The sequence below is a fragment of the Niastella populi genome (genome assembly GCF_002078015.1).
Lineage (GTDB): Bacteria > Bacteroidota > Bacteroidia > Chitinophagales > Chitinophagaceae > Niastella > Niastella populi.
In genome coordinates this window covers 1-115,343 of the sequence record NZ_LWBP01000067.1, presented here as the reverse complement: position 1 = coordinate 115,343, position 115,343 = coordinate 1, and the positions used below count along the sequence as shown (strand labels likewise).

Sequence of the window (115,343 nt, the reverse complement as noted above, 5' to 3'; positions counted from 1 at the left end):
ATGCCTGGCTCACGAAAAGGAACCGGTTCTCATGCAGGGGTGTTCAGCTAAACAAAAAAAAATCCCGACGCCGGCGCCGGGATCAATAATTTAAATCTTTCCAGACTTAGATTGCATCAAAAACAACCAACAGTGCAAATATTACACCAGGGATCCAGAAAAGTAAAGTAAGGATCAGGCTGATCCAGAACCTTGAATTTATTTCTTCTTCTTTCAAATAAACAGCCAATGGCGGTAACAGGATAGCGAGAATAGCCAGTAATACTATATCGGTATCTGCTGCACGCCCGGCCCGTTTGTCGGCCCTGTGTTCTTTCAATACTTTTTTAACCTCTTTGATCCGTGATTTGCGCTCATGTTTTGAAAGGTTCCTGAATTCTTCAACGGCAGTAGTCACTGTAGCCGGAGCTGGTTCGGTTTTAGCAGTATTGTCCGAAGGTAAAGAAGCTGCCAGCACCGGGGAAGAACAAAGAGATACCATTACCAGTAAGGTAAGAAAACGGGTAGTTATCTTTTTCATATTAGATAATTTGGTAAACAAATATTGAGGAATTTTTCTGGAATCATGCATAACATGCAATTAAAAGACCACACATGATTTTCACATTGCTTATTATACCGCTAAGATAACCCGGTATGGTAATAAATGTATCATTTGGTTTTAAAAAACCCTGCGCTTTATATTATTCAGATTGGCAAAACGGTTACCCCTGTATTGGGAATAGCGGACTGAGACAGCTAAGGTAGCGGTGTATATTACGGTTAGAGTAAAACCACGCATATAGCAGCGACGGAAAAGAAATGTTTATTATTGCAAATACAATTTTTGTAGAAAATATTTACCATGGCTGGCATAAGCAAGTATTACAGACAGGAAGGGACCATGCAGCAGGCTGCGGCATCGTTCTGGCAATGGTTTGTCGATAATGAGCACCGGTTCCGTAAGCTTGAAAAGAATGATTCTGATCAGGCTTTGTCGTTTTTGGAGGAGCTGATACAGCAAATGCAACCCTTTAATCCTTATCTTAAGGCATTGGCGGGTCCGGATAATAGTGGAAATTTCGAACTGATCATAACTTCCGATGGCGATATAGCCCTGTTTTGCAAGGTTGAGGAACTGATAAAAGCCGCCCCCGCGGTTGACAACTGGGTATTCACCGCGCATAAACCGGCGCTTGGCTTTGAAGGTATAAGCATCGACCTGTACGGTCTGCAGTTCAGCACCGATACCACCAGCTTTTATCCTGTTGTGCAGGAAGATTATCCCGATGAAGTAAATATTGTGATCACCCATTCGGGTTATAACAAAGAAATGGACGACCATTTTCAGGCGGGCGGTATGATATACCTTGAAAACGGTTTGGGTGAGGTGAACACGGCCACCAAGATCGATAATTATGAAACCGGTCCTTTGCCGGCCGCCGATAAAGAAATTGAGGTTATACCCATCCCAAAGCTGAGCGAATACCTGAACTGGCGTGAAAAAGAATTCGTAGAGAAGTACGAATCGGTTCCGGCCGAGCGCCCCGATACCTATCATTTGCTCGAAGCCGAAGACCGGGATGGAAAGAAGATGTTGTTAACGGTTAATATGGATTGCAGGTATTGGGATAAAAAGCCGGCTTATTCATGGTTATTGCAGGTTAATATAAATTATACCGGCGACGAGAACGGGTTTCCGTCGGAAGAGCAGTTGATCGCTTTGCAAACGCTCGAAGAGGAAATGTTCACCCTGCTGCCCGAAGACCGCACCATTCTGGCCGGAAATAAAACGTACGACAATTGCAGGAATATTTATTTTTATGTAAGCGATTATAAAACCACGGCGGCGAAACTGGACCAGTATATAGAAGGCAAGGAAACCATTTACGAGATCCTGTTCTTTATAAGAAGGGATAAATACTGGCGGGTAATGGAGCAGTATTTCAATTTGCCTATTGAAGATTGACCGCCCGGGAGCTATCGGAACCTGTCGTTCAGCGAAAAATTGGAATTGGTTGGTGCAAACCGGTTATATTTGAGGCGTAATGCGGTAACCGGCCAGGTAACTACCTGAGCGGCAGGCTGTAATAATAAAGACGTTTTTTGCGTTTTTCGGTAATATTCAATTTCCTTAGAAACAACACGAGTAGCTGTATGCACGCCTTGCGCCTGGATTTATTGCGATATTGGGTACTCATAAAGTCCATTGGGGTCACCCCCGATATGGAGGAGTATGAAAAAAGGAAAATGAGCATCTTCAATCAGCTTAATTTCCTCGGCATCATAACAGGCATCATAGTACCGATCATCGGCATCTTTTTCAACGATCACCTTCCCCCGCTGGCCTGGTTCATTGCCGGCTCTCCGTTAGCCATCAGCGTAATCGTTCTGTGGCTGAATTCTGAACAATATTACGAACATGCCCGGCTGGTATATTTCAGTTTGTATCCCATTGCCACCTGCCTCGTATACCTGGGTAAGGTGGATGTAGGGGTAGAACTGTTCTTTGTACTGTACGGTGTATTGTCGGTTTTCTTTTTACAACAGGTGGTTCACATCGTATTTGCCTTCTCTTTATCGGTGGCCTGTTACTTTTTTGCCTGTATCGTTCAACACGATTTTTATTTCAAACTGGTAACCGCCAATTATTACTTCTATGTTTTTAATCATATAACGGCGATCTCATTTATATTTTACGCCATCTATTTTATAAAACAGGAGAACACCGGCTATCATTTTAGTTTGTTGAGCAAGTCGGATGAGTTGCACCGCCGTAATATCGAAATAGAACTGCAGCGGCAGGAAATAGCGCAGAAAGCGAGTTTGCTGGAAGAACAAACAGCTAAACTTACTGAGCTGAACCAGCTAAAGAACAAATTGTTTTCGGTAATAGCGCACGATCTTAAAACGCCTATGTATGCGTTGCGGAACCTGTTCAACAATATGCACTTCAACGCTATGCCGGTGAAGGAATTAAAGGCATTGCTGCCCGGTATCGTGAATGAAATGAACTATACCACCAACCTCATGGAAAACCTGCTGCAATGGGCCAAATCGCAAATGGAGAATTCATCGCTGCAGCCCGAGGTGCTTGATATAGAGACCATGATAAGCCGCGTATTGCAGTTGTTACACTGGCAGGCCAGCAATAAACGTATACACCTCGAAGCCCTGGTAGAGGAACCGCTTTTTTGTTATGCCGATAAAGAAATGGTGAACCTCGTACTGCGCAACCTGTTATCAAATGCCATCAAGTTCACGCCCGAGAACGGGCATGTAAGGGTAGGGGCGCGGGAACATGCTTCCGGTATCGAGATCTTTGTTCAGGATGATGGCATCGGTATTACCACTGAACGGCAGCAACAGTTGTTCGGCGAAATGTTCTATACCACCAAGGGTACCAATGAAGAAACCGGTACAGGTTTAGGCCTTAAATTATGTAAGGACTTTCTCGAGAAGAACGGGGGGCAAATAGCCGTTCAAAGCCAGCCGGGTAAAGGAAGCACCTTTACCGTTACCCTGCCCAGGTTTGGCGGCCAGGAGGGACCGAGGAGGAAGTGATAATGTGATAATGCTTGCCTGCTGCGATTTCGCGAGCTTTCACAAAGCAAAGCCGGGCCAAAGGCGCGGAACGCGACTATCAAAAATATTCATAAAAAAGAAAAAGGATCATCCGCCATCCGGATGATCCTTTTGTATTCCATTATCACATTATCGAATTATCACATTAGCTAATTTGCTACCTACATTCAACAGCGCTACCTATTTACTTAAAAATTCTGTCGAAGAACGCTTTCATATCATTCCAGCTCGCGCTATCCGCGGCCGCATTATAGGCAATAGGGATATTCCACTTTTTACCAGCTTCGGTGGCATTCGGGTTGGTGAATGCATGTACCGCACCGGGATATGCATTGAACGTATAATCGGCTTTGATAGAGTCCATTTGTTTTTTGAACCTGTCAACTTCTTCTTTGGGTACGAACGGATCATCTGCGCCATGGCACACCAGCACCTTTGCTTTCAGCAGGTCTTTGTTCGCCGGTGTTCCTACCAGGCTGCCATGAAAGCTAACTACGCCTTTCAGTGGTTCGCCAAGGCGGGCGGCATTCAACACCATACCACCGCCAAAACAATAACCGATGGCGGCAATTTTACCGGTATCTGTCTGGTTGAAATTCTTCAAAGCAGCCAGGGCAGCTTCAATACGCGTCAACGCTTTTTGCGGATGCTCATAGAACGGTGTAGCCAGTTTAAGGGCTGTTGAAGGTGAATCGGTAACCAGGCCTTCGCCATACATGTCCATAGCCATGGCTATATAACCCAGTTTGGCCAGTTCACGGGCGCGCATTTTAGGATATTCGTTTAATCCCCACCATTCCGGAACGATCAGAACGGCCGGACGTTTGGCATCGCTGCTGCTATCAAAAGCAACAAATCCTTTCATGGTGATGTTATCGCCGTTATAGCTGATATGCTCTTCTTTTACCCCGGGTTGTTTTGTTTCGGTTGTTTGTGTGGTTTCTTTCGATGACGGCTGATCATTACATGAGAGCATTGCTGCCAGGGCAATGACCAGGAATGAAAAACGGAATGTTTGTTTCATAATCATTATAGGTTAGTTATAATTGAATCCGGAACGTGAAGGTCGTGATTATAGTTGATAGATCCCCGACTCCAGTACGATACACCCATTAATAAGGTTGCTATACAAATTACGCAGCTTCTCCATTGCGGTATCTCCCATCAGCATATGCAAGCCCAATGCCGGTAACCCTTTTTTTGAAATACGGCTGAACAGGTTATCGAAAAAGGCGATGCCTTTTGCCGATTCATTGGTAGTGTGTATGCGATGAAAACCTGCCTGCTGCAGGAGTGCATGCAATTCGCCTGATGTAATTAAAAAGCTGATATTTTCATCGGCGGCCCAGGGAACCGGAAACTGAATGGGCAAATGGTCATGGCTCAGGATATCGTAATAAGCCAGCCGGCCGCCGGTTATTAAAACGCGACCCATCTCTGCATAGAACGTTTTTTTATCGGCAATGTTCATTTGCACATGTTGCGTCCATACAACATCAAAGCTTTTATCGTTGAAAGGAAGGGAAAGCACGCTGCCATGTACGAACCGGGTTTTGTGTTGCAGGCCTGTGAGGGCTGAAAGCAGGGTGGCAGAACGTATATAGTCTTCGGTTATATCAACGCCGGTAACATCGCACCCGAACTCATCGGCCAGCATGCGGCAGGCGCCGCCCAAACCGCAGCCGGCATCGAGAATGCGCATGCCAGGCTGTATACCGGCCGCTATCGCCAGCTCGCGCGATACTTCCTGTCCGCGTACATGAAACTCATCAATCGCTGCAATATCCTTTCTGGCAACCTTGTCTTCCGGTATGCCTGCATGGTGCAGCGCCTGCACAATAGCCTCGTACAGGTCATTATATGCGTAATGAGATGCTACCTGTGGATCGGTCATTGATTTGAATAGCTTTTGATACGTAAGTTATTAAGTTAAATACATTGCGGCGAAAAATAACCGGGTCTTTACAACTCGATAACAGGAAGGAATAATTATTGCATTTTCCTTCAAAACCAATTACATGAGTGCACCCATTCAATTGCTTGGTATTTCAGGCAGCCTTAGAAAAGGATCTTTCAATACTTTTCTTTTGAATACGGCCATGCAATTATTGCCGGAAGGCGTTGCCATGGAGACTTTCAATATTGGGGAATTGCCGTTGTACAATGCCGACCTCGATATGCCCGCGGCAGCACAACGTCCTGCCGCTGTGCAACAGTTCAGAGATGTGATGGCTAAATCGGCCGGGCTGGTGATCTGTTCGCCGGAATACAATTACGGTATACCGGGTTTGTTGAAGAACGCCATTGACTGGGCATCGCGGGGAAATGATTCGCCCCTCATCAAAAAACCTGTGGCCGTTATGGGCGCTACCATTTCGTTGTGGGGCACCGTTCGTATGCAGTTGGAATTTCATAATATTTTCCTTTACCTCGATATGCGGCCGGTGTATAAACCGGAGGTACTGATAGCCCAGGCCGAAAACAGGTTCGATGACAAAGGCAATTTGACCGATAGTAAATCGCGCGACCTCGTCAAACGTAAGCTGGAAGCGCTGGTGAATGCGATCAAGGTAACAGGTTGACAGGTTAACAGGTTAACAAGTGGGGCGAGGTAACGGATACAGAGCGCGCTGAAATAAGTGTATCCACGCCAACTTGTTAACTTTTCAACTTTTCAACTATCTTTACGGCATGACACAGGAAAAAATAAACGATATGAGGTCCCGCCTTGGTGGACTGAGGAGGTTTCTTTGACGTCGACAACCGTCAGTACAAAATAAACGAAGAGAAACAACTATCCCTTTCGCCCGGTTTTTGGGACGATAACAAACGGGCCACTGAAATACTCAAAAGTATTAAGCTTAACGAATTCTGGATGAAACTATACGACCAGTCTAACGCGGCCGTAGAGGATTTCGTTGTGCTGTTTGAATTCTGGAAAGCCGGCGAAGCCAGCGAAGAGGAAACCAAGGAGGCCTATGAAAAGGCCCTACAGCAGCTTGACGAGGCCGAATTCAAAAGCACGCTTAACCAGCCGGAAGATGAGTTGCCGGGCGTACTGCAGATCAACAGCGGCGCCGGTGGAACCGAAAGCCAGGACTGGGCCGAAATGCTGGCGCGTATGTACCGCATGTATGGCGAAAAACAGGGCTGGCAGGTTACCGAGCTAGACTGGCAGGAAGGTGATGGCGCTGGGATCAAAAGTGCTACCCTGCAGTTCGACGGGCCTTTCGCTTATGGTTTTCTGAAAGCGGAAAGCGGTGTGCACCGCCTGGTTCGTATTTCACCGTTCGACAGCAATGCCCGCCGGCATACTTCCTTTGCCTCGGTATTCGCATATCCGTTGGTCGATGACAGCATCGAGGTGGCGGTAAACCCGGCCGACCTGGAATGGGAGTTCTACCGGAGCGGTGGTAAGGGTGGTCAGAACGTAAACAAGGTTGAAACCGCCGTGCGTTTAAAGCACCATCCTAGCGGTATTGTGGTGGAATGCCAGAAAGCGCGTACACAGGGCGAAAACCGTGAAATGGCGATGCAAATGCTTAAGAGCCGCCTTTATGAAGAAGAGTTGCGCCGCCGTGAAGCTTTGAAGAATGCCACCAATGCATCGAAAAAGAAGATAGAGTGGGGCAGCCAGATCCGCAGTTATGTGTTCCATCCGTATAAGATGATAAAGGACCACCGGACCGATTTTGAAGTGGGTAATGTGCAGCCGGTAATGGATGGTGAACTGGATGGGTTTATAAAAGCGTATCTGATGATGGAAGCAGGAACGACGTAGTTTATGGTTTATGGTTTATGGTTTATGGTTTATGGTTTATGGTTTGTGGTTTGTGGTTTGTGGTTTGTGGTTTATGGTTTGTGGTTTATGGTTTGTGGTTTGTGGTTTGTGGTTTGTGGTTATCCGAAATTCGAAGCGAACTATAATTTTTTAAATTCATGATAAATGAAAAGGGTGTATTCCGAAATACGGGATATACCCTTTTTGCATTATTGAGAACTGCCACATATAGTCGGGTATTTCAAAGCGCGGCAGCAACCACAAACTATAAACAACAAACAACAAACTAAAAAAGCGCGGCGCAACCACAAACTATAAACTACAAACAACAAACAAAAAAACACGCCTCCCGATGCTATCGGGAGGCGTGTTTCTTGCGTGTATCTCAGTACTGAGAACCCAGAAACTCATCACTGAGAACTCAGAAGTAATTTTGCCTGCAGTTTCATAGTTCTCCTATGGTCTGCAGGCAAAATATGAATACACCAATTAATATTTCCAAGAGTAATTATTAAACCAATCCGGCATTACTCATGAGTATACTTCATTGTTTACCTCATTGCAGTTTCGTTGCTGAGGCCTTGTGCATATAACGAACCAGGTAATACGTTCCAGATCAAAGACACCATGCGGCGACGTTTGTCATCAGCCTTGTAGTCTTTTACTCTGTCCGGGTAAGGTAACTCTTCACCTTTACCCATCCACTTAATGTCGTAGTTGATGAGTTTGGGGTTAGGAATAAGACCTTCGTTTATTTTGATAAGGTCAACCAGAAGGTTGGCAATAGATTTTGCTCTAAGTTCAGATAATTTAACGTTTAACTCCTGGCGGGTAGGGTTGTTGGTTTTCATCTTGGCGAGCAGCGGAGAGTACAAAGGAGATTCCTTTGCGATCGGCGTTTCGTCAGAGAAACCATAACATACAATTACCGCCACGAACCTTTGTCTTGGGTGGTCACCAAAGAACTTGATGATCCGTTGTACAATTGGTTCGATTGATTTTTTGGCCTCATCCTGTTTTTCAGGAGGAATACCAAAGCCACCGGCAGGGAAGAAAGTTGCTGTTTCGAACGAAGAGAAAGTTGAGATGTCATAAAGGTCATTCAACGATTTCAGATCGGTCAGCGCACTTTGGATAATTACGTTTGTGCGCTCAGCAAATTGAAGTATCTCTTCTTTGGTACCGGTTTTTTCCAGTTGAACCGCAACGGCGAGCTGGGTGTCGATCTTTCTCTCGGCGTCTTTCAGGTTCCGGATGATCTCCTTACCAATGTCTGGATCTACTTCATAATTCTTAACTTTTTCAACAGTCAACGCGATGGCACGCTGAGCTTCTTTTTTGACTAACTCAAGGGTTTCTTGTGTGGTTTTCGTCAGGTTTTGGACTTGTTTGCTCGGGCCGCATGATACAGCCATGCCCAGCGTAAGTCCAGCTACAACCATGATTAATAGGCTACGAAGCATAAGAGTAAAGGTTTTTAATAAGCAGGACCAAATGTGACCTGCTCCTTTGGTTTACTAATTGGCTTTTTCGGATTGGTTCTTGAATGGATACTGGAAGTATCTATCTGACCTTTAACGGCAGACACGCGAATATATTCTCTTTCTTTAACATTTTCTTTCTTTTTTTGTGGTGCTGCCGGCTCAGAATATGCGTAAGAACTGTACGAATTGTAAGAATTACTATTCTCCTTTTTTTGCGCGGTTGTTTTTACTGTTTCAGTAACTGGTGTAATATCAGATGTTTGCGCAGCCATTGTAGCCTTGTTCTTCGCAGCCTTCGTAATTTCCGGGTCCGATTCGGTTACCGGCGTCCAGCTAACGGACGTAATATTCGCAGATGATGGTAGTTTTACCTTTAGTAGTTTTTCGATCGACTCGTTTATCTCATTGATGTTGTCATCTTTGATGAACGCGTACGATTTTATCCCCATTTCATTGAACCATTTGCTCCAGATGGTGGTAAGCAGGTTGTACTCTCCGGTCCAGTCGTCTTTCGGGTTCAACTCAAGAACGATCACTTTTAAGTTGGGGAAACGTTTGTTCACCGGCAGCAGACCGTAATCGCCTTCTTTGAAACGGCTGTTCCAGTCGGGCGCTTTTTTAAGGTTGTTGATGATCTGTGTGCAGGAAGTGTAACGGTTGTTGCGTGAAGCGCGGCCGTTCAGGCTTTCAAAATCCATATAACCATCGGTGATGATGAACAGGGTGTTTTGAGCGTCCTTCTCGAGGTCATCCTGAAGGTCTTCATTAAAGTACTTCCAGATGTCGGCGCCGGCATAAGAGGTACTGTTGTTGCTGATCACTGCTTTTTTGTAGATCTGCGGCAGGAAGGCGTTGAAGTTCTTTTCCGTTTCTTCCAGCAGCTTCGCCTTTTCTTCGGGCTGTGCCGCTGCCAGTTGAAGCCGCAGGTTGCCGGCCATATCGTACACTTCGCTGGAAGTAGTCCGTTGCGGAGCTACCATCAACTTCAACTTGTCTTTAACGGTAAAATATAACCTGGTGGGATCTTTTGCATTCAGTTTTGATTTGAATGCCGCGTAGATCGATTGAACGACCTGTATGTCTTTCGGAACCTGTTGCTGGTTGTTGAACAGGATGCGGTCGCTCAGATCAAGCAAAACGATGTAATTGTCTTTAGGCGGTGCGGATCCATCTTTTTTTGCATCCTTCACTGCTTCTTCGATTTCATTGCAGCCCGCCAGAGCCCAGGCGCAAATGATAGTGATTATGAGGTAACGTGCCATAACTCAAGGATAAAGAAACCTATTATAAAATTATTTGAAATAAGACTCCTGGAATTCTTTCAGCTCTTTAATATAGGCGTCTGTCCTTTCGTTAATAAGCTTGATCTGTTCTTCGCCTTTCTCGCGCCCGTATAAAGTAGCCAGGTAACCGTTCCAGCCGTCTCTGAAGTAATTGATATTCTTCTCAATTGCATCAACCGGCAGAACAAGTCTTTCTTTTTCCTTGCTAAGGTCTTCCGCTCTCTGGGTTATTTGTTGTAGCTCGGTTTCGTGTAACATTCGTTTTTCTTCCAGTTGCAGGATCTCGTCCTGTAAACGGTGAATACGTTTGTAACGTAGTTTCAACTGGTTGCGTTTGCCCCATTCCATCTGCATCAGGTAATATACAGAACTCCAAATGGCAAATACACCAAAACCAAGGAACAATACCAGGTAAAATCGCGAATCTGCGAACACCGGTACTATCAGCGTTTTGAACTCATCCCGGTTCAGCTTGATCAAAATCTCATTCACAGCGGTGTGAACCTGAAGAGCCAGCAATACGTCGCCGATAAAAACCAGGCTTAGCAATCCCCATACAACTTTCTTGTATTTCATGCCTCTTTCTGAGAACAGGTGAATAGATGTTCCCAGGGCAAAGAAAATAGTGGGGAATACGATCAGGGGGGGGTAGTTAATGATAAGATAGACCAGTCTTCGAAGGCTGGGTAACAATTGTATGTTTAGCCTTCCTTCCTGGAAAAGGGAAATTGGATCTACACCATTCAACGCAAAATCTGCTACACTCATGTAAAAGTATAACAAGTAAAATGAAAGTGCAACTAAAAGAAACAATAAAAATAAAAAAGTACCCCAGCTAAAGCTGTTATATTGTAATTGTTGGTTATGTGTGCGGGGTGAATTTATTTCATCTAATTGATTCTTAAGTAAATTTATCTCCGACTGTTTGGCCGGTACCAGCCCTTTGGTTATGTCGCGGCTGTTATGGATCTCGTCGACCTTGCTCCTGACCTCGTAGTATTTTTCCAGTAAACCGTCTATTTGCTTCTGGATGCGGAGTTTTATTTCTTCGGTTTTGGGCAGTAGTTTCATGGCATCCTGCTCAGAAAGGATGGAACCGCTTCGCACTTTGTTCAGCAGTCCTTTATAAGCTTCGATACCACCTTTGTAAGTACCGGCCTGTTCAACGCCGTACTCGCGCATGTCTTTAACGACAATGTTCGACAGATCAGGCATATGATACCTGTTGCTATCGGTTAGTTTTGATTTTCCGGAAATGATCACTGATTAACGGTTGCGTTTTGAGGGTAAATGTGTTCAAATTTAATTTATTGCCTTATACAAAAATCGCTATGTGCACGCCCTGTGGATAAAAGCAGGTCATCATGTTAAATTAGATTTATAATATTATGTTCTTCAGAACTTTGCGGTTGATGCCCTTATTTTGTTAATTCTAAAGCAGCTAAGTACCTTCGCAACCTCAAAAACACATGACATTATGGAATTCGGCTATTTTCACTACCCGTTGCCGGCCAACGAGCCTGTTTTATCATATGCTCCCGGCTCGCCCGAAAAAAAGCGGCTCAAGGAAGTACTTGACCTTTTAAAAAAGGAACAGGTTGATGTGCCTATGTATATTGGCGGACTGGAAGTGCGCACCAACAAAAAGGAAACGATGCACCCGCCTCATGAAATAAAACATGTGCTGGGGCATTATCATACCGGAGAGGAAAAACATGTAAAGCAGGCGATCGAAGCTGCGCTGGCCGCCCGTGAAAGCTGGGCCGCCATGAGTTGGGAAAACCGCGCGCATATCTTCCTTAAAGCGGCTGACCTTATTGCTACGAAATACCGCCCGTACATGAACGGCACCACCATGCTGGGCCAAAGCAAGAACGCCTACCAGGCCGAGATCGACAGCGCCTGCGAGCTTATCGATTTCCTTCGCTTCAATGTGCATTTCCTGAGCGAGATCTATCGTCAGCAGCCCGTAAGCGCTGCAGGTGTGCATAACCGCATGGAATATCGTCCGCTCGAAGGTTTCGTACTGGCGGTAACACCTTTCAACTTCACCGCTATTGGCGGTAACCTGCCTACCTCTGCAGCCATGTGCGGTAATGTAGTGGTTTGGAAACCTGCGCATACGCAGGTTTACTCGGCGCAAATGTTCATGCGCATTTTAAAAGAAGCCGGATTACCCGATGGCGTTATAAACCTCATTTACGTTGATGGCCCTACGTTAGGTGATGTGTGTTTCAGCCACCCCGATTTCGCCGGCGTACATTTTACCGGTTCAACCGGTGTGTTCAATAAAATGTGGGAAACCATTGGCAGGAACATGAACATATACAAATCATATCCGCGCATAGTAGGCGAAACAGGCGGTAAGGATTTCGTACTGGCGCATAAGAGCGCAGATCCCGATCTGCTGGTGACCGCTTTACTGCGCGGGGCTTTTGAATTTCAGGGTCAGAAATGTTCTGCAGCGTCACGCGCTTATATTCCATCGAATATGGCTGATGAAGTGAAGAAAAAACTCATCGCCGGTATTGAAAGCTTTTCAATGGGCACGGTTGAGAACTTCACCAACTTCATCAATGCCGTTATCGACGAAAAAAGCTTCGATAAAATTGAATCATACATCCAGAATGCGAAGAACGATCCCAAGGCGGTGCTTTGGGCGGGTGGTAAATGCGACAAAACAGAAGGATATTTTATTCAGCCCACTGTTATAGAAGCAAAAGATCCGTTGTATGTTACTATGTGCGAAGAGATCTTTGGACCCGTGTTGACGGTATACGTATATAATGCCGATAAGTTTGAAGACACCCTCGAACTGGTGAATAAAACATCGCCTTATGCACTCACAGGTTCTATCATTGCACATGACAGAAGTGCCATCAGCCTCGCAACGGTTAAACTGCGTCATGCGGCTGGTAATTTCTATATCAATGATAAACCTACCGGCGCTGTTGTAGGGCAGCAACCTTTTGGCGGCGCCCGCGCCAGTGGCACCAATGATAAAGCAGGTTCTATCCTTAACCTGTATCGCTGGCTCAGTGCAAGAACTGTTAAGGAAACGTTCAACGCTCCTGTTGATTATCGTTATCCGTTCATGGCGGAGGAATAGTTCATAGTTCTTAGTTCAAAGTTTATAGTTAAATGCTCATATAAATTAAAAGCCCTCCCGATGCATCGGGAGGGCTTCTTTATGAGAGATTGAAAAATAACCAAATTATTTTCCGCCCAGGTGAATCTGGAAACCGATGTTCACACCAAATTGTTTCCATCTGTCATCACCATAAGCATCGCCACCGAATGATTTATAACCCAGGGTTAATTCAAGGGCGGTGTTAGGAGTAAGGAATACTGCAGGACCTGCCTGGATTGCCCAGAAGTTCAGGCTTTCTTTATCCTTAGCACCAGTGCTACCAAAACCATAAGAAGCATCAGCAAAAATGTTTACTTTCTGCGCTGCATCCAGGAAATAATAACGTACGAAAGGAGCTGCAGTGAATTGTGTAGATGCGTCATCGTCAGTTTTGTCTTTATCACTGATGTAGCTTAAACGTAAACCACCGGCCAGTTTGTCGATAAAGAAATAACCTGCATTAGGGCTGATCTCGAAACGTGTGTTCTTACTGTCATCAACATCGCCGTACTTGCTCGATGTAAAGTTAACCTGCCCGCCAACCAGCCATTGGCCTTTGTTGATCTGGGCAAAAATTGCGTTGGAACTAACAAGCAAGAAGGCAGCGAATAAAACCTTTTTCATTGTTTTAGTTTTTACCAGGTGTAATAGTGATTTTTAACGGGCTCAAAAGTAATGTCAAAAATTTAAAATAAAAGTAATGTGCAATACTTTATTATTGTGCAGATAATTATAATTTTTTTTATTTGATCATTCTCAATAATACCTCAAGATAAGCGTTATGCGTACATAATAAACTATAGTTGTTAAAACAGCAACTTTATGACCACACGCATATACGTGTGTATGCATGATGCATTGTTATCTTATACTTTGCTCTATTTTACTATGATGGTTTGTGGGTAAAATGCATTGTAGTTACCTTCCTTCTTCTATCTGCTTCGTCACTTCAATCAGCAAAATGCGCAATTCATAACGCTTGCCATCTTCTATGACCTTATTCAGGATTTACTTTGTTGAAAACTCAGTTAATCATGAAGAAAGTTTTAAGAACATTCACAGTTCTTGCTGTGCTCTCAATTTCCTTTGTACTATTTTCAGCTGCCATACCCGCCGGCAACACGTCAGAAGCGCCAACAAAAATGCAACAGGCAACACAGGCATATAATGCTGCTGCTGCTGATGGTAAGGTATCGTACAAAGAATTGAAAGGAATTGCAGAAGATCTTAAAGGAAGCAAATTAAGCTTTAAAGAAAAGGTTGCATTGAAGGTCTTCGGCAAAAAGATCGCATCCAGAACTATTGCCAACCCCGCTGCTGCTGGTGAGAAGTCGCAAATTGTTGCCGCCATTCTTTGTTTCTTTTTAGGCGGTATTGGTATTCATCGTTTTTATTTAGGATATACATGGCAGGGCATTGTTCAGATCTTCACTTTAGGCGGTTGCGGTATTTGGGCATTGATCGATTTTGTTCGTATTCTGTTGGGCGATCTGAAGCCTAAGGATGCCGATTACGACGTTACTTTCTAAACTTTTAAATGATCAGGAGGTTTCGATGCCGGCATCGGAACCTTTTAATATATGGAAGATGAACTTCAGATATTACTATACAATAGGTAAACTTGTATTGATTATTGTTACACCTATATTATTATTGTTATTCCCTGCCGGTTTTTTCGATGGCGGCGAATCGGTTTGTTTATCAAAATTATTACTTGGCCGCGATTGCCCTGCCTGTGGCTTAACCCGTGGCTGCATGCACCTCATCCATTTCGACTGGGAAGAGGCATATGCTTATAATATGATGTCGTTTATAGCGCTGCCCATGGTTGCCATAGTTTGGGTACAGTGGGGCATAAAGGAATTGAAAATTCTTAAAGCGTATCAAAAAAGGAGGGCGGGAATGGCCGGGTGCTAGGACGCAAGGGGAAAAACCCCTAATTTGCGTTTTTTATCAAACTATTTTCCTTGAAGACGATTTTAAATGAACAGCAACTGGCCATTATAATCCGGCGGCTTAGTCACCAGGTTCTGGAGAATAATATTGATCTCGAAAACACGGTTTTTATCGGCATTCAGCCGCGGGGCATTTTTGTAAGCGATCAAATGATACAGGTGATCCGCCAGCTGGTGGCGCCTGAAAAAGTGCAGTACGGGCGGCTGGATATTACTTTTTACCGGGATGATGTACGCAACCAGATCCACGTGCCCAATCATACCGATATTCCCTTTAGCATTGAAAACAAGAATGTGGTGTTGATCGACGATGTATTGTACACCGGGCGTACCATCAGGGCGGCGCTGGATGCCCTGCTCGATTTCGGGCGCCCGGCCAAGGTGGAGCTTTGCGTATTGATCGATCGCCGTTTCAGCCGGCAATTGCCCATTCAACCCGATTATACCGGCCGGTCCATCGATTCCATCGTGTCGCAAAAAGTAAAGGTATTCTGGAAGGAACGCGATGGGAAAGAAGAGGTTGTGCTTTTATAGGTGCTGATTTGTGCCGCACCCGTGCGGTAGAAAAAGTAACAGGCAACTAATTCATTTTTCCCTTAATTTCGCTGCTTGAAATGCAACTTTCAGTAAAACATCTGCTCGGCATACGGGATCTCACCCGTCAGGACATTCAGATTATTTTAGATACTGCCACTCAATTCAAGGAAGTTTTACAACGTCCTATCAAGAAAGTTCCTTCCTTACGGGATGTTACCATCGTGAATTTATTTTTCGAAAATTCTACCCGTACCAGGATCTCTTTTGAACTCGCTGAAAAGCGGCTGAGTGCAGACACCATCAATTTTACGGCCAGCGCTTCTTCCGTTTCAAAGGGAGAAACCCTGTTGGATACCGTGAATAATATTCTGTCGATGAAAGTGGATATGGTGGTTATGCGGCATAGCGCCAGCGGCGCTCCGCATTTTCTGGCCAAACACATTCCCGCTGCTATCGTAAACGCGGGTGACGGCATCAATGAACACCCCACACAGGGTTTGCTCGATGCTTTCTCCATGCGTGAAAAGCTGGGCCGCCTCGAAGGCCTCAAAGTAGCGATCATTGGCGATATTATGCACTCCCGGGTGGCCATGAGCAATATTTACCTGCTTAAGAAAATGGGCGCTGAAGTAACCGTGGCCGGTCCGCCAACGCTTATTCCCAAATACATTCAGGAGGCTTTCGATATCAGGGTTGAATACAACCTGCAAAAGGCGCTCGAGTGGTGCGATGTGGCCAATGTGCTGCGTATTCAGCTCGAACGTCAGAACCAGGTATTGTTCTCCTCACTGCGCGAATACAGCCTGGCGTATGGAATAAACAAGCGTTTGCTCGACAGCCTGAACAAGAAGATCGTGATCATGCACCCCGGGCCCATCAACAGGGGCGTGGAACTTGACAGTGATGCCGCCGACAGCAACCAGTCGATCATTTTGCAACAGGTAGAAAATGGGGTAGCGGTGCGTATGGCAGTGTTGTACCTGTTATCGGGCGGAAGGGAAATGACAAACTAGTTTCTCGTTATACACTTAATACTTATACATGCAACGCATTGCCTTATTTCCGGGGACCTTTGATCCTATTACCATTGGTCACCTGGATATCATTCATCGTGCGCTTCCGTTATTTGACAGGCTCGTTATTGGTATCGGGCGAAACGCAAATAAAACGGCCATGTTTTCAGAAGAGCAACGGATGAAATGGATCCGCGAAATATTTGGCGAGAACCCTAAGGTGAAAGTGGAAGTGTATGAGGGGCTTACGGTGGAATGCTGCCGTAAAGTGGGGGCTAATTTTATCGTTCGCGGTATACGGTACGTGAACGATTTTGAATATGAAAAGGCCATTGCTGATATGAACCGCAGTCTTGACAGGGACATTGAAACTGTTTTTCTTACCTGCCTGCCTCAATACACGTCCGTAGCTTCTACACTGGTAAGGGATGTGATCAGGAACGGGGGCGATGCCCGGCAGTTCCTGCCCGAAGCCGTTTCGAAAGACATTTAAAACTAATTAGCTAATTTGATAATGAGATAATGTGATAGTGCCTTTGGCTCAACAGTTCTTATAAATTTCAAAGCTCTCGCGTAAGCACTCACTAAGCCTGTATTTCATTATCACATTAGCAAATTATCACATTATCACATTATTTATGATCTGGCATAAAAAAGACCTGCTTTTACAGGAGATCATTCATCTCGGCAAGGGCACCATGGGTGAACATATCGGACTTGTGTTCACGGAGGTGGGGCCCGATTACATAAAGGGAACCATGCCGGTGGATGCCCGCACCCGGCAGCCTTATGGCTTGCTGCATGGCGGCGCGTCCTGCGTGCTGGCCGAAACCCTGGGCAGCGTAGCTTCTGCGCTGGTAATTGACCAGGAAAAATTCATTTGCGTAGGCCTTGAGATCAATGCCAACCATATTCGCGGGGTACGCGAAGGCATTGTTACCGGCATAGCGAAACCCCTCCATATAGGCGCATCAACCCATGTTTGGGATATCAAGATCCACGACGAACGGGAAAAACTGGTTTGCGTAAGCAGGCTTACGGTGGCTGTTCTTAAAAAACAATAAGTTATTTAGCCATATGGAACTGAATAACTTATGAACTGAATAACTTTCCATTTAGTATCCCGCCGCCTTCAGCACATCGATTATAGCCGGGAAAGTATTCGAAACATAGTTATTCAGGTCAGCAGGCGCTCCCCATTCAATTTGTGTTATCTGTTCAATGGTTTGCGGCGTTAAAGCCTGCTTTTTGGGCGCCGATAACAGGTACCAGGCCGTTTCTTTCAGAATATGATGACCACTTTCATCGTAGGTATGCCAGGTGGTAATGAGGTGATTTTTCAATTCAACCTGCTGTAAACCGGTTTCTTCCTGTATTTCCCGCACCGCACATTCCTCCAGCGTTTCGCCGTCGTCGAGTTTGCCCTTTGGAAGGTCCCATTTTCCGCGGCGGAAGATGAACAACAGTTCCCCGGCTTCGTTTTTTACCAAACCGCCGGCAGCTTTTATCATAATGAACTTTTTCCAGAACGCTTTTCTGAGCTCTTCGACATTATTGTGAAGGTAAATGCCGGCATGCACCTTGTCCTGCCGCATTTCATGGATCATGGAATTGATGCCGCCATGCGAGAATTCATCTATTAGCACGGCATCGTCATGATGCGCAAACGGTTCAATTTCGGGGGTAATGGAATCGGTAAGGAACAACGGTTTCTCGTTAAAGTATATCTTTATGTGCATAACTTATTTTCAGTTTTCAGGTATCAAAGGCCAATTTCGCCGCAAATAACTTAATCAATAATATGTCTTCGAACGAAAAGGCTGTAGCCGAAAAGTTATTACAAAGTAATGCTATTAAATTAAATCCCGCACAACCCTTTACCTGGGCCTCGGGATGGAAAAGCCCCATTTACTGCGATAACCGCCGGGTATTATCATTTCCCTTCATTCGCGATTTTATAAAATCGGAAATGTGCAATGTGATCTTCCAGGATTTTCCCGAAGGTGAGTTGCTGGCCGGGGTAGCAACCGCAGGTATTGCCTGGGGCGCTATGGCTGCCGACCAGTTGAAGCTGCCTTATATATATGTACGCCCAAAACCAAAAGAACATGGATTGGGCAACCAGATAGAAGGATATTATACGGCCGGCCAAAAAGTGGTGATCATCGAGGACCTCATTTCAACCGGTAAAAGCAGTTTGCAGGTGGTGGATGTGGCGAAGGCGGCAGGCCTGGAAGTGCTGGGAATGGTGTCGATCTTTACCTACGGTTTTCCGGTGGCAACCGAAAATTTTGCCAAAGCCGGGGTGCCATATATCTCTCTTACCAACTACGGAAGCCTCATAGAACTGGCCGTTGAAAAAGGCGTTGTTTCTGCCGACCAACAGGAAATTCTAATGGAATGGCGGAAGGATCCGGCCAACTGGACAGGGAAATAAGTTAACGGGTTCACTAATTAACAAGTTGACTGGTAAACCCGGTGACCCATAAAAAAAACCGCCTGCAGGCGGTTTTTTTTATATAGAAATTTTATTAATAGCTACTACATACCGCCGCCGTCTTCAGGCTTTTTACAGCATTTGGGCAGTTTTTCGTATGCGTCAGGTTCTGCCTTTACATCATCGGCATCATACCCTGCATTGGCGATGGCGGCCTTAATATTTTCCGCATTGGTACGCTCTGCATAAAAGGTAACTTTAGTAACATGCTTCTTGAAATCTACATTCGATTTCTGAACTCCATCTTCGCGTTTCAGGTATGCCTCAATGCGTTTTTTGCAACTTTCGCATTGAACGGTTGGGGTTTGAATGGTTACAGTTTGAATCCCTTTTTTAACCTGTGAGGAAGCGAAGGTGGTAATTCCCATAACGGCGATGGCCAGTAAAAGTAATTTCTTCATACCACTTGTTTTTCCAAAAGTAATTATTTCAGCACATCATTTTCGTTAATTTTTTATCAATGGCGCCAGGCAAAAACAAACGCGCCGGCAGGCAAATAATACGATTGGCCGGCGGGTAACTTTCGGTCGTAAGTATCCGTGGGCGAGCGCAGGCGTTGCTTTTTTTAAGCGCACATTTTTAATGCAACGCCGAAAAATTTGCCGCCAACATGACATAAAAATGAAACGATCAGCCGCCGGTTTTCCGGGCAAACCACGTAGTTTTTTAACGATAGAAAACCGGTGCAAACGGAAACGGGAAGCCGCCTTTTTAGCCAGGACTTCAAAATTGGCCGCACTAAAATTCATTCACCACCGCAAAAAATTTTATCAAAATTGAGCAGTTGCCGACCAGTTTGCCATGTTAATGGAAGGTCGGTTTTTTAATAAATGGTCAACAGGTTCACCAAAAAATGGGCGGTTCCTGGTCAGCGATTGTCGATCACCGGTTGTACTTTTTTCAAAACCGGTCAATAGGCGGGGTGGGATGGAGCGATATTTTTGAACTGGCGGCCTTGTTATTTTTTGATCTGCTCAAAGAATGATCTTCGTCAGGCAGTCAAAAAAAATTCCTGAATTCTTTAAAATGGTTGCATACCGCAAAAATTTTTTTCGAAATATTTTCCGGTAAAACGGCTGCTCCAATTTTTGGAAAGAAAGGCTTTTTGAATTTGGAACCAGGTAACTGATTCCAAATTTTGGAATTTTAATTATTGAGAAAAATGCCCCGACTCCCGGGTCTTAAAATTTGATTTTTTGCATGCCGGCATACCTGATCGGGTAGTTTATAAATAATCCGCCGCGACCAACTTTTGCACTTCCGTCCAGTTTAATATGTACACTGTCCTGACCCGCCGCCAGGGTTTGTATCAATCCGATAGCGGTATTATTCATGTCGACTTTTAAAACCACCGGCAACAAAAAGGTATCTTTTTTAGGAATCTGGATGCTTGAGTCAAGGGTCGTTTTTCCAAAATAACTGTTGTTGGCATACACGTCAACCGACCCTCCTTTCATGGTCACGGGGTACCGGTTCGGATTATAAAATTCCACGTCTGCCCCCACCGTCGATTCCTTCAACCCGAATTTGATCACCTTAAAATTTCTCACGCCGAGATAATCGAAGCCTGTCGGTTTGGCACAGCCAACTGCCAGCAAGGGTAGGAGCAACCACCAGCTAATTTTTTGCATGTCGATGATTTTTAGGCCACAATGTACCGGATAAATTTTTCCGGCCAAAAAAGGGATCGTACTTTAGGTTTTTCTTTGCTAAGAACTTTAGATTTAGAGGCCTCAAAATTTACAAAAAAGCCCAAAATCGACTGCCAGTATTTTTAGTAGATGTTATTTGAAGTAAAATTTTAATTATCAGATAAAATACATGGTTTAATTATAATTAAAATACCAAATTTTAAGCACATAAAATGGATGTTTTTCACTCATTTTGGGCCAATCTTAAACAAAAAATGAGAAAATAGAGATTGTATGAAGTTATTAGTTGAAAGTCAATATTTTCCGAGTGTTACTTTGATGAAAAAGTCAATTGAAGTTTCGAATATAAAATTTGACGAATATGAACCCTGGCGAAAAATGAGTTTCAGGAACCGCTGTGTGGTAGTTGGCTCGCACGGTGCCATCAACCTGAGCATTCCGGTGCTGGAAGGACGCGAGCAGAAAAGGTTGTTGAAAGAAGTGGCCATCGATAACCGGAAACCCTGGCAGGCGCAACATTGGAAAACCATCACCTCCTGTTATAACCGGTCGCCCTGGTTTGCCTTTTTTGAACCCGAGTTAGCCGGCCTGTACCGGCAGCCGGTGGAGCTGTTACATGAGTGGAACCGGATCTGTCTTAACTGGGTTGTGATGAAATTGGGAGCGCCCATTCATGTTGATTATTTGAAATATGTTCCTGGTGAGCAGGATGGGGTGGACGAATCGCAAGTGGTTGACTGGCGGAATAAAATAACCCCCAAAAGCATTCAGACCGACTTCCCTGACCCGGTTCGTTACCACCAGGTTTTTGAAGAACGGATAGGATTTATTCCTCATGTTTCCATTTTAGACCTGTTGTTTTGCGAAGGCAAAAATGCCCGCCATATCCTGGGTTCGAAAGCTTAAGATGCGCCGGTTAACAGAAAAATTCCAAATTTTGGAAATGGGAAAATCGATCGGGTTACAAAAAAGCAGGGAGCGTATGGTTTATAGGAGCCTGACCGATTCAGGTATTTTTTTACATTTTGTTGTACTCTTTTAGAAATTTGTTGCAGCAACTTTAGATGTTTAGATGTCTGTAGATTATCAGTTAGTCACACATCTGGTTGTGAATTTTTAATACCGGTGAAATTGAGGAGAGTGGTTGTACAAGGGAAAGTTTTTTTACAGGTGCGGTGAATGGACAAGCCGGTGAATTTACACAGTGACTTAATGATCGTTATGACGAAGCGGCCTCCCGGAAAGTAATAAAAGGGAGGATACTGATAAAAGTTTTGAGGGTGTTACACCCGTATCGATTTTGGTAATGTCTGCGTAACCAATACCAACTGCGAACAACAAATCCCGCTAACAGCGGGATTTTGTTTTATATAGAATAGCCTTAGGAATTACCTTCATAAAGTCTTCCGCCGCCTTATAAATCAGCCAAATAAATCTGCCATAAAGTCACTCCGTCAGCTTAAGTCGTTCCGCGGGATACCTGCCCGGTATTTGTCTTTATTTATATGTGTTCCTCGCCAACTTTTTAAAATATATGAATAAGTATTTGCCTTTATCATTGGCTTAGTAGTTTTCCGTTCGTAGCTTTAGCGCGTGATTTTGTTGTCTTTAATCCGGTCCCGATTGGAAACTGGAAGGTGATTTCCCAGCCAGTCGCCTCCCAGCCAACTTTATCCAATGCACATGACTCATTCCCAAATTTCCTGCCTTATAAAGGCCGGCTTGCAAAGCCGGCCTTGCAGGATGTCTTCTCCTGGTTACCTGTTTATTGCAAGTTGGTAGGTTTATTTGTTGCAGAATTTGCAACGCCTTCCTTTCTTCAGTTCGAAAAGATCGTATCAAAAGAGACCATTTTTAATTTGTTTTTTACCGTTGCCCGGGGTGAAAAAGTGAAAGGGATATCTGAAGGCTCGCTGCTTTTGAACAGGGTTTAATGCAGTGTAATGGGCGCTATTTTGGGTTGCAGAATGCGTGGCAATGTTGAGCGCCGGTTCTTCCCAACGGGCGTTAATGCAGCTGTTAGCGAAATGATTTTGAGTGCTTAAAAACTAACATTTGATATTTTTATATATAATATTGTTCATGTTTGTTCCTGTGTAGATCACAAAAAAATCCCCGCCAACCGGGCGGGGATCTGGTGTCTTATAGCGGGGACTGAGATCTTAAATTTGAACGATTCTCTTTTTCTTACCAGTTGTGTGCTTACATTCTTTCTTCTTCTCCTGCTCCATTTTTTTGAGCTCCTCATGTTGCCGTAACCGGTCCATCAATATTCGCTGCTGGGCCTCTTTGATCCGTTCCTGTTGAATGGCGCGCTCATTTTGAGAACGGCTTAACTGCACGGTGAAAGCATTGCGCATTTTCTGTATCTCGTTGTTGGCTTCTTCCATTGCATTTTCGGATTCATCGTCCATTTTCTTCCAGTCTATCTGCGACATGGCTTTTTCTATTTCCGCCTGTATCTGGCTGATATTTACTTTCATGCCCTGGGCCTTAAGCGTTGATTCCAGCTTTTTCCAGTCAACCTGCTGCAAAGCCTGCATCGATCTTTCCATGGCCAGTTTTGCCTTTACATCGCTTTGGGTCATTATATATTTTTTGGGCAGGGAAGTGTCTTCAACCGCCTGGAAATAAAAACTGCTTCCGGGCACATAGGGGTAAACTTCCTGTGCCGGGGGAAGTTGAGGATCGGGCGTATTAAATTCCGGTAAGGAATAATTCACTATCTGTACATTATTTACAAAAGCCATTTCTTCCGGCAACTCTTCCAGGCGTTTGGTAAGCGCCGCCAGCCTGGCTTCGGTGGTTAGTTCAATGAGCTGCTCCAGCTTTTTAAATGGGTCTTTTGTTTCATTGTTCTGTTTTGTACAGGCTGTATGTTGTTTTTTCGGCGTTTCATTAGCTGCTACGAATGTTACAGGAGCTGCTATTGACGCTTTTGCAGGCGGGGTAACAAAAGTTTGCACGGTTTCAATAGCCGCGGTTTGTTCGCGGGTGGCGTCCAGTTTTTTTATAATTATGTTACCGGGATTGTACCAGCCAATAAAGGCAATGAGCAGGGTAGAGAGCAGGTAGGCCACCAGTTTTTGACTGAATGGGTTGCCAACCTGTTCATTGCCGAGGATGCGTTTTACCCGGTTCAGTAAAAAGTGTTTGTCTTTTCCTGTAGCTGCCAGGGCTAATGCACTGGTATTGATGCGGTTCTGCTCAAGAGTAAGCAATGCGCGGGCATAGCTTTGGGGCTCATAACGAAATTGAAGCACCAGGTCGTCGCAGCAGTTTTCGCGCTCTTTGCGAATGATGGAAGTGAGCAAACGGGCGAATGGGTTGAAGAACAGGATCACATCCACGCAGGCGATCAGCAGGTTCACCAGGTAATCGTTGCGGCGGATATGGTTCAGCTCATGCAGGATAATTGCCTCGGCCTGATGTAGCGACAGGTGGTTTACCGCCGCCACCGGTAATAAAATAATTGGTTTGAATACGCCGAGGGTAACCGGGGTGTCAACCAGCGAGGAAAGCCAGATCTGCACATTTTTTTTGATGCTCATGTGCTGAACAGCCTGTTGCAGAAAGATCCTCCATTCAGGATCGGCTTTTTGTAAACCGGTGGTAAACAACCGTTGAGTATGGCGGTATTGAAAATAAAATCGAATGAAAAGGAAGGCGGCTGCCAGTAAATAGCACAGCGATAAAAAGGGGAGCGCCGGTTCAAACCATTGGTTAATGAAACCCGGCCACAAACCGGTAGCGGGGTCATTCTCTACATAAATGGTTATCACCTGCGGCCCGCTGGCTGCTTTGTACAGGTTAACGACCAGGGTTCCCAAAAACCAAAGCGAACCGCCGGCCAGTGATAACAGGGCTATTGCATGTCGTTGACGGGATAGCAACTTTTTTCCGCCCATGGTTATTGCCAGGTACGCAAGCCACAACAACGCCATTTGCCATAAGCTGTTCAGTAATGCCCATCCCAACGCTTTAAGAAAAGCAGATTGGTACAACAGATTCATGTATTACTATTGTTTTTTCAGATTGTCGAGAATTTTCTGGATCTCCTCCAGTTCTTCTGCCGATGCTTTGTGGTTGCCCAGCGCCTGCATTACCAGTTCCCCGGGCGATCCGCCAAAGACGGTATCGATCATTTTGTTCAAAAGATGTTTTTGGGTTTTTTCCTTGCTCACCGCGGCCTGGTAAATATGCGTTTTGATGCTATCGTCGCGTTTAACCAGTCCTTTTTCATGCATGATCTGCATAAGTTTCAGGGTAGTGGTGTAGCCGGCTTCTTTGGTTTGCAGTAATTCCTCATGCACTTCACGAACGCTGGCATTGCCCTTCTTCCATAAGATCTGCAGTATCTCCAACTCGCTTTCTGTGGGTTTTATAGTTTTTGTAGTAGCCATAAGTGGAACAACATTTGTCTAAAAATACGACAAATTTCGTAAGGTTTTGTTAATACAATTTAAATAACACGAAGAATTTCGTGGATAGTATTTCGATGGGTGGTCGGGGGGCGGGAGGAAGGGGACTGGCGGTTGATAAGTTGAGGCCGGCGTACCTGTACTGATAACCTTTACTGTCAATACTGTATCTCAATACCTCACAAAGAGTCATTGGAGTTGCACCCGAATTGCATAGGAATTGCATAGCAGCCCTGCTATCCGGTGCAATCTGGCGTAAAGCCGATGCTGGAAAAGGGCGCTTTAGACCGCAAACCACGGCCTGGCGTACAGGTAATTAAGGGGGATGTAGTGAATTTGGACTAAGAACTATGAACTGTGAACTGAGAACTATGAACTATGAACTGAGAACTGAGAATCAGCAGCTTTCTTAAGTTCCCGGGTTGTCTTTCCTGTTCCGTTGTGGCTCCAGCCTGGCGGGCGAAACAGGTATTTTATGCCATTGCGGAGCGAACCCGCATGCCGGGCCTGCCTGAACATATCGCCCCATTCTTTAAAGGCTATGCGCACCGGGTTGTACGTTTCAATGTTTTTGGTAAGTCCGTACCTGGGCCGTTCTTCCTCCGGTTGAAAAGTGCCGAATAACCGGTCCCAGATAATGAGTACGCCGCCATGGTTCTTATCGAGGTATTTCAGATTGCTGCCGTGGTGCACCCGGTGGTGGCTGGGCGTATTGAAAATAAACTCAATAGGACGCGGCAACAGGTGAATGGCTTCGGTATGGATCCAGAACTGGTAAATAAGGCTGATCTGTTGCATCAGCATTACCACAAGGGGATGAAAGCCCAGCAACGGCATCCACATCCAGAATATAAAACTGCCGGTCAGGTTACCCGTCCAGGTTTGGCGCAATGCGGTAGACAGGTTATAGCGCTGGGAGGAGTGATGCACCACATGCGACGCCCAGAACCAGCGCATATTATGGGAAGTATAATGAAACCAGTAGTAGGAAAGATCGTCGGCGAAGAAAGCCAGCACCCACATCCACCAGGTGAAGGGCAGCGTGAACAGCCGGAATTTGTATACCAGTATAAAAGCGCCAAAAACGACTAATTTCGACACAAATCCCGATATCACATTGCCGATGCCCATAGCCAGACTGCTGAAGGTGTCCTTCACCTCATAGTAGTCCTTTTGTTCCCTCCGGGAATACCATGCTTCCAGCAGCAGCAGTACCACAAAACCGGGTATCGCAAAATAGAGGATCTCAGGAGCCATAGGCAGGCAGTTTAATGGAGCAATATCATGGCAAAAGTAGATTTTTTTCTACATCCGTCTTTTACCAACCGGCTTGTACCACAATCCGTAACATGGTATAATTGATGTAATTAAACTATCGGCACTTATAAAGCGTTAATTATCATTACCCTTTCATCAGCCAATATGCATGTAGCGCTTAAATATATACTTTGTTTCAGTTGTTTTACCGGGCTTCTTGCCCCGGTGCGGGGGCAGGACAGCACAAAGAAGAAGAAGTCCCGTATCGGCTCGTTTGCCAGGGATGTATACCAGAATTTCCTGGTGGTTGGTGAAAAGAGGCAGGACTCTACCTTTTTCCAACGAAGTGAAGAAGGGTACCGGCCATTTGCCGGTAAGGTTATCCGGCGCATCATTATCCGCAATTTGTCATTTGGTGAAAATGTAAATGATACCTCCCAGTCGATAATCAGTACGCTTACAAGAACAGCCGACCGGTTACAGAGCAATACCCAGGATTGGGTGATCAGGGAATTGTTGTTTGTGAAAAAAGGACAACTGGCAGATCCTTACCTGCTGGCGGATAATGAACGTTTCCTGCGTGATCAAAACTTTATCAAGGATGCGCGTATCATACTGCGTCATGTAGCGGAAGACTCTGTTGATGTGTATATACGTTTGCGCGATGTGTTTAGCTGGGGGGCAGAAGTAAAAGCATCGGGTATCAGGGATTTTCAACTATCGGTATATGATGCCAATTTCCTCGGCATGGCGCAGCGCCTCGAACTTACGGGGTTATACGATCGTACCCGCAGCCCCGCCATAGGGCCGCAGGTAACATATCGGAAAACCAGTATTGCCGGTTCATTCATCAATGTAGCGGCGGCCTATACAACCATCGATAAAGGCGCTTCGCTGGGCACAGAGAACGAACGGGCGTATTATCTCAAGCTCGACCGGCCGCTGTATACACCCAATGCCCGTTTTGCCGGCGGGCTTGAATTAAGCTGGAACCGGAGCACTAACGTGTATCAAAAACCGGAAACACTGTTCAGTAATTATAAATATCATTTTGGCGATGTGTGGCTGGGGTATAACATTGGGATGTACAAACAAAAGAAACAGAGGGAGGATGACCGGCGGCGCCGGTTTGTATCTGTTAGATATTTTGACCAGCAGTTTGTTCAACCGCCCAGGCGTGATACATTTGATGTGCGGTATGTTGACAAACGATATATATTGGGGCAGTTCACCTGGTATAAGATAAACTTTTATCGAACGAATTATATTTATGGTTTCGGAAGAACCGAAGATATTCCGGTTGGTATGGTGCGTAAGATAACTATTGGGCCGGCCCAAACCGATTCAATTCGGCGTTTATATGCAGGGTGGGAGTATTCGCATTGGCTGATAGACAAACGTAATAACTACTGGAACTATCTCGTAGCGTTGGGCACCAATTATTACCGGAAGGAATGGCAGGACAACAGTGCTTTTTTAAACTTTTCCTGGTTCAGCCGTTTGTATGAAACCCCCCAATACAAATTCAGGCAGTTTGCCAATATAAGTTATGCCGGTATTTATAACCTCAGGGTGTATGAGCCGCTATATATAAACAATGAATTCGGTCTTGAGCGTTTCAATACCGACAGCGTAAGGTCAACACACCGGTATTCTCTTGGTACTGAAAGCAGCATGTTCACCCGATGGAGCCTGCTTGGTTTTAAGATCGGTTTTTTTGCCTTTACCAGGGCCACCTGGATGACGCCTGAAAATACAGGAATGTGGCGCGGTGGTTTTTTTCCGGCGGTTGGCGGCGGTGTTCGTACCCGTAACGAAAACCTCATCTTCGGTACAATTGAAGCCCGCTTTACCTGGTTCCCGCGCACGTTGTTCGGTGTAAACAATTTTACACTCAGGCTTAGCAGTAATTTAAGATTGAAGTTTACCGGTTCGTTTGTTGAACCGCCGTGGTTTGCTGCATTGAGATGATGGAGTAGGTTAACGAGTTAACGAGTTGACGTGTTAACGAGTTGACGAGTTAACGAGTTGACGTGTTGACGTGTTGACGTGTTGACGTGTTGACGTGTTGACGAGTTGAGTTGACAAGTTAACGAGTTGAGTTGACGAGTTGATAAGTTGATAAGTGGAAAGGCGGCAGTAACAAATACAAATCGGAAAGTACGAAGTAATAAGTTTTATAAGGGTAAACATGTATAAGCGTGAGAGATACTATTTCAAACGAAGATCTTTTTATAGGTGCTGCTTTAGTGGCAGGTGCTTTAAAAAAAAGGGTCCCCGATGTAGAAACATGGGGACGTTGGTATTTGGTATGATATAGTGCCTTAAGTTGTTACACCAAAGATAATGTCGTTGATTGAATATTTTAAGAATTTTTTTTGCTATTCTTAATTAAGCTTTTTTTCTATTGTATAAGTATTTGTTATGTCACGGTTATGTGCAGGTATAACAGATTTCTTTTCTTTGTTTACAGTATGCGTATCACCGTTACTGTACAGCTGGGCAAGGGTTGGCGCAATAACCAGCGACACAATTGACATTAATTTTATAAGTATGTTCATCGATGGGCCAGAGGTATCTTTGAACGGATCACCAACGGTATCACCGGTTACGGATGCCTTATGCGGCTCGCTTTTTTTGTAATAGGTTTGGCCGTTGATCTCCACCCCTTTTTCAAAAGATTTTTTAGCATTGTCCCAGGCGCCGCCGGCGTTGTTCTGGAACATACCCATCAACACACCGCTAACGGTGGCGCCTGCCAGGAAACCGCCGAGAGCTTCGGGCCCCATTAAGAAACCGATGATAAGCGGTGAAACAATGGCGATAGCCCCGGGCAGCATCATTTTTTTGATAGAAGCGTCGGTAGAGATGGCTACGCATTTGTCGTATTCGGGTTTGCCTTTACCTTCCATGATGCCGGGAATGGTTCTGAACTGGCGGCGCACTTCTTCCACCATCGCCATGGCTGCCTGCCCTACGGCGCGTATAGCCAGCGAAGAGAAGATGAAGGGGATCATACCACCCACGAACAGGGCAGCCAGCACATCGGCCTTATAAATGTTTATACCGGGTATGCGGGCAACGCCTACGAATGCGGCGAACAGGGCCAGGGCGGTAAGGGCGGCAGATGCGATAGCGAACCCTTTACCGGTAGCTGCGGTAGTGTTGCCTACGGCATCCAGTACGTCGGTCTTTTCGCGTACCTCTTTCGGTAATTCGCTCATTTCGGCAATTCCACCGGCGTTATCGGCAATAGGGCCGAAGGCGTCGATAGCCAACTGCATGGCTGTTGTGGCCATCATACCGGCAGCGGCAATACCCACACCATACAAACCGGCGCACATATAAGAACCCCAGATACCGCCTGCCAGCACCAGAATGGGTAAGAATGTAGATTCCATACCTACCGCCAGACCACCGATTACGTTGGTGGCATGGCCGGTACCCGACTGACGCACGATACTCAGTACCGGGCGTTTACCCATGGCAGTATAATATTCGGTAATGATACTCATTAATGTACCTACAACAAGACCAACCACGATGGCGCCGAGAATGCCTTCGCGGGTGAAGGTTTTGGCGCCTTCAACCAGTGATCCGTTTATGGTATCGCGTACCAGGTGAAACTCACCGGCGGGCAGTATCCAGAACACCAGCGCTACGGAGGCGATAGCGGTAAGGATGATAGAGCCCCAGTTACCCATGTTCAGCGCTTTTTGCACGGTGTTGGTATTTACACCGGCCGATTCGCTGATGCGTACAAAGAGGGTACCTATTATTGAAAACAAAATACCTGCACCGGCTATCAGCATAGGCAGTAATATCAGTGAATAACCATTGAACAGGTCGTTGGTTACAACCGCTTCCTGTCCCAGTACCATGGTAGCTAATACGGTGGCCACATAAGAACCGAAGAGGTCGGCGCCCATACCGGCTACATCGCCCACGTTGTCGCCAACGTTATCGGCAATGGTAGCGGGGTTGCGCGGATCGTCTTCCGGAATGCCGGCTTCCACTTTCCCTACGAGGTCAGCGCCAACGTCGGCCGCTTTGGTATAAATACCACCGCCAACACGGGCAAACAGGGCAATGGATTCAGCACCCAGTGAAAAGCCGGTAAGCACTTCAATGGTCCTGATCATTTCCTCTGAGTTCACTGATGCTTCGGGAGCAAAGAGGGTTTTAAGGATGATGAATAAACCGCTTAAACCCAGTACGGCCAAACCGGCAACACCCAAACCCATCACAGAGCCGCCGGTAAAGGATACCGCAAGGGCTTTGCTTAAACTGGTACGGGCGGCGTGCGCGGTACGTACGTTTGCCTTGGTGGCTACGCGCATACCGATGTAACCGGCTGTAGCGCTGAAAACGGCGCCAATAACGAATGCCAAAGCAATTGCCCAATGTGAATTGGGATTGGCACTTGCCATTACGCCAAGCAATAGGGCTACGATCACAACGAAGTAACCCAGGATCTTCCATTCGGCCCGTAAAAAGGCCATTGCACCTTGTGCTATGTATGTGCTGATTTCTTTCATGCGGTCGGAGCCCGCTTCTTGTTTTGAAACCCAGTTGAATTTGATGAAAGTATACAGCAAGCCGAGGATGCCCATGAGTGGCACCAGATAGAACAGTTTGTCCATAGTTTTGATCTTGTTCTCTTGATTTTTACGAGATTGACGAAGATAGGGGAAAACGGCTTAAATTTAAAACGGGATTGCGTTTCAGCGGATTGCGAAATTCGTTTTTAATGCCGTTAGGGCAGGTTGGGGAAAAGCTGTGATAAAAAAAGCTGAAAGCAAATACAGCTGTAAGCTGCAAGCTGCAAGCGGCAAGCAAATACAGCTGCAAGCTTCAAGCGGCAAGCAAATACAGCTGCAAGTTTCAAGCCGCAAGCACTTAAAGGTATTCAAATCAGGAGGCCGCGTCATACGACGCGGCCTCCTGACATTGTTTTCCATTATGACATTATCAAATCATCACATTATTAAATTGACTAATTGTTCTTCTTTTTCTTCAATCCCTCGAACAGCCCCTTAATTGATTCCTTCGCTTTTTGCTCGTTGCTTTTGGGCGGGGTGCTGTCTTTATGTGAAGCGGTATCTTTTTTACCAAAAAGCTGTTTGGCCAGTTGATCTTTGGCTTCCTGCACGGCCTGGTTTTTCATCGATTTCAATGTATCCTTTGCGGCACTCACGGCGGCGGCTTTGGCGCTGTCTGCAGCGGCCTTCTTAGCGGCTATCAACTCCTGCGCCTGGTTCTTCATTTCATCGGCCAGGCTGCTGCCTGAACCCGCCAGGTCGGTCTTTACAGTGGGGTTGGTTATTGAACCGCCCATATTCACTTTAAAGCTGATCACGTCGCTTACTTTAAGGGGAATGCCTTTATTGGAGGCCTGCGTTACCAGGTTATTCACGAGCGCGTTGGCCTTGCTGCCCAGTTTTTCGCGCGGCACTTTCATGTTGATCACGTAATCGATCGACTGATCGAGGCCGTGTTTGCCGCCAATTTCCATATCAACATCCTGCACCTTTACATTGAAAGGTTTTACAAACACTTTTCCATCGGCCACATCGAAATAACTTTTTACATCTTTCAGCGAGATCTGTTTCAGGCTTTGGATGTCGAGCACGGCTGCGAGTTTCTCCAGGGGGGCAAATTTGTTCAGCACACCTTCCAGCAGCAGCAGCGAACCGTTACCGGTGATGGTGCTCAGATCGGGCATCATGGTTTCACCCAGCTTACCGTTCATGGTGAGCTTTGAGGTGAGCTTACCGTCAATGAACTGGCCAACAGGCATCAGCTTTTGCACCGTGTTGAAGGCAAAAAAGGTTTTCTGAATATCGAGGTTCTGCACATCATAGGTAAGCGAAATGTCGGGTTTCTTTTTGCTCAGCCTGGTAGAATAGGAGCCGCCCAGCGCTATGGAGCCGTCGAGCGCCTGCATTTTTACGTCTTTCAACCCAACCGTTTCATCTTTTACCTGCAGCGTACCGGTTATGTTGTTGTATTGTACTTTATCGTATTTAACGCTGCCTGCTTTTGCATTCAGCGTAAGGTTGATGTTTTTGGGAACGGCAAATGGTTCGCCGGCCGGTGCACTACCGGTGGCGGCTACCGTATCTTTTGTTTCCGGCGCCGGAGTGGTGCCTTCGGAGGTAGCGCCCATTAATTTGTTCAGATCAACTTTGTCGGCCGTTACGTTCAGTGTACCGGCAAGCGTTTCGTCTTTCAACGCATACCCTATGAGGTTGTCGAATGTGCCATTGGCGTTGAAGTTGGTTCCCAGAAAACTGCCGGTAACGTCATTCACCGTTACGTTCTTTGGGTTGAAGGTAAGCTGGGTGTTCTTTACGTTAACGCCATCGGGGTAATCTTTCGATTTATAACTTACATTGGTGGCCTGTACGGTACCCGCGGTTTGAATGGCATCGTACTGGCTTTTATCGATGAATGATTTTTTACCCTTTACCGATACATTGGCCTGCAGGTTACCGGCCAGTGAGGTACCGGGTTCGAATTTATAGAACTGCGCTACGTTGCCGAGGTTGAAACTGCCTTTGGCGGTTCCGTCAAAGTACGGGTCCGATGCCAGCGTTTTAAGCAGCAGGGTTAGGTCAACCACATCTTTTCCTATCTCTGCGTGTGCCGCGGGAATAGTGATCACCGCATGGTCGGCCAGGCCGTCAGGGCTTTCAAAATTTATTCTGGCGCTGGTGTTTTGAATGGGTTGCGGAAAATCTTTCGATGAGTAATACAGTTTGTTGATGTCGATATAGCCTTTGGCAGTGAATTCACCGGGTTGTTGTTTTTGTACAACGGCAAGGCTTCCCTTTGCCTGTACATCAGCATCAACGGTGCCGGCGAGTTTGGTACCGGGCAGTTTTACAAACTGGGTAATGGTGGCCAGGTCGAGCTTGCCTTTCAGGCCGGCATCGATGTACCGGGCGGTCATCGGTTTTTGAAACTGTACATGAAAATCGAAAGGATCGTTACCAAATTCAATATGACCTTTAAGAATGTTTAAAGCGAGGTTATCTGTCGCTCCATCGGGATTATCTACCGTCATCTGTATGTTTATGTTCTTAACAGGCTTGGGCAGATCGGGATACTGGAAGAACCCATCCTGTACGTCGAGCGCAATATTATACGCGGGCATTTGCGTATTGCTCATGGTTCCTTTTACAAAACCATTGAAATGGGCTTTACCGCTTGTTTTTATTTTTTCGAAGTCCTGTGCATATACGGCAGGTATCAGCGACAGGATGCTTTTAAAATCGGTTGAGGGCGCTTTAAAGCTAAGGTCCATATTGTAGGTGCTGTCGTTCACCAGCTGAAAAAAACCTTCTGTTGCGAGCTTTAAATCGTTCAGGGCTATTTCATCGGTCTTCCAGGTGTATTTGCTGTTCTTTGCGTCCACTTCCACATCGAGATCGATCCCGGTTTGGGTTTTGTTGAGATAGGGAATGCCGCCATAGATGAACGTTACTGCATCTGCCTTTGTATTTGTTTTCAGCGTAAACAGGTCAGCAGTAAAATCGCCGCTGCCTTCGTGCGTAAGGTTCACCAGTTCGGTGCTCATGCCCGTAGCGGCGTCATCATATGAAATGTAGGCGTTGTTGATCTCATAGTGTTGCAGGTTCATCTGGAAAGGGGATGCGGCTGCGGTATCTTCGGGTGTGGCGGCCGCCGTATCGGGTTTCACAATATCATAGTTTGCCCGGCCCTCTTTGGTAACAATCACATGAATACGCGGCTCATCTATATTAACCGAATAAATTTTCATATTCTTGCCGCCGATTACGCTGAACAGGTTCACGGCCACATCGATCTCCTTGGCGCTGATAAGGGTATCTTTGGCGAAAATATCGGTGCCAGTTACCTGCAGTTCTTCCAGTGCTACCGACACGCGGGGAAAGTGACGGAAGAACGAGAGATCGAGGTCTTTAAAATTAACCCGGGCGTTTAAGTTTTTATTGATTTGTTCCTTGGCGATGGCAATGATCTTGCCTTTGAAAATAAAAGGCGCCACAAACAGGATCAGAAGTAGTACGGCTAGTGAAATACCGGTGATCTTAGCGATTTTTTTGAGCATAGGTAATTGGTTTACTTGCTATTATGGAATGTAAGATAGTCGAAAAAGAGGCAAGTTACAATAAACGGGATACATAGTCTTGAATAACATTCTGGTTCTGAACACCGTTTTCCGGTTTACAGCATCGGATTTTGTGCATGCCCGGCAAAGATCGACATTTCTTTAATTTGCGCGCCGGTAACCTGTACCGGCTAATTAGTAACTGATTGTGCTGCAATCTGTAACAAAAGAATAATATGACCCCTGAAAGACGTGCCCGCCTGCTGGCCGTATTAAATAAGCGGCAAAGTGATTTAACGGTGGTGCTGGAAAATGTATTCGACCCGCATAATATTTCGGCAGTGATGCGTACCTGTGATGCGGTAGGTGTACAGGAAGTTTATGTGTTGAATACAAAGATACCCCGTCATAAAAAATGGGGCGCCAAAAGCAGCAGCAGCGCCGCCAAATGGCTTTCGGTTTACCAGTTCACCGAAGCGGAAGCCTGTTTTAATGCCTTACGGCAGAAATATGACAGGATTTTAACTACCCATCTCAGCAGCGATGCGGTGAATTTGTACGATATTGATTTTACCGGGCGCATTGCCCTGGTTTTCGGTAATGAACATTCGGGGGTGAGCGACGAAATACGCGCCATGGCCGATGGCAATTTCATTATTCCGCAGGTAGGCATTATTAAATCGCTGAACATTTCCGTTGCCTGTGCGGTTACCCTGTACGAAGCGCAACGCCAGAAGGTACTGGCGGGGCATTACGATAAGTGCCGGATACCGGAACCGCAATTAACCGGGTTGTTGAATAAGTGGGGGGTGGAAGACGAAATTGGCTAATTGGCTAATGTGCTAATATGCTAATGTGATAATTCGATAATTCGATAATGGAATACAAATTCGGAATGCGCCACGAATGGCGGGATGGATGATTTGCCGATTGCCGATTGCATTTTCACGGTTGCCGGTTCACGGTTGCCGATTGCCGGTTCACGATTTTAAACTTAGCTTGAATGAAGAATATTCCATTGATAGCATTCCTGGTATTGTTAACATCTTCAGCCTTCAGTCAGCACATCAGGAAGGTGAAGATCACAGAAGTGGAAGAATACATAAAAAACAGCGATCATCCGCTGGTGGTAAACTGCTGGGCTACCTGGTGCGCACCCTGTATTGAAGAGATCCCTTACTTTATGCAAACGGTGAAAAAGTACAGCGATCAGAAAGTGGAGTTATTGCTGGTGAGCCTCGACTTCACATCTTCTTACCCAACCAAAATACAGGAGCTTGTAAAAAGGAAAAACTTCGAAGCCACTTTCTTCTGGCTCAACGAAACCAATGCCGATTATTTTTGTCCGAAGATAGACCCCAAATGGGATGGCACCCTGCCCTCAACGTTATTCGTGAACAACAATACCGGTTACCGGCAGTTCTTTGGCCGGCCAATGACCGACAGGCAGGTGGAGCTGGAGGTGAAGAAGCTGGTGGGGGAGAGGAAATGAGTTAAGGGGTTAACTAGTTGACGAGTTGACTTGTTGACGAGTTGACGCGTTGACCAGTTGACGAGTTGACGAGTTGACAGGGTACGCTCTGTGCGGCAGGTTGAGAAACAGTTGAAAGGTAGATACAGGTGATAAAGTTGATACAGGCTTTATATGCAGCAGGCCCATTAATAGAGAACAAGTTGACGAGTTAACTGGTTAACAGGTTAACCCGTCAACTTGTTAACTTACTTCAGCGCCTTATTGATCGCTTTCGCTGAATCGAGGTGCATTCTTAATATCGGTAATTTTTGAGCTGCAAATGTTTTCACAGCGGGATCAATATCGTTCTGCGCAGCTTTTTCAAAATCACTTACTACCTCTTCATGACCGTTTACCATTGCTTTCATATATGCCTTATCAAATTCAGCTCCGTTCTTTTTGCTTAAATCCTCCAGGTCGTCCTGGTGATCACCCAAGGTCGATGGCAATGTTACACTCTTATCACGGGCTATGGCCATAAGATCATCATTGGCTACAGTATGATCCCTGATCATCATTTCCGCAAAATTCTTTACGCGCGGGTTAGTAGCGCGGTCTTTCGCCAGTTTGGCAAATTCAACTTCTGCTTTCCCTGCTTCGGCGGCATTCTTCATAAAACGATGCGTATTATCATCAACCGTCCCCTGTGCGCTTTTTACAGAATCAACTATATTGCTTTCCGGGGCCGTTCGCGTGTTATCCGGCTCCTGTTTTATAGCCCCTGTTGAATCGGTGTAGGTTCCATCTGATGTAGGACTTTGACAGGCTAACATCGAGATCATAGCGCATACTGCAAACGTTGAAAAAATTGTTGTTGCTTTCATGTGAAATTTATTTTGGTGTTTTTATAAGTATTTGACCACGGTTTAGCAGCGCAGCACTATAGCAGCATTTTTTGTGCCTTGCCCGTTTTGGCCGTTGTAACAATCATAAGATCATAGGTATATGATACGCAATAGGGCTTAATGTAGAGTTTATTCAACAGGGCCCGCCTGTTGCGCTTCATCAAAACATGGGAGGAGTGTTGTTTTAAAAAAACAACATTAAGTTCGTCAAAAACAAAAACCCTCCGCCAGCAGGCAGAGGGTTTGTACAGATTTTAAAAACGGGACTTATTGGTGTTATGAAATTCTCTTAATACTACAACCAACCGATTTTGATTGTTTAACCGATACTTCCTTTCCAGCCACTGCTTCATTGATCGCTTCTTTTAAATGAACACGTTTTACACCTGCAGCATCGGAAGGGCTGTCATCGATTGCGCCATGATATATCAGTTTTCCATTCTTGTCGAAAAGAAAACATTCCGGTGTACGGGAGGCGCCAAATGCATCGGCGAGCTCGTTGTTCTTATCCACTGCATAGTACCAACTATAATTCTGTCCCTGTCCATAGTCCTGCATAGAACTTAACGACTCGGAACTTTTACGGTTAGCTTCATTAGAATTCAATAAAACTACACCAATGTTTTGTTGTGTGGCAAACTGACAGATTTCCCTGGTACGGGCCTGATTGTTGATCACCACAGGGCAGGTATTGCAACTAAACATTACCAGCAAACCATTTTCTTTCATCGCTTCTTTGAGGGTTACATCTTTGCCGGAAATATCTTTTAACTTATTGTCTGCTTTTGGTACGGCTGACCCCAACGGTAGTGGGTCTTTCATAGTAAATGATAAAAACACCATTGCGGGCAGCAGCAATAAGCTGTTCATTGTTTTTTTCATCTGACATTTTTTATTATTGTTATAAACAGGGCCGGGGATTGTATGCTTCATGAAAATTTTAATAGGGAGCTTTCATTGTAGCAGATCTGTTATAGGAATAGCTATGCAAAGTTTACTAAAAAATGCCGGTTCTACCTAGCACTTTCTTGCACCCGGCTTTAAAATTTTATTAAAAAATAGGATTTATTCGTAATGTGACCGTGCGTACCGGATTACACCCGGTCGTGAAAAATAAGATCATCGCTTGTATTGTGGTGCACCTGTTTCATTCGTTCTTCGGCCATTGCCTTTATTGAGTGAATGCTCACATTCAGCTCGTACCCTATGAGCAGCACCAGCGAGTTGATATAAATAATGATCATCAGCACGATGATGGTGCCTATTGAGCCATATAAGGCGTTGTATTTGCCAAAGTTGTTCACGAAGATGGAAAATCCCAGCGTGGTAAGGATGCTCAGGAACGTGGCCAGGATGGCGCCGGGCGATGCCAGCTTCCATCGTTTTTGTATAGCCGGCGCATATTTGTAAATGAAAGCGATGGCATAAAATATAAGGCTGATGATGAACAGCCATCTGAACACGCCGATCACGTTCAGCACAAATAAACTTTTAATACCCAGCCATTTCAAAACTGCGCTTTGCAGTACCAGCAACAGCAAACAACCCAGTAACAAACCCATGTTTATAAAAGTGAGCTTGATGGCCACCAGGCGGGTGTTCAACCCCGTTCTTTTTTCGAAACCTATATAGTTCTTATTGAAAGAACGCATTAATCCCATCATGCCGTTCGACGCAAAAAAGATAAGCAACAAAAACCCGAACGACAGCAGGGCGATATGGTCCTGTTTGAAAAAACTATCTACAAAGGCGATGATGTTTTTGTTATAGGTATCGGCGGGAATGATGTCGCGAATGATGGTATGCAGTTGCCGTTTTACCTGCGCGCGGCGAACGAACGGTAGCTGCGGTATTAATGTAAAAAGGAACAAACACGTTGGCGGAATGGACATGATAAAGTTATACGAAATGGCCGAAGCCCTTTCGGTAAGTCCTACGCGCGCTACCTGTTCTTTGAAGAACAGGATCACATCGAACAGGGGCACTCCTTCGAAACCCGGCAGAACGATCTTCTTGCTTTTTTCCGATAAAAAGCGAACAGGAGGGGAGTTTGATATTATTCTTTCTACGTTCATTTAAGCGTTGCTGCTGCACTGTCTTTTGCTGCTCTTTTCTTTTGTTCTATATCCAAAGCCTGTTGAAATTCCCTGGCAACTTTCAGGTGCTGACCATATGTTTCAGTATACACATGCCGGCCCGAAAAATCGCTTTTCGCTACAAAATAAAGATAATTCGTTTGCGGCGATTGTAAAACTGCATCCAACGTTTGTAATGAAGGGGTGCAAATGGGGCCGGGGGGCAAGCCGGTATTCATATAGGTATTATAAGGCGATTCTACCGTCAGGTATTTGAGGTAAATACGTTTCAGGGTAAAATCCTTCATGGCAAATTTTATGGTAGGGTCGGCCTGTAATTTCATTCCCTTGTTCAACCGGTTCAGGTAAACACTGGCAATGGTATCTTTTTCATCGAGCACCTGCGTTTCTTCTTCTACAATAGACGCCAGCGTGTATGCCTGAATGGGGGTGAGGCCCAGCTTCCGCGCCTGGTTGCGCCGTTCATCTGTCCATACCCTTTTATATTCTGTATAAAATTTGTCGAAAATGGTTTGCGCCGAGGCGTTCCAGAAGTAAGTATACGTGTTGGGATATAAAATCGACATTACGGTATTGGAATCGAAACCGAGCTGCTGTAATGAATCGGTATAATAAGCTACCACATCTGCGGAGTCTATCTCCATTTTACGGCCGAGGAAACCGGCCAGCTGCTCTTTTGTGCGAAACCGGGTGATGATCAGTTTCACCGGCGCCTGGGTGCCGTTGCGCAACATGCGGGCAATATCCATCAGGCTCATGCCCTTTTTTATTTCATAGCGGCCTGGTTTCAGCTTTTGCGGTACTTCGAGCCGGGTGGCCAGCATATCGAAAGCAGCCGCACTTTTTACCAGGTTGCTGTCGCGCACCGTTTTCATTACCTCGGGCCAGGTGGCATGGCCGGTATGTATATATAAGTATTTCGACTTTTCGGAAAAGGCGGTGTTGGCGGTAAAAAATTGCCAGCCGGCAAAAGCAGCTGCCAGTACTACGATAACCAGAACGCTTATTACCAGTTTTCTGAACATGGGATATAGATTAATTTTTTATCATCCGTTGAGTCTGTTTCATTGATGTTGTGCAAGAACTATGCTAATCGTCAATGGTCAATGATAACTCAATTTTGACCTTTCCTATTGTTCTATGCTTCGTGAATCGTGAACTATTCACCATTCACCAAAATAAAAAACCCTGCCGGTAAAAAGACAGGGTTGAACTATATTTTTAAAATAAATTATTTCGCAGGGGCAGCCGGTGTTTGTAAAGGTGAGCCACTGGCAGGAGCGGGGGCTGTAGCTGCCGGACGGGCATTAACCGGTTCGCGGCTGACTTTACCTTGTGGGATAAAGAAGGCCGATGTCAAACACAACAGGGCAATAGCTACTGCCATAACCCAGGTACCTTTTTCCAGTACGTCGGTTGTTTGTTTTACGCCCATGAACTGGCTATTGAAACCGGCTATGTTTCCGGCCAATCCGCCGCCTTTGGGATTCTGGATAAGGATAAACAACGCGATCGCTACACTAGCTATTATTATGAGTACCAGGAACAAATAGATCATTTCACTGTGCTTTTAATTGTTCAATTCTTGTCGCAAAATAAGTGCTTTTGGCGGGATTAAGCAAACTTAATTTCTCGTATACCCGTATTGCTTTTCCGGCATTGCCCTGCTTGGCCCAAACTTCGGCCATCGCCTCGGTGAGCACCTCTTTTTCTTCCACCGAATGTTCGGCTATACGTTGAATGCTTTGGTTAGTGACCTCATCGAGCGAGGTATTTGTTTCAATGGGCCCGCCTATGCGTTTCATACTCCGCAGCCAGTCGGTAAAGCTTTTTAACTGCTTGCCCATCTTGTCTTTAAAATCGGCCTGGCCCAGTTTTATACCCTGTGAGGCAAAATAGTCGATGGTATGGTACGATTCAAAGATCGGTTCACCCGGGTCAACTGAAATTTTGAGGTCCTGGCCGGCAGGCGTAAAGCCAAACGGATTGGCCTGCGGCGCCGGTTCTTCCGCTTCAGGTTCTTCCGGAACGGAAGCTACCGGTTGAGGCGGTTCGGCCACCAACGCCACCGGCGCTTCGGCCGGTATGGGTTCGGCAATCGGTTCAACCTGTTCTTCGATAGCTGTCCCGGGCGGAACTGTTTCCGCTGCGGCGGCGATTTCAGCGGCAGGCGCTGTTTCGGCAGGTGCTTCCTGTACGGGTGCTCCTTCTACAGGCGGTATCAGTTCGGCATCTATTGCCGGAACAATATCATCGGTATCGGCTTCCTCGATCTCTATCGCCGGTACAATGTCGTCGATTTCTGTTGGAACGGCATTGGCATCGGCTAATTCGGGCGTTACTTCCACGGCGGCTATCACGTCATCGACATCCGCTTCTCCCTCTACAACTTCAACCGCCGGTACAATATCGTCTGCTTCTTTATTGTCAGTTATGCCGGCAACGGGCGTTAGCGCTTCTTCGGTGTTTACCGCATTTTGGGCGGCTTCAGCAGCGGCAGGGGAGTCAGGTGCGCTTTCAACTTCCGGCGTTTGTTCAGTTGTTGCCGCCGCCTGTTCGCGGGCCTCCTGTTCAACCAGAGAGCCGTCCTCATTTACCTGCAGCGATCTTTCCTTTTCGGTAGCTGCCGGTTCTGCCTGCACAGGCGCCTCGGCTTCTGCTGCAGTTTCTATATTTTCCGCAGGCGTTTCGGCAACCGGTTCGGCTGCAGCCTGCATTGCTGGTTCTTCTTCTTTAGGTTCTTCCTGTCCGGTAGCCGGGTTGTAAACGGCCGGACCGTTCTTTGGCATTTGCACCACAATACGGAAACCTGGTTGTTGCGCCTGCTCTTCGGCTTTCACCGGTATTACCGGCGCTTCTTCTTTTTGATCTAACTGCCAGCGCAGCCATAATGAATTATGAAAATACAGCGAAGCCTGCTCGCTCTGTGCATTATTATTATGGGCGCCGCTTTCCTTCAGCTTTTTGGCATACAGGAACTGTCCAACAGCGGCATACGGGTAATCTTCGGTGAATTGTTTCAGTTCATCTGCGCTTACCTGCTCAAAAGAGTCCTTATCAAAAAGATGTTTAACCAGCGTTTGAATATGATATTGCATGTAACCCAGCTTACCAGTTTGAAAATATACGGTTGAAAATTTCATCCACCATCTGTTTGATGATGGTTTCGTTCAATTGTTGCTCGGCCTGCGTAATGGTCAGACCGGCCGAATAGTCGAAGTTACGGGAAACATCGGCTTCAAAATTCTTTGAAGGGTCGAGGTTGTTCCTAAAATTGATATGAATGGTGACGGTAAGGCGCTGGGTGGTGGCCTGCTGTTGCGAAATACCGGTGGTACTGAACGTGTAACCTGTTACCTGGCCGCCGATATCGTAATGGGCGTCTTCGGTTTGCACACCGGCGAGGCGGGTTTGCCCCATGATCTTCTGGCGCAACCTGTCGGACAACTGCGGACTTAACTGCGGGTTGATATACCGGGCCTTGTTCTCGATATAAGTTACGCGGAAGGTTTTCACTTCCTTGGGGATCTGGCCAATGTCTTTGAAAGAGTAGCAACCTGAAGTCAATAATACAATAGGCAATAGGCAATAGACAATTGGCAATCGGCAAAAAGCTTTTACAGCCGCGATGCGGTATTGCTTAATGCTTATTGTCAATTGCCCATTGGTTTTATCATTCTTTAATATCATATTCTTTTAGTTTTCGGTACAGCGTTCTTTCACTTATACCAAGGTCAAGGGCCGCATCTTTACGTTTGCCTTTATGTTTTTTAAGTGCTTTTTCTATCAGTTCCTTTTCTTTGTCCATGATGTTGAGCGACTCATCCACTTCTTCGTGATGATGAATGTCGTCGTTATCGTGATGCACCATCATCGGTTGCTGATTGCCCGTTACAACCGGCTGTACAAAAGTGGAAGGTAGCAGTTCTTTTGTTTTCAGCTCGTTCAGTATCGATTGGTTCTGCACGCTGGTGCCTGGGTTCTGCAGAATATCGACAAACATCTTTTTCAGCTCGGTCACATCTTTCTTCATATCGAAAAAGAGCTTGTACAGGATCTCCCGTTCATTGGCAAACTCATGCCCGTTGGCTACGGGGTTGCCGGCGTTGGCCAGCACCGGCAGGCGGTTGAAATCGCGATTGGGTAAAAAGCGTTTCAGTTCGTTGGCCGAAACCAGTTTATCGGAAGCCAGCACGGAGATCTGCTCTGCAATATTCTTCAATTCACGCACATTACCGGGCCAGGGATAATTAATTAACACATCTTTTGCCTCATCGTCGAGCTGTACGGGCGTGGTTTTGTACCGTTCAGCAAAATCAACACTGAACCTTCTGAAAAGAAGCGGAATGTCTTCAACGCGGTCGCGCAGTGAAGGCACCCGAATGGGCACCGTGCTCAGGCGGTAATAGAGGTCTTCCCTGAATTTACCGCTTTGTGTGAGGGTGAGCAGGTCTTTATTGGTGGCGGCAATTACACGTACATCTGTTTTTTGCACTTTGCTTGATCCAACGCGAATGAACTCGCCGGTTTCAAGCACCCGCAGCAGGCGGGCCTGAGTGCCCAGCGGCATTTCACCAATTTCATCGAGGAAGATGGTACCGCCGTTCACGGTTTCAAAATAACCTTTGCGGGCGTCAACTGCGCCCGTGAAGGACCCTTTCTCGTGGCCAAACAATTCAGAATCGATGGTGCCTTCGGGAATGGCGCCGCAGTTGACAGCAATGAAAGGATTGTGCTTGCGGGCCGATAAGGCATGAATAATAACAGAAAATGCTTCTTTACCAACACCACTTTCTCCTGCTATAAGCACGGTAAGATCGGTATTGCTTACCTGTGCGGCTACCTGCAGTGCAAAGTTCAGTGCCGGCGCGTTACCGATAATGCCGAACCTGTTTTTGATACTTTGAATATCCACGATACTACTAATTTTTTTCAGATACCCCCTGCGGTTATCAGCGATGATCATGCATGAAGGTGATCCGGATTATTTTAATCAGGGCAATGCCCCGGATTTATTCTGTCAATAATAAATGCCCTTTTGGGTATGGGCGGGTTCAACGCTATTGTTAAACTGACAGCTTCAAGGCTCTTTCAACTGGTTTTGAAAGTTAACGCTTATTATGGAGCTGTTACCGGTTGCCAGGTTCCGGAAACCGGGGCCTGGTAACCGGCAACCATTATGGTTCAATTTTTCCGATCAACGTAGCACCTGTACAATCATATACCTTAACCATTACGTAACTGCCTTTGTTCAACGGGTATTGTTCTTTTGGAAAAACCACCACTTTGTTCTGGCTGTTACGACCCATCCAGTCATGGTCGCTGCGTTTGCTGTTTCCTTCGATCAATACTTTGAATGTTTTGCCCAGGTCGTGCTGGTTACTTTCACGGCTCAGCGCATTTTGCAGTTTCACGATCTCATCCAGCCGCTTTTTCTTTACTTCTTCAGGCACATCGTCTTTATACCGGCGGGCGGCCAGGGTGCCCGGGCGCTCGCTGTAAAAGAACATATAGCTCATATCATATTTGCTGTGACGCATAATGCTGAGCGTATCCTGGTGGTCTTCTTCCGTTTCGGTACAAAAACCGGCAATGATATCGGAGCTGATGCCGCATCCGGGCAGTATTTCCCTTATGCGGTCAACCTTGGCCATATACCATTCGCGGGTATACGTTCTGTTCATCAGTTGCAATACGCGGGTAGAACCGCTTTGCACCGGCAGGTGAATGTATTTGCAAATGTTCTCATACTTCGCCATGGTGTGCAGCACATCGTCGGTAATGTCTTTCGGGTGCGAAGTGGAGAAGCGAACACGCAGTGAGGGATCAATGAGGGCTACCTGTTCGAGCAGGCTGGCAAATGTTACGGGAACACCGGCTACCTCATTTTCAGGTACCCAATAGTAGCTGTCAACGTTCTGGCCCAGCAGGGTCACTTCTTTGTAACCGGCGTTGAACAGATCGGTGCATTCTTTTAAAATAGAATGAACGTCGCGGCTGCGTTCGCGGCCCCGGGTAAAGGGTACCACACAGAACGAGCACATATTATTACAACCCCGCATAATGCTTACAAAGCCCGACACGCCATTGCTGTCGAGCCGAACGGGGGAGATGTCGGCATAGGTTTCTTCGCGGCTCAGCAGCACGTTCACCGCTTTTTGCCCGGTTTCGGCTTCCGTAATAAGGCCGGGCAGACTGCGGTAGGCATCGGGGCCCACCACCATATCAACCAGCTTTTCTTCTTCCAGGAACTTTGCTTTCAGGCGTTCGGCCATACAGCCCAGTACGCCGATAAGGGCGCCGGGATTGTTCTTTTTAACGGTACGCAGGTCGCTCAGGCGTTTGCGTACGGTTTGTTCGGCCTTTTCGCGAATAGAACAGGTATTGATCAGGATCAGGTCGGCCTCCTCGAAATTGCGGGTGGCGCCGAATCCGTTCTCGTTCAAAATAGACGCTACGATTTCGCTGTCGGAAAAGTTCATCTGACAGCCGTAACTCTCAATGTAGAATTTTTTGTTATATACAATGGGGTCATTTACAAAGGGAGCATAGGCTTCTCCCTGCCGGTTTTCCTCGTGCATCGTATGGTTCATCCGCTCTAACATCAACAATTCAGTTTTTGGGATGGCAAAGATAGCCAAAAAAGGGTAACAATGACAGGTTGGCACCCTGTGGCCCTTTTGGGGCCGCAGGGTAGTTGATAAGTTGATAAGTTGACGAGTTGACGAGGGCGTCACGCTGACTAAATGGGGTAGGTTTCAGTTCACAGTTCACAGTTCATAGTTCACAGTTCATAGTTCACAGTTCATAGTTCACAGTTCTTAGTTCACAGTTCAAAGTTCACAGTTCTTAGTTCATAGTTCATAGTTCACAGTTCTTAGTTTACAGTTCCCGGGCCTGCCTGGGCGCTATCGCGCCAGCCGTTGCCTTCGCCTGCGGCTCCGGCCTTTTGCTTTCGGCTGTATTCAATCACTTCCCAAACAAAACATACCCGTATGTCTTATTTCCGATCTCGCGGGCTTTTTTGGGAAAGAGTTTGATAAACAGGCTTAAAGGGAATTTGAAGGATGGGAGCTTTCGGCCGATGCGGTCGCCTTCATCGAGCAGGTAGATATTATCATGCACTTTCCAGCCATGGGCGGTAAAGAAGGCGATGGGGTTTTCTACATTGAATTGCAGGGGCGCATTGGCCAGGATCTTTTTCAGGTCGGTGGCGCGGCGGTGGCGGCGCAGCCCGCCATGATAATCCATGATCCAGTAGTGAAAGGCAGGCATGGCAAACAGCGCCCGCGATAGCTGGGCGCCCTGTTCATTGGTAAGATAACCAACCACGCCTTCGGTGATGATCAGGGCCCTTTTGGCTTCATTGCCCAACCGGGTGAACAGCGCGTTGCGTTCCCTGTCGTTCGAAAGATCGGCCGGCAGCCGTTGCAGGTGACAGGCCGGTATATCGTTTTCGAGCATTTTGTTTTTGTAATCGACCATGTGCGGAAAGTCAACTTCTACCCAGCGAAGGTTAACCGGCAGGGGCATACGATATGGCCGGGTGTCGAGGCCGGCGCCAAGATTGATAACGGTGTCGATGCCACGTTCAATGGCCCTGTTTATCAACCGATCGATACCGGTGGTGCGGGTTACCATGGCGAAAGCCATATGATCTTTGATGGGAGTGGCTTCAACCATTTGAAAGCCTTTGTCGGTAGCCAGTTTGCGGGCGAGCGGATCTTTGAACACAGCATCGGTACGTTCAGATTCAAGCGCTCTGAATGCGGCGATCCAGCGTGCTGTATCAGAAACGTCATTGATGAGTTGTTCAGGCATAAGGGAATTTGAATATAGAAAACGATTATTCCTTGCTGTAACCCTGTGTATATAAATTTACTGAATTTCCGGGAGAGAAATTGTCGTGATAGCTGGTTGAATAAAGTAAAATTTTTGGGGTACGATTGTCTTTTACGGCGTTTGTTTTTTAGTTAACTTAGGAACACCGCTTTGTATGATTATGTAATTGTGTTGATGTGACGCATGGGGATGAATTGGTGCTTATATTAATGTATGTGGAAGCAGGTTGGGTGCAGGTTTAAAAATAACATACATGCGGAAGTAGCTCAGTTGGTAGTCCGCCAGCTGGCGGATCCCAAGCTGATAAGCGCAGGTTTATATACGCGGAAGTAGCTCACCTGGTAGAGCGAAAGCTTCCCAAGCTTTAGGTAGCGGGTTCGAGTCCCGTCTTCCGCTCTGAAAAGGTCCCGCCGATGGCGGGATTTTTATTTGAAATTCATCCAAAATGCGATCTTTTGCCAAAAGATGGGTTTAAACCCAATAATTCTGCCAGCCGGCACATCACACCATCGGGATTTACCTCATTTTCTGTTAGTGCAGATTCATTTTCTGTTGGTTCCAATGTATTTTCTGTTAGCGCGAGCACCGCGCTGACAGATTTTTCGCGTTTTCTGTTAGCGCGAACATGTTTTCTGTTAGCGCAGACTCCGCGCTGACAGATTTTTCTCGTTTTCTGTTAGCGCGAACACCGCGCTGACAGATTTTTCGCGTTTTCTGTTAGCGCGAACACCGCGCTGACAGATTTTTCGCGTTTTCTGTTAGCGCGAACACCGCGCTGACAGATTATATACATTTCCTGACGGAATCAGTACGTTTCTGTTTTGAAGCGAGACTGCGCAAACAGAATTACCCCAGATTCAATTTCTTTTGGTTCGGGGCAAACAAAAATCGGGTCAGTAAATGGTCTTTATTACCACAACGGTTTTCCCTGGTAATAATCCAGGATCTTTGTACGCAGTATATAATCATAACGGGCGATGATGAGATTTACATTGGCCCGGTCGAGGTTGTTTTTGGCAATAAGATAATCTATTGAATTGGAAGCGCCGGCATTGAAACGGGCTTCGGCGGCATTGAACGATTCCATATATGCCGCCACCTGGTCGAGCAGGGCGAGGTACCTGTTTTTGGCCGCCGTCATATTGAAATGGTCCTGTTCAATATTCTGTTTTAACTGTATCTGCCGGGTTTGTGCCGCATAGGTGGCGCTTTTAAGATCAATTTTGGCCATGGCAACCTGGTTGCGGTTGCGCAGATTATTAAAGATGGGAATATTGATGCCTACCCCTACATACGTGCGGTAATTGTTGCTGAGCTGATCGTAGTATTCAATTTTCTGAGCTGCCGAATCGCGGGCGGTGCTGGAGTAGGGGGTATAAAAACCGGCGCCCAACCCTATCGAGGGAAACAGGTTGCCTTTTGCCGCCTGTACCGCCTTTTCCGCACTCTTAGTGCGCAGATCGGCGGCCTTTATAATTGCCAGTTGTTGCAGGGCAATACTGAAAATGCTATCGGGGGTTGTGGTATAATTCATTTCAACCTGGTCGGCACGCAGCCGTTCTACCTGCAATTCTTTGTTATAGGGAACATTCATCAGTTGCGACAAAGAAAGTCTTGCGCCATCAAGATCGTTCTGGCTTCTTATTATACTCAACTTATTATCGGCCCATAGCCCTTTCATATCCGAAAGGTCCGACGGTTTTATGGCGCCTTCCTTATTCATGAGATCGAGGCGCTCAACCTGTTTCTGCGTAACTTCGGCCTGTTTATACGCCTGCTGTAACAGATCGGAATTGGTGAGAATTTGTAAGTAGGCCAGTATCACGTTCAGCATCAACTGATCTTTGCTGGTTTGCAATTCCATTTTACTGGCTTCATAGGCGTATTGCGAACTCTTTAATGTATTCTGCAACCGCAGTCCATTGAACAGGGTAACATTGCCCGATAAAGCATAACTGCCCGATGTTTGTTGCTGGTTCACATAACTGTTGGTGCTCAGGTCAATGCTGCGGCCCTGGTTAAGCGTATGATTTATTTCACCACTAACGCCCGGCAACAGGTTGGCTTTCGACTGGCGTAATGTTATGTTCGCACGCTCCATGCTCAGGTCCATTTGCTTTACATCGAAGTTGTTTTTGATAGCGGTTTGCACGCTTTCCTGCAACGACAATGGACGACCGGTTATACTTTGTCCCCGGCCATCCATGTACGTGATCATGGCTATGCTACTTAATAATATTATGTTGCGGAATCTCATTTTTGAATCTCTTGTTTTGTTAGCTACAATCGTCAATCGTGAATCGTGAGAAGCTCTATTATCGTTACTCATGACTGTTCTCAGGTTACTAAACTGCCAATCGGCACTGTATTCCATTATCACATTATCACATTAGTTTTCAATTCTACCATCCAGCAGGTTAATGATATGCGTTCCGTAACCGGCATTCTTTTCCGAATGGGTAACCTGAATAATGGTGACGCCTTCTTTATTCAATTGTTTGAACAGGTCCATGATCTCTTCACCCTGTTTTGAATTCAGGTTGCCGGTTGGCTCATCGGCCAGTAATAATGTTGGTTTGGCGATCAACGCGCGGGCAATGCCAACAAGCTGTTGTTGTCCGCCCGAGAGCTGGGTAGGAAAGAGGTCTTTTTTACCCACGATATTGAACCGGTCGATCATATCGGCCACCATGGCTTTACGTTCGGCTGTTTTTATGTTCTGATATATAAGCGGCGTTTCAATATTCTCATATACCGTAAGCTCATCGATGAGGTGGTATGCCTGAAACACAAATCCAATATGTTGCTTATATATTTGCGACCGTTGCTTTTCTTTCAGGGTATGCACAGGCTGGTCGATAAAATGGTATTCACCTTCGGAAGCATCATCGAGCATGCCGAGGATATGCAACAGGGTCGATTTGCCCGAACCGGACGGCCCCATAATGGAAACGAATTCTCCTTCTTTGATCGTCAGATTAATATCTTTTAATATAAAAGTTGGTTTACCGCCTACCTGGTACCATTTTGAAATGTGCTTCAGTTCGATCATGTTATTTGTTTATCGTTTCAGGTTACAAGTTTCAGGTGTCAGGTTATATGGTTGCCAGTTTCCGGTACCGCGTTTAACATTAGCACCAGGCCCATTCTGTATTTCATTATCACATTACCCAATTAACCACATGCCAGTTTGTAGTTGTGTGATTTGCAATATACTATAAGGGAATTACAAAAGCATGAGTTCGTTAACGATACAAAAAGTGTCCGGTTTCGATACAATGAATCAATTGGCAATTTGCAATTGGCAAGGATCGCCGATTTTCGGGCTTGCCTCATATTTGCGAATTTCCGATTTGCCAATTGTCTGTTGGTTATTCCGTCCTCAGGCTTTTTACAGGGTTCGAAATAGCCGCTTTTATGGTTTGAAAACTTACCGTTACCACCGCTATCAATGCAGCCATTATACCTGCCATAATAAATACCCACCAGCTGATATCGGTGCGGTAGGCAAAGTCCTGCAGCCAGCTATGCATAAACCACCAGGCAACCGGGAAGGCAATAACGGCGGCAATGACCACCAGCCGCAAAAAGTCTTTCGACAGCATGGCCGTAATATGGCTAACGGTGGCGCCCAGCACTTTTCTGATGCCGATCTCTTTGGTGCGTTGCTCAGCGGCATAGGCGGCAAGGCCAAACAAACCCAAACAGGCGATCAGAATGGCCAGGGAAGAAAAGGAGACAGCTATTACACCCATACGCTGTTCGGTGCGGTATAAATTATTGAAGTCATCATCCATAAAGGAATAATTGAACGGTTCAGCCGGCGCCATGGTTTTGTATTTGCGCGCTATTTGTGCCACCAGCTGATGTATATCGGCGCTGTTTATCCGCACCGCTATGTTGCCATTGTGCGCATCCAACATTAAAGCCAGGGGCGTTACCTGCTGCCGCATGCTGTTAAAATTGAAATCCTTTATTACGCCAATGATGTGCAGGGTAGAAACGTCGTCTTTATTGTTCAGATCGCGCATGAAATACAATGGTTTTCCGATAGGATCGGTAAAACCCAGCAACCTGAGGGCTGCTTCATTGATAATGATGCCGCTTGAATCGGTGGGAAAATCCTTTGAGAAATTCCTTCCCGCCACCATTTCCATACCAAGCGTTGGAATGTATTGTTCATCTACATCCCAGGTTTGCATCGATACGGCTCTTCTCTGATCGAGGGTAGGGTCGGCAAACACAGGATTATCGTTCCGCCAGCTATTGGTAGGCAGATAGCCTGAAATAGTTGCATTGTCGACCCCAGGCAGTTTTACAATTTCTTCCCTGAATGCCTTTACTTTATTGCCAAGCGGGGTTGAATTATGTATCACCATTACCTGTTGGCGGTTAAAGCCAGGTTTATGTGATTGTATAAAATGAAGTTGTTTGTAAATAACTATAGTGGCAATGATCAGAATAATGGAGATCGCAAACTGGAACACCACCAGCCCGCTGCGCAGGCGGCTTGTTTTAAAACCTGCCGCCAGTTTGCCTTTGATAACCTGTATGGGTTTGAATGAAGAAAGATAAAACGCCGGGTAACTGCCAGCCAGCAAACCGGTGATCAATACCAGCAAAAGTAAACCCGGTAACAGCCAGGGATTGGCCAGCAGATTAAGTTTGATATCTTTTGCCGCCAGTTGGTTGAAGTAAGGCAGCATGGCGGCAACAAGCGCCAGCGCCACCACCAGTGCAATACAACTGATCAAAATACTTTCCGTAAGGAATTGTTTTACCAGGTTGTTCTTTAATGACCCCAGCACTTTACGCACACCCACTTCGCGCGCCCGGTTTGCCGAACGGGCGGTTGACAGGTTCATGAAATTCACACAGGCGATCAGTAAAATAAAAAAGGCGATGGCCGAAAAAATATATACATACTGGATGCTGCTGTTGGCGCCCAGTTCTGCCACTTTATTTGAATGCAGGTGTATGCTGGTAAGTGGTGTTAACAAAACCCGTTGATAGTTCCCGCTTTTTTTGAACTCGTCCATATCGATAGACATCAGGGCCTTTACCTGGGGCCCTACATATTTTTCTACCAGCGCATCAAACTGCGCTTCGAGTTTTTTAGGGTCGGCTTCTTCCCTGAGCACGATATAGGTATTGAAATTATTACTTACCCAGTTGTTTTTCCTGCTTTCTTCCAGGCTTGCCATCGATACAAAGAAATCGAAGTTGAAATGCGACCGCGAAGGTATGTCTTTGATAACACCTGTAACCGTGTAATTGTGGCGGTTGTTGATGATGAATGTTTTGCCCGCGGCATTTGGTGTGTTGAAATATTTACGGGCAACTGTTTCCGTGATCACCACGGTATTGGGTTGCTGTAATGCGGTGGCGGCATTGCCATCGACCATCGGCAGGGTAAATACATCGAAAAGGGTAGAATCGGCATATACCACATTATTTTCCTGCACGTTCTCATTTCCTTTTTTTACCAGGAAACCGCCATTGCTGCGGAACCGCACATACTGTTCAACCTGCGGAAAATCCTTTTTCAGCGTTGGCCCCATAGGGTCGGGCGCTACCGCCAGGATGAAATGGTTGCCGCCGAATTTGATATCACCATCAACCCGGTAAATACGATCGGCTTTTTTATTGAAACGATCATAGCTGAGCTCATCGAGCACAAAAAGCATGATGAGCAAACAGGTGGCGAGGCCAATGGCCAGCCCTATTATATTGATTACCGAAAAGCCTTTGCGTTTCCAAAGGTTCCGGAAGGCTATTTTTAAATAATTTTTTATCATATGGAAAGTTCATTTAAGTTATTCAGTTGTTCAGTTTTTGAGTTAATGAGTTTGAGAATTGCCGCGAGGTCAACTGAACAACTGAACAACTGAACAACTGACTTGCAACATCATTCACTCCGCAACGCCTTCACCGGGTTGGCCAGAGCCGCCCTGATGGCTTTATACCCTACCGTTATCCAGGCAATGAGTATGGAACCCACAATAGCGCTGATAAAGAACCAGCCGCTCAGGGGAGCGCGGTAAACAAAGTTCTTCAGCCAGCTATGCATCAGGTACCAGGCCACCGGGCCCGCAATAAAAAATGAGATGATGATCAGTACGGTAAATTCTTTTGAGAACAATTGCAACAGGCTCGATACCGAGGCGCCCAATACTTTGCGGATACCTACTTCTTTTGTTTTTTGAACGGCCATAAAAGAAACCAGTCCGTACAAACCTAAACAGGAAATAAAAATAGCCAGCCCGGCAAAGATCTTATACAACAGCGATAACTGTTCTTCCTGCTGGTAAAATTCTGCAATGTCTTCATCGAAATACGAAGCGGTATATGCATATTCGGGATAGAACCGGTCCCAGATCTTCTGAACGGCTGCCTGCGTTTGCGCCAGCTGGTGGGTACGTAATTTTATAGCTGTAAGGGAATAAAAACTCCGGCGCGTGGAGATCATCAACGGTTTTATTTCTTCCCGCAGCGAATTGGTCTTGAAATCTTTTAATACACCTACAATCGGGTACGATTGTCCCTGCCCGAGCCGGATGGTTTTTCCAATGACGTCATTGGCATTTTTTATTCCCAGCTTTTTGAGCAGCGTTTCATTGAGGATGGCTTCTTTGGTGGTGTCGCTTTCAGTAAGATTGCGGCCGGCTAACAATTGCAGGCCGAAGGTTTTTATATAATCCACATCTGCGAACTTCAACGTGACCTGAAATTTTTCATCGGGCTGGTTGTTGTATGCAAAATTGGTGGCCCATACATTGCCCGAAGAGGGAACATCGCTGGTAAAACTTACCGACTGTACACCGGGGGCCTGCATCAGTTGTTGTTTGAAAGCGGTTTGTTTTGAACGGAAAGTGCTGTCGCCGTTACCGCTCAATACCAGCACGCTTTCCTTATTGAAACCCAGATCGGCTTTGCTGATATAGTTCATTTGGCTAACCGCTACGGCGGTAGCAATGATCAATACCTGCGAGATCGTGAACTGCATGATCACCAGGCTGCGGCGCAACGATACGCCGCGCACGCTGGCTGATACCATTTTATTCTTCAGCGCATTGATGGGGTTGAATTTCGACATTACGAACGAAGGGTACAACCCGGCCAGCAGGGTTACGCCTATACCGATGCCCGCTATCATTCCCAATATTTTAGGTGTAAACAGGCTGAGGGGCTCCTGTATGGAGGCGATGTGTTTTATATAGGGCAGACTGAGATACCCGATGCCTAAAGCCACGATCACCGATATGCCGACGATAACGGCCGTTTCGCTCATGATCTGTGTGAACAACTGGCCGCGGTTGCTGCCCAGTACTTTTCTTATTCCCACTTCGCGCGAACGGTTAACCGACAGTGCGGTCGACAGGTTGATGAAATTCACACAGGCCATCAATATAATGAACAGGCCAATGAGCGATAACGTAACGAGCGTTGTTTTGCTGGTAACATGATCGCCAAACGATTCGAAGCGGCGGTCGAAATGCACCATGCCCAGTGGTTGCAGGAAATGTGTTTTGATCGAATTTCTTCCTCTTGACTCATACTGTTTATTGCTGAACCGCAGCAGGGCATTGTTGATACTGGCTGTTTTCGCCTGTGGCGGCAATAAGGCAAAGATGTTGTAGTTGCTTGAAGTGCTGTTCCAGTTTTCGTTGTGGTTATATGATGGCCCGTGTTGTTTCAGCGTTTTGTACGATATCAGTACTTCCAGTGGCAGATCGCTGTTAGCCGGTACGTTCTTTAAAATGCCGTTCACTTTCAGCGGTATGGCGTTGTCGAGCGTGATGGTTTTTCCCATCGCCTGTTGCCAGCTGCCAAAATATTTACCGGCTGTTTTTTCATCGAGCACCACATTGTTGGGGTCGTTCAATGAAGTGGGGCCGCCGGCCAGCCAGTTGTACTGAAATACATTGAACAGTTGCGGTTCTAAAAAGAAAATACCGGTTTCCTGTATGAACTTATTGCCTGTTTCATTACCTGCCGATGGAACGGTGACCTGGCTGCCATAGATGGAACGCAGGGCGCCAAATTGTATATTGGGAAATTCGGCCCGTAATGCTTCCAGCGCCGCAACAGGTATGCCTGAATTATAGGTAATGTCTTTGTCGAATTTATCCTGCGTTACTACCCGGTGAATACGGTCGTAATCCGGTTGGAACGTATCGTAGCTCAATTCATACTGCACTACAATAAACAACAGCATACTGGCCGCGATCCCGATCGACAGCCCGGTAATATTGATCAGCGAAAAAGCCTTGTTGCGTACAATGCTTCGCCATGCGGTTTTTAAATAGTTTTTGAACATTGTTTATCGGTTTCTTTGGTTGTATCTGCTTAAAGTTTCGTGAATCGTAAACCGGCAATCGTGCATGTATTTCCACTTCTACATTGGACATTCGACATTCAACATTGGATATTCAACATTTTGTATTTCTGTTTCCCTTTCTCATTTTCCCTATTCCGTTCTCAAACTCTTCACCGGGTTCGCCACCGCTGCCCTGAAGGCCTGTACACTGATGGTTACAACGGCAATCAATATGGCCAGTACGCCGGCCATGGCAAAGATCCACCAGCTGATACTGGTTCTATAGGCAAAATCGGCCAGCCATTTATGCATGAAATACCAGGCAACCGGCGCTGCTATGAAAAACGAAATGATCACCAGTTTCAAAAAATCTTTCGACAACAGGTTGATGATATTCGATACCGAAGCGCCCATCACTTTGCGAATGCCAATTTCCCTGGTGCGTTGCATGGTTGCGTAGGAGGCCAGCCCCAGCAAACCCAAACAAGAAATAAAAATGGCCAGTACGGCAAAGTTCAGGAACAGGCGGCCAAACCTTTCTTCGTTACGGTATTGCCGGTCGAAGAATTCATCGAGAAAATAATAGCTGAATGGCCGGTTAGGTATAATCGTTTTAAATTCTTTTTCAATGGATGCAATGGTCTTTTGTATATTGGCTGCATTCACTTTTACCGATAACAGGGTAGTGTTGTCCCAATTCATACGAATGGATAATGGCTTGATGGGCGTTTGCAATGATTTGTAGTGGAAGTCTTGTATTACGCCGATGATCCTGCCTTCATGGCCCCATTGTTTGAACTTTTTGCCAATTGCCTGGTCGGGTGAATGATAACCCAGCATACGTACCGCCGCTTCGTTCAGGATCATTGCCTGGCCGGAATCGGTTTTGTATTCCCGCGAGAAGGCGCGGCCGGCCGCCATTTTAAAATTATACAACGGGATATAATCGAAATCAACAAAATACAGATCGAGGTTGGTGATCTGCAGATCGCCTTTGACATTCTCCACTTCTGAATAAGCGCCGGGGTGACCGCTGCCGGGTACGCTGGCCGATAAGGCGGAAGTTTTAATATTCGGTAGCCGGGAGATCGCTTCCTGCAATGCGCCCCGCTTTTTTTCGCTTTTTGTTTCCACTACCAGTACCTGGTCTTTATTGAAGCCAAGTTCGCGGTTACGCATATAGCTCATTTGTGTATACACAATGATGGTACCAATGATCAATGCGGTGGAGATCGCAAATTGGGAGATCACCAGTCCTTTGCGTAATATGTTGCCTTTGTTGCCCGTTGCAAACCGGCCTTTCAGTACTTCTATCGGTTTGAAAGACGATAAAACAAAGGCAGGGTAAATACCTGCAAGCAGTCCGATCACGATGCCGGTGCCCAGCAACAGGGCCACGAGGGGGCCATCGTGAAATATGCCGGTGCTGATTGTCTTGCCGGCGAGCTGGTTGAAGGAAGGAAGCAGTAGGGCGGAAAGCCCGAGGGTGAGCAGGAATGCAATAAAACAGATCACGATCGATTCGCCCAGGAACTGGCGTGCCAGTTGCGGTCGTACCGCACCCGCCACTTTTCTTATGCCTACTTCTTTTGCCCGTTCCGATGCCCGCGCCGTTGTAAGGTTTATAAAGTTGATACAGGCTATGATGAGAATGAATAGCGCAATAATGGAAAATATGTATACATTTCTGATGCTGCCTAATGAATCGCCGCGGCTTGAATACAGGTATACTTCTTTTAATTTTTCCAGTTTGAGGGTAACGAACATCTGCAGTTCTTTCATTTCCTTTCCGCTCCATTTTTCGAGGAAGGCGGGAAATTTCTTTTCCAGCGTTTTGGCATCGGTACCGGGTTTTAACAGTATATATGCCCAGGGTGAATAGTTGCTCCACTGGTCATCGATGCCTTTTGCGTATTGCGTGGTAATGGTGGTCATTGATACCAGTACATCGCCTTTTACCTGCGTGTTCTCGGGCATGTCCTGCATAATACCGGTTATGGTGGCCGGTGAGCCTTCGCTGGTGATCAGGATGGTTTGTCCCATAGGATCGGCTTTGCCAAAATACTTTTTGGCGGTGGATGCTGACATCACTACGCTGAATGGTTCTTTCAGTGCGGTACGGGGATCGCCTTTCAACAGTTTAAAACCGAAGATCTGGAAGAAGGCCGAGTCGGCCCAGATAGAATTGGCCTCGTTGAATTTTATATCACCCTTTCTGAAAAGTAAATTTTCCGGCGCCACCCGGGTAAACGCCTCCACTTCCGGGAAATCGAATTTTATATGTCCCGGTACCGCCCAGGCCGGGCCTTGGCTGGGGAGCGTTTCTGTGGGCGTTTTTATATCGGCAACAACGCGATAGACGCGATCGGCCTTGGGGTGAAACCGGTCATAACTCAATTCAAAACGCACATACAGAAAGATCAGTAAACAGGCGGTCATACCCACGGTCAGTCCCATTATATTAATGAAGGAAAAAACGCGGTGGCGCCATAGGTTCCTGAAAGCTATTTTGAAATAATTTTTGAGCATATTACAATGTATGTTCGTTTGTATAAATATTTTCTACCTGGCTGCGGTGGCAAATTTTTAGTCATGCCTGCATTCATTTTCCTATTGCCCATTGCCTCTTGATCACTCCGTTCTTAAACTATTCACCGGGTTGGCCATCGCCGCTTTTATTGCCTGTATACTGATCGTAGTAACGGCAACGAGCAAAGAAAACAGTCCCGCCAGGCCAAATACCCACCAGGTGATATTAATGCGCCATGCATATGACTGCAGCCAGTTGTTCATAAAATACCAGGCGGGTGGTGAAGCAATCACCAGCGCTATTGTTATCAGCTTTATAAAATCTTTTGATAACAAACCTGCCACCTGTGTTACCGTTGCGCCCATCACCTTGCGGATGCCGATCTCTTTGGTACGGTTCACTGCTGCCAGCGCGGCCAGGCCAAACAAACCCAAACAGGCGAGGAAAATAGAAATGCCGCCGGCCCAGCCGGCAATAGTGCTCCAGCGTTCTTCGCTCTTATAAAAAAGATCAAACTTTTCATCAACGAAGTTGTATTCGAAAGGTGCATCGGGTACCAGTTTTTTCCATGCGTTACTTAACAGCGCCAGTTTGGCAGCAGGATCACCGGCCTGCAATCGTACATATATACGGGCTGGCTCCAGGTTAGCCGGACGGCTGAATAGCTGCGGCCTTACCTGGTGCGTAAGGTCTTCAAAATTAAAATTGCGTGAAATGCCGATGATGGTTTTGGGCGGGTTATTCCCTTTTGCCGTATTTATTGTTTTACCCAATGCATTGGCGGTGGTAGTGCCCAAAACCGTATGCACCAATTCTTCGTTTACAATTACGGCACTCATGGTATCTGATGCAATGGCGGGATCGAAATAACGCCCGGCAACCAGTTGCATGCCAAGGGCATTCAGGAAATTATAATCACCCGGGTATTCGATAACGCCGGAGATCTCCTCTTTATAGTTGCGGTAACCCCGGCCCATTTGTCCCTCGCCCGAACCAAGCCCCATTTCACCGGCGGTTATATCCATGATGCCGGTATTCGACTGAATGGCCTGTTTGTATAACGGGTAAATTCTTTTTGCATCAACGCGCTGCGTATTGATCATTACCACGTTCTCTTTGTTGAAGCCAATATTTTTCGAGCGCATGAATGCGATCTGTTGCAGAATGACAATGGTTGAAATGATCAACCCAATGGAAAGCACAAACTGCAAGGTTACCAGTGAGCGGGTGAACAGGTTGGAACCACCTACGCGGATCTTTCTTTTTAAAACTTCTACCGGGTTGAATGAGGATAATACCAATGCCGGGTAACTGCCTGCCAGTAAACCCACGAGCAGCGTGAGCCCGCCCAGTAACCACATGAGCTCAGGGAAACGGCTGAAGGAAAAATAAAGCTGGCGGCCGGCCAGTTGATTGAATAACGGCAACAGCACACAGGCAAGTATAAGGCCGGTAACGGCAGAGAGTACACTAAGCAGGAAGGATTCTGACAGGAATTGAACAATAAGCTGTTTGCGTTCACTGCCCATTACTTTTCGTACGCCGATCTCTTTTGCCCTTCCTGCAGAACGGCCAATGGCCAGCGTTGTAAAGTTGATACAGGCTATCAGCAACACGGCTGCTGCAATGGTGATCAGGATCCAGATATTTTTGGGATCGGCGCCGCCTTCTACCTGCGGGTTCATATGAATATCGCGCAGCGGTTGCAGTCTTATGCCTGACTGCACTGCCTGCTGTTGGTCTTTTTTGCCTTTGCCTTTTTTTAATTCTTTTCTATCCTGTATCTCTTCTTCGGCATATTTTTTACGGAACAATGCCAGCCTCTTATGATCAGTTGCGAGGCGGCTCTCCTGTTTCAGCAATACAAACGCATCGATGCCTATGGTCATATGCCAGTTGTTGCTGCTTTGCTTTACCATTTCGGTATTGGCAAGGTGCTCGAAGTTGCCCAGCAGTTGAAAGCTTTTTGAGGAGTTGGCGGGAATGTTTTCGGCAACGGCGCTGATGGTAAATGGTTTATAGGCCGTATCGATCTTTATTTGAATTGTTTTACCAACTACATCGGTGGTACCGAACAGTGTCAACGCTTTTTCGCGGGTTACAACAAGATGGCCGGGATCTTTCAGGGCGGTGTGTACATCGCCGCGGATCAGCGGAAAGGAAAATATATTAAAGAAGTCAGCATCGGCAAAAGTGATGGAAGTATGGAAAACGTGATCGTTCACCCGGGCCAGGCAACCACGGTCTGTGGTTCGCACGGCATATTCCACATCGGGAAAATCTTTTTTCATGGCCGGGGCAACAGGTGTACTTATTGATCCGGAACCGCCGGGTTCGCGGCCTTCGCCTTCCCACCATTCAATAATGCGGTAAATGCGATCGGCTTTTGTATGAAAGCGGTCGTAGCTGAATTCATTCACGGCGTACAACAGGAACAAACTAAAGCAGGCAATGCCTATCGACAGGCCGAGGATGTTGATGCCCGTGAGCACTTTTTGTTGTGCCAGGTTGCGGAAGGATATTTTTAGGTAATGCTTAAACATGGCTATTTTGCTAGGAGGATAAATGTATCTATCAATAATTCAGTTATTCAGTTGTTCAGTTATTCAGTTGTTCAGTTGTTCAGTTAGAGGTCAACTTAGTAACTGAATAACTCATGAACTTACAAACTTCATTCGCTGCGCAACGACTTCACCGGGTTGGCCAGGGCCGCTTTGATCGATTGCACGCTTACTGTACACAAGGCAATGAGAACGGCAATACATCCTGCCGTTACGAATATCCAGGCATTGAGATGAATGCGGTATGCGAAATCGAGCAGCCACTGGTGCATGACCCAGTACGATAACGGGAATGCAATGAGACAGGCGATCATCACCAGTTTTATAAATTGTTTCGACAACATGCCGGTAACCTGCGTTACGCTGGCGCCAAGCACTTTGCGTATGCCAATTTCCCGGGCGCGTTGTTCTGCGGTAAAGATGGTCAGTCCGAATAAACCCATGCAGGCAACCAGGATGGTAAGCAGGGTAAATATTTGCAGAATGCGGCCGGTCTTTCGTTCGGCCGTATACGTCTTGTTGTAGAGCTCATCCATAAATGACCAGCTGAAGGGATCGATGGTATTGAATGTTTCCCATTGCTTTTTCATGGATGCCAGCAGGCTTTGAACGTCTTTTGTCTTTACTTTTACGATCAGGCCGGTTTCGGGGTTCAACACCATCAACAGCGGGGAAATGGCTTCATGTAATGACCGGAAATGAAAATCTTTCACTACGCCGATAACGGTATAGGCTGCATGTGGTCCACGGTCAGTGTGTTCCCTGAATATTTTTTTACCGGTTGCATTATTGCCCCAGCCAAAAGCGCGGGCGGCTGTTTCGTTGATGATCATGGCCTGCGAATCGGAAGGCATCGACGGTAAGAAATTTCTGCCCGTAACCATTTCCATCCCCAGCGTAGGAATATACCGTTCATCGATCCTGTATTCCAGCATGTTCATAAACTCGTTCTGCCTTCCTTCAGGGTAAGCCAGTGCATTGTTGTAAAAGCTGGGACCAGCGGGTTTGTAGCCCGACACGGTTACATTTTCAACACGCGGGTCGTTCAGCAACTGATCTCTGAACACTTTTTCTTTGTTGCCCAGCGTCCAGCTGTTGTTCACTACCAGCAATTGTTCTTTATCGTAACCCAGTTTAATGTTTTGAATGAATTGCATTTGTTTATACACTACAATAGTGCCGGTGATAAGACAAATGGCTATGAAGAACTGGAATACGATAAGACCGCTGCGTAAATTATATGTACCGCTGGTGTTGGTGAATTTTCCTTTGAGCGTAGCAATAGGTTTGAAGCTGGAAAGAAAGAAGGCGGGATACATGCCGGCCAGTATGCTTACCAGTAAACCAAGGAAGGAGAGGGCTGCCAGTGGTTTCAGTTGAAAACCGAAGTGGAGGTGCTTGCCCGAAAGTTCATTGAATACCGGCAATGCCAGTTGTACCAGCATCGCTGCTATGCCCAGGGCAATGAGGGTGATAAGCAGCGACTCGAGCAGGAACTGTTTTACGAGGTCTTTTTTTCGCGAGCCCAGCACTTTTCTCATGCCTACTTCTTTGGCGCGTTTGGCGGCGCCGGCCGTAGACAAATTGATGAAATTGATACAGGCGATAAGCAGCATAAAGATGGCCACCGCGCTGAAAATATAAATGTAGCGGATATCGCCGCCCGGTTCAAATTCGGTAGTGGAGTTGCCATACAGGTGAATGGCGGTCAATGGCCGCAGCTTAAAACCTATACTGTTGCCTTTTGTACGGAACTGTTCGAGGGTAAGGCCCATGTACTGTTTTATTTGCGGGCCCATATATTTTTCAACCATCCCCGGCAGTTTGGCTTCGAGTTTTTTATGGTCGTATCCTTTTTGTAATACCGCATAGGTAAAGTAGTTGGAGGTAAGCCAGGTATCGCCTCGTGCATCGGCATCGGTTGCCATAGAACCAAAGATGTCGAAGTGAAAATGCGAGTTGGAGGGAATTTTATCATACACCCCGGTAACGGTGAACGGCGGAGCGTCGCCGTTCTTTGAAAATTTGATCAGCCTGCCCAACGGGTTCTCCTTGCCAAAAAAGGTATGTGCTACCGCTTTGGAAATAACAAGCGAGTGGGGGGCAAGCAGGGCGGTGCCGGCATCGCCCTGCAGCAGGGGAATGCTGAAGACGTTGAAGAAATTGGAATCAACGTACACCAGGGAATTGCCGTCATATTGTTTTTCGTTCACCCATATGTGAGGGTTGCCCATGGTGCGGATCCGCGTCACTTCATTTACTTCGGGATAGTCTTTCTGTAATGTGCGGGCAACCGGCGGCATTACATTGGCTTCATTTATTTTCCCATTGTTGATACTGGCATTGAACTCTATACGGTAGATGTCGTTTGCTTTTGCATGAAACCGGTCGTAGCTCAGTTCATCCTGCACAAACAGCAGAATGATAAAACAAACCGCAATGCCGATCGACAATCCCAGTATATTGATGGCTGAAAAGCTTTTGTTTCGCAAAAAGCTGCGCCAGGCTATCTTGAAGTAATTTCTGAACATGCGTTCTGCTTTTCAATTTTCCCGGTAATTATTGATAGCGACGATAATGCTACGAGTTATTGTTCATTGGCATAATCGCCAGTCTTGTATTCATTATCACCACCTGTCCCGGCTTTAGTCGGGATTATCACATTGTTCTTATACCATGATGTTTTCCAAAACAGTTTGACCGTCGAGCATGCGAATGATGCGATGGCTGTAACGGGCATCGTGTTCACTGTGCGTAACCATGATGATGGTGGTACCCTGTTCGTTGAGGTCGGTAAGCAGGGTCATCACCTCGTTACCATTGCTTGAATCGAGGTTACCTGTAGGCTCATCGGCCAGAATAAGTTTGGGATTATTTACCACGGCGCGCGCTACGGCCACACGTTGTTGCTGACCGCCGCTCAATTGCTGGGGGTAGTGGTTGCGGCGGTGCATGATCTGCATTTTATCAAGCACCTCCTCCACGCGTTTTTTGCGATCGACCGATTTTACGCCGGTATAGATCAGCGGTAATTCAACGTTCTCAAAAACGGTGAGCTCATCGATAAGGTTAAAACTCTGGAAAACGAACCCGATATTATGCTTGCGTAATTCGGCGCGTTTGCGTTCATTGAAATTTGCCACCTCGATATTGTTGAAAAGGAAGCTGCCGGTATCGGGATCGTCGAGAAGCCCCAATATATTCAGCAGGGTCGATTTGCCGCAGCCTGATGGTCCCATGATCGCAACAAACTCGCCTTCTTTAACATCGATTGAAATTTTATTCAGCGCTACTGTTTCAACCTCTTCCGTGCGATAGATTTTTTCGAGATCCCTGATCTTTATCATGTGATGTATGGTTTGAAATATATAGTTGGTTAAAATTTATTAAGGTAGTGATGCATGGGCAACAGTTCTGCATCATCGAAGATCATGTTCCCCGGCGTGCCACACTTTCCCGGCAAGGCTGACAGTAAGTGCGGCGCACCGGCAGGTTGTTTGCCGGCATTGCCGGCACAACGAAGTCCCTTGCCACATTTGTTGGGCGAGGCAGATAAGCTGCCTGTAAGCAGCACGGCCAGTACAATGATGATCTTGCATTTCATGGTTGGTTGTTTTTCGTGAAACGTGAAACGGCAAATTACTCCTTCTTAAGCACCAGTTCCTGCATATTGCCATAATTCTCATAGCTGCTGGTAACCACTTTGTCGCCCGGTTTCAACCCTTCCAGCACTTCGTAATAATCGGGGTTCTGGCGGTTTAACTGAATGTCGACCTTATACGCCGTTTTTCCATCTTCGCTAACCTTAAAGATCCAGTTGCCGCCGGTTGTCTGGTAAAAGCCGCCCTTGGGCACCAGAATGGCTTCGGTTTCATCGCTCAGCGCCAGTAAGATCTGCAGCGTTTGACCGCGACGGATACCCTGCGGCGCTTCGCCTACCAGTTCGAGGTCGACCTGGAAACGGCCGCTTACCACCTGCGTGTACACTTTTTTTATCCTGAGTTTGTATTCTTTGTTCACCAGTGTAAACTTACCGGTTAAACCGGTAAAAACATTTGAGATATAATGCTCATCTATATCGGCCCTGATCTTGAAACCGCTGGCCGCATCTATCTGGCCCAGCCGGGTGCCGGCGCTGATGTTCTGGCCGATCTCGGCATCAAAAGAAGTGAGTTGTCCGCTGATTGGCGCTTTCACCACCAGGTCGCCCACTTTTTTCTTCATCAGTTCCAGCGCTTTTTTCATGTTCAGGTACGACTGCTCATTTTGCTGCAGTTGTATTTTGTTGGTGGCTGAATCCTGCCGCATAATGTCTTCCGTTAATTTTTTGCGGCGCAGCTGGTACTGGTAGGCGTTATCTGCCTGTTGGAATTCCTGCGAGCCGATGGCTTTTTGCGCATACAGTTTTTTATTCAGGTTGTATAAACGTTCGGCTTCTTTCAGCGCATTGTCAACCTCGGCCAACTGGTTCAGGCGCGCTACGGTATTTTGCTGGGCGTTATTACGGGCGATCTGCATTTGCGTCAATACATTGAACACGCTGGTTTCCTGGTTGGCAAGGCTCAGTTCGAGGTCGGGGTTGCTCAGTCGCAAAATGGGTTGTCCTTCCTGCATCATGGCGCCATCTTCTACGAACCGCTGCTCAACCCGGCCGCCTTCCTGTGCATCGAGATAAATAGAAGTTTGCGGTAATACGATACCGTTTATTGGAATGGTTACCTGGAAGGGGCCTTTTTTAACCTCACTGATGGTAATGCGCTCTGTATCTACATTCAACCGGCTTTTTCCGGAGGTGAAATAATAACTTGCCGAAATCAGCAAGGCGATCCCCACAATACCCCCGAGGGTGATGATCCGTTTAGAGGTCCATGTCTTTTTTGCGATGACTCTATCCACTGTATAATTTTTTTATTTGATCCTGTACGGTATGCCAATAACAATATGCCAGAATATAAGCCGGGTGATAACCAGTAAATTAGATCACCAATTGAGACAACCCTGTTCGCAACCAATACACAAACTGTTCGATTTTGATACAGTGGGCCGAAACAGCGGTTCTTTCATAAAAAATTGTTTGCCATGCCTTTGTATTTATGGTATAATTGTAGTTGCGATTGTTGCATCAATCTCCCGAAATTTATACTAAAGCTATGTTACTAAAGAATGCTACCATACTGGTAATCGATGATGACGTTGATGTGTTGACGGCGGTGCGGTTGCTGCTGAAGACCGAAGCAAAAGAGGTAGTAACGGAAAAGAACCCCGAGAACCTGCGGTGGCTGCTTTCGAAACAGCAGTTCGATGTGATCCTGCTCGACATGAACTTCAACAGTTCTATCAATACCGGCAACGAGGGTTTGTTCTGGTTGAAGAAGGTAAAGGAATTCAAATCAGAAGCCGCGGTTATTATGATCACCGCCTATGGCGATATCGACCTCGCGGTTCGTTCGCTGAAAGAAGGGGCTGCCGATTTTGTGGTAAAACCCTGGCATAACGAAAAGCTGATCATTACCATAAAGGATGCATTAAAAAGAAAGGAAGGCAAAAGCGCCACGCATATGATCCGCAGCAGTGATTCCATCATCGGCACCGAGCTACTGGGCGAATCGGAAGTAATGGCCGATATTTTTTATAAAATAGAAAAAATTGCACCTACCGATGCCAATATTCTGATCCTGGGCGAGAACGGTACCGGGAAGGACCTGATCGCAAAAGCCATTCACCAGCAATCGCTGCGGTCGAAGAAAGCCTATGTAAAAGTGGATGTGGGCGCGCTTACCGAAACCCTTTTCGAAAGCGAACTGTTCGGCCATAAAAAAGGTGCTTTTACCGATGCGCGGGAAGACAGGGTGGGACGGTTTGAAGCGGCGAACGGCGGAACCCTTTTTCTCGATGAGATAGGAAATATCAGTTTGCACCAGCAGGCGAAATTGTTGAGTGTTTTACAGAACCGGCAGGTGATCAGGCTGGGAACCAACGACCCGGTGCCGGTCGACATCAGGCTTATTTGCGCTACCAATGTGCCGCTGGCCGAACTGGCCAATGAAAACCGTTTCAGGAAAGACCTGATCTATCGTATCAATACGGTTGAAATTATGGTGCCGCCATTACGGAAACGCAGCAACGATATTGTTTTGCTGGCGAAACATTTCAGCCAGTTGTACAGCAACAAATACCTGAAACCGGTGATGGAGTTTGATGAAAAGGCGATAGAGAAGTTGTTAAGTTATCATTTCCCCGGCAACATAAGGGAATTGCAATATACCATAGAGCGGGCGGTGATCATGTCTGACGGGCATGTACTGCAGGCCAGTGATCTTATCTTTTCACCGATAGAATCGGGCTCGCCCAGGGAAAAAGAACCCGATGAACTGAACCTGAGCGCCGTTGAAAAGAACACCATTTTGCATGTTATTGAAAAGCATAATGGCAATATCACGCGTGCTGCAAAAGAACTGGGGCTTACCCGTACTGCTTTGTATCGCAGGTTGAGTAAGTATGATATTTAGTTGACGAGTTGATTAGTTAACGAGTTGACGAGTTGACAAGGGTTGGTTGAAAAGTTGATAAAGTTGATAAAGGTGACGCGTTGACGAGTTATTAATAAGGTTGAAAAGATGATACAGGAAACGCTGTTTATTTAGTGGGTGAAAATGTAATTTGGGGTCGTGAGTATAGGACTTTCACGTTTCACGTTTGCCGTTTCACGACTGGCAATTAGAACCCAAAACTTTAAATTTTAAAACATTAGCTTGTTCTATAAACGATTCGAGTGGCGCATTATCTTCCAGGTGTTATTGCTGTTTATAACCCTGGCCGTATCATCGTACCTGCTGGTGAAAGGTTATTACGTATATATGGTGGTGATAGCGCCGCTGATCATATACATTATTGCAGAAATGTACCGATTTCAGCGGAAAGCGCATGCCGAGCTGGACCAGTTTGTTGAATCTGTTCATTACCGTGATTTTTCCCGCTACTTCGATGTAAAACATGCACCGCTTGAACTGCAGCCTTTGCGTAAGGGTTTCAATGAGATCAATTCTACCTTCAAGGTAATGAGCAAGGAAAAGGAAACGCAGTTCCAGTACCTGCAAAAGATACTCGAGCTGGTCGATACCGGCATTCTCTCGTACCGCGAGCATAATGGCGAAGTGGTTTGGATGAATGAATCGCTGAAACGGATGCTGCATTTGCCCTACCTGAAAACGGTTCATTCGCTGGCCCGCCGCGATAACGAATTGTACCGTCAGGTGACCTTATTGAAACCGGGCGATACAACCATTGCAACAGCCCATACGGAGAAAAATTCATTTAAATTGTTCCTCTCGGCCACGGCATTTCAAACCGATGGCAGTAAGTTCAAGCTCATCGCTTTTCAAAACGTAAGCGAAGCGCTGGATGAAACGGAATCAAAGGCCTGGCAAAAACTGCTGAGCGTGATGACGCATGAGATCATGAATTCCATTGCGCCTATTTCCTCGCTCGCCGAAACGTTGAAATACCGGCTGCAGCAATTTGCCGAACGGCCCGAACTGGAATCCGGTTCTATGGACGATCTGGAACTGGGCATCGATACCATAAAAAGAAGAAGCGAGGGATTGCTGAAGTTTGCCGAAACCTACCGGAACCTGAACAAGATCACCACGCTGAATTTAAAGAACATATATGTACGCGATCTGTTCGAGAACCTGCATCACCTGATGCAGCCAACGCTCGATCAAAAGAACATCGAGCTGGAGATCGTATTGAAAGATCCCGATCTGCAACTGGAAGCAGATACTAACCTGCTTGAGCAGGTGCTTATCAACCTGGTGGTGAATGCCATGGAGGCGGTGAAGGAACGGCAGGAACCGCGGATCATATTATCGGCTTATTATGCCAACAATCATAGAACGGTAATAAAAGTGGCCGATAACGGCACGGGTATGCCCGAAGAGGTGGTCGACAAGATCTTCATACCATTCTTCAGTACCAAAAAAAGCGGCAGTGGCATTGGTTTAAGCCTTTGCAAACAAATTATGATGCTGCACAAAGGCAACATTCAGGTGCAGTCGGTAGAAGGGCAGGGCACTGCGTTTATGATGCAGTTTTAGTTAATGTGATAATTAGATAATCCCGACTAAAGCCGGGACAGGTGGTGATAACGGAATACAGACTCGCGCATGTTGAGATGAACCACTGCTTACAGCACTATTGCCGGCATTAATTCCATTGTGCAAATATGGCTTTTTACATACTCAACGTTACTCTTTTCGCCAGCCAGCTCTCTTTAACCGGCACCAGCCATTTATTTTCCAGTTCATCTTTTGTTTGCACCAGGTTGTTGAAGTAAATAGTATCCGGTGTAATGAAACTATTATCGATGGCGTATTGTAATTGCGCCAGGGGAAGCATTTGCACTTTGTCTTTTAATAAAAAGGCAAGGGTAGTGCGGTCGAACATATTTACTTTGAAAAGTTCTTCAATTTGCTTTATAAGGCGAACAGAGCTATCGGTGCTGCAGCCGCTGACACCGGTGGCGCGTTCATCGGCCATCAGCACTATGAACTGGCCAAAGAACAGGTTGCCATATCCTTTTACGGGGGCGCCATGCGAATTCCAGTTGGCCACAAAATTATTCAGCAGGTCTTCTATATGTAAGGCCTCGCTCAGCATAAACAACCGGCTGCTCTGGTAAACCCAAACTCTCGAATCTGCTGCAAAACCGGCAGGTATCAGTTCTTTGTAATTCTCTGTCATGTTGCAAATTTAATACAAAACGGTTACTTCATTGTATTACCATGAAAGAGAAAGAATGTTCGAAAACCAGGGAGAATAATAATTGGAATGGGGGAAAACAGGTCGTTTAGTGTTTCAACAAAATGGCAGCGTATAAACCGAGGATCATTATTACCAGCGTTATGAATGTGCCCATTAGCCATTTTTGCATCGAAATGGTATTGTCCTTTACTTCATTGCGCAAGGCGTGAACATCTTCTTTGGTTGCTAATATTTCAATTTTTGTATTCAACCCGTCTTTTATTTTTACATCAACATAATAAGTAAGGCATTCAGCTTCACTTCTTCCTATCTTCTGCGCCAACACTTCATACAGCTTCGTCAGGGTTACCTTTTCCATTTCAATAAGTATTTCAATGATAAGTGTTACCAAATATAATAAAAAGAATTAAAATATGACAGGATTTGATAAAAAAATTAGCAAACAGGTGCTTCAGGTCTGCTTAAATAAAAAGGTCTACCGTATTGATACACGATAGACCCTGTATAAGCGTTTTATTCTTTTCGCTGACCGTTACACATTAAACCTGAAGTGCATCACATCGCCATCCTTCACGATGTACTCTTTGCCTTCAATACGCAGCTTACCCGCATCGCGGCAGGCCGCTTCTGAACCATAGGTAATATAGTCGTTGTACGCGATCACTTCGGCTTTGATAAAACCTTTTTCGAAATCGGTGTGAATAACGCTGGCAGCCTGCGGTGCTTTCCAGCCTTCGTGGATCGTCCACGCACGAACTTCCTGCACGCCTGCGGTAAAATAGGTTTGCAGGTTCAGTAATTTATAGGCTGAATGGATCAAACGGTCCAGTGCAGGTTCTGTCATTTTGTATTCTTCCATGAACATTTGCTTGTCGGCGGGATCTTCCATTTCACTGATCTGCGCTTCAATGCTGTTGTTCATTATGATCACCTGTGCTTTTTCGTTTTTCACCGCTTCCTGCAGGGCTGCAGAAAATTTGTTGCCCGTGTGCATGCTTGCCTCGTCAACATTGGCCACGTACAGAACGGGTTTTTCGGTGAGCAGGAACAGGTCGGCAATGGCCGGGCGCTCTTCTTTGGTAAATTCCAGCTCCCTGATGCTTTTTCCCTTTTCGAGGTGTTCTTTACAACGTACCAGTACATCGTATTCCACTTTCAGTTTGGGATCGAGCCGGGCCTGTTTTTCAATGCGGCTCAGTTTTTTATCAACGCTCTCGAGGTCTTTCAGCTGCAGTTCTATATCGATGATCTCTTTATCGCCAACCGGGTTGATGGCGCCTTCGTCACGTAAAATATTTTCGTCCTCAAAACAGCGGATCACGTGAATGATGGCGTCTACCTCGCGAATATTGCCCAGGAATTTATTACCGAGGCCTTCCCCTTTGCTGGCGCCACGCACCAGGCCCGCAATGTCCACAATTTCAATCTGGGTAGGAACGATACGATCGGGGTGTACCAGTTCGGCCAGTTTTTTCAGCCGGGCATCAGGTACGTCAACCAGTCCCACGTTCGGATCGATGGTACAGAAACGATAGTTGCTTGCCTGCGCCTTGGCGCTGTTGCTCACTGCGTTAAATAAGGTTGATTTGCCTACGTTCGGTAATCCTACTATTCCTGCTTGTAAAGCCATTTTTAAAGTTTATTGTTTGTTGTTTATGGTTTGTGGTTGATCCTGTGCCGCGTAATTAACAACTATTAGCGGCCAACGCACAACTCAGCACCCGGTACTTAGAACTGTTTTCAGCGGCGCAAAGATAGGGTATTACCGGGTGATAAAATATGGCTGGATTCCTTTATCTTCAGCGCTTAATCTTATTCCCTTATGGCATTAAGTCGTATCTGGAGTGCCTTTATTATTGTTTCTATTTTAGTTGCTGGTATTCAATTCCTCACGAGTGGTCAAAAGCAGGTTTTCAGCTCAATGGTGGTGGGTAAACGGGGCGATTCGGTGCAGGTGAAGGAAATGCCCGTTTCTGCGGCTGAGCCTTCGCTGGCAGCGGCCCTCGATACCGTTGGCCGGGTAAAGCAGGGCGACCTCATTTACCGCCGGGAAGGGGATAAGGTGATGGCCGTACGGGTACAGGCGGCCAATGGCATTGTAGATACCTGCTGGGATGCGGTTGAACTTTGTCTTAAGCTGATCGGCATCCTGGCCCTGTTCATGGGTTTTATGAGCATTGCCGAAAGGGCCGGGGGCATCAACCTGTTGTCGCGCATCATTGGCCCGTTCTTCTCAAAACTTTTTCCTGAAGTGCCGAAAGGCCACCCCGCCATGGGGCATATGATCATGAACTTTTCGGCCAATTTACTGGGGCTCGATAATGCGGCCACGCCGTTTGGACTGAAGGCCATGCAAAGCCTGCAGGAGCTCAATGCCAGCAAAGAAGTGGCTTCCAATGCGCAGATCATGTTCCTGTGTTTGCATGCTGCCGGTTTCAACCTCATTCCCGTAAGCGTTATTGCCGTACGGGCGGCGCAACATGCAAGCGACCCTACCGACGTATTTCTGCCCTGTATGATCGTAACGTTCGTGGGCACCATGGTGGCCATGTTCATTGTATCGTTCAGGCAAAAGATAAACCTGCTGCAACCGGTTATTATAATGTGGATCGCCAGCATTTCTGCCGTAGTGGCGCTGCTGGTTTGGTACCTCACCACCCTCGACGCTGCCGGCGTGCAGTTCTTCTCGAGCGTGTTGAGCAATGGACTTATCCTGCTGGTGTTCCTGCTGATCGTGCTGGGTGCGGTGTATAAAAAGATCGATGTGTTCGATGCCTTTATAGATGGTGCGAAGAACGGTTTCGAGACCGCCATCCGCATCATTCCTTACCTGGTGGGCATACTGGTGGCGGTGAGCATGCTGCGTACCAGCGGCACCTTCGATGTGATCATGGAAGGCATCCGTAATTTTTTTGCTTTCCTTGGCGCCGATACCCGGTTTGTAGACGGACTGCCAACCGCATTGATCCGCCCGTTAAGCGGGGGCGCAGCCCGGGGTATGATGGTAAGCACCATGATGGCAAACGGTCCGGATTCATTCGCCAGCCGCCTTTCAGGCATTTTCCAGGGCGCTTCGGATACCACGTTCTATGTTATTGCGGTTTACTTCGGGTCTGTTTCCATAAAAAATACCCGCTATGCCATAGGCTCCATGCTGCTGGCCGACCTGGCAGGCGTTATTACCGCCATCATACTGGCGTACCTGTTCTTTGGCGGAAGCGTTTAGGGAATTTGATAATGTGATAATGGGATAATGTGATAATGGGATGATGGAAAAACCGGACGCCTTAACAACAAACAACAAACCACAAACCACAAACCACAAACCACAAACCACAAACCACAAACAGCTACCTACAAACCAGAAGGCCTATTTACTGAATAAGTTGCTCACCGTATATCAATTGTCCCTCCTTATCTACCCCCTGTATCACCAGCCTGAATTGTTTGCTGGTGTCGTTATTGAAAAAGCGAAAGCGGTATGTACCGTCTTTTGCCGGGGTGATCTTTCCATTCCAGTACAGGGTATGCCGGTTATCGGACCCCTGAATTTCCGGGTTTTGCGAATAACCGGTACTGTAAAACTGCCGTACTATGGCATAACCTTCCCGCTTTATTACGGTGTACGATTTTTCAAACGGCAGCTTATTGGCCGTTATGCCTTTTTTGGTGTACAAAGCGATAACGCCCTGTGAGGCGCCCAGCACCGCGCCTTCGTTCTTCAATACTTTTATCAGGGCCACATCTTCAACGGAAAGGGTGTTGATAATGTCCTTCGATACGTTTACCTCATTTAGATAATACGCAATGCCATTGGTTTGCATAACAATGTCGTTGCTGATGCCGCCGTCGGAGCTGCCGCCGGCATCAACGGTAACGTCTTCATTGCCCAAAGCATTGAAACGGTTAAAGGAAACTTTGGGATCGAAGGGATTGCCTTCTACCGTTACCCCGGGCACGGTTTGCTGTATGATCTGCCATATGGTGCGGGCGTATTTTGTTGCCGAAGGGTCAATGCTTTTGCCCATCAGGAACGGACCGCCGGCATATTCGCGGTTCAGCGAATCTTCCCGGTTTTGCTTCCTCGCAGTTACGGTTACTCCCTGTAATGTTTTCGCATTCTTAAAGGCAGCATTACCGGCCCCATTCATTTGCCCGTAGATGTATTTGCCCAGCGCATGTTTGTTTATTAGGTTAACGGTATCGAGATCGATGCCTGCATGGTACAACGATTGCTTCAGGGAATCGATATAGGCGGGGTTCAGCTTTACATCCACCACAAAATTCTCTTTTTTATTATTGGTGCCCATATAGGCTACCGCCGCACTTTTCATATAGTTTACATTGTTCAGCAGGAACTCGCCTTTATCGGTAAGGATAGCTTCGGCCAGCAGCGATGTTGAATCATCGCCCCTGATAATAAAACTCACCTTGCCGTCTTTCACCGGTTCCCTGCGGTCGCTTTTGGTTACCAGGCCACTGAATGTTATGGCGCTTTCAACCGGGTATTTCAACGTTGCGTAATCATTCTGCAAAATTCTTTTCCATTCAAAACGCCGCCAGCCATGGGTCATCAGCAACAGGTTGAGGTGATGCAGGGTTTGCGGCTCCTTATTCTTGAAATAATAACCGGGGTTGTTGATCTGGCCGGGAAGGTCGGTGGTAAGCAGTAACGAAGAGGCAATATTATCTTCCTGGTTAAGGGTAGTGCCGGCAATATCGCTTGTAACCAGGCAACTGAGGGTGGCGGCCCCAACATCGTTAACGGAAAAACTGAACTGGTTCCGGCCGCGTGCTTTTGTATTCAGCGTATCTGTAATTATGCGGGGGGCAATGAGTTGATAGTTTTCAATAAACACCAGCCGTTCGGCCAGCGGATTATTGCGTTCGTCGAACACCGTTATTTGCATAATGCCGGGCGGCAAATTCTTTTTGGGAATAGGTGCCGCCATTTGGCCTTCATCAAAATTCAACCCGGCTCTGAATACCACCTGGTGGTGCATTTGCGCAACCAGTTTTAACAGGCCATATTTTTCCTTATTCTTTTCAGCCCGGTTTAACAATACGAATACGCGGTTGGGGTTGGTATTTTCTACCCGCAAACCGATCCCTTCTTCTTTTACAACGGGTAGTTTATACTGTTCATTATTACCGTTGGCAATAGCCGCCGTATAGGTTTTTCCTGCTTCCACGTCCATTTCAAAAACACCCATGCCATCGTGTTCGGTAGCAAAACCGGCGGCTGCCCTGCCCGTGTTATCGGTTACTGTTCCCTGGATGGCAACCGGCCAGCCATTTTTATCGGTAGCTTTAAAGGCAATGCGGCTTTTGCTGCCGGCGATCAGTTCGCCGCCTTCGGGGAAGAACCGGATACTGATGCCCGGTTTGCCGGTTGTCGCTTTTTGATAGCTGCCGGAATTGTAAACAAAGATATGCCGGTGATAAACGAATTGCGGAAAGTTCAGCATCCAGAGCGTATACGCGTTCAGGGTATAGTTACCGCTTTCTATTTGTGCGGGCAGTTCCAGGTCGGCCGGCGTGCTTCCCAAACTATCCAGCTTGTACATTTTTTTGCTGATCACTTCACCCTGGCTGTTTACGAGATCAACATACAGGATGCGGCTTAAATAGGAAGGCGCACCGTCGAGGGCGCACCAGGCTTTCATCCAGATGGTTTCACCGGGGAAGTAATACGTTTTATCTGTTTGCAGAAAAACCTTTTCCTGCGGGTAGTTGTTTTTGAACGCCGCTAATGCAGCATCGGGCGAAGTGCCTGTCGTTTGCGCCGGCAGGTAATTAAAGGGAACGAATAGTAACAGTATGACGGATAGCGGTTTCATTGATGACGGCTTAACTGGTAAGTTGACTGGTTAACAGGTTACCCCGTTAGCCAGTCAACTAAAATTAAGATCTATTTATTGAATAATAACGACAACTGCGCGCGGCGTGTATCGGGCGAAACCAGCCCGAGGTACCCTCTTGCATACGCTGTATATACCCGTTGGTTGGGAATGGAATAAGTTGAATTGGTGGTGGGGTAGGTGGCCAGCGGTGTTGTACCGGGGGCTGCGCCCGCCAGCCTGATGGCAAACTGGGCACTGGCCCCGGCCGCCAGGCTAAACGTATCCGTCGAATTCTTAAAACCAATATTCGAAGCCACTTTCGTTGTACCGTAATACAGGTCAATGGCCGAACCGGGTATCAGGTTTACAAAACTGAATTTCGAAATGCCTGAATCGGGTTTGTTATCGAGGTCGGTCAATAACAAGCTGAACGTATTGGCGGTGGTATCCGCTACATGTAACGTATAATAGGTTTTCGCCTGTACATTAACGGTTGTCGTATATACGGGAATCGAATCTTCGCCTGAACCTACTTTGGGCACGCTTAATGAAACGGTATGTTCACCGGGTGTAAGGCTCATATAATCGGCATTGTTGCTGCCGCCGGTATTCAACCCGCCGCCGGGGAACGGGGTATTGTAGGTAATGTTATTACTTACACGGTTGCCGTCGATCTTTATCTGCACGGCGCCGATGCCGCGGTACGGACAGGCATAATTCAGTTTGAACAGGGCCTGGTCGCTGGCCACATCGAAGGGCGCCACCGAAATGGTATTCTTTTTACAGGAGTAAATGGTCGCTGCACCGGCGATCACCATTCCTGTGAGCATTATATATTTTTTCATCGTACATTTTTTAGGTTGATAAACTAGGGTTTGCTGAACCAGCATTCAAGCGTATGATAATCTGATTTGGTACCGCCTAATTTCGTTAATTCGTCGAGGTTCCATACGTATTCCGACTGGTAGTTCGGTCTTACCCGGTAAGCCGGGAATCCCTGCGAAAAAGTTGCGGGCAGCACGTAATCTTTATAAACCGGGGCTGCAGGGTCGGGGTCGTTCGTATAATGAAACCTTCTCAGGTCAACCCAGGTTTCAAGAAAACCCCATCCCCAAAGCGCAATGTATTTCTGATACATAATATCGGTCATGGTAAGGCTGCCGGGATCCTGTTTCACACTGGCGCCGGTAAGGTAACGGTTCCGGTCAGCGGCTGAAATGGGATTGGTATTGTAAATGTTTACTGCACCTCGCAGGGCGGAGTAACTTCTGTTGATGAAATCGTAATGTGCATTGATGCCTTTGAGATAAGCATCATGTGCCATACCGGGATCTCCTTTTCTCAGGGCTGCTTCGGCCTTTATGAACTGCAGTTCGGCGTAGGTCATAACGGGCATCACGGCTTTGTTCCTGAAAAGATACTTACCGGTAGCGTCATTGAATACACCCGAACTTGGGTTCACATAGGTGCTATCACCCCACGGTGTAACCGTTTTCTTCCGTGCATTCTGCCAGTTGGTAAGCGCCGTACCGGAAGTTGGCGGCTGGCCATTTACAAGGTAGGAGGCGGGCGGGTTAAGCGATACGTATTGCTCGCTTTGTCCGGGGTTTATACCATAATAGCCGCCGTTGCCATTGGTGGTATCGGAAGAGGTGCAAAGCATATGCGATATCCGCGGGTCTCTGTTTTCTGCAGCCGTATTGCCGGCGAAGATAGTACCGTCGAGGAGTTGGATGATGAAATTGCTCTGCCGCCAGCTACCCATGTTGTTGCGATATGTGCCCCAGAAATTGGAGTTTTCATTTTTGGTAGCGTCGAACGGTGTAACAAAATCGTCGTTAACAGAGGTGAATGAACTATCGCAGAACCTGATCACCTCATCGGCATTGTAGATGCCGTTTTTATTGCTCAGGTGATTATAATTCCGGGCCAGGATGCCATATACGAACTTTTTCCATTTTTTAATATCTCCCTGGTAGGAATAATCGCCTGTTTTAAGGGTAGTGGCCGTCATGGCCGCTGCTTTATCGAGGTATTGCAAAGCTAACCGGCAAATGGTGTCCACGCCTTTGTATACTGTTTCCTGTGAATCGTAGTGGAAATAGTAAGTATCTTCCTGCCAGGCTTCCTTAAAGATGATCTCTCCATGCTGGTCGGTAAGCGACTGAAAGGCCCAGGCCTGTAATGCATAGGCGGCGCCCACATAATCGTATTGCTCTTTCTGCAGGCCTTTTTCTATAATGTAATTTAAGTTGTTACCGAGGCTGTAGTAGGTCATCCACCACATATCGCCCATGTTCGAGCTGCTGAAAATATAACCATGGGTGTCGAAGGCGGCATCTGATATACCGGTTGAATAGGAGTGAAAGTTACCCACGTATTTGCTGATGTAACGGCCGTCGCGTTGCAGGCCGTACGACATGGCTGCCAGCATTGCGGGGAATACCGATGAGGCGGATGGCTCCTGTACGGTATCGGGATCGGTATTTACATTCAGGTACTTCCGGCAACCGGTTCCGGGCGCCAGTGCGGTAACCATTATTATTGCTATAATTAATTTATTCATTTTCATTGTTCGGTTTTTAGATGTTTAGAAGTTGAGTTTTAACCCGGCATTGAGGCTTCTGGGTGTGGGAACAGCGCCAAAGTCGATGCCGGCCCCGCCATATCCCTTTGTATTGGATGAGTTCAGGCCGTTCACATTGGGGTCAATACCCGAATAATTGGTGATAAGGAATACATCTGTAACCGTAGCATACAGGGAAACCGTTTTGAATACCTTCTGCCGTTTCATGAGGGCAGCCGGCAACTGGTACCCCAGGGTGATATCCCGCATTCTTAACCAATTCACGTTTTCTACATAATCGGCATCTGAAATGGAACTGGTACTGCTGTAATAGGAACTTCTGAAGTAGGGGGTAATGGCAATGGTGTTTACGGTAGGTTTGGCGGTGTTTTCCAAACCATCGGCCAGCACGCCTTTTATTACCCGCGGCTCTTCGCGGTTCTCCGTTCTTTTACTTACGCCCAGGATGGTCATCATCATTTCGTTGGCATTGAACACATCGCCGCCCTTGCGAATGTCGAGGTTGAAAGACAGCGACCAGTTGCGATAGGTAAGGTTGTTGATAACCCCTATTTTGAAATCGGGCGTGCGGTCGCCGATGGGCGCCCAGCTTTGGTTTTGCGTTATAGGTAAACCGGTAGTAGGGGAGATCAGCAGCTGGCCTTTTTCATTCTTCTGATAAGTGTTGCCCGACAGGTTGCCGAGCGACTGGCCTACACCTACCTGTGAGCGTACGTTTCCATACAGCCAGGTATCGGAATCATAATAGAAAGGCAGATCGGCAGGCATTTTTTCAATAATGGTACGCGCCTTGTCGAAGTTTACGGTAACATCCCAGCTAAAGTCTTTGGAACGTACCGGGGCTGCGGTCAACTGTATTTCCCAGCCTTCGGCCAGCAGGCTGCCGCCGTTGATCCATTTCAGAATGCCGCCGGTAGCATAGCTCAGGCGGTTGGCTATGATCTGGTTCTTTACCCGGTTCTTGAAGTAAGCCACGTCGATACCTACGCGGTTATTGAAGAACTTTGCTTCCCCGCCGATCTCGAAGTTGTTCGAAAATTCAGGAGTAAGGTTGAAGTTGTTCAATGTTACTCCCAGTGCAAAGCCGCCGCCGGTGGTGCTTTGGGGGGCAAAGGAATAATCGATGATATAAGGGCGCAGCGGCGCTTTTCCGGTAGAGGCGTAAGACGCCCGCAGTTTCAGGTAAGAAATTTCTTTCACACCTTTGATGAAAGGAAGTTCTGAGGCGATAAAGCTACCCGAAACAGACGCATAATTGAAATAAGGCTGTTTGTCTTTGAACCGAGAGGTAAGGGTTGACACACCTTCGGTGGTTCCCGTTACAGAAATGTAGGCCAGGTTATCGTAACCTAAGGTATAACCGCCGAAAAACCGCAGTTTGCGGATAGTGGTTTGCTGCAGGCGGGCATCACGCGAGAGGGGGTCGGTATTGTTTATGCTCACAAATTCCGGCTCATAAAAACGTTCGCCGCGTTGTGCATTCAGCGAAGTATTGTTGTTTTCAAAGTAGGTGCCTGCGTATACATCGTTCGAGAACTTGTCGGCAATGGTTTTCCGGTAAGAGAGCCGCGCAGTTCCATTCAGGCCCCGGTAAACGTTCTCGAAAGTGCTCAGGTAACCGCCTAGGGTATATGCTGCTCTCGACTGCGGGTGATAGAACAACAGCCCCTGGGTAGTGAACTGATCTAACCCGATAATACCGTTGAACGTAAGGCCTTTCAGGACGTTATAGGTAAAATTGGTATTGCCCGTCCACCGGTCGGTATTATCATTTGCGTAATTCTTGGTGGCTTCCCAAAAGGGGTTGTCCACCTCGTCGGTAGCTGTGAGGCCGCGCAGCAGTTTGCGCGAACCATCGGGGTTCATGTAATCGCGTACGTCGGTATCTATAGGGTAGCTTAACAAATTCATGTAAAAACTGCCCTGGCCTTTTACCGGTTTGCGGTTGGTGCTGTAAATATAAGCCCATGAAGAGGTCACCGTCATTTTTTTGTTCAGCCGCGCATTGGCCGAAAAGCGTACGTTGGCCCTTTTGTAGTTTGTATTGGGAACAATGCCGTTGGCATTGAGGTAGCCTATCGACATGCGGTAATTGAAATCTGCGGAACCGGCTTCGAGGCTGAGGTTATGCTGTGTTGAAAATGATTTATCGAAAAAGTTCTTAAGGTTGTCGAACCGTGGTGTGCCTTCCGCATACTTGGAACCGAAATAAGGAAAACCCAGTGCATAGGCCGAATTGGCATTGTTGTAGGCAGTATAATCGGTTATCCCGTTATTACCCCGGTTATAGGTGGTTTGTAACTGCGGGTAACGGTATACTTCCGACAGGGTGAACGAGTTGGTGTAGTTGACCCTGGTTTGCCCGGCCTTCCCCTTTCTGGTAGTGATCACAATGGCGCCGGCGGCACCATCGGAACCATATTGGGAAGTGGCTTCCGGGCCTTTCAGGATGGTAATACTTTCAATGTCTTCGGGGTTGAGGTCGGCAATGCGATTGGTATAATCCTGGTTACGGTTCGAAAGCGAAAGGGTTCCCGATGAGCCGGTAGCCTGGGAAGCGCCTATAAGGCTTTCCTGTTCAATGGCGCTGTTATCGAGCGGTACGCCATCTACCACAAACAGGGGTTGGTTATTACCGCCTATTGAAACACCGCCCCGCAGCATGATCTGCGCACTGGCGCCGGGCACGCCGGAAGTGGAGGTTACCGTTATGCCGGGCACGCGGCCTGCAAGCGCATTCAGGAAATTATCCCTTCTGGTTTGCGCCACGTCTTCCCCTTTTACGGTAACCGTTTGATAACCGAGTTCCCGTTTGTTACGCTGAATGCCATAACCGGTAACGACAACGTTGTCCATTTCCCTGCTGTTCGAAACAAGCCGGATGTTGATGCTTTTGTCGTCGCCTGCGGTGAATTCCCTGGCTACATAACCCACGTAGGTAAAAATGATCTTTTGGCCTTTGTCGGCCGCAATGGAAAAATAACCGGCCTGGTTGGTTTGTGTTCGTTTACTGGTTACCGAATTGGTAACGGTTACACCGGGTAACGGTTGACCGTCATCGTCTGACAGCACCGTTCCGGAAATTGTTTTTTCCTGTGCCGTTGCGTTGAGGCCATAAAAAAGGCATACAACTGCCATAAGCAGTTTGAGGGGAGTTCTCATAACAGTTTTTTTGGTCAATTAATCAGTGATTCATAAGGGCAAAACAATGCTGGTTCAACCTGTTCAGTTGAAAAAAACAATGCTTATCCGTTTTCATAAGAAAAGGAACGAGGGCAGCCGGTTTTTCAAAATGAAGAAGGAAACCTTTTTCAACCTAAACCACCTGTGTTGCCGCCGGCCCAACCCGTCAACCTCAACTTCACCGGGGGCAGTCTTGTCAAACTTGTTAACCCGTCAACTGGTTAACAAGTCAACTAACCTTACAGCACCTGAATGCCCGCATCGATATAGGGCTTCAGTTTCGGATCGTCGGGTGGCAGTTCGGTGATCAGAACATCTATATGTTGTAAATCGCAAATGTGGATAGGTTGCAGTGTGTTGATCTTTTCAGAAATGGTAAGACAAACCGTTTTGCGGGCCGACTGGATCATCGCTTTTTTCAGTTGCACTACTTCCCAGTCGTTATCGGTGGTGCCATGTTTGAGGTCGATGGCGTTTATGCCCAGCAGGCAGAGATCGGCATTGATCTGTTTTATTTTGGCAATCGCTTCGGCCCCAATGGTTATTTTGGAGCTTTTTGAAATGCGGTCGCCGATCATAATTACGTCTATGGTCGGGTGCTGCATATATTCCAGTATGGCTGGTATGCTGCCCGACATGAATGTGGCTTTTAACTGACGGGGTAATGCCCGGGCCAGTTCAATGATGGTAGTACCGCCACTGGTAAGCACAAACATGCCGTTTTGTATGAGGGCTGCCGCTTTGTTGGCAATTATCTTTTTATGATCCTGTGAGTATACGTTATCGGTTGGATAATACACTTCGTTGAAGGAATGACTTAGCGCCCCGCCATGCACTTTTATGATCTTGCCTTCATCGGCCAATTCCTGCAGATCCCTGCGGATAGTGTCCTCTGAAACATGTATTTCCTGGCTCAACAGGGAGGAGAGTACCTTGTTATGAAGGTTCACCTGATGTAGAATAAACGCCTGGCGCTCTTTTTTAAGCATATGCAGTTAGGGGTTACTTAACCAAATATAACTTATTTGCCGCATGAATTGGCAGAAAGCAGCCGGAAAAACGCAAAATGAGCATGAAATTATCCGCAATAGCGCAATATTTGCGGGATTGTGCGGATGGTTGTCGCCCTGGCAGGCCTTTTAACTTTGTGGTTGGCGAAAAGTTGAAATATTAATTTGATTCACCATTTATAGCGGCAAACAGGGCCACTATGTCTTTATCGAGCTCAACGATGCGGTTCTGCAGTTTTATATGTGCGTCAAGGAAGGCATTGCGGATCTCGCAGAGTTTATCAACCATATCGGTCATATCGCAGAAGGCGCCCCGGAAATCATCGAAGTTCTCGTCCAGACTGCAAATGTCAATCTCCATGGTCTTCCAGTCTTTAATGATGGGGTTGAAATAATTGTCGTTGAAATCATCGAACAACAATTCGAGTTTTTCCTGTTGTTGTTCCGTGCCGGAATATTCTTTTTCTGCGGCCATCAATCCGTCGGCATATGCATCGAAAGTATGGTTGAAGGTATGCAACTGCGTTAGTAACGGCTGCGTATCGTAACATACGCGTTCACTTTCATCGATGCTTTCTATTTCATTTTCCGACAAAGGACCGCCTTCTTCGAGATAATGCAGCATAGGCGTAAGCAGAATGTATTCATTCTGCAGGTTATCGAAGATAGCCTTGCATTTCTGAAGTGTTTTGCCGGCCGATGTATAATAGGTAAGTAATCTTTCAATAACCTGTTTGTACTCCTGCGATTGGTTATGCAGCTCCACATATTTTTCAATCCCTTCCTGTTCAAGCGTGCTTAAGGGGGCTTCACTCATATAGGTCAGCCTGATATCATGGAAAGGGTGTTCGATGATCGTAGGTTTCATAAGCACCATTTTATATAAAGCTACCAATTATTAAAACAAAATGTTATGCACCGCCGGGATTTGTTGTTTTATTCCTGAAAGGGATTTTTTTTAACGGATGTGTAATATCAGGCACTGTTTGTTAAACAAATTTGCGGCGATATACGGCGTTATGAATAAACATTAAAAATTGAATAATGGAATAATGTTCAGGGTACACTAAAGAAAAAGCCTCCCGTTTTACCAGGAGGCCTTTAGTGTTTATTTGTCGGTTAATACCGGTGATCAGCGTTCGAAATAAATTACCAGCCGGTGTTCTGCATCGATTTTTGTACGTCGGCAGGGTATAACAATATCTGGTTGGTTGGTACTGCTGATAAATAATGTTTAGGATCTATAAATACGCGCTGACTGGCGGCTGTATAAGGCATAATGTATCCATCGGCATTTAATGTTACACTGCCATTGGGCGGAACTTTGGCGCCGAGGTAAACATTGGGGTTTACCTTGCTGTCCATATTCGTTCCTTTTTTCCAGCGCATCAGGTCCTGGTAACGGAAACCATCCATCATCAGTTCTACGCGTCTTTCGCGGCGGATCTCCCAAATAAGTGATGAAGGAATATCCGGATCCATTTGAGGATCGGTAAAACCGGGGTTTACCGTCAATGGCGCTACGCCTGCTCTTGCCCGCAGTTTATTGATGGTATTGTCGAGGTCTGTTTGCGTAATGGTATATTGCCCCAGGTTGTCGAGCTCTGCAGCTGCTTCTGCATAAATGAGATATACTTCCGATAAATAGAAGAGCGGCGCATCGGTAAGGTTCTGGCCAATACCGGTGGGAATGGCTTTTACCGCGTTGGTATCGGGCAAGAACTTCGTTACGCGGTAACCGGTTGTTGAAGTAAAACTGTTTTTAATATGCCCTTTGTAATAAAGATAGGTGGTGTCTATCGACAACTTCAATCTCTTATCGCGGTTCGCCAGTACCTTATCAAGATCATCATCGCCCTGGTACAATGGAGAAACCGAAATGGGCTTTCCATCGCTGCACAAATACGATTCAACCGCCGATCTGTTCAGCCCGCTGATTACGGTGCTGCTGTATAAATAGGCAATGGTAGAGTGGGTGAGGTAGGTTGATTCGTATCTTTTATACATAAGCACCTCTTTATTGTTACCTAAATTATCAACATTATAAATGCTTTGATAATTAGGATTGAGCGCATACGGTCTTGCCATCAATGCCTGTGCGGCGCTTTTTGCTTCGTTCAGGAATCTGGCGGCATCGGGCAGGCTAAGTTCTGTATGGTATTTGCGGTACGTGCCTTCGAATAAACAGATCCTTGCTTTCAGCGCCAGCGCTATGTCTTTGTTCACTGTGTTGGGCTGATCTGCCTGGCGAATATTGGCAACCGCAAAGTTCAGGTCTTCCAGCACGCTATCCATTACCAGTTTGCGCGAATCGCGGGGTTTAAACAGTTGTGCACTGTCTTCCGCTTCTATTGAATGGCCGTACCAGGGCACATCGCCAAATGTTTGCACCAGCCTGAAGTATTGGTAAGCCCTGAAGAAGCGGGCAATTCCTTTCCAGTGATTTTTCGCTTCATCGTCCATTGTTTCTATACCGTCAATGCGCTCGAGCATGATATTGGCCTTTCTTACGTAAGTGAACGACCAGTCGTTATTGGTTGCCGCCGTGGCCTGCGGGTATTGGGTAAAGTTTTGCGGGCACTGGTCATCGTTGAACGTGGTAAAGTAGAAATCACCGTTGGTGCTGCTGCCATTACCAAAACCGGCAAACATATTATAGAACTCCCAGTTGTAGGTGCGTACATTGTTCTCGTTCTTCCAATAAGCAGGATCCGACAGCGAATCGGGGTTCGATACATCGATGTACTTTTTACAGGATGTACCTGCGAGTAGCAGGAACAGGTACAGTAATGATTTATTAAATTTCATCTCTAATTTTTTAATTTTTATAATTTGGCCAGATGGAACTCAGCATGATAATCCGCCAGCCGGTGGATCCCTGTGGGTTATAATAAAAATTTTATCATGCCTCGTTTCATATAAAGAAATTATAATTTTTAGTTAGAAGGTTAGTAGGTGATCTGGATACCAATCGAGTACTGGCGGTTGAAGGGGAATGTTCTTCCCGTAAAACCGCTCAGGCCTGCATCGGTGATCTCCGGATCGAGCGGCGCACCTACATTCGAGATCTCGGCCAGGTTTTGTCCGCTTACGTAAAACCGTAGTTTCTGGATCCTGTATTTGCTCAACAGGTTGTTGGGCATGCTATAACCCAGCGAAACGTTCTTTAACCGGCAATAGGCCAGGTTCATCAGGTATTTCGATTGGGGATAGAAGTTATTGCTGCCTGCAGATAAGCCGGCAATGGCGCCGCCGCCGTTGTTGGGGTAGGGTACAGGATAGCGGGCATCTGTATTGTCAGGTGTCCAGAAATCCATTTGATTGGCGTACAGGATATCGAGACTCTGGTACATGGGCAATACGGTATTACCGATACCCCACCACTGGCGTTTGCCAACACCCTGAATGAAAATATCTACATCAAAGTTTTTCCAGCTGCCGCCGATGCGGGCATTGTAAAGATAACGGGGCTGGGTATTGCCTATCACTTTCAGATCGCCGTGATCGCTGAGCGTCATTTTTCCGCCATCGATCTTCTTGTCGTCATTCAGGTCTTTGTATTTGATATCACCGGCGCCGAACCTGAAGTTACCGGCCTGTAACAGGGTTTGTGAAGGCGAGGCGGCTACATCGGCTGCCGATTCAAAATACCTGTCTGTTTCAAAACCCCAGATCTCGCCATAGGTTTTACCTACGTAATTCGAGGTATTGACGATCGACATGTTGGGGTTCTCCCATTTGGTAAATACGGTTTTATAATCGCTGAAGCCAAGCGTACCATACAGTGCAATGTCCTTTCCGATATTATAATTCGCGTCGATGCTTATTTCATAACCACGGGCGCGAAAGTTACCGGCATTGATCTTTGGAGCGCCAACGCCGAAGGTTGATGGCATAGAGGCGCCCTGGATCATTCCTTTTGTATTGCGTTCGAACCAGTCGAAGGTAATGCCGATGTGATTATCGAGGATGCGGGCATCGATACCGATATCGAAGGTATTCACCCGCTCCCATTTCAATGATCTGGGAACAGAGATAGGCTGCCCCACAGTTTGCGCATAGGTTCCCGTGCTGGTAAGCCAGTTAGCCTGTGCGCCCGACATAATACGCTGGTAAATGCTTTGTCCGTTTGCGCCGCTTACATCCTGGTTGCCCAGTTCGCCATAAGACGCACGGATCTTAAGATCGCTAACATATGCCCTGGCGAAATCCATAAAATCTTCCTGGGTTATGCGGTAACCGGCACTTACAGAAGGGAAGAAGGCCCAGCGGTCCTGCGGCGGAAACAGGGATGAACCATCATAACGGCCATTCAGTTCCAGCAGGTATTTTTCTTTATAGTCGTAGTTGATGCGGCCAAAATAACCGGCAAAGGCTTTTTTACCATGGCCAAGCGTGCTCCAGCCTAACGGAACGCCTGAACCGGTACCGCCGCCGGTAAAGTCGCCATAAGCGGTGCCAAACTCTGCCTGTGCCGGATCGAGTAATCCTCTGCGGGTAACATAATAGTTGATGTTCTCATTGTCTTCCGCATTGAAACCTGCGATCACTTTTACATTATGATCGCCAAATTTATCGATGTAAGTAGCGAAAGAGTTGATGGTATTCACCTTCATACGGCCGGTAGTATAGGTGAGTGAGTTTTGCGCGGCCGTGGAAATATCGGCGAGGTTAAGGGCGCCGGCCGTCCAGTAGTCCCATGCAATGATCGGCCCGCCACTTTCTTTGCGCAACAGGTTATCGCGGCCGATGGTATAATCGGTCCTGATGCTTAATTTTTTGCTGAGCTTTATAGTAGCGCCGAGATCTATACGTTGATAGTTGCTGGTGAGATTACCCTTACTGGCGCCATCGAGGTAAGCCGAGGTCGTTCTGAAATATTTGCCCTGGTAAGTGCCGTAGGGAAAATAAGAACCCCAGCGCCAGAAATAGTGCCAGTAGTTCTGGTATTCATACGGAAATTCATACTCGAAGTTGCGGTACAGGGTTTTGGCGCTTACATCGAGCCAGTCGGTTACCGTAGCGGTAATACCGGCGGTTACGTTGTACTTTTTCACTGCATCGGGGTTCATCTTCATGATACCGCCATCATAGCTGTAACCAGATGACAGGTAGTAGGCAATTTTATCGCTGCCGCCGGCAATGTTCAGATTATGCAGTTGTGAGAAGGTATATTTTTCCAGCATCTCTTTTTTGGGGTCCCATACTTTGTAGAAGTAGGTGCGGCCGTCGGCTTCAACATTCCAGTCTTCGCCTTTCACCATCTCATGACCGTTTTTGCCGGCGTAATTTTTCTTCCAGTTAATAATTCCTTCTTTCAATTTCAGCAGCCGCATCCCAAACGTTTCCGGAGTGGAAGTACCTGCTCTTACGCCTGCATCGTGCAATGCCTGCAACTCAAATTCGGGGTCGGCAAAGTCGGGCAGAATGGTGGGTTTGTTCCAACTGAAGTTATTGGTATAGGATATAGTGGCCTTTTGATTTTTGCGGCCCGATTTGGTTTTGATCAATACCACGCCAAAGGCTGCACGCGCACCATAGATGGAAGCTGAGGCGGCGTCTTTCAAAACCGAAATGCTTTCAATATCCTGCGGGTTGATGATCGAAAGATCGTCTGTTTGTACATTATCGACCAATATCAGCGGGCGGCTGTTGCCATTTATAGAACCAAGACCGCGAATGGTTACGCTGGCGCCGGCGGTTAAACCACCGTTACCATATTGAATAGTGAGGCCCGGAACAATACCCTGCAACGCACGTGTAGGATCGTTCAGTGGTTTGCTGCCAAAGGTTTTAGTTACGTCAACAGTGGCAATGGCGCCGGTAAGATTTACTTTTTTCTGGGTGCCATAGGCAACCACTACCACCTGGTCTAATGATGAAGATGTTTCCAGTTCCACTTTATATGAAGTGGTACCGGAAACAAGCGCAATGCGTTGTGTTTTGAAACCGGTATGTGATATTTCGATGAACTGATCGGCGCCTGACAATTCAAGCGTAAATTTTCCATCGATACCGGTAATGGCGGCTTTTTTGCTTTTGTCGGTGATCACATTGGCGCCGGGAACAGGGGTATTGGTTGTTTTGTCGTAAACCTCCCCGCTAATGGTTTGTGCAAAGGCAGCATTGAGAAAACTGCTGCATAGGACAAGCAGTGCAAGGAAACAGGCTCTTCTCATAACATTTTTTTTATTAGTTAGTAGGAAAGTGCGTGTGCCCGGTAAAGGCACAGGTTGTTCATGGATACGGAACGGGTGTTTTGGTTTTGTTTTTTCAATCAGTTATAATACCTGTATGCCGGCATCGACGTACGGTTTCAGGATGGGCGCATCAGGTGGTAGTTCGGTGATCAGGATGTCGATGTCGGGTAGGTTGCAAATATGGATCGGTTGCAGGGTGTTGATCTTTTCAGAGATGGTACAGCACACGACCTTACGCGATGAATCGATCATGATCTTTTTCAGCTGCGCTATTTCCCAGTCGTTTTCGGTTGTGCCTCGTTTTATATCTATGGCGTTGATGCCAAGGAAACAGAGGTCGGCGTTGATGTTTTTGATCTTGGCGATGGCTTCGGCGCCAATGGTGATCTTGGCATTTTTAGAAACCCGGTCACCGATCATGATCACTTCAATATTGGGGTGCATCATGTATTCGAGAATGGCGGGAATGCTGCCTGAAATAAAGGTGGCCCTTAAAGAGGGTGGCAGTGCGCGCGCCATTTCAATAATGGTAGTGCCGCCGCTGGTAAGTACAAACATGCCGTTTTCAATAAGCGCGGCTGCTTTTTCGCCAATGATCCGTTTCTGATCCTGTGAATACACACTTAAACCGGAGTAGGTTACGTCGTTGAAGGAGTGTGACAGGGCTCCTCCATGCACTTTTATGAGTTTGCCTTCTTCAGAAAGCTCCTGCAGGTCGCGGCGGATGGTATCTTCCGATACCCTGATCTCGTGGCTCAGCAGGGAGGAGAGTACTTTATTGTGCAGGTTCACCTGGTGCAGGATATATGCCTGACGTTCTTTTTTCAGCATACGTGTTAGGTTGGTTTCAGATCAAATATAAAGGGAAATGTAGCACAAATACGCACAAACATGATTAAATATGGATAAAATGAGCAAAATATAGCAGTTGACAACAGTTTCTTTCACCTTGTTTGCGGCTTTATGCGTTAATTTATTATGTAGGATGTATAATTTGGACTTGATAAGAAAGAAGCTGCATGGGGTAATTGGGTAATGTGATAATGGGATAATGAGGTAATAAACTACAAAAGGATCAACCCGGCTGCAGGTGATCCTTTTGTAGTTTTGAGAAACAATATTGGTAGCGCTGTATTCGCTCGTTGCCTTTTGCCTTGTTGCCTCGTTGCCTTTATTTCAACGCAAACCGGATGGTAAGCGCAAATGCATCGGGAATAAAATTGATATCGGGAATAATGTCCAGCTCAGGTTTCCAGTCGAGCGAAAGGTTTACCGGCGCATTGGTGAATTTATAATCCAGGCCTATGATACCGGTAGGGCCCAGGTAGGTGTCACTATCCTGAAATCCCACATATACGCCACCCCCATAATACCAGCTTAGTCCCGGAGTATTGAACCTGTTGTGTATTTCAATCAATGCGCCGATACCGAAACGGTTACCCCAGGCAACCAGGCCTTCAATGGCCGTTTTATCGGTAGCAAAGAACTTACCCGAAATGGCATTGCTTAAAGTAGGAGAGGAGTTGCTGAGCCGCACACCTGCTGCAAACCGGTAATCCTGTGCTGCAGCACGCTGGCAAAATAAAATGCTCAACAATATAACGGGCAGGGTTATGGAGATCTTTTTCATCTGAAAATATTTATTGGTTTTTGCCAGCAGCCCGCCCTTACGACCCGTTCGGACGGGGAACATACCATGGCAAAATTTTCATTTACATATATGTTATATTGAAAATTCCAACATGGCTGTTTCATTAAAAACAATTTTTGATTTTCAATGAGTAAATACCATCTCTACAATCAGCTACCAATGCCGGTTGAAAACCGGTGAATGGGCAATGGTGAAATACAGCGGGCCCCGCGGGTAACTTCAAAGCTCACTGGTTTATACCATACACATCCCTAACCGTTATTTAGCTGGTGTATTGATCAATGCCCGCCCGGTTCGTTCTGACGGGATTGTAAGCTAAAAACGAAAATAATGCCAAAGGTATTGATTAACTGTCCGTTAAAACGGTGTAACGCTATTTTAACTAATAATTATTCAGGCTCGTAAGCATTCTCCATTCTTTTTAGAAAAGATTTAAACTGTGTATTCACTTTGCTGGCCGAGTAGGTTGCTTCCCAGTTTACGCCGCTCAGGTCAATAGCTGTTTCCAATGATACACTGCCTGGTTTATAACCGCCGGCGATGCCAAGGTAACCGGCAGGTTCATCATCTTCCAGCATCACGCGGTACAGATAAAATGTATAGGTTTTGCCTTTGTAAGCGGCCGTTTTTTTAGTGAGGAAACTGATCTTTTTTACGTCATAATCATCGGCGGCAATTTCATGAACAGCGGCTTCTGCAAAGGCCGGTTGTGTTGCATATTGTTTTGGGAACATGGCTGTTTTTTTCAACTCTTTAAGCGACCGGTAGAAGTAGCTTCTCATCTGCCTGTCTGCGGCAAGTTTCAGGAGCTCGCCGGCCGGAACCTGCTGTTTGTTTTTTATGAGTTGTATAACGGCCTCTCTTTTTATATACAGGTCTTTTACCGCCAGGTAACTTTTCAATACCGCATTCCCGGCCGTTGTATTGAAACTGGCTGTCAATTTCAGCAGTTCGTTGATGTGCCAGGGTGTTACCTCTTCTTTTTTTACCGCGGGCAGTAATTTTTTGGCGTTTACGATATAATCGTTTTGTAAAGGCGCCAGTTGTACTTTATTTATATAACCGCTGTCGCGCAGGTTATTGATAGTTTCAGCTACCTGCATACAATGCGCACTGTCTTTGGCCAGTTTCTGCAGCGTATTGAATATGGTGACCGTCAATGCAAGGCTGTCGTTAAACGATTGTATACACTGGTAATCGATTTCCTTTTTCGGTGCACCGTACTGGTCAATCAACCGGGCGAGGGTATTATAGCTTTCCCCGGTTTTAAATGCGGCCAGGGTTGCCAGCGCTGTGTTCCGTTGGTCATCGTTTAATCCGGTGAGCGATGCATACTTTTCTTTTATGTATGAAATGGTAGAAGGGTCTTTCAGGGCGGCCAGTTTCATGCCCAAGCGCATATTCACATAATTATGATCCAACATTCCCTCCAGGGTATCGTACTGTTTGAACAGGGCCTCATTTAGCTGCGAAACATCCTCTTTGCAGAATTCAATGCTCATAAGGGAATAGGCGGCATCAACCCGCGTTGCCGAATCGGGGCTGCTCAGGTCCTGCAGCAACAGGGTGGTTTTTGACTTAGTTATAAAATCGGGCTGTTGCTGCGAAGTGTTGATGCGAAAGCTGTTCAGGAATTCGGTTGCATTGTAGCTATGAACGAAGTTGCTATCGCCTATGACCATTACCTGCATCACTTTGTCATCGTGCAGGATCAGTCGCATTCTTTTATAAGCCGCCTCTTCTTTCGTCAACAGTTCGAGGGCCGGCTGCCCGTTATACCTGATACTGGTTTTACTTATAAGTTTGTTAACGCCTTTAAAGCGGCTTGCCGTATTCTCCCAGAACAGGCTGTCATTTTTAAACCAGGTGTATTTCCCCAACGTGTCGGGCATAATATAGTAGGAACTGGCCGTTGTGGTATCGAATGAATAAGAATAGGAGTTCGATTCGGAATACCAGGTCCTGAACGGGCCAGGCACGCGGGCCGAGAACAGCGAATCGCCCGTTGTATATACTTTCCAGGGCAATGCGGCGGGGGCGATGATCCGCAGCGAACTGAAGATCTTCCGGGTTTCGCGTTGCTGCATTTGTGCCGAATCGCTTATTACCAGCAGAACGACATTGCGATTGTTCAGGATCACCGACAGGGCCTGCATATAAATACCGGGTTGTTCTGCATTGGCCCCTTTCAGCATAATGGCGTTATAGCCCTGTACGCTTAAGCTGTCGACCTTCAGGTGTGGGTATTGCGAGGCGAGGCTTCTTACCAGCCCCTGTTGAATAGTTGAATCGCTGCTGAGGTAGTGACCGGGGTAAATATCTTTCGAAAATAACATTACATACCGCCCGTTCAACATATCCACGCCGGCGAAGGCGCTGATGTGCCAGCCATCGCTGTCGACGCTTAGTTTTTTATTATAAGTGAGTTTAGCCGGGGTAATGACACTTATTCCCATTACCGAATCGGTAAATGCCTGGTCGCCTTCGGCCACCAGTTGTTTTTTTGTAATGGTAAATGATTTGAAAAAGCGTTCGGCATCTTCTGAAGTGAGCATTTCTTTTTTAACCGCATTCATAAATGCCACATAGGCTATGTTATCATACAGGAATGCCTGCATGCGGATCTTTTGCCCCATAAGGGTATGAATGTATTCTTTGCCTTCGATGCCGCCGTTGCTCACATTCTTTGCAGGGATCTTCCCCGTTGTATGGAACATGCGTTGGGCCAGTTCCTGTAACATGCTGTCTTTATTTACGTTCGAGCGCGGATTGACAACCGACATGGTACAGTAGTTCGACAGCGTAAAAATATCGAACACGAATTTTACGTCTATAAAGCCAAAGAGCTTGAGGTCGATCGCATTTCCGGGCATCGATACTTTGTACAGTCCCTGTTTGTCTTCACTTTCGGTCCAGGGTAGTTTTACTTCTTTAAAAGTGTAACTGGCGGCATCGATCTTTTGGGAAGCGTAAACCGGTTCTACCGTAAAACCGCTTGCGCGTAACAGGTGTATTACGCCACTGTCGCCGGGCAGGTGGGCGGCGCCAACGGCAATGAACATGGTACGCAGGGCGGTAAGGCTGTCGATACGCCGCGCCATTTTTACATTACGTCTTATCAGCAACAGGTCGTTGTATTCGGCCGACTGGTTAGCGGTTATGCTTTCAATGCCGGTAAGGTCCTGGTTCACATACATGTTGATCATACGCTCTACCATGTTGTTGGCAGATCTTTTAATGATAGACGTATCGTTGGCCAACAGCATGTCGATATCGGTTTTGTCAACCAGGTCATCTAACAGCCCTGTCTGATCGGTAATATCTTCCACACCGCCCACCCATTTGCCCTGGCGGCGGGCGATATTATACAGATAAGCATCGAGGAAGGTGGCCATTTCGCCTTTCTCGAGGTAATCGGCCATCCATTTGTTCTTTTCTGCAACAATGTCGCGGGTGGTTATTTCAGCCGCCGGCTTTTTAAATTTCTTTGCCAGGGCGGTACTGTATTTTTTAAAGTCGTTTTCGTCAAGGAGCTCGTTCAACGGTGCGCCTTCGGCTTCATTGATGGCTTTATTGATATACCAGGCGCCCATTTCATCGGGATTTACCTCCATGGCAAATCCTTCGGTGCTTTCAATGGCATTGAAAACCGAATCGCCCAGTTTGAACAATCGTTTATCGGTGAGGTGAATGGTGCCGAAAAGATAGGAGGGGTGTTGGAGCCCTTTACCTGAAATGCGCCATAACAGGCTTTTGGGATAGTTTTGCTGGCCGTAGGTGCAGGTGGCTACAATACATAATGCCAGAAGGCAAAATGCGTATCGAATGAGGTACATAAGAAGGGGTTTACAAATGTGTTTTGGTTAATTTTTTTGGTTTGTCCCTACTGCTGGCCTTTTGTCGTTTCGCTATCCTCGTCTGTCTTTATTACTGGTTTTACGTCTTCGAACAGTTCAAACTTTGTTTTGGGCCGTTTATCTTCGAGCCATCTGAAGTTGCGGAGAAATTTATTTTCTTCAGTGGCCTGCCGCACCGGGTATAAGGTACCGGTCACTTCGCTGATGAAGACTACTTTGTTCAGTTCTTTATTTTTGAAGCGAAGGTCGATAATATCGCTGGTAGCGTTATTGATGCCCTTCACGTATCCCTTGTCGTCTTTAACGTAATATACGCTTTCGGCATTGCCCTGCGCCCGCATATAATCAATTTCCCCGTTATTGAAGTAACCATGCAGGCGGTTGCCTTTTATCTGGTTATACATTTCCTTATCGCCGAGGTTGATGGCAAACCCGTTTTCGAATACGTATAAACGATCGGGGTTTTTGTTTTTGGTGTACAGGTAAATGGTATCGCCGGTGATCTGGCTGTTGCTGGCCCACAGAACAGGGTCGGTATACAACCTGAAAACAGAGTCCTTGCCCGAATACCAGAGGCTGTCAGAAATGGCCTGCATGGAATCGGAGAAAATGCGCACATGGTGCCATGCCTGGAAGAACCGGTCGGTACTGTCGTTTTTGTTATCGGTGGTTGCCGTTGCCGGTTTGCCGGCGGTTTTACCGGCTGCCGGCGCCAGTTTGGCGCCATTCTTATTTGGCGGCGGTTTTTGTAATGTAAGCGCGGGTGCTTTGTCTTTGGTAATATTTTTCGGGCTTACGGTTGTGTCGGGCTGCATCGTGCTGCTATCTGTTGGCACAAAGGCAGCATCATCGATATCAACGCGGGCAATGGCCGTTGGTATTTTACTGGTATCGCGCAGGCTGGCCGAATCTTTTGCCAGGTTCATAATACTATCGCCCTGCAGCAAGGCGGAATCGCGTTTGCGGAAACTGGTATCGCGTTGCAGGCGGTTGGTATCGGACAGCAGGCTGCTGCTGTCTTTCGACCCATAGCCGCCGGGTAATTTGCTGAGCCGGCCCGAGTACAGGGTATCGGCGGTAATATAAATCGAGTCTTTATCCTGTTTTATGATCAGCAGGGGATGTTGGGTGGCGAGGAAGGTGCCGTCGTTGCGGTTGGCATCGATGCGGTTGGCCAGCACCGAAATGCCCTGGGCGGTATCTACATATACCGCATTGCCGCGCAAAATGCTTATGCCGGTACTGTCGTCGGTGGCGATGGAAGTGGCTACTACCGTTACCGGGCCATCTTTCAATACAGGCCGTTGTCCAAAAAACGCTTTGCGGTTGCGGGTATCGTAAAACCCATCGCTGGTTTGAATCACGCGATTGGCGCTGTCGATAATGGTAGTGGGGGCAATGAATGTAGCTATCTGGCTGGCGGTGTTGTATATCAGGGAATCGGTCTTCAGCGTGTATTTGGGGTCTTTCAGGTATACATTCTTTTTAAAATATACATCTTTCAGCTCCTCGTAATAAATACCTTCTTTACTGGTTAGTACCGATTGTTGATTGATGAGTTTGCCGCCATTATGGTATTCGCCGATCTTGGTATTGAGATCGTATTGCAGCTCATTGGTGTACAGGGTGCTTTTGCTGTCGGTTAGCGATACATTGTTTTTGAGATTGGCTATTTTGGTATCTACATAATATTGCAGGTACTGCGATCTTATGTTCACCGTATCGTTGTCGATGATGTGTACATTACCGAATGCTTCAACAAACCGCGTTTTCTTATTCCATACGGCGCTATCGCAATTGATGAGTGTATTGCCCTGCCGTAACTGAACATTACCGGCCAGCATTTGCAGGTCGGTCAATGAATCTGGTCGTTTATAGCTAAGCCGGTCGGCATTGATCAGGTTAACTACTTTCATAGTATCTGAGCCGGGCCGGGTGGTAATTACCTGGGAATGTACTTTGCCGATAGACAACAACGCAACCAGCGTTATTATCAGCGACAACACATATCGTATCATTTATTAAGCTTTCCTTATTATTTCAGTGTGTCGAGCGGGGCTTTTAACGGTCCCCTTTTGTCTTTTGAACCAAACAGGGATATATTAATATAACGTTTCGGATTTACCCGCAGGTCGTCGAGCAAGATAGTCAAACTGCGATTAGTGAGGCGGATCTCATCGTACAATTTGCGATCATTTAACAGCAGGCCAACAGTGCCTTCCTTGCTGTCGATCTTGGCGATGCCTGCTTCAAGCCTGGCCATGGTACGCTGCATGCTTTCAATAGCTTCCGCAATTTTTGCCTTCGACAGTTTGTCGGTTGCAATTTGCAGGTTGGTGAAAGTGCTGTCGATCTTTGGACCATTACGCGCGAAGTTGGATGTAATAACATTCAGGTTGCCGATCGATTTGGCCAGCATACCGCTTTCGGTATTCAGCAATTGCTCAAGCGAACGGGACGACATGGCCAGGTTGGCGATGATGCCCTGTAAATTATTGCGGGTATTGGGGTCGAGCACGGTGTTGAGCTTTTGCAACACTTCATCGAGCGAGAGCAATGTTTTATTGATATTGTTGATAGCGGGGTCCAATGATTTCTGAAATCTGTCGGTTAACCCCAATGTGCGTTCGGTACGAAGGGTGTCGCCTTCCTGCACGTAGTTTGACCCGTTGCCCAGATGGATATCGACCTCCCCGCTACCCAATAGCTCAGCATTGAGAACCGCCACCGAATTTTTCGGAATGTTCAGGTCCTTGGTAAGGGTTAAGGTAACCAGAATACCGCTCATGTTTTTATCTATTTCCTGCAAATCGGTTACTTTACCTACCTGTAAACCATTGATTTTAACAGGGTTCGATACGACAAGTTTTTCTACATTCGGAAAAACTGCAAACACTTCCTTACCACGGGCACTTTTTCCTTTCAAAAAATTAAAGCCAAGAATAAGCACAGTGATCGCGATCGCGGTTAATGCGCCTACTTTAGTTTCATTGGAGATTTTCATCTGTATTACTATGATGTTTTCAATGGCCAGACAATTCCATTCGTGCAATTGTTCACATAAGGGCGAAAAAATAGCACGGGCGGTTTCAATCTGACCGGTTTTGTTTCAAAGGTTGCCCTTTACAACGGTCAATTGCAAGCAAAAGTATAAAAAATTGAAATACAGGCCAGTTGATAAGTTAACTAGTTCACAGGTTAACTAGTTGACAGGTTGACATGGGATGGCGGGTTTTAGTTGATGAGTGGTGAATGGGTGAGTGGTGATCGCGTGTCACGACCGGGATGCCCCGGCTTTCTGTCCCTGAACGGCGCCGAGGTGCTGGGAGGTGCCGGTAGTGGCGGCCCGGTACCGCTTAACGGCATTCACAATGGCCTTTGCTATTTCGGTTTGTCCCTGTTTGCTGTTGAGGTAGGCCTCATCGGAGCTGTTTGTGATATAACCGGTTTCCACCAGGATGCTGGGCATGGCGGTGGCCTGTAATACCCAAATGCCTTTTTCATTGCGTTGTTTAACACCCCGGTTGAGCATTCGGGTATTTTTTGCTATTTCTTTTTGCACCAGCGTAGCCAGCAGCAGGCTCTTATTAAAATAGCGTTTGGTCCATAACAATGATTTGGCTTTAAATTCAGGGTCATTGAGGTTGGGCACATATTCGCCTTTGTCTACTTCTTCGGCCATGCGGTTCGAAACAAATTCCCCTTTTATTTGCGAGCGGTCGGCGGCCCAGATATAGGTTTCGGCGCCGCGCATGGGATTATCGGTGTAGGTGATCTTGTATTTTTTTACCCGGCGGGTATGTTTTATGCGCTTTTTACCTTTTCTGGTATAGTAAGTTTCCGTTTTGTAGCCGATGAACTTTTTGTGTTTGATCCTGGGAGCTGCATTGGCGTGGATAGAAATGAACAGGTCGCCTTTATTACGATTTGCATAATCTGCCCGGGCCTTTATTTCCGGGTAATTATCCGTCATGCGGGTATAATAAATCTTGGTATCGGGGAATTGTGCTTTCAGTTGCCTGCCCAGGTTGAGGGCAATGGCCAGGCAAACCTTTTTTTCAGTGGAAATGCGGCCATGGGCGCCCGGATCGCGACCACCGTGACCTGCATCAATAATGATGGTATTGATGCCGTGTTTTACGGGCCAGGGCAGGGCAGGAGCTGTTCTGTACGAAGTAAGAACGATGCACAAGCCGGTGCCCAGGAGGCAATAAATCAGTTTTTGCAGCATGAATTCCGGGGGATTTTAAACTTCAATCTATATCCGGTATAACACAAAGATAGTGCTGCAACTGGCTTATCAACTAGTTAATATTAAAAACCAACGGGATAATAAGATAAAGTGCTAATGTGGCAATTATCTTACTATAAATCACTTAGGGGTTTTACGAACCCGGTTGTGAAAGATTAACTAAAATTCGTAAGCCGGTTGCCAGTTACCGGGCTTTTATCCGCAGTTCGCGATTGATGGGTTTCCGATGGCAGGGGCTGTCCCTGGAAACCGGAAACCGGTACCAGTTTATTCATTATATGATGCTTATCACTTGAGCCTGAACCTTATAATTTGTACCCGGAAACAACCTTTTACGGGTTCACCTGCATTTCCTGAACCGGTGCGGTACCGCCTTCAAGGGAAGCCTTGTAGCGTTTAATGGCGTTTACGATCTGGGTAACTATTTCATCCTGGCCCTTTTCACTTACGAGGTATTGTTCTTCTTCTGTATTGGTAACAAAACCGGTCTCAACCAGAATACTGGGCATACCGGTGGCCTGCAACACCCAGATCCCTTTTTCATTCCGTTGTTTTACACCTTCGCTTAAGCGGCCGCCTTTTTCAAATTCTTCTTCCACCAACGTAGCCAGCAAAAGGCTTTTGGCAAAGTATTTCTTTGCATATAACTGCCCGCGAATGATGGCTTCGGGCGAATTCAGGTCGAGTTGATTGGTGCTGTCCTCAACATTTTCACCCGTTTGTGTGTCGGCTTCCCGAATGGCGTCGCCCTTGAAACCGGTACGGTCGGCCGCCCAGATGTACGTTTCGGTGCCGCGCCTGGTATTTTTTACCCAATAGCTTTCGTATATGGGAACGCGAACGGTTTTTTTACGTCTTTTCGAGCCCTTGCCAACATATCTTACCACGTTTTTATGCCCCACTACGCGTTTGGCATACCAGCCGCCGGCCCTTGCCCCCGTTGCATTACAGTGAATGGCGATGAACAGATCGCCCTTCGACTGGTTGGCCAGGTTGGCACGGTACTCCAGCGCGTCATGAATGTTGGTTGCGCCGCCGGGCAATACATCGGTAGTACGGGTAAATATCAATTTACTTTCGGGCAACTCCTCAGCCAGCACCTTGCCCAGTTTAAGGGAAATAGACAGCGCAATCTCAGCTTCCGTCGCAATTTGTCCATGCGCGCCCGGGTCTTTCCCGCCATGGCCGGGGTCGATAATAATAGTGCTCAGTACGGGTTTCTGTTGCGCCCATGCGCTAATTGTGGCAAATATGAAAATTCCTGCAACAAAAAAGCTTTTTACGCAGCGATATAAATTTTTATTATTCATTTATTGTTCAAGAATTTAGGAGACTTTAATCTTCACATATTCTTAATGCATTAATACCTATTTTTGCCCACCACCTGCATATGATGAACGGACGCAAAAATAATTTAAAAGATGGTTCGGCCCTGATTTTATCTGTATGGCTTTTGCTATTAACGTCTGATATCTGGGCTAATTATTTAAACCTACCCTATTTTGACAATTCCTTAACCAGAATTGTGCAGGATACAACTAAACCTGTACCGCGCTTCCGCGGTACATCAGATACCATTCCAAAAAAGCCTGACTCCCTTCTCCGCAGGTCCGATACCATTCCCCGTATCACCGATACCATTCCGGGGAAAGATACAGTAATAAACAAAATTGATACCGTTAATGTTCCGGTGTCGTCCGATACGCTCGATGCACCGGTTTCCTACAAGGCATCAGACAGTATGGTGCTGAATGTTCCGGAAAAAAAGATCACGTTGTACAGCAAAGGGAATATCAAGTATAAGGATATGGATCTGTCTGCCGACAGTATTGAACTCGATCAGGGCACTGAACTGGTTACTGCCACCTATCGCAAAGATACGGCAGGTAATATTATCGGGCGGCCGGTGATGGTTCAGGCCGACAGTAAAATATCGTCGGATGTAATGAAGTATAACTTCAAAACGCAAAAAGGGCTTACGCAGGGAAGTATTACGCAGCAGGGAGAAATGCTGGTGATCGGGGAAAAGGTGAAAAAAATAAACGAAACCGATTACTATGCGTACCGTTCGCAGTTCACTACCTGTAATCTCGATACGCCGCACTTTGCCTTCCGCGCCAATAAAATGAAAATGGTAAGCCAGAAGCTGGCGATCTCGGGGCCTATTCACCCCGAGTTTGAAGGCGTGCCGGTTCCTATATATATACCTTTTGGATTCTTCCCCCTGTCGCAGGGCCGCCACTCGGGTTTGCTGCCGCCGCAATTTTCGCAGAGCGAACAATTCGGTTTGGGTTTGGAAGGACTGGGATATTATAAGGTGATCAATGAGTATTTTGATATTACCATGCGCACCAACCTGTATTCCTATGGCGGGTATTCGCTGTTCCTTACACCTACGTACCGCAAACGCTACCGGTATAACGGACAAATGAACCTGTCGTACCAGTCGTCGCGCGTATTGTCGAGCACCGCAAAACAGGAATTCAACACTACTAAAACATACAGCGTAAACTGGAACCATACGGTTGACAGCCGCGCCCGGCCGGGAACCAGTTTTTCGGCCAACGTGAACGTAGCTTCAACCAAGTACAACCAGTTTATATTAAATAATCCCCAGGCGAACTTCAACAACACGCTGAACTCATCGATAGCGTACTCCAAAACCTGGGGTACTAAGTACAACCTCACCGCAACGGCAAACCATAGCCAGAACAACCAATTGGGAGTTATTAACCTGAACCTGCCCAACCTGGCATTCACGGTAAGTACATTATACCCTTTTCAGCCGAAGGAGTTTGCCGGTACACAGAAATGGTATCATAAGTTGGGTATTGGTTTAAACAGTACACTGGCCAACCAGGTAAGTTTTTATGAGCAGGATTTCAGCCTTGCCAAAATACTCGATACCATGCAGTGGGGCGCCCAGCACGCTATACCCATTCAATTATCATTGCCGCAACTGGGACCGTTCCAGATCTCGCCCGGTATCAGCTACCAGGAAAAATGGTATTCGCAAAGGCTGACCCGTACCTGGAACCCTGGAGAAAATAAATTGGATACTTCGGTATCCAAAGGTTTATACAGGGCAGGCGATGTATCGTTCAGTGTGGGTGTAAATACGGCCATGTACGGGATGTTTGCCGGTTTTGGCAAGAACAGCCCGATTGCCGCCGTTCGACATACGGTAAGGCCTACGGTTTCATTCAGCTATAAACCCGATCTGGGCGCAAAACATTTTTATGATCAAACAATTGATTCATTCGGACGTAAACAGCGCTTCTCCTATTTTGAAGGAAGTATTTATGGCCCGCCAAGCGAAGGCGTTTTTGGCGGTTTAAGTTTTGGTATCGATAATAATATAGAAGCCAAAGTGCGGTCGAAAAAAGATACTGCCGATGGCGGCTTGAAAAAGATAAGGCTGATAGATGGTTTTGGTTTTACCAGCAGTTACAATTTTGTGGCCGATTCATTTAAACTGTCGCCGTTCAGTTTGTATGTGCGTAGTACGTTGTTCGAAAAGATCAATATCACCGCCGGCGCTACCCTCGACCCGTACAAGACCGACAGTATGGGGTACAGAACGAAAGAGTATATGTGGAAAGGCGAGAAATTTTCCCTGAGCCGGGTTGGCCGCATCACCAATGGTAACATTGCGATCTCCACTTCATTCCAAAGCCAGGCAAAAGATAAAAAAGCGGCGCAGCAAAGAGAAGAGGCGATGAGGCAGGAGGGGATGTTAACCCCCGAAGAGCAACAGGCGCAACTGTCGTTTGCCCGCGCCAACCCCGCCGAGTTTGCCGACTTCAATGTACCCTGGTCGCTGAGTTTGTCGTATTCGATGAACTTCAGCCGCCAGTTCAAAAGCGATTTTTCAGGTTGGGAAACCATTTCCTATTCGAACGTAGCCTTTAATGGTGATTTCAATCTTACCCCCAAGTGGAAGATTGGCATGAGCGGTAACTATGATATCAAAACATCGGCTATACAATATTATACCATGTATATTTCGCGCGAAATGCACTGCTGGCAGTTAAGCGTGAATGTGTCTCCGGTAGGAAGGAACCGCTACTTTAACTTTACTATCAGTCCGAAGTCGGGCATTTTGCGCGATCTGAAACTGAACAGAACGAGGTATTTCTATCAGTAAGCTGAAAGTCAAAAGCTTCAAGCTGCAAGCTGCAAGCTGCAAGCGAATACTGCTAAAGCCAAAAGCCTCAAGCTGCAAGCGAATACAGCCTCAAGCTGCAAGCTGCAAGCGAATACAGCTAAAGCCAAAAGCAAATACAGGCGGAATTGACAACTGTTCCTGATTAGTGGGTATTCCATTATCACATTAGCTAACTTGCTTCATTAATTCACTTAGCGTTCTTCGTGTAATATTCATACATAATTGCAAATACTCTCTCTTTGAACATCTGCGTTGTTTCGCCCGGTTGAACGGTAACGGGCGGCAGGAAATGCATTTCCATTTTATGCGGCATCAGGAAGAAAGGTTTGCTGGCCGGTAATACTTTCCTTGTATTGAAAATAAGGCTGGGAATAATGGCTTTACCGGTATCGATGGAGAGGCGGAAAGCGCCGTCGTGAAAACTTTTCAGCGGTTGACCGGTGAGGTTACGCGTGCCTTCAGGGTACAAACACATGTTCAGGCCCATTTCGAGCACCCTGCGCATTTGCAGGTAACTTTCTTTCCGGCTGGCCTCGCTTTTACGGTCAACCAGTACCGAACCGGTGGTATAGATCATGCCGAAGAGCGGGATCTTTGCCATTTCAATTTTCGCAATGGTCTTGTTGCCATTGGGGATGGCGGGGTAGGAGATAGGCACATCCATAAATGAGTTATGATTACTCACAACAATATAGGTTTCGCCCGGTGCAAAGTTCTTCCTGCCGCGAACGATCAGTGGACAGCCGATAAGCGGCAGGTAAATGCCCATCCATACGCGTGAAATAGCGGCAAAGCGCCTGGTCTTTTTAGGATCGCTCAAAAAATAGCTGAACAGCAGGAACGGAACCAGCACAATGATCAGTGTGATAACAAAAAACAATGCGGCCCATGCCGCGCAAATTCGACCAATTATCTCTTTAAGGATCTTCATTTATGATTTTCTACTTCAGAAATAAAACAACTGTTACAGGTTGCAAGTTACAGGTTTCAGGATAATGGGTGCAGGGGCGCACTCTCAACCACAAACCACAAACAACAAACCACAAACAACAAACAAATTACAATGCCCAGTTAATAGGGTCGCTTCCATTCCTCATCAGGTATTCATTTGCTTTGGAGAAATGCCGGCAGCCGAAAAAGCCGGCATAGGCGCTCAGCGGCGAAGGGTGAGCGGCTTTCAATACGAGGTGTTTGGTTTCATCTATCAGTACCTGTTTCTCCTGGGCAAATTTGCCCCACAACATAAACACCACGTTTTCCTTTAACTCCGAAATTTTCTTAATTACATTATTGGTGAATTCGGCCCAGCCGATCTGCGAATGGCTCATGGGTTCGGCAGCCCGAACCGTTAAAGAGGCATTGAGCAGCAATACGCCCTGTTCGGCCCATTTGGTAAGCGTACCGTGACTGGGAATGGCAACGCCGGTATCGCTATGCAGTTCTTTAAAGATATTCACCAGCGATGGCGGCGGCGGCACACCTTCCGAAACAGAAAAGCAAAGCCCGTGCGCCTGACCGGGCCCGTGATATGGGTCCTGGCCCAGGATCACCACTTTTACATTATCGATGGGGGTTGTATTGAAGGCATTGAAGATAAGGGAGCCGGGCGGATAGATGGTTCTGCCGGCCATTTTTTCCGTCTTTAAAAACGTAACGATATTCTGAAAGTAGGATTTCGCAAATTCAGGTTTCAATGCTGCCTTCCAGCTTTCTTCAATTTGTACGTCCATGGATAGTATTGATAATTTGCGATAAAAATAAGGAAAGGGAATTTATTTGATATAGTTAATTTCCCTGCTATGTAACCCGTACGATTACTATGTGCTAACATTTTTTTTGCAACTAATGGTATTGAAGTCTTAATATTGGGACGCAAAACTAACCTATCCGCACTGCTGATGTTGAATAATGACACACAGTTGGAAGCCCTTTGGCTTCAACGATTGCAACAGAATGACGAGCAGGCGCTCGCAGCCATAATGAGAAAATATTATACGTCCCTGTATAATTACGGGTCTCGTTTTACCAGTGACGAAGGCCTGGTGAAAGATTGTATCCAGGAGGTATTTATCAGTTTATGGCAACGCCGCGAAAATGCCGCCACCATTTTGTCGCCCCGTTATTACCTGCTTCGTGCCGTAAAGAACAAGGTATTGAAATCGTTGCATCAGCACAAGATCAGATCGGGCACTGTTCCGCTGGAAGATGAGTATGATTTTCTGCAGGAGTTCTCTGTTGAAAAACTGATCATCGACAAACAGATGTCGGAAGAGCAGGCCACCACCTTACGCAAAACCATGGCGCAATTGCCGAAACGCCAGCATGAACTCGTCTATCTTAAATTCTACCAGCATCTCGATCATGCACAAATAGCCGGATTAATGAACCTCAGCCGGCAATCGGTTTATAATCTCCTGCACGAAACCATTCAAAAGCTCAGAAGCCTCTGGCAGGCGGAATTGATTCCCGATCCTCCGGCCAGGTAAATGAATGACGAATATTGCATGTCGGTTGCGGAACTGAAATCAGGGGGCTGCATTCCCAATCCTCTTTCCAACTCCCCACTTAACTACTGACAGTGACACTTTTATAAACCGGGAGAAATATTTTTTAAACTTTTTTCAGTTTTCCCCAGTAGGATTCCGGCATTTGCGGAACTTATTGGTATAACCGAGAAGTATGAAGGATTTCCGGCTTTATGACATAGCTGATTTTGTGATCGATGAAGACTTTATCCGCTGGGTGCATGAACAGCGCGAGGAAGATAACCAGTTCTGGAATGCCTGGCTGCAACAGCATCCCGAAAAACACCTGGTCATCGCTTCGGCCCGGCGCATCGTTGAATCAATTCAGTTTCAGCCCGCTGCCATCAATGAGCTGGATGTAGAGCGCGAGGTAGGCCGTTTGCTGAAAACCATTTCTACCCAACAGAACGAACCCCCACCTGCAACCGCAAAACTGTTTGTTTTCAAATGGTGGCATGCCGCAGCCGTATTATTGTTGTGCCTCACCGGCGCCTCCTATTTCTATTTCCGTAATACCGGTGCCCGCCCCTATGCTTACAAATCGATGGTTGAATCGAAACAACTGATAGAACATACCAATACTTCTCAAAATCCGCTGGTGCTTACGTTGCCCGACGGCAGCCGTATTACCCTCGCTTCCAAAAGCCGCGTCAGTTATGCCCATACGTTCGGTTCAGGCGATACCGCCAAAAACGGCGCCACCCGCGATGTATACCTGCTGGGCGAAGCTTTTTTTGAAGTTACAAAGAACCCGCACCGCCCGTTCAGGGTGTTTGCCAATGAAATAGTGACCAAGGTACTGGGAACCAGCTTTACCGTACGTTCATTTGAAAAAGATACAACCATACAGGTAACCGTAAGAACCGGTAAAGTAAGCGTGTATGCACAGGCGGTAACCAAAGTGGCTGCCAGAATGAACGAAATAATCCTCACACCCAACCAGCAACTGGTATATGAAAGAATGGGGCATACCTTCCAGAAGGTGCTGCTCAGTAATCCCGCCGTCATTGGGCCTGCGGTCAGCGAGCGGTCGCTGGCATATGATGAAGCGCCGCTTGAACGGATCTTCACCGACCTCAGTAAAGTGTATGGCATCAACATCGTATTCGACAGCGAAGTGATGAAAAAATGTACCGTAACCGCCGACCTTACAAATGAACCGTTTTACCGCAAGCTCGACCTGATCTGCGGCGCCATCGATGCCCATTATGAAGTGATTGACGGGCAGGTGGTGATAGAGAGCAGCGGATGCAGATGAGGCGGAAGGCAGAAGGCCGAACGCTGAAGGCAGAAAGCCGAACGCTGAAGGCAGAAGGCCGAACGCTGAAGGCAGAAAGCCAAACGCGGAACGAAGAACGCATAATGCTGAACGCTGAAAGCCAAACGCGGAACGTGCCGCCCGAATGTTGAACTGTTCGTTTTTATTCGGAAAGAACGCATTGCGGAGGCTTGCGTTAAGCCTTCAGCGTTGAGCATATAAAATAATTATTAAACCCAATAATATGATCAAATTACCACCATAAGGAACAGGCAAAAAAGAACCCCGGCATTGTTCGCACCAATACCGGGGCCACTGATAATTTGTCCTGCAGGCTGAAAGTAGCGGGACAAATATTGATTAAAACTGATTGCTTTAACCAACTAATAGTACAAAACTATGAAAAAAGTACTCGTTAACCAGTTAATCTACCGGTTTATGAGATTAGGATTGCTGCCATTATTATTGATCACCGGCTTATCCGGTATAATGTATGCCCGTCCGGTACACGGACAGGAAGTTCTGAATCAGCGCATTAACCTGATCGCAGACAATAAGGAAATGAAAACGGTGCTGAATGAGATCAGCCGGCTGGCCGATATAAAATTCGTGTACAGTTCCCAGCGCATTCCGGTTCGCCAGAAAATATCTGTTGCTGCCCGCAACCAGCGGCTTGGTGAAGTGCTTGAAATTTTACTGACGCCGCTGAACGTGCTGTATTTCGTATCGGGCAACCAGATCGTGCTCATGAAAAAAGGCGAGGCGTATAACCTGGCCATGTTCATCAACGACGATCCCCGCAAATTTTTACTGGAGGAAGAATCACCTGCCAAAACCATCACAGGTAAGGTTTTAAACGAAACCGGTGAGCCGCTGAACGGCGTTTCCGTATTGGTGCGTGGCACCAACCGGGGTACGGTCACCAACGAAAAAGGCATTTTCGTTATTACGGCCGAAGTGGGTGAAACCCTTACTTTCTCTATGGTAGGCTATAAGGAGTCGGCGGTTAAAATTGGTGATGAAAGCAATGTCACCATTCAAATGCAGGCCGAACAAACCAATATGAACGAAGTGATCATTGTGGGGTATGGTACCCAGCGGCGGAGCTCGTTGACGGGCGCCATTGCATCAGTGAACACCAAAGCCATCAACGCACTTCCGGTAGCCAGTGTAGAACAGGCATTGCAGGGCAGGGTGGCTGGTTTAACGGTTACCAATAATGGTGAGCCCGGTCAGTCGCCCATTGTGCGTATTCGCGGGGTAAGCTCTATTAACTTCGCAAGCGATCCCCTGTATGTGATCGATGGGTTTCCTACCGGTAATCTCATGCATTTCGACAGCCGCGATATAGAATCGGTAGAAGTATTGAAAGACGCCAGTGCGGCGGCTATTTACGGTTCCCGCGCTACCAATGGGGTTATCCTTATTACCACTAAAAAAGGGAAGCGTACCGGTAAACTCAATGTCAGCCTCGATTCGTATATAGGTACCCAAAAAGCCTGGAATACCATCGACCTGCTGAACACCGACCAGTACCTGCTGTATGAACGCGCGCTTAACGGCAATGCAGGCAGCAACCCGCCGCCCCGGCTCGAGCCTAATAATTTCAATCAGCCCATTTATGCCGGCGCCACTCAAACGTATGCACAAACGAATACCGACTGGCAGGATGCGTATTTCAAAACCGGTATGCTTACCCAGCACAACCTGGGAGTAAGCGGCGGTAACGATGTATCGCGTTTTTATTCATCTGCCGGGTATTTTAAACAGGATGGCATTGCCCAGGGCGTATATTATGAGCGCGGCAATTTCCGCATCAACAGTGACCACCGCATCAGTAAGGTGTTCTCATTTGGCGAGAACCTGTTTATGAGTTACAGCAAGAACCGGTACGACAATACAACCGGTAACCGTACACGCCTGGTAAATGTAATACGGCAATTGCCTTATTTGCCTGTGTACGATCCTACCACGAATGGTGGTTTCAGGGATGCAGAGAACAGTGTAGATGGCGCCGACCCCACCAATCCTGTAATGGATGCGCTGTTACTGGGCGATGCACATCGTAAAACCCTCAAACTGCTGGGTACCGTGTATGCCGAAGTGAATTTTACCAGTTGGCTGAAATTCCGAAGCACATTCGGGGTCGATCATGTGAACCTTACTCAACACCAGTTCAGGCCCATCTTCAATAGCAAAGGCCGTGGTGAAACACAAGCCCGGATCGAAGATGTGCGCACCAGTTTAACCACCACGCTGTTTACAGAACAGTTGACCTTCGATAAAACATTTGGCGACCATCACCTGGCAGTAACCGCCGTATACGAACAACAGGGCACGCGCGGCTATGGCGAACAGATGATCGGTTTTCAAAGTACCAATAATTACCAAACGCTTTTTGGCGCAACCAACGTAAACGCCTTCAGTACGCAGAGTGAGAACCTGCTGATCTCCTACGTAGGCCGGGTGAATTACGAGTTTGCCGGTAAATACCTGGTAAGCGCTGCCATTCGCCGCGATGGATTAAGTGTATGGGCGCCCAATAAAAAGTTTGCCAACTTCCCTTCGGCTTCATTGGGCTGGCGCATTGACCAGGAATCGTTCATGCGAAAGATCGATAAGATCTCCGAACTGAAAGTAAGGGTAGGATGGGGAGAAACCGGTTTGAATGGAATTGGCATTTTCGGCAAACTGCCGAATTCGCAACTGGCCAACGACTATCCATGGCAGGCCGTGGTATCCCAGAACGGCGCCACTTATCCATTCAACAACACGCCGCCTGCAGGTGGTAATGCCTCTTTTTACAATGCCATCAGCAACCCCAACCTGGAGTGGGAAAAAACAAAACAGCTGAACTTCGGACTTGACCTCGGGTTGTTAAACAACCGTATTACCCTGTCGGCCGATTACTACCGTCGTAAAACCGATAACCTGATGTTGAACGTGCCTACGCCGGGTTCATTCGGGTTCAACAACGGCGGTGTGCTGGCTAATGTGGGCTCTATGGAAAACAACGGGCTCGATCTGCAGTTGGGTTATAATAAAAAACAGGGCGAATTCAGATGGGATGTTACCGGTCTTATCAGTTTCATTGACAACAAGGTGTTAAAGATGAATACCCCCAATGCTACTATCGATCAGGGCGGCGACCAGGATTTTGGGGGCGGCGGTAATATGACGCGCACAATGGCCGGGCACCCCATTCAATCGTTCTACGGCTATGTTGTAGATGGTATTTTCCAAACGCAGGATGAAATCAACAACAGCCCCAAACAGGAAACGAAAACCGCTCCCGGCGACCTGAAGTTCCGTGATATCAGCGGTCCCGATGGAAAGCCCGATGGAGAAATTACTGCCGATGACCGGATGTTCCTCGGTAACTATCTGCCCGATTATTCTTATTCGCTCAATTTTAATGCGAATTATAAGAACTTTGACGCCAGCATCTTTTTCCAGGGCGTACAGGGCAACAAGATCTTCAATGCAGCCCGAATCATAAGCGAGGGTATGGCGCGCCTGTTCGGTTCCGGTACCGCGGTACTGAATGCGTGGACACCCACTAATACCAATACGGATGTACCCCGCGCTATTGGCGGCGATCCCAATACCAATGTGCGGCCTTCCACCCGCTGGATAGAGAACGGTTCATATCTGCGGTTGAAGAACATCACCATCGGGTATACGGTTCCCAATAGTCTTTTGCAATCGATGACCCGTAACGCCATCAGTAGTTTTCGTGTATATATAGGTTCGCAAAACCTGGTAACGTTTACAAAATACAAAGGCTGGGACCCTGAAATAGGATCTAAAAACACCACACTTACCAACGGTATCGACTATGGGCAGTATCCTGCCGCCCGTTCCTTCCTCGTTGGTTTGCAGGTAGGCTTCTAATATTGTCATCATGAATTAACAAAAGATCATTATGAAACGCAACCATATATACCGGTACAGTGTTCTTACCATTTTACTAACGATAGTAATGTTCATTGCCTGTCAGAAGCAACTGAACAAAACCAATCCCAGCTATCCCACGCTGGATACCTATTTCCGAAACAGCGATGAATTACAAAAAGGCACCAATGCCATCTATTCCATATTCCATTCTGCACAGCTGATTGCCCGTGAATGGTTTTTCCTGCACGATCTGCGCAGCGACGATGTAACTGCCGGCGGAAGCCAGTTGGAACTGCCCCGCAGACAGATACTGGAAGGGAACATTACGCCCGACAATACCGTAATGAATGATGTATGGAAAGGGGCGTACACCGTTATTCACCGTGCCAATACCGTTATATTCTTTTCATCGCAGGTTACAGATAATACCAGCTTGCGCGACCGGTGCGTGGCCGAAGCGAAATTCTTTCGCGGCTGGGCATATTTTGAACTGGTTTCATTATGGGGTGCAGTGCCTATGTACCTGCAGCCGGTAACCGAGGCGAGCCAGTTTCAATCCCGGGCAACTGCCGATGCGGTGTATGCACAGATCATTAAAGACCTGGAGGAAGCCGCTGCCGTATTACCACCAGTGTATGATGCTGCCGATCGCGGCCGTGCTACCAGCGGCGCTGCCAATGCAATGCTGGGCCGCGTACAAATGCAAAAAGGCGATTACGGCGCTGCCCGTACCGCGCTGCTGAAAGTAAAAAATTCGAACCAGTATTCGCTCGTTGCCAATTACCTCGACAATTTCCTTGAAGAAACCGAGTTTAATCCGGAATCAATATTTGAAGCGGTATTCTTTGAAACGGCGCCCAACCAGTTCAACTGGGGGTATACCGGCGACGATCCCAGCCAGCCCCAGGGCACTGTACGCAACCAGGAATATTCACCTATTGCGTGGCGTAACCTGGTTCCCTCTAACAGATACCTCGAAGAATTTGAATATACATCTCAGGGCCACGCCAAAACCGACCCGCGTTATAAAATGTCGGTATATGAAAGCGGCGATACGTATAACAATGGTAACTCCGTGCTTACCGATGCCGATCAGAACAATGCCATCTCTACCGTTTACGGTGTAAATAAAAAGGTAAGCTGGCGCAAATTCATGCTTATTTATAAACATGGCAAAGGCGGCGATCGCGCGGGCGGCGGCATCAATCAACGCATTATCCGTTACGCCGAAGTGCTGCTGATGCTGGCCGAATGTGAGAACGAACTGAACAATCCCGGCGCCGCTATAGATTATCTGAATGAGGTGCGCGACCGGCCTTCGGTAATGATGCCGCATTACCCCACTACGCAGTATCCTGTGGGCAACAAGGCACAGATCCAACAGGCTATCATGCACGAAAAAACCGTAGAACTGGGTGGGGAAGAAATTCGCAACCGTGATATCCTGCGCTGGCGCAAAAAAGGATATTTTACCACCGAACCAATTTCGTATTTCAGGCCCAACCGCGATGAATTGTTACCCATTCCGCAACAGGAAATAGATAACAATCCGCAACTGGCAGCAGGCGGCATCAATAAACAAAACGGAGGGTATTAGTCAATAGTAAGATGTGCCACACTTTCAAAGTGTGGCACATCTACACGATTTTCAAACTAACAACAGGCTATGGTCTCATCGTCAGCGTGCTGTCATTTACGTTTACCGGTACTGGCCGTGCTCTTTTTGCTGGTGGCTTGTACTACGGAAAAAAAAGACACGCTTTTCAGTTCCCTGCCCTCGAAGATAACCAATATACATTTCAACAACCGGGTGAACGAAACCGACAGCACGCATTCCTTTATCAATGAGTTTGGTTACATGGGCGGCGGGGTAGGCATTGGCGATTTCAATAACGACGGGTTAAAGGACATTTATTTTACCGGTAACCAGGTAAGCTCGGCACTGTATGTGAACCAGGGGGGTAACCGGTTCAACGACATAACCGCCAAAGCCGGCTGCGGTACTACCGGCTGGGCTACGGGCGTAAGCATTGTAGATATCAATAACGACGGGTACGACGATATTTACGTTTGTGTATTCGGCAAAAATTTGCTCGAGCGTGCCGCCAACCTGTTATTCATCAACCAGCATGATCTTACATTCAAAGAATCGGCTGCGGAGTATGGACTGGCTGATACCAGTTATTCAACCCAGGCCGCGTTCTTCGATTACGATAAGGATGGCGACCTCGATATGTACCTCGCGAATTACCTGCTGAGCGCGGGCAATGCCAATACCATTTATCCGCGCGACTCAACCGGCAGGTCATACGCAAATGACAAATTATATAGGAACGATGGTTTTATACCTGCCGCCGGCGGGGGTAAGGGGGAGGCCCGCCATCCCGTGTTCACCGATGTAACGCTGGCGGCCAATATCAAAGAAGATGGGTATGGGTTAGGCGTGGTGGTAAGCGATCTCAATAACGACAACTGGCCCGACATATATGTTGCCAATGATTTTTTAACGAACGATGTAATGTGGCTGAACAACCGCAATGGTACGTTCACCAATTGTATTGCGAAAGCGGTACAACATCAGAGTTATTCAAGCATGGGTGCCGATGCGGCGGATGTGAACAATGACGGCTGGCCCGATGTGGTAACCCTCGATATGATGCCCGAGCACAATGAGCGGCGCAAACTCACATGGTCGGTAATGAACTATGAGCGGTACCAGGCGGAAAGATCGTTTGGTTATGAGCCGGAGTATATGCGCAATATGTTGCAGTTGAACAATGGCATTGCAGCGGGTGGCGATACCGCTATTCCCTTCTTCAGCGAAATAGGGCAGCTCGCCGGCATCGCCAATACCGACTGGAGCTGGAGCGTACTGATGGCCGATTTCGATAATGACGGCTGGAAGGATATGCATATTACCAATGGCATTGGCCGCGATTTTATCAATGCCGATTTCCTCGAGTTCAGCTCAACCGTAATGGGAAGAGTAAGCGATCTGAAACAACAGCGGAAACTAATTAACGATAAGCTGGCATCCCTGCATCATGTAGCGCTTGGCAATTACCTGTACAGGAACAATGGCAATTACACCTTCACCGATGTTTCTGCACAGGCCGGGGTTGATGAGGTGTCGATGTCGAACGGCGCGGCATATGCCGATCTCGATAACGACGGCGATTTGGACATGGTAGTGAATAACATCAATAAAGAAGCATACGTACTTATCAATAACACCAATGAGAAAGGCAAACCTGTAAAACAGCATTCAATACGAATTGAGTTGAAAGGAAAGGGGGCGAACCATGCGGCATTCGGGGCGAAAGTAAAAGTGTACACCGGTTCACAGGTACAGGTGCAGGAGCAGAACCCCGTACGCGGTTATTTCTCATCGGTAGATACGAGACTGGTCTTCGGTTTGGGGCAGCATACGCATATCGATTCCATTGTAACCATCTGGCCCGATGATACCTGGCAGGTGTTACGGGAGGTGGCGGTGGATTCGCTATTGGTTATAGATCAACAGCCGGCGGGAGCGTGGCCGGGGTATACCACGAGTAACCAACCGGCTGTTTTTTCAGACATTACGAATGCAGCCCGCATGGCCTACCGGCATGTGGAAAGTAATTATAACGACTTTGCGGTACAACGCCTGTTACCGCAGAAATTTTCGCAGTTGGGTCCATATATAGCCACCGCCGACGTAAATAAGGATGGGCTCACTGATGTCTTCGTCGGCGGTGCTTTTAACTTCAGCGGCCGGTTTTTCCTGCAGCAAAAGAACGGACAGTTCACCGGCGTTTCGCTCACCGACAGTATAAAAATGGAAGAGGACCAGGATTGCATTTTCTTTGATGCAAATGGCGATGGTTACCCCGACCTGCTGGTAACAGGCGGAAACATTCAGTTTGAAGACACCTCGGCGTATAATAAGCCCCGGTTGTACATGAACGACGGAAAGGGACATTTCCGACTGCAGGCGAACGCCATTCCGGCCAACATCCGTATTATTGCCGGTTGCGTGGCAACAGGCGATTATGATGGCGATGGCCAGGCCGACCTGTTTATCGGCAGCCGCGTTACACGACATTATCCTTTGTCCGGGCGAAGCTATGTGTTACGAAACGACAAAGGCGTATTTACCGACGTAACGGCTGGTGTATGTAAGGAGCTGGTGCAGCCCGGCATGGTAACGTCGGCGGTGTGGACTGACCTCGATAACGATCATCAACCAGACCTGGTGATAGCAGGGGAGTGGATGGCCATTCGTTTCTTTAAGAATGAACGCGGGCGACTGCGCGAGGTAACACAGGCAGCAGGAGTGGCCGGTGTAACAGGTATGTGGCGAAGCCTGGCCGCGGCCGATATCGATAATGATGGCGATACAGACCTTGTTGCCGGCAATTTGGGTTCCAATTGCGATTACCAGGTAAGCGACTCTACGCCTATGGAGTTGTATGCTGCAGACCTCGATGGTAACGGCAGCATTGACCCGATACCTTTTTACTATATAAAAGATAAAACCGGAGTTAAGCGTTTATATCCCGGCATCAACCGTCGGCAGTTTGCCGACCAGGTGCCGGCCATCAAAAAGCAGTTCCTGCACCATGCCGATTATGCGGGGGCCACGTTTGACGATATTTTTAGAGACCAGCCGAAGAACGATCTGCGTCACTACACCTGCACTGAAACGCGCAGTTGCTGGCTCGAGAACCTGGGCGGCGGCCGGTTCAGGCTGCACGTGCTTCCCCGGGAGGCGCAATTTGCGCCGGTGAACGCCATCCTTTGCGACGACCTTGACGGCGATGGGGTAACCGACCTGTTGCTGGCGGGGAATGAGTACCAGAATGAGGTCATGACGGGGCGGTACGATGCCTCGTACGGGTGTTTTTTGAAGGGGATAGCGCATAAGAATTTTATGGCGGTTCCCCCTGCGCAAAGCGGTTTTGTGGTGCGTGGCGATGTGAAAGACATGGCGCTGGTTGGAGGGGGGAAGGGCCGGAAAATGGTAATAATTGCGATAAATAATGATTCACTGAAGGTTATGGGAGTCAATTCAATGAAATAGTTTGCCCGGGATAGGGAAATTTATCGATAAAAAACCTATTTTTGCGTCCCCGATGAAAGTCGGGGCAGACTGTTTTTGGTTTGTAAGCTTTTGAAAGGAAGAATACAACTCAAAAACGGAAGGACCGGTAGCTCAGTTGGATAGAGCAGCTGCCTTCTAAGCAGCAGGTCATTGGTTCGAATCCAATCCGGTTCACTTGCAGTATTGAAACCCGCTTTTAGAGCGGGTTTTTTGATGAAATTGCCTAAGCCCTATTCAAAAAATTATATAAACGAAACATGCCTTTATCGATCTTTGTACCTCAACTGTAAATTTCGCTTAACCATGCTGCGTTTTCTACACTTGTAGCTTCTGGAGGTGCCCTTAACAAAAAGATGAAACTGTTGTTTATCAGCATTGGCACTGCAGAAATCATGGCATCAAAAATCTGGTGTATCATGAGTCACCAGATACTGCCCATGAATGGCTCACCTGGCGCAGGGCGCTCAATGATTTTGCGCCAAGGTTATTTAGATAATACGTAACTAATAGTTTGATGGAAAAGGGCCTTCAGGTGTTTGAACCTGAAGGCTCTTTTAATTTTTTGTCGGCACAGTTTCCGTATTTACGCACTTATAAATCAAAGTTGAACAGTTATTCTCCATCTTTGAACTCGTGCTGCAATAATTTCTTAGTTTTTAAGTGATAAATAGCATGACATAGGATACA

80 protein-coding genes and 2 tRNA genes are annotated in these 115,343 nt (G+C 46.8%); 27 read left to right on the top strand and 55 right to left on the bottom strand.

Annotated elements, in window-relative coordinates; genetic code table 11:
• Positions 1-106: 106 nt before the first annotated feature.
• Positions 107-520, bottom strand: a complete 414-nt coding sequence (locus A4R26_RS07910) for a YqaE/Pmp3 family membrane protein (RefSeq protein ID WP_207625708.1) — start codon at positions 518-520, stop codon at positions 107-109.
• A gap of 324 nt (positions 521-844) precedes the next feature.
• Here A4R26_RS07910 and A4R26_RS07905 point away from each other — a divergent pair, with 324 nt between their 5' ends.
• Together A4R26_RS07905 and A4R26_RS07895 are read left to right on the top strand one after the other, a co-directional pair.
• Positions 845-1,948 carry a DUF695 domain-containing protein gene (locus A4R26_RS07905; protein WP_081163251.1) on the top strand — a complete coding sequence of 368 codons (1,104 nt, stop codon included), beginning with the start codon at positions 845-847 and terminating at the stop codon, positions 1,946-1,948.
• A gap of 188 nt (positions 1,949-2,136) precedes the next feature.
• Positions 2,137-3,543, top strand: coding sequence for a sensor histidine kinase (locus A4R26_RS07895; protein ID WP_081163249.1), 1,407 nt, complete (start codon positions 2,137-2,139; stop codon positions 3,541-3,543).
• A gap of 205 nt (positions 3,544-3,748) precedes the next feature.
• Here A4R26_RS07895 and A4R26_RS07890 read toward each other — a convergent pair whose 3' ends face one another.
• Both A4R26_RS07890 and A4R26_RS07885 read right to left on the bottom strand, forming a co-directional pair.
• On the bottom strand, positions 3,749-4,588 hold the full coding sequence (locus A4R26_RS07890) for a dienelactone hydrolase family protein (protein ID WP_081163310.1): 840 nt from the start codon (positions 4,586-4,588) through the stop codon (positions 3,749-3,751).
• 48 nt (positions 4,589-4,636) lie between these two features.
• Complete coding sequence (locus tag A4R26_RS07885; RefSeq protein ID WP_081163248.1) at positions 4,637-5,458, bottom strand: class I SAM-dependent methyltransferase; 822 nt, start codon at positions 5,456-5,458, stop codon at positions 4,637-4,639.
• Between the two features lie 124 nt (positions 5,459-5,582).
• Here A4R26_RS07885 and A4R26_RS07880 point away from each other — a divergent pair, with 124 nt between their 5' ends.
• Both A4R26_RS07880 and prfB read left to right on the top strand, forming a co-directional pair.
• Entirely contained in the window at positions 5,583-6,146 is a 564-nt protein-coding gene (locus A4R26_RS07880; protein ID WP_081163247.1) for an NADPH-dependent FMN reductase, read from the top strand.
• A gap of 109 nt (positions 6,147-6,255) precedes the next feature.
• Positions 6,256-7,345 (top strand): peptide chain release factor 2 gene (gene prfB / locus A4R26_RS07875; RefSeq protein WP_107685808.1). Its coding sequence is split into 2 segments (ribosomal slippage): positions 6,256-6,315 and positions 6,317-7,345, totalling 1,089 coding nucleotides; the frame shifts between segments, so codons are not numbered across the junction.
• A 551-nt stretch (positions 7,346-7,896) separates the two neighbouring features.
• Here the strand turns inward: prfB and A4R26_RS07870 are convergent.
• From A4R26_RS07870 to A4R26_RS07860, 3 genes are read right to left on the bottom strand one after another with little or no spacing between them, the layout of a single operon-like run.
• Entirely contained in the window at positions 7,897-8,808 is a 912-nt protein-coding gene (locus A4R26_RS07870; RefSeq protein WP_081163246.1) for an OmpA family protein, read from the bottom strand.
• A 14-nt stretch (positions 8,809-8,822) separates the two neighbouring features.
• Entirely contained in the window at positions 8,823-10,091 is a 1,269-nt protein-coding gene (locus tag A4R26_RS07865; RefSeq protein ID WP_081163245.1) for a hypothetical protein, read from the bottom strand.
• A gap of 30 nt (positions 10,092-10,121) precedes the next feature.
• Positions 10,122-11,375, bottom strand: a complete 1,254-nt coding sequence (locus tag A4R26_RS07860; protein ID WP_081163244.1) for a hypothetical protein — start codon at positions 11,373-11,375, stop codon at positions 10,122-10,124.
• 214 nt (positions 11,376-11,589) lie between these two features.
• Here A4R26_RS07860 and pruA point away from each other — a divergent pair, with 214 nt between their 5' ends.
• A complete protein-coding gene (pruA, locus tag A4R26_RS07855; protein WP_081163243.1) occupies positions 11,590-13,221 on the top strand; it encodes an L-glutamate gamma-semialdehyde dehydrogenase in 1,632 nt (543 codons plus the stop codon).
• A 105-nt stretch (positions 13,222-13,326) separates the two neighbouring features.
• Here the strand turns inward: pruA and A4R26_RS07850 are convergent, their stop codons facing one another.
• On the bottom strand, positions 13,327-13,866 hold the full coding sequence (locus tag A4R26_RS07850) for an outer membrane beta-barrel protein (protein WP_081163242.1): 540 nt from the start codon (positions 13,864-13,866) through the stop codon (positions 13,327-13,329).
• A 410-nt stretch (positions 13,867-14,276) separates the two neighbouring features.
• Here A4R26_RS07850 and A4R26_RS07845 point away from each other — a divergent pair, with 410 nt between their 5' ends.
• The 6 genes from A4R26_RS07845 to A4R26_RS07820 all read left to right on the top strand — a co-directional run bounded on the left by A4R26_RS07845 (position 14,277) and on the right by A4R26_RS07820 (position 17,811).
• Positions 14,277-14,771, top strand: a complete 495-nt coding sequence (locus A4R26_RS07845) for a TM2 domain-containing protein (RefSeq protein WP_207625707.1) — start codon at positions 14,277-14,279, stop codon at positions 14,769-14,771.
• 58 nt (positions 14,772-14,829) lie between these two features.
• Positions 14,830-15,159 (top strand): DUF2752 domain-containing protein, encoded by a 330-nt coding sequence (locus A4R26_RS07840; RefSeq protein ID WP_165760187.1) that lies wholly within the window; start codon positions 14,830-14,832, stop codon positions 15,157-15,159.
• 50 nt (positions 15,160-15,209) lie between these two features.
• The gene (gene pyrR, locus A4R26_RS07835; protein WP_081163240.1) at positions 15,210-15,731 is read left to right on the top strand and encodes a bifunctional pyr operon transcriptional regulator/uracil phosphoribosyltransferase PyrR; all 522 of its coding nucleotides are present in this window, start codon (positions 15,210-15,212) and stop codon (positions 15,729-15,731) included.
• An 80-nt stretch (positions 15,732-15,811) separates the two neighbouring features.
• Positions 15,812-16,747, top strand: coding sequence for an aspartate carbamoyltransferase catalytic subunit (locus tag A4R26_RS07830; protein ID WP_081163239.1), 936 nt, complete (start codon positions 15,812-15,814; stop codon positions 16,745-16,747).
• Between the two features lie 28 nt (positions 16,748-16,775).
• Entirely contained in the window at positions 16,776-17,240 is a 465-nt protein-coding gene (gene coaD / locus A4R26_RS07825) for a pantetheine-phosphate adenylyltransferase (protein ID WP_081163238.1), read from the top strand.
• Positions 17,241-17,385: 145 nt separating this feature from the next.
• Entirely contained in the window at positions 17,386-17,811 is a 426-nt protein-coding gene (locus A4R26_RS07820; protein WP_081163237.1) for a hotdog fold thioesterase, read from the top strand.
• Positions 17,812-17,862: 51 nt separating this feature from the next.
• On the opposite strand, the gene A4R26_RS07815 is transcribed toward A4R26_RS07820, so the two are convergent.
• Positions 17,863-18,486, bottom strand: a complete 624-nt coding sequence (locus tag A4R26_RS07815; protein WP_081163236.1) for an NUDIX hydrolase — start codon at positions 18,484-18,486, stop codon at positions 17,863-17,865.
• A 62-nt stretch (positions 18,487-18,548) separates the two neighbouring features.
• Here A4R26_RS07815 and pyrE point away from each other — a divergent pair, with 62 nt between their 5' ends.
• Positions 18,549-19,184, top strand: coding sequence for an orotate phosphoribosyltransferase (pyrE, locus tag A4R26_RS07810; protein ID WP_081163235.1), 636 nt, complete (start codon positions 18,549-18,551; stop codon positions 19,182-19,184).
• 104 nt (positions 19,185-19,288) lie between these two features.
• Here pyrE and A4R26_RS07805 read toward each other — a convergent pair whose 3' ends face one another.
• Together A4R26_RS07805 and A4R26_RS07795 are read right to left on the bottom strand one after the other, a co-directional pair.
• Positions 19,289-19,645: a heavy-metal-associated domain-containing protein gene (locus A4R26_RS07805; protein ID WP_081163234.1), complete on the bottom strand. Its 357-nt coding sequence runs from the start codon at positions 19,643-19,645 to the stop codon at positions 19,289-19,291.
• Positions 19,646-20,425: 780 nt separating this feature from the next.
• Positions 20,426-20,923, bottom strand: coding sequence for an LEA/WHy family protein (locus A4R26_RS07795; RefSeq protein WP_133054586.1), 498 nt, complete (start codon positions 20,921-20,923; stop codon positions 20,426-20,428).
• 246 nt (positions 20,924-21,169) lie between these two features.
• Here A4R26_RS07795 and A4R26_RS07790 point away from each other — a divergent pair, with 246 nt between their 5' ends.
• Entirely contained in the window at positions 21,170-21,802 is a 633-nt protein-coding gene (locus tag A4R26_RS07790; RefSeq protein WP_081163229.1) for a WbqC family protein, read from the top strand.
• A 1,256-nt stretch (positions 21,803-23,058) separates the two neighbouring features.
• Here A4R26_RS07790 and A4R26_RS07780 read toward each other — a convergent pair.
• The 3 genes from A4R26_RS07780 to A4R26_RS07770 form a co-directional block, all read right to left on the bottom strand.
• On the bottom strand, positions 23,059-24,909 hold the full coding sequence (locus tag A4R26_RS07780; RefSeq protein ID WP_081163224.1) for a M56 family metallopeptidase: 1,851 nt from the start codon (positions 24,907-24,909) through the stop codon (positions 23,059-23,061).
• A gap of 6 nt (positions 24,910-24,915) precedes the next feature.
• Positions 24,916-25,299: a BlaI/MecI/CopY family transcriptional regulator gene (locus A4R26_RS07775; protein ID WP_081163221.1), complete on the bottom strand. Its 384-nt coding sequence runs from the start codon at positions 25,297-25,299 to the stop codon at positions 24,916-24,918.
• 387 nt (positions 25,300-25,686) lie between these two features.
• A complete protein-coding gene (locus A4R26_RS07770; RefSeq protein ID WP_081163217.1) occupies positions 25,687-26,574 on the bottom strand; it encodes a sterol desaturase family protein in 888 nt (295 codons plus the stop codon).
• A gap of 165 nt (positions 26,575-26,739) precedes the next feature.
• Between A4R26_RS07770 and A4R26_RS07765 the strand changes: the two genes are divergently transcribed.
• Positions 26,740-28,545 carry a BamA/TamA family outer membrane protein gene (locus tag A4R26_RS07765; RefSeq protein ID WP_081163214.1) on the top strand — a complete coding sequence of 602 codons (1,806 nt, stop codon included), beginning with the start codon at positions 26,740-26,742 and terminating at the stop codon, positions 28,543-28,545.
• Between the two features lie 416 nt (positions 28,546-28,961).
• On the opposite strand, the gene A4R26_RS07760 is transcribed toward A4R26_RS07765, so the two are convergent.
• Both A4R26_RS07760 and A4R26_RS07755 read right to left on the bottom strand, forming a co-directional pair.
• A complete protein-coding gene (locus A4R26_RS07760) occupies positions 28,962-31,217 on the bottom strand; it encodes a sodium-translocating pyrophosphatase (RefSeq protein ID WP_081163210.1) in 2,256 nt (751 codons plus the stop codon).
• Between the two features lie 353 nt (positions 31,218-31,570).
• The gene (locus A4R26_RS07755) at positions 31,571-34,669 is read right to left on the bottom strand and encodes an AsmA-like C-terminal region-containing protein (protein WP_081163207.1); all 3,099 of its coding nucleotides are present in this window, start codon (positions 34,667-34,669) and stop codon (positions 31,571-31,573) included.
• Between the two features lie 236 nt (positions 34,670-34,905).
• On the opposite strand from A4R26_RS07755, the gene A4R26_RS07750 reads away from it, so the two are divergent.
• Positions 34,906-35,499, top strand: a complete 594-nt coding sequence (locus A4R26_RS07750) for a TrmH family RNA methyltransferase (protein WP_081163203.1) — start codon at positions 34,906-34,908, stop codon at positions 35,497-35,499.
• Positions 35,500-35,672: 173 nt separating this feature from the next.
• A complete protein-coding gene (locus A4R26_RS07745) occupies positions 35,673-36,161 on the top strand; it encodes a TlpA disulfide reductase family protein (protein ID WP_081163200.1) in 489 nt (162 codons plus the stop codon).
• A 227-nt stretch (positions 36,162-36,388) separates the two neighbouring features.
• Here A4R26_RS07745 and A4R26_RS07740 read toward each other — a convergent pair whose 3' ends face one another.
• The 10 genes from A4R26_RS07740 to A4R26_RS07695 form a co-directional block, all read right to left on the bottom strand.
• Complete coding sequence (locus A4R26_RS07740; RefSeq protein WP_081163197.1) at positions 36,389-37,006, bottom strand: DUF4142 domain-containing protein; 618 nt, start codon at positions 37,004-37,006, stop codon at positions 36,389-36,391.
• A gap of 297 nt (positions 37,007-37,303) precedes the next feature.
• Entirely contained in the window at positions 37,304-37,909 is a 606-nt protein-coding gene (locus tag A4R26_RS07735) for a redoxin family protein (protein ID WP_081163308.1), read from the bottom strand.
• A gap of 212 nt (positions 37,910-38,121) precedes the next feature.
• A complete protein-coding gene (locus A4R26_RS07730; RefSeq protein ID WP_081163194.1) occupies positions 38,122-39,102 on the bottom strand; it encodes a YihY/virulence factor BrkB family protein in 981 nt (326 codons plus the stop codon).
• Complete coding sequence (gene mltG / locus A4R26_RS07725) at positions 39,099-40,148, bottom strand: endolytic transglycosylase MltG (protein ID WP_081163191.1); 1,050 nt, start codon at positions 40,146-40,148, stop codon at positions 39,099-39,101. Before mltG ends, A4R26_RS07730 begins: the two co-directional genes overlap by 4 nt.
• A gap of 206 nt (positions 40,149-40,354) precedes the next feature.
• Positions 40,355-40,681 carry a preprotein translocase subunit SecG gene (gene secG, locus A4R26_RS07720; protein ID WP_081163188.1) on the bottom strand — a complete coding sequence of 109 codons (327 nt, stop codon included), beginning with the start codon at positions 40,679-40,681 and terminating at the stop codon, positions 40,355-40,357.
• 1 nt (position 40,682) lies between these two features.
• A complete protein-coding gene (locus A4R26_RS07715) occupies positions 40,683-42,266 on the bottom strand; it encodes a DUF8458 domain-containing protein (RefSeq protein WP_081163185.1) in 1,584 nt (527 codons plus the stop codon).
• Entirely contained in the window at positions 42,232-42,813 is a 582-nt protein-coding gene (gene lptE / locus A4R26_RS07710; protein ID WP_081163182.1) for an LPS assembly lipoprotein LptE, read from the bottom strand. The genes A4R26_RS07715 and lptE overlap by 35 nt, the downstream gene beginning before the upstream one ends.
• Entirely contained in the window at positions 42,797-44,038 is a 1,242-nt protein-coding gene (locus tag A4R26_RS07705; RefSeq protein WP_081163307.1) for a sigma-54 interaction domain-containing protein, read from the bottom strand. Before A4R26_RS07705 ends, lptE begins: the two co-directional genes overlap by 17 nt.
• Before the next feature lie 262 nt (positions 44,039-44,300).
• Positions 44,301-45,728 (bottom strand): tRNA (N6-isopentenyl adenosine(37)-C2)-methylthiotransferase MiaB, encoded by a 1,428-nt coding sequence (gene miaB, locus A4R26_RS07700; RefSeq protein ID WP_081163179.1) that lies wholly within the window; start codon positions 45,726-45,728, stop codon positions 44,301-44,303.
• Between the two features lie 364 nt (positions 45,729-46,092).
• A complete protein-coding gene (locus tag A4R26_RS07695; RefSeq protein ID WP_081163176.1) occupies positions 46,093-46,944 on the bottom strand; it encodes a class I SAM-dependent methyltransferase in 852 nt (283 codons plus the stop codon).
• Positions 46,945-47,288: 344 nt separating this feature from the next.
• Between A4R26_RS07695 and A4R26_RS07690 the strand changes: the two genes are divergently transcribed.
• Positions 47,289-47,361, top strand: a tRNA-Gly gene (locus A4R26_RS07690).
• A gap of 514 nt (positions 47,362-47,875) precedes the next feature.
• Here A4R26_RS07690 and A4R26_RS07680 read toward each other — a convergent pair.
• The 10 genes from A4R26_RS07680 to A4R26_RS07635 all read right to left on the bottom strand — a co-directional run bounded on the left by A4R26_RS07680 (position 47,876) and on the right by A4R26_RS07635 (position 65,272).
• Positions 47,876-49,222: a TolC family protein gene (locus A4R26_RS07680; RefSeq protein ID WP_081163171.1), complete on the bottom strand. Its 1,347-nt coding sequence runs from the start codon at positions 49,220-49,222 to the stop codon at positions 47,876-47,878.
• Between the two features lie 132 nt (positions 49,223-49,354).
• Positions 49,355-50,017 carry an ABC transporter ATP-binding protein gene (locus A4R26_RS07675; RefSeq protein ID WP_081163168.1) on the bottom strand — a complete coding sequence of 221 codons (663 nt, stop codon included), beginning with the start codon at positions 50,015-50,017 and terminating at the stop codon, positions 49,355-49,357.
• Positions 50,018-50,336: 319 nt separating this feature from the next.
• A complete protein-coding gene (locus tag A4R26_RS07670; RefSeq protein ID WP_081163165.1) occupies positions 50,337-52,763 on the bottom strand; it encodes an ABC transporter permease in 2,427 nt (808 codons plus the stop codon).
• A gap of 110 nt (positions 52,764-52,873) precedes the next feature.
• Positions 52,874-55,285: an ABC transporter permease gene (locus A4R26_RS07665; protein ID WP_081163161.1), complete on the bottom strand. Its 2,412-nt coding sequence runs from the start codon at positions 55,283-55,285 to the stop codon at positions 52,874-52,876.
• A gap of 150 nt (positions 55,286-55,435) precedes the next feature.
• The gene (locus tag A4R26_RS07660; protein WP_081163158.1) at positions 55,436-57,814 is read right to left on the bottom strand and encodes an ABC transporter permease; all 2,379 of its coding nucleotides are present in this window, start codon (positions 57,812-57,814) and stop codon (positions 55,436-55,438) included.
• 102 nt (positions 57,815-57,916) lie between these two features.
• Positions 57,917-60,358: an ABC transporter permease gene (locus A4R26_RS07655; protein ID WP_081163155.1), complete on the bottom strand. Its 2,442-nt coding sequence runs from the start codon at positions 60,356-60,358 to the stop codon at positions 57,917-57,919.
• Positions 60,359-60,486: 128 nt separating this feature from the next.
• A complete protein-coding gene (locus tag A4R26_RS07650) occupies positions 60,487-62,907 on the bottom strand; it encodes an ABC transporter permease (RefSeq protein ID WP_081163151.1) in 2,421 nt (806 codons plus the stop codon).
• Between the two features lie 138 nt (positions 62,908-63,045).
• Positions 63,046-63,723: an ABC transporter ATP-binding protein gene (locus tag A4R26_RS07645; protein WP_081163148.1), complete on the bottom strand. Its 678-nt coding sequence runs from the start codon at positions 63,721-63,723 to the stop codon at positions 63,046-63,048.
• A 29-nt stretch (positions 63,724-63,752) separates the two neighbouring features.
• The gene (locus A4R26_RS07640; RefSeq protein ID WP_081163145.1) at positions 63,753-63,980 is read right to left on the bottom strand and encodes a hypothetical protein; all 228 of its coding nucleotides are present in this window, start codon (positions 63,978-63,980) and stop codon (positions 63,753-63,755) included.
• A 35-nt stretch (positions 63,981-64,015) separates the two neighbouring features.
• A complete protein-coding gene (locus tag A4R26_RS07635) occupies positions 64,016-65,272 on the bottom strand; it encodes an efflux RND transporter periplasmic adaptor subunit (protein ID WP_081163142.1) in 1,257 nt (418 codons plus the stop codon).
• 254 nt (positions 65,273-65,526) lie between these two features.
• On the opposite strand from A4R26_RS07635, the gene A4R26_RS07630 reads away from it, so the two are divergent.
• The gene (locus A4R26_RS07630) at positions 65,527-66,885 is read left to right on the top strand and encodes a sigma-54-dependent transcriptional regulator (protein WP_081163138.1); all 1,359 of its coding nucleotides are present in this window, start codon (positions 65,527-65,529) and stop codon (positions 66,883-66,885) included.
• A 243-nt stretch (positions 66,886-67,128) separates the two neighbouring features.
• Positions 67,129-68,472 (top strand): sensor histidine kinase, encoded by a 1,344-nt coding sequence (locus tag A4R26_RS07625; RefSeq protein ID WP_081163135.1) that lies wholly within the window; start codon positions 67,129-67,131, stop codon positions 68,470-68,472.
• A gap of 136 nt (positions 68,473-68,608) precedes the next feature.
• On the opposite strand, the gene A4R26_RS07620 is transcribed toward A4R26_RS07625, so the two are convergent.
• The 3 genes from A4R26_RS07620 to ychF form a co-directional block, all read right to left on the bottom strand.
• Complete coding sequence (locus tag A4R26_RS07620; protein ID WP_081163133.1) at positions 68,609-69,118, bottom strand: hypothetical protein; 510 nt, start codon at positions 69,116-69,118, stop codon at positions 68,609-68,611.
• 106 nt (positions 69,119-69,224) lie between these two features.
• A complete protein-coding gene (locus A4R26_RS07615) occupies positions 69,225-69,497 on the bottom strand; it encodes a hypothetical protein (RefSeq protein ID WP_081163131.1) in 273 nt (90 codons plus the stop codon).
• Positions 69,498-69,671: 174 nt separating this feature from the next.
• Entirely contained in the window at positions 69,672-70,769 is a 1,098-nt protein-coding gene (ychF, locus tag A4R26_RS07610; protein WP_081163128.1) for a redox-regulated ATPase YchF, read from the bottom strand.
• Between the two features lie 192 nt (positions 70,770-70,961).
• Here ychF and A4R26_RS07605 point away from each other — a divergent pair, with 192 nt between their 5' ends.
• Positions 70,962-72,365: a nucleoside recognition domain-containing protein gene (locus A4R26_RS07605; protein WP_165760186.1), complete on the top strand. Its 1,404-nt coding sequence runs from the start codon at positions 70,962-70,964 to the stop codon at positions 72,363-72,365.
• A 148-nt stretch (positions 72,366-72,513) separates the two neighbouring features.
• On the opposite strand, the gene A4R26_RS07600 is transcribed toward A4R26_RS07605, so the two are convergent.
• The 15 genes from A4R26_RS07600 to A4R26_RS07530 form a co-directional block, all read right to left on the bottom strand.
• On the bottom strand, positions 72,514-74,979 hold the full coding sequence (locus A4R26_RS07600; protein ID WP_081163124.1) for an MG2 domain-containing protein: 2,466 nt from the start codon (positions 74,977-74,979) through the stop codon (positions 72,514-72,516).
• A 71-nt stretch (positions 74,980-75,050) separates the two neighbouring features.
• Complete coding sequence (locus tag A4R26_RS07595; RefSeq protein WP_165760185.1) at positions 75,051-75,827, bottom strand: DUF4397 domain-containing protein; 777 nt, start codon at positions 75,825-75,827, stop codon at positions 75,051-75,053.
• A gap of 23 nt (positions 75,828-75,850) precedes the next feature.
• The gene (locus A4R26_RS07590) at positions 75,851-77,548 is read right to left on the bottom strand and encodes a SusD/RagB family nutrient-binding outer membrane lipoprotein (protein ID WP_165760184.1); all 1,698 of its coding nucleotides are present in this window, start codon (positions 77,546-77,548) and stop codon (positions 75,851-75,853) included.
• A gap of 24 nt (positions 77,549-77,572) precedes the next feature.
• On the bottom strand, positions 77,573-80,731 hold the full coding sequence (locus tag A4R26_RS07585; protein WP_081163114.1) for a SusC/RagA family TonB-linked outer membrane protein: 3,159 nt from the start codon (positions 80,729-80,731) through the stop codon (positions 77,573-77,575).
• A gap of 260 nt (positions 80,732-80,991) precedes the next feature.
• A complete protein-coding gene (locus tag A4R26_RS07580) occupies positions 80,992-81,741 on the bottom strand; it encodes a DeoR/GlpR family DNA-binding transcription regulator (protein WP_081163110.1) in 750 nt (249 codons plus the stop codon).
• A gap of 181 nt (positions 81,742-81,922) precedes the next feature.
• On the bottom strand, positions 81,923-82,630 hold the full coding sequence (locus A4R26_RS07575; protein ID WP_081163107.1) for a hypothetical protein: 708 nt from the start codon (positions 82,628-82,630) through the stop codon (positions 81,923-81,925).
• Positions 82,631-82,911: 281 nt separating this feature from the next.
• The gene (locus tag A4R26_RS07570; protein ID WP_081163104.1) at positions 82,912-84,570 is read right to left on the bottom strand and encodes a RagB/SusD family nutrient uptake outer membrane protein; all 1,659 of its coding nucleotides are present in this window, start codon (positions 84,568-84,570) and stop codon (positions 82,912-82,914) included.
• A gap of 140 nt (positions 84,571-84,710) precedes the next feature.
• On the bottom strand, positions 84,711-87,941 hold the full coding sequence (locus A4R26_RS07565) for a SusC/RagA family TonB-linked outer membrane protein (RefSeq protein WP_081163101.1): 3,231 nt from the start codon (positions 87,939-87,941) through the stop codon (positions 84,711-84,713).
• Positions 87,942-88,043: 102 nt separating this feature from the next.
• Positions 88,044-88,793 carry a DeoR/GlpR family DNA-binding transcription regulator gene (locus tag A4R26_RS07560; RefSeq protein WP_081163098.1) on the bottom strand — a complete coding sequence of 250 codons (750 nt, stop codon included), beginning with the start codon at positions 88,791-88,793 and terminating at the stop codon, positions 88,044-88,046.
• Positions 88,794-89,133: 340 nt separating this feature from the next.
• The gene (locus tag A4R26_RS07555) at positions 89,134-89,655 is read right to left on the bottom strand and encodes a hypothetical protein (protein WP_081163096.1); all 522 of its coding nucleotides are present in this window, start codon (positions 89,653-89,655) and stop codon (positions 89,134-89,136) included.
• A 347-nt stretch (positions 89,656-90,002) separates the two neighbouring features.
• On the bottom strand, positions 90,003-93,449 hold the full coding sequence (locus tag A4R26_RS07550; RefSeq protein ID WP_081163093.1) for a TraB/GumN family protein: 3,447 nt from the start codon (positions 93,447-93,449) through the stop codon (positions 90,003-90,005).
• Positions 93,450-93,496: 47 nt separating this feature from the next.
• Positions 93,497-95,488, bottom strand: coding sequence for an OstA-like protein (locus A4R26_RS07545; protein WP_081163090.1), 1,992 nt, complete (start codon positions 95,486-95,488; stop codon positions 93,497-93,499).
• Between the two features lie 17 nt (positions 95,489-95,505).
• Complete coding sequence (locus tag A4R26_RS07540; RefSeq protein ID WP_081163087.1) at positions 95,506-96,474, bottom strand: MlaD family protein; 969 nt, start codon at positions 96,472-96,474, stop codon at positions 95,506-95,508.
• A 270-nt stretch (positions 96,475-96,744) separates the two neighbouring features.
• Positions 96,745-97,701 carry an N-acetylmuramoyl-L-alanine amidase family protein gene (locus tag A4R26_RS07535; protein ID WP_081163085.1) on the bottom strand — a complete coding sequence of 319 codons (957 nt, stop codon included), beginning with the start codon at positions 97,699-97,701 and terminating at the stop codon, positions 96,745-96,747.
• A gap of 353 nt (positions 97,702-98,054) precedes the next feature.
• Entirely contained in the window at positions 98,055-99,032 is a 978-nt protein-coding gene (locus A4R26_RS07530; protein WP_081163083.1) for an N-acetylmuramoyl-L-alanine amidase family protein, read from the bottom strand.
• 215 nt (positions 99,033-99,247) lie between these two features.
• On the opposite strand from A4R26_RS07530, the gene A4R26_RS07525 reads away from it, so the two are divergent.
• Positions 99,248-101,869: a putative LPS assembly protein LptD gene (locus A4R26_RS07525; protein WP_242674857.1), complete on the top strand. Its 2,622-nt coding sequence runs from the start codon at positions 99,248-99,250 to the stop codon at positions 101,867-101,869.
• A 208-nt stretch (positions 101,870-102,077) separates the two neighbouring features.
• Here A4R26_RS07525 and A4R26_RS07520 read toward each other — a convergent pair whose 3' ends face one another.
• Positions 102,078-102,821 (bottom strand): lysophospholipid acyltransferase family protein, encoded by a 744-nt coding sequence (locus A4R26_RS07520; protein ID WP_081163079.1) that lies wholly within the window; start codon positions 102,819-102,821, stop codon positions 102,078-102,080.
• A gap of 127 nt (positions 102,822-102,948) precedes the next feature.
• The gene (ung, locus tag A4R26_RS07515; protein WP_081163077.1) at positions 102,949-103,620 is read right to left on the bottom strand and encodes a uracil-DNA glycosylase; all 672 of its coding nucleotides are present in this window, start codon (positions 103,618-103,620) and stop codon (positions 102,949-102,951) included.
• 168 nt (positions 103,621-103,788) lie between these two features.
• Between ung and A4R26_RS07510 the strand changes: the two genes are divergently transcribed.
• From A4R26_RS07510 to A4R26_RS07480, 6 genes are all read left to right on the top strand, one after another.
• Positions 103,789-104,376 carry an RNA polymerase sigma factor gene (locus A4R26_RS07510; RefSeq protein ID WP_081163074.1) on the top strand — a complete coding sequence of 196 codons (588 nt, stop codon included), beginning with the start codon at positions 103,789-103,791 and terminating at the stop codon, positions 104,374-104,376.
• A 193-nt stretch (positions 104,377-104,569) separates the two neighbouring features.
• Complete coding sequence (locus tag A4R26_RS07505) at positions 104,570-105,673, top strand: FecR family protein (protein ID WP_081163071.1); 1,104 nt, start codon at positions 104,570-104,572, stop codon at positions 105,671-105,673.
• Positions 105,674-106,111: 438 nt separating this feature from the next.
• Complete coding sequence (locus tag A4R26_RS07495; RefSeq protein ID WP_242674856.1) at positions 106,112-109,567, top strand: TonB-dependent receptor; 3,456 nt, start codon at positions 106,112-106,114, stop codon at positions 109,565-109,567.
• A gap of 31 nt (positions 109,568-109,598) precedes the next feature.
• Positions 109,599-111,167: a RagB/SusD family nutrient uptake outer membrane protein gene (locus A4R26_RS07490; RefSeq protein ID WP_081163066.1), complete on the top strand. Its 1,569-nt coding sequence runs from the start codon at positions 109,599-109,601 to the stop codon at positions 111,165-111,167.
• A 69-nt stretch (positions 111,168-111,236) separates the two neighbouring features.
• On the top strand, positions 111,237-114,635 hold the full coding sequence (locus A4R26_RS07485; protein ID WP_081163064.1) for a VCBS repeat-containing protein: 3,399 nt from the start codon (positions 111,237-111,239) through the stop codon (positions 114,633-114,635).
• A 121-nt stretch (positions 114,636-114,756) separates the two neighbouring features.
• Positions 114,757-114,830, top strand: a tRNA-Arg gene (locus tag A4R26_RS07480).
• Positions 114,831-115,343 lie beyond the last annotated feature (513 nt).

Coding starts and splice junctions, on each gene's coding strand:
- A4R26_RS07910 (WP_207625708.1), bottom strand. CDS start 520: ATGAAAAAGATAACTACCCGTTTTCTTACCTTACTGGTAATGGTATCT.
- A4R26_RS07905 (WP_081163251.1), top strand. CDS start 845: ATGGCTGGCATAAGCAAGTATTACAGACAGGAAGGGACCATGCAGCAG.
- A4R26_RS07895 (WP_081163249.1), top strand. CDS start 2,137: ATGCACGCCTTGCGCCTGGATTTATTGCGATATTGGGTACTCATAAAG.
- A4R26_RS07890 (WP_081163310.1), bottom strand. CDS start 4,588: ATGAAACAAACATTCCGTTTTTCATTCCTGGTCATTGCCCTGGCAGCA.
- A4R26_RS07885 (WP_081163248.1), bottom strand. CDS start 5,458: ATGACCGATCCACAGGTAGCATCTCATTACGCATATAATGACCTGTAC.
- A4R26_RS07880 (WP_081163247.1), top strand. CDS start 5,583: ATGAGTGCACCCATTCAATTGCTTGGTATTTCAGGCAGCCTTAGAAAA.
- A4R26_RS07870 (WP_081163246.1), bottom strand. CDS start 8,808: ATGCTTCGTAGCCTATTAATCATGGTTGTAGCTGGACTTACGCTGGGC.
- A4R26_RS07865 (WP_081163245.1), bottom strand. CDS start 10,091: ATGGCACGTTACCTCATAATCACTATCATTTGCGCCTGGGCTCTGGCG.
- pruA (WP_081163243.1), top strand. CDS start 11,590: ATGGAATTCGGCTATTTTCACTACCCGTTGCCGGCCAACGAGCCTGTT.
- A4R26_RS07850 (WP_081163242.1), bottom strand. CDS start 13,866: ATGAAAAAGGTTTTATTCGCTGCCTTCTTGCTTGTTAGTTCCAACGCA.
- A4R26_RS07845 (WP_207625707.1), top strand. CDS start 14,277: ATGAAGAAAGTTTTAAGAACATTCACAGTTCTTGCTGTGCTCTCAATT.
- A4R26_RS07840 (WP_165760187.1), top strand. CDS start 14,830: ATGAACTTCAGATATTACTATACAATAGGTAAACTTGTATTGATTATT.
- A4R26_RS07830 (WP_081163239.1), top strand. CDS start 15,812: ATGCAACTTTCAGTAAAACATCTGCTCGGCATACGGGATCTCACCCGT.
- coaD (WP_081163238.1), top strand. CDS start 16,776: ATGCAACGCATTGCCTTATTTCCGGGGACCTTTGATCCTATTACCATT.
- A4R26_RS07820 (WP_081163237.1), top strand. CDS start 17,386: ATGATCTGGCATAAAAAAGACCTGCTTTTACAGGAGATCATTCATCTC.
- A4R26_RS07815 (WP_081163236.1), bottom strand. CDS start 18,486: ATGCACATAAAGATATACTTTAACGAGAAACCGTTGTTCCTTACCGAT.
- pyrE (WP_081163235.1), top strand. CDS start 18,549: ATGTCTTCGAACGAAAAGGCTGTAGCCGAAAAGTTATTACAAAGTAAT.
- A4R26_RS07805 (WP_081163234.1), bottom strand. CDS start 19,645: ATGAAGAAATTACTTTTACTGGCCATCGCCGTTATGGGAATTACCACC.
- A4R26_RS07790 (WP_081163229.1), top strand. CDS start 21,170: ATGAAGTTATTAGTTGAAAGTCAATATTTTCCGAGTGTTACTTTGATG.
- A4R26_RS07780 (WP_081163224.1), bottom strand. CDS start 24,909: ATGAATCTGTTGTACCAATCTGCTTTTCTTAAAGCGTTGGGATGGGCA.
- A4R26_RS07775 (WP_081163221.1), bottom strand. CDS start 25,299: ATGGCTACTACAAAAACTATAAAACCCACAGAAAGCGAGTTGGAGATA.
- A4R26_RS07770 (WP_081163217.1), bottom strand. CDS start 26,574: ATGGCTCCTGAGATCCTCTATTTTGCGATACCCGGTTTTGTGGTACTG.
- A4R26_RS07765 (WP_081163214.1), top strand. CDS start 26,740: ATGCATGTAGCGCTTAAATATATACTTTGTTTCAGTTGTTTTACCGGG.
- A4R26_RS07760 (WP_081163210.1), bottom strand. CDS start 31,217: ATGGACAAACTGTTCTATCTGGTGCCACTCATGGGCATCCTCGGCTTG.
- A4R26_RS07755 (WP_081163207.1), bottom strand. CDS start 34,669: ATGCTCAAAAAAATCGCTAAGATCACCGGTATTTCACTAGCCGTACTA.
- A4R26_RS07750 (WP_081163203.1), top strand. CDS start 34,906: ATGACCCCTGAAAGACGTGCCCGCCTGCTGGCCGTATTAAATAAGCGG.
- A4R26_RS07745 (WP_081163200.1), top strand. CDS start 35,673: ATGAAGAATATTCCATTGATAGCATTCCTGGTATTGTTAACATCTTCA.
- A4R26_RS07740 (WP_081163197.1), bottom strand. CDS start 37,006: ATGAAAGCAACAACAATTTTTTCAACGTTTGCAGTATGCGCTATGATC.
- A4R26_RS07735 (WP_081163308.1), bottom strand. CDS start 37,909: ATGAAAAAAACAATGAACAGCTTATTGCTGCTGCCCGCAATGGTGTTT.
- A4R26_RS07730 (WP_081163194.1), bottom strand. CDS start 39,102: ATGAACGTAGAAAGAATAATATCAAACTCCCCTCCTGTTCGCTTTTTA.
- mltG (WP_081163191.1), bottom strand. CDS start 40,148: ATGTTCAGAAAACTGGTAATAAGCGTTCTGGTTATCGTAGTACTGGCA.
- secG (WP_081163188.1), bottom strand. CDS start 40,681: ATGATCTATTTGTTCCTGGTACTCATAATAATAGCTAGTGTAGCGATC.
- A4R26_RS07715 (WP_081163185.1), bottom strand. CDS start 42,266: ATGAAATTTTCAACCGTATATTTTCAAACTGGTAAGCTGGGTTACATG.
- lptE (WP_081163182.1), bottom strand. CDS start 42,813: ATGATATTAAAGAATGATAAAACCAATGGGCAATTGACAATAAGCATT.
- miaB (WP_081163179.1), bottom strand. CDS start 45,728: ATGTTAGAGCGGATGAACCATACGATGCACGAGGAAAACCGGCAGGGA.
- A4R26_RS07695 (WP_081163176.1), bottom strand. CDS start 46,944: ATGCCTGAACAACTCATCAATGACGTTTCTGATACAGCACGCTGGATC.
- A4R26_RS07680 (WP_081163171.1), bottom strand. CDS start 49,222: ATGAGATTCCGCAACATAATATTATTAAGTAGCATAGCCATGATCACG.
- A4R26_RS07675 (WP_081163168.1), bottom strand. CDS start 50,017: ATGATCGAACTGAAGCACATTTCAAAATGGTACCAGGTAGGCGGTAAA.
- A4R26_RS07670 (WP_081163165.1), bottom strand. CDS start 52,763: ATGATAAAAAATTATTTAAAAATAGCCTTCCGGAACCTTTGGAAACGC.
- A4R26_RS07665 (WP_081163161.1), bottom strand. CDS start 55,285: ATGTTCAAAAACTATTTAAAAACCGCATGGCGAAGCATTGTACGCAAC.
- A4R26_RS07660 (WP_081163158.1), bottom strand. CDS start 57,814: ATGCTCAAAAATTATTTCAAAATAGCTTTCAGGAACCTATGGCGCCAC.
- A4R26_RS07655 (WP_081163155.1), bottom strand. CDS start 60,358: ATGTTTAAGCATTACCTAAAAATATCCTTCCGCAACCTGGCACAACAA.
- A4R26_RS07650 (WP_081163151.1), bottom strand. CDS start 62,907: ATGTTCAGAAATTACTTCAAGATAGCCTGGCGCAGCTTTTTGCGAAAC.
- A4R26_RS07645 (WP_081163148.1), bottom strand. CDS start 63,723: ATGATAAAGATCAGGGATCTCGAAAAAATCTATCGCACGGAAGAGGTT.
- A4R26_RS07640 (WP_081163145.1), bottom strand. CDS start 63,980: ATGAAATGCAAGATCATCATTGTACTGGCCGTGCTGCTTACAGGCAGC.
- A4R26_RS07630 (WP_081163138.1), top strand. CDS start 65,527: ATGTTACTAAAGAATGCTACCATACTGGTAATCGATGATGACGTTGAT.
- A4R26_RS07620 (WP_081163133.1), bottom strand. CDS start 69,118: ATGACAGAGAATTACAAAGAACTGATACCTGCCGGTTTTGCAGCAGAT.
- A4R26_RS07615 (WP_081163131.1), bottom strand. CDS start 69,497: ATGGAAAAGGTAACCCTGACGAAGCTGTATGAAGTGTTGGCGCAGAAG.
- ychF (WP_081163128.1), bottom strand. CDS start 70,769: ATGGCTTTACAAGCAGGAATAGTAGGATTACCGAACGTAGGCAAATCA.
- A4R26_RS07605 (WP_165760186.1), top strand. CDS start 70,962: ATGGCATTAAGTCGTATCTGGAGTGCCTTTATTATTGTTTCTATTTTA.
- A4R26_RS07600 (WP_081163124.1), bottom strand. CDS start 74,979: ATGAAACCGCTATCCGTCATACTGTTACTATTCGTTCCCTTTAATTAC.
- A4R26_RS07595 (WP_165760185.1), bottom strand. CDS start 75,827: ATGAAAAAATATATAATGCTCACAGGAATGGTGATCGCCGGTGCAGCG.
- A4R26_RS07590 (WP_165760184.1), bottom strand. CDS start 77,548: ATGAATAAATTAATTATAGCAATAATAATGGTTACCGCACTGGCGCCC.
- A4R26_RS07585 (WP_081163114.1), bottom strand. CDS start 80,731: ATGAGAACTCCCCTCAAACTGCTTATGGCAGTTGTATGCCTTTTTTAT.
- A4R26_RS07580 (WP_081163110.1), bottom strand. CDS start 81,741: ATGCTTAAAAAAGAGCGCCAGGCGTTTATTCTACATCAGGTGAACCTT.
- A4R26_RS07575 (WP_081163107.1), bottom strand. CDS start 82,630: ATGAAACCTACGATCATCGAACACCCTTTCCATGATATCAGGCTGACC.
- A4R26_RS07570 (WP_081163104.1), bottom strand. CDS start 84,570: ATGAAATTTAATAAATCATTACTGTACCTGTTCCTGCTACTCGCAGGT.
- A4R26_RS07565 (WP_081163101.1), bottom strand. CDS start 87,941: ATGAGAAGAGCCTGTTTCCTTGCACTGCTTGTCCTATGCAGCAGTTTT.
- A4R26_RS07560 (WP_081163098.1), bottom strand. CDS start 88,793: ATGCTGAAAAAAGAACGTCAGGCATATATCCTGCACCAGGTGAACCTG.
- A4R26_RS07555 (WP_081163096.1), bottom strand. CDS start 89,655: ATGTTCCCCGTCCGAACGGGTCGTAAGGGCGGGCTGCTGGCAAAAACC.
- A4R26_RS07550 (WP_081163093.1), bottom strand. CDS start 93,449: ATGTACCTCATTCGATACGCATTTTGCCTTCTGGCATTATGTATTGTA.
- A4R26_RS07545 (WP_081163090.1), bottom strand. CDS start 95,488: ATGATACGATATGTGTTGTCGCTGATAATAACGCTGGTTGCGTTGTTG.
- A4R26_RS07540 (WP_081163087.1), bottom strand. CDS start 96,474: ATGAAAATCTCCAATGAAACTAAAGTAGGCGCATTAACCGCGATCGCG.
- A4R26_RS07535 (WP_081163085.1), bottom strand. CDS start 97,701: ATGCTGCAAAAACTGATTTATTGCCTCCTGGGCACCGGCTTGTGCATC.
- A4R26_RS07530 (WP_081163083.1), bottom strand. CDS start 99,032: ATGAATAATAAAAATTTATATCGCTGCGTAAAAAGCTTTTTTGTTGCA.
- A4R26_RS07520 (WP_081163079.1), bottom strand. CDS start 102,821: ATGAAGATCCTTAAAGAGATAATTGGTCGAATTTGCGCGGCATGGGCC.
- ung (WP_081163077.1), bottom strand. CDS start 103,620: ATGGACGTACAAATTGAAGAAAGCTGGAAGGCAGCATTGAAACCTGAA.
- A4R26_RS07510 (WP_081163074.1), top strand. CDS start 103,789: ATGTTGAATAATGACACACAGTTGGAAGCCCTTTGGCTTCAACGATTG.
- A4R26_RS07505 (WP_081163071.1), top strand. CDS start 104,570: ATGAAGGATTTCCGGCTTTATGACATAGCTGATTTTGTGATCGATGAA.
- A4R26_RS07495 (WP_242674856.1), top strand. CDS start 106,112: ATGAGATTAGGATTGCTGCCATTATTATTGATCACCGGCTTATCCGGT.
- A4R26_RS07490 (WP_081163066.1), top strand. CDS start 109,599: ATGAAACGCAACCATATATACCGGTACAGTGTTCTTACCATTTTACTA.
- A4R26_RS07485 (WP_081163064.1), top strand. CDS start 111,237: ATGGTCTCATCGTCAGCGTGCTGTCATTTACGTTTACCGGTACTGGCC.